Below are 113,732 nucleotides of genomic sequence, written 5' to 3'. Positions count from 1 at the left end.
GCAGGGCGAGCGGGGCGGTGATCTCGACCGCCAGTGCGCCGCGACCGTCGTCGGCGACCCGGGCACGGACCTCCCGGAAGGCCACGTGCAGTGCTTCGGCGGCGACCGCCTGGGCGGTGTGCACCAGCGCCGACGTGCCGATGCGGTCGGAGCCGCGGAGCCGGACGCCGCTGTCGCCGGTCGTGGCGACGGCGGCGTCGCTCACGACGAGCTCCGGCGTCCGCGCAGCACGTCGAGCAGGCGGCGGAAGTCGACGTCACCCGTGACGATGCGGGCGACCAGAGCGCCGAGCGCCATGCAGACGGCGACGACGACGAACGCCCAGAACCCGAGCGTCACGGCGACGATCGCGAGCAGGGCGCCGGTGCCCATCCCGACGACGGTGGCGTTCACCGGACTCGACCGTCCCGGGTGTCGAGCTCGTCCGCGACGCCGTTGAGCGCCGGGATGTTCACGTCGTTGATGGCGATGTTGACCTCGGTGACCTCGAGGCCGACGAGTTCGGTGACGGCGTTCGTGACGGCGGCGCGCACCGCGGAGGCGACCTCCATCATCGGCGTCGGGTAGTCGACGACGATGGTCAGGTCGACGGCGACCTGGGTCTCGCCGACCTCGACGCGGACACCCTGACCGAGCGCACTCGAGCCGATGGCGTCGCGGATGGCGCCGAACGCCCGCGAGGCGTTGCCGCCGAGCGCGAAGACACCGGGGACGTCGCGGGCGGCGATGCCCGCGACCTTCGCGACGACCGTGTCGTCGATGATGGTCCTGCCCTTGGCGGTGACCTGCGTCGTGGTGGTGCCGGCGGGCTGGGTGCTCCCGGCCCCGGTGCCGAGCGTGGCCCCGGTCGTGGTCCCGTCGACGCGATTCGTCGTCGATGCCATTGCTGCCTCCGTGCGATCGATTGCTGGTCTCCAGCGAACACCATCGTGCCGTACGCCGCACAGGCGGCGCACCTGCCGGACCCCGCACAGGCGGCGCACCTGCCGGACCCCGCACAGTCGGCGCACGTGCCGCCCGGTCGCGCCGCTGGTCTCGCCGACCTCGTCGTCAGTCGGCACCGGTAGGTTCTTGTTCCATGCGCGTCGCGACCTGGAACGTGAACTCCGTCCGCACCCGAGTGGGTCGGATCGTCGACTGGCTGGTGCGTGAGGACATCGACGTCCTCGGCATGCAGGAGATCAAGTGCAAGCCGGAGCAGTTCCCGGTCGAGCAGTTCGAGGCCGCGGGGTACCACGTCGAGGCGCACGGCCTGAACCAGTGGAACGGCGTCGCGTTCGCCAGCCGGCTGCCGATGGAGGACGTCACCCGCGACTTCCCCGGCCAGCCCGGGTTCCTGAAGGGCCACGAGGGGCCGGACCTGCCGGTCGAGGCCCGCGCGATCGGCGTCACGGTCGACGGCGTGCGGCTCTGGAGCCTCTACGTGCCGAACGGCCGCGAGCTCGGCGACCCGCACTACACGTACAAGCTCGACTGGCTCGCCCAGCTGGCCGACCGCACCTCTGAGTGGCTCGAGGCCTCGCCGGAGACCCCGCTCGCGCTGATGGGCGACTGGAACGTTGCACCGCTCGACCAGGACGTCTGGGACATGCGGGTCTTCGAGGGGTCGACCCACGTCAGCGAGCCCGAGCGGAAGGCGTTCCGCGAGTTCGAGGCGCGGGGCCTGCAGGACGTCGTCCGCCCGATCGTGCCCGACGGCTACACCTACTGGGACTACAAGCAGCTGCGGTTCCCGCGCAACGAGGGCATGCGCATCGACTTCGTGCTCGGCTCGCAGGCCTTCGCCGACGTCGTCACCGACGCCTCGATCCACCGGAACGAGCGGAAGGGCGACGCCCCGAGCGACCACGTGCCCGTGGTGGTCGACCTCGACCTGGACACGTCGCTCGACGACGACCGCCCGATGATCTTCTGATCGGAGTCGGGTCACCGGCCCGGAGCGACGACGCACGACCGGTTCTGTTACGCCCGGCGTCCGCCGTGATTGAGCCGTCCGTCACGCCGACGTAGGTTTCCTGCACCGCCCCCCTCCGAGAGCAGGTGAAGCCATGTCCCGCACGACGATCCTTCCCATCCAGCGCCTCATGGCGAGCGCGGCCCCCGGTGCGTGGCGCGACGGCATCGTCGTCGAGACCCGGGCAGCCGACGCCGTGGTGCTGTTCCTCGACGGGAGCATCACGCAGCTGCGGGTGGCGGACGCCGACGGCGTCCTGTCGGTCGGCGAGCCGGTCGCCCACCACCCGGTCGCGGAGATCCTCAGCGCCGGCGGTCGGCAGACCACCGCACGCGTCGCGTAGGCGGAGCGGTTCAGGCGGAGCGGCTCAGGCCGCCATCGAGTCGAGCATCGCCTGGCACTTCGACACCATCTCGTCGCAGGCCATGGCGCAGTACCGGCACGACTCGTCCATGTCCTGGTGCTGGCGGCACTCGGCGGCACACGCGGTGCCCATCGCGACGACGGCCATGAGCATCGCCTGCATCGCGGCGGTGTCCATCCCCATCGGACGCATCATCATCCGCATGCCGGTGTCGGCCAGCATCGCGGTGTTCGAGCACATCGCGGCGCAGGTGGCCATCTCGCCGCCCATCCGCATGTCGGCCGCGGAGCACATCGTCGCCGCCATCGATGCGGCGTTCATCGCCATCATCGTGTCCTGCATCACGTCCATGTCCATCTCCATGGGCATGTCCGTCATCGACATGTTCTTCATCATCGCCATCGTGTCCATCGCCGGTCTCCTCGTCGTGGTCATCGGTCACGGAGCGGTCCGCCCCGCGTGCCCGCCAGGGTACGCGCGTGCCGCCCGTGCTTCGTGAGCAGAACGGGTCGGGTCAACGGACGCGACCCGACCGCATCTGCTCACCATCCGCGGTGGTCGCCACCACAGCCGGACGGGAGGCCCGGTGCGGCCCCGCCACGGGCCTCCCGTCCGTCCGGGCGCACGTCCAGGGCGCGGAAGACGCCGGCGTCTCCGCTGGACGCCGGCAAGTGCGCGAGACGCCTCCGAATCCGGCGGCGTCTCGGCGACATCAAGGCGTCTCGACAACACGACGGCGTCGTCCGGAAGCCCACACGCCGGCGTCTCGACGACCGCTACGGGTGCAGCAGGGCGGCGATCGCGACGAGCACGGGCACCGAGCCGAGTGTCGAGATGAGCACGACGTCGCGCGCCACCGGGACCGCTGCCCCGTACCGCTGGGCGTAGTTGAAGACGTTCTGCGCCGCCGGCAGGGCGCCGAGGGTGGTGAGCACGAAGACCTCCTGGTCGCCGAGGCCGAACACGAAGCGTGCGAACACGAAGGCCACGGCCGGCATCAGCACGAGCTTGATCGACGACGCGACGATGACGTCGGTGCGGATCGCCGGGTCCCGCAGGGGGGTGGCACCGTGCAGGCTCATCCCGAAGGACAGCAGCACGACGGGGACCGCGGCCGCGCCGACGAGCGAGAACGGCTCGAGCACCGGGTCGGGCAGCGTGATCCCCGTCGCCGAGCACACGAGCCCGACGAGCGAGGCGATGATGATCGGGTTCCGGAACGGGCCCGCGATCCGCCGTCCCCATCCGCCGCCACCCGCGGTCGCCGCGTCGAGGATCGTCAGCGCGACCGGGGCCATCACGACGAGCTGCAGCAGGATCACGGGCACGACCGCGGTCGCCTGGCCGAGCACGTACACGGCCACCGGCAGCCCGATGTTGTTCGCGTTGACGTAGCTGGAAGCCAAGGCGCCGACGGTGGTCGTGGTGACGGGGCGGCGCAGCACGAGGCGGAACACGGCGGCGGCACCGAGTGCGACCACGGCGGCACTCAGCAGCGAGACCCAGAGCATCGACGACAGCAGCGACGCGATGTCGGCGGTCGCGATGGTGTGGAACAGCAGGCACGGCATCAGCACGAAGAACGCGAGCCGACTCATCACGAACTGCGCGTGCGGGCCCAGCAGGCCGATGCGTCCGACGACGTACCCACCGGCGATGATCGCGCCGATGATCGCGAAGCCGGTCAACACGCCACCCATCCCCTCCATCCTGGCACCTGCCGGCGGTGATGTGACGTCACTCAGGTCGGAAATGCGTACGCATCGAATACCGTTGAGCGCATCATGACCTCGACGAACGCCGACACCCTCACCCGGTCCACCGACTCCAGTCAGCCGCTCGTGCCGCTGCTCGAGGAGCGCTGGAGCCCCCGCTCCTACGACGAGACCGCGACGATCTCGGACGACCAGCTCGACGCCGTCCTCGAGGCCGCTCGCTGGGCACCGTCGGCCATGAACTTCCAGCCCCGCCGCTTCATCGCCGGCCGCCGCGGCACCGAGACGTTCCGGAAGATCAACGAGAACCTGCTCGGCTTCAACGCCGCCTGGGCGTTCCGTGCCAGCGCCCTCGTCGTCGGCGTGCTCGAGACGGTGACCGCCGACGGCGAGGAGCGTCCCTTCGCGCAGTACGACCTCGGCCAGTCGCTCGCCGCCCTGACCGTGCAGGCGCACGCCGCGGGGCTGCACGTGCACCAGATGGCGGGCATCGACGCCGCCGGGCTCCGTGCCGCGTTCGACCTGCCCGAGCGGTTCCTGCCGTACACGGTCACGGCCGTCGGCACCGTCGCGCACCCGTCGCAGCTCGACGACAAGGCCGCGGAGCGCGAGGTCGCCCCGCGCACCCGCATCCCCCTCGACGAGGTCGTCCTCGTCAAGGAGTGAGCACCGGCGGCCCCGCCGCCCGTGATCGCCACGACGGCCGCGTCCCTGCGGGGGCGCGGCCGTCGGCGTACCATGACGTGACATGGATCAGCACCAGGACGACGCCCCGCCGGAGATGAACTTCTACACCCGGAAGTGGGTGCGACCGGAGGACCTCAACGCCAACGGCACCCTGTTCGGCGGCAGCCTGCTCCGCTGGATCGACGAGGAAGCCGCGGTCTACGCGATCATCCAGCTCGGCAACGGCAAGGTCGTCACGAAGTACATGTCGGAGATCAACTTCCTGTCCTCGGCGAAGGAGGGCGACATCGTCGAGATCGGCCTCGTCGCCACCCGGTTCGGCCGGACGTCGCTGACCATGCGGGCCGAGGCGCGCAACCTCTTCACACACCGCAGCATCCTGACGATCGACGAGGTCGTCTTCGTGAACCTCGACGAGGACGGCAACCCCGCCCCGCACGGCTACACGGACATCACCTACGCCCGCGACCGGGTCCCCGCCACGCACCGCGCGTGACCCCGCAGACATCGCGCAGCACCCGGGCACCCGGGTGCGCGCACCCTGCGGGTGGTCGGCGGGCTCTGGCAGGATCGGGGACATGACCACGCCCCGCCTCGTCGCCTTCGACCTGGACGACACGCTCGCCCCGTCGAAGTCCTCCCTCGACCCCCGCATGCTCGAGACCTTCGCGTCCCTGCTCGAGGTCGTGCCGGTCGCGGTCATCTCCGGCGGCAACTTCACCCAGTTCGAGCAGCAGCTGGTCACCCCGCTCCGGCAGCGCGACGGCCTGACGCTCGACGCCCTGCACCTCCTGCCGACCTGCGGCACCCGGTACTACCGCTGGGAGGACCAGGACTGGGCGCTGCAGTACGCCGAGGACCTCACCGACGAGCAGAAGGACCGCGCCCTCGCCGCGGTCGAGGCCCGTGCGAAGGAAGCCGGGTACTGGGAGTCCGAGACGTGGGGCGCCATCCTCGAGGACCGCGGGTCGCAGATCACGTTCTCCGCCCTCGGCCAGTCCGCCCCGGTGGACGTCAAGAAGCAGTGGGACCCGACCGGCGAGAAGAAGGACCACCTGCGACGCCTGGTGCAGCAGGACCTACCCGACCTCGAGGTCCGCTCGGGCGGGTCCACGAGCATCGACATCACCCGCAAGGGCATCGACAAGGCCTACGGCATGCAGCGTCTCGCCGAGATCACCGGCATCGCGCTCGACGACATGCTCTTCGTCGGCGACCGGCTCGACGCCGAGGGCAACGACTACCCGGTGAAGGCGCTCGGGGTCCCCTGCCACGCGGTGCAGGGCTGGGAGGACACCGACGCGTTCCTGACGGAGCTCATCCCCACCCTGCGCTGACCGCCGACGGCCCCGGCGCCGTCCGCAGCCCCGCGCTCAGCCCAGGCTTCGGACGGCCTCGACGAACGCACGGATCTTCGCGGGGTCCTTGACGCCGCGCTCGGACTCGACGCCGCTCGACACGTCGACGCCGTCGGGATCGAGCGCCTCGACCGCGGCGACCACGTTGGCCGGGGTCAGCCCGCCCGCGAGGATCCAGGCCTCGTCCACGCCGTCGATCGTGGCCGGGTCGACGAGCCGACCGCTGCCGGGCACGGCGGCGTCGAGCAGCAGCAGGTCGTGGTCGAACGCGGCGCGCTGTTCGGGCGTCTCGCGCAGGTAGTCCTCGGCCGCGATGGCCCGGATGGTGAAGAAGCCGGCGTCGCGCGCGCGGGCGAAGTCGGAGGCCGACTCGCCACCGTGGAGCTGCAGCGTGGTGAGCCCGACCTCGGAGGCGATGCCGACGATCTCGTCGATCTTCTGGTCGCGGAAGACCCCGACGGCGTCGATGCCGTCCGGCACCCGCTCGACCAGCTCCTTCGCCAGGTCGGCGGTGACGGTCCGGGGGCTGCCCGCTGCGAAGACGAACCCGACGGCGTCGGCACCCGCGTCGATGGCGGCGTCCACGGTGTCGGGCGTCGACAGGCCACAGATCTTGATCCAGCGCTGGTCGGTCATGCTGTCCATCCTGCCAGGGTGGCGCTGCCCGGAGAACACCGGTGTTCGCAGGTCACGTCCCCGGATGCCGGTGTTCGACGCGGGAGCACCGGTGTTCCGCCGTGCCCGGCGTCCGGAACCCGCACGAGGATCAGTGCAGAGCGCCCGCGACGTAGGCGGCCACGCAGGCCGCGGTCATGCCGAAGGCCGCGAAGGATCCGACCAGGACGTTCCGCCGGCGCCAGCGACGCACCGCCGAGAACGTGCCGCGCTTGGCGTGCCGGTGGGCGGCGCGGTGCATGCGGTGATCGCGCTGGTGCTTCACGCGCTCCGGGCCGAGCGGCACCGGGCCGGTGATCTGGGTGGACCCGCCGCGCAGCGCGTTGGCGATGGCGACCGCCGTGGGCCGGCGCTCCGGGTCGCGGGCGGTCATCCGGCTGAGCAGCTCGCGCCACTCGTCGGCGACGTCGTCCGGGATCTCGGGGTCGCGGCGGAGCCGGGCGAGTGCGGCCTCGATCAGGGTGCCCGAGTACTCCTGCTTGCCGGTCAGCGCCTCGAGCAGGACGAGCCCGAGCGAGTACACGTCGGTGGCGAAGCTGATCGGTTCGCCGGCGACCTGCTCGGGGCTGAGGTAGGCGGCGGTGCCGATGACCGTGCCGTCGTTCGTCAGGCGGGAGCCGTCGACGAAGTGGGCGACACCGAAGTCGGTGAGCTTGACCGTGCGGGCGAACCCGGACGAGCCCTCGTCGCTGATCAGGATGTTGGCGGGCTTGACGTCGCGGTGCACGATGCCGCGCGAGTGCACGTAGGCCAGGGCGTCGGCGAGCTGCGCACCGAGGTCGGCCACCTCGTAGTTGTGCAGGGCGCCCTCGGACAGGCGGCGGAGCAGCGTCGTGTCGGCGATGAGCTCCATCACGATGAACCGGTGCGGGCCGTCCTCGAACTCGTGGGTGCCGGCGTCGTACAGCGGGATGAGCCCCGGGTGGGAGAGCATGCTGAGCAGCCGGATCTCGCGTTCCTGGCGCACACGGTCGGCGGTGGTCATCTTGTCCGGGGTCGCGAAGAGCTTCACGGCCACGGCCCGGTACGTGTGCTCGTCACGGGCTTCGTAGACGGATCCCATGCCGCCGGTGCCGATGAGCTTCACGAGCCGGTACCGCGCAGAGAGGACGGTGTCCGCCCGCGCGCTGTCCAGCAGGGTCATGGTGTCCGTCGTCCCGTCCGGAGCCCGTGGTTCCGCGGCCGCTGCCGGCGTGTGGGCTCATGGGAAACGGTACGCGTCCGACTCTCGATCCGCATGGCCGTTACGACATCGTGATCGCCCTACTCCCCCGGTTTTCCGGGGATCGACGGGGTACAGTCCGACCTCCACCAGGACGAGGAATCGCGCAAGGAGGACAGCATGGCATTGTCGAAGGGTGACGAGGTGCACTGGAACACCTCGCAGGGCAGGACGACCGGCACGCTCGTGCGGAAGCGGACGAGCGACTTCGAGTTCGACGGGCAGCACTTCAAGCCGACCGATGACGACCCGTACTGGATCGTCGAGTCGGAGAAGAGCGGCAAGCAGGCCGCCCACAAGGAGTCGGCGCTGACGAAGGCCTGAGGCTCAGTCGCGGGCGGGCTCGGCGCGACGGCGACCCCGGGCACCGCCCACGGCAGGGTTGCCGGCGTCGTCGTCGTGGTCATCACGTCCGCCCGCACGCCGCTCGGCGCGCACACGGCGGATCCGGCGCACGACGAAGCTCACCACGACCACGGCGATCGCGACGTAGAGCACGCGGTCGATCCACTCGGTGTAGGCCTCGACCTGGTCGTACTGCGACCCGAACGCGGCACCGAGCAGCACGAGCGCGCTGTTCCAGATGCCGCTCGCGATGATCGTGAACACCGAGAACGTGCCGAGGTGCATGCGGTCGGCGCCGGCCGGCAGCGAGATGAGGCTGCGGACGATCGGGACGAACCGGCCGAAGAAGACCGCGCTCTTGCCGTGCCGGTGGAACCAGCCGGCCGCCTTGCGGAAGTCGTCCTCGTCGACGAGGGGCAGCTTGCCGAACCACCGCGTGGTGCGTTCGAACCCGATCACCGCGCCGAGCCAGTACAGCACCAGTGCCCCGAGGTACGAGCCGATCGTCGCCAGCACCAGGACCAGCACGAGGTTCATCTGGCCGGCGCCCGCGAGGAACCCGGCCAGCGGCAGGATGACCTCGGACGGGATGGGCGGGAACACCGTCTCGACGAAGAGCATCAGCCCGACGCCCCACTCCCCCAGGGCGTCGATCAGCTGGAGCACCAGGCCGGAGAGCCCGCCGAGGTCGGACGGAGCGGTGGAGTCGCCACTGGCGACGGTCATGGCACGGGCGGTCACGGCAGTCGTCATGCCCCCAGCATCCCTGAACGCCCTGTCAGGACCCGGCGCGCTCCCTGGGTGTCAGCCGAGTCCCATGTGGGCTGAGCGGACGTGCGAGAGCGATCGGGCGAGTGCACCCCGCGCGACGGCGTCACGACCGACGGTCGACGGGCTGAACGCCACGGGGTGCCGGAGCTGCGGCGTGACGATCTCGTCGAGCGCGGCGCAGAACACCTCCGCAGCCGGCAGGACCTCGCCACCGACGACGACGACCTCGGGGTCGATCGTCGTCACCAGCTGCACGACGCCGGGCGCCACGTCAGCCGCGAACGCGCGGACGGTCTCGACGGCCGACACCGAGCCCTGGGCGGCCGCGGCGAAGACGGACTCGAGGTCCGTGTCGGACGGGATCCGGGCCTCCAGGCGGGCGGGTGCGGCGGGCCAGCCGGTCGACGCGATGCCGCCCATCTCACCGGCGGCACCGCGCGCACCGCGCGCCAACGAGCCGTCGACCACCAGGGCGGCACCGATCTGCCGGCCCATCACCAGGTACAGGCCGTCTCGGACGCCGTGGAACCGCCCCCACCGGGCCTCGGCCGTGGCGGCCAGCTTGGCGTCGTTGTCGAAGAAGGTGGCGACCCCGGGGAAGAGGTCCTGGATCCGGCCGGGCACCCGTCGCTCGACCCACTCCGGCACCGCGACCGTGTAGTCGATCGCGCCGTCGCGGTCGACGACCGCCGGGACGCCGAACGTGGCACCGAGCACCGGCGCACTGCCGACGGCGCCACCGACCGCGGCGCCACCGACCACGCCGACGGACGACGTCAGCCGACGGACCACGTCCTGCACGCTCGACCAGGCCTGTTCGGCGTCGGCGAGGTCGGCGTAGCGCTCCTCGACGCGGGCGAGCGTGACGCCGCGCAGGTCCGCACGCACCCCGACGATGCCGTGCAGGCCGAGGTCCACGCCGAGCACGGAGCCGGCCGACGCGTCCGCCGCGAAGCGCTTGGCCCGACGACCGGCCTTGTTCGGGGTCGCGATCGCCTCGGCCTCGGTCACCCAGCCCTGGTCGACCAGGTCGGCGAGCGCGGCCTCGACCGTGGGGCGGGAGAGTCCGACCGTGCGGCCGAGCTCGGTGACCGTGCGGGAGACGTCGTCGCGCAGGAGCTCGTCGAGGATCGCCCGCGAGTTCATCTGCCGCAGGACGCCGGGGGTCGTCCCCACGACGCCGGGGGTCGTCCCCACGATGCCGGGGGTCGTCCCCACGATGCCGGGGGTCGTCCCCACGACGCCGGGGGTCGAGCCCGCGACGCCCGGGGTCGTTGACACGGTCTGCTCCACGGTCATAGCCTCCACATTACGAAAGATCATTGAGGAATGGTGGCTCCGACATGCTCGTCCCACGACCGCGCCGCACCGCTCCCGGTGTCGGGGCCTTCGAGATCACCCCGTCGACCCGGATCGCCGCCGACCCGGCGAGCGAGTCCGTCCGACTGTACCTGCAGCAGACCCTGCGGGGATCGACCGGGCTGCCGGTGCGGGACGCCCTCGACGACACGGCACCGGGGGCCGGCACGATCGCGCTGCGCGTCGCCGACGACCCGTCCCTGCCCGCGGGCCCGACGACGCCGGAGGGCGACCGGGCGGAGTCGTTCCGCCTCACGGTGACGCCGGACGGCATCGACGTCGTCGGCGGCTCGCCCGCCGGGGTCTTCTACGGCGTGCAGGCCCTGCTGCAGCTGCTGCCCCCGGACGTGTACCGCCGCGGCCGGGTCGCGACCGGCCCGTGGTCCGTCGCCGCCGTGGTCGTCGAGGACGCCCCCGCCTTCGCCTGGCGCGGCGTGATGCTCGACGTCGCCCGGCACTTCCGCACGAAGCACGAGGTCATGCGGGTCGTCGACCAGCTCGCCGCGCACCGGATCAACCGCCTGCACTTCCACCTCACCGAGGACCAGGGGTGGCGCATCGAGATCCGGAAGTACCCGCGCCTGACCGAGGTCGGCTCCTGGCGTCGGGAGTCCCAGGTCGGCGCGCACGTCCCCGGTCCGGACGGCACACTCGTCGTCGCCGGGTTCGACGGCCGCCCGCACGGCGGGTACTACACGCAGGACGACATCCGCGAGATCGTGGCCTACGCGGCCGACCGGTTCGTCACCGTCGTCCCGGAGATCGAGACCCCCGGGCACGTCCGTGCGGCGCTGGCGGCCTACCCGTCGCTCGGCGTCACGGGCGACCCGGTCGAGGTCTGGACGGAGTGGGGCATCGCCGACGACGTCCTGAACGCCGAGGACGCCACGATCGACTTCTTCAAGGACGTCCTCGACGAGGTCATCGCGCTCTTCCCCTCCGGCTACATCGGCATCGGCGGCGACGAGTGCCCGAAGGTGCAGTGGGAGACCGACCCGCGCACCCAGGAGCGCATCCGCGAGCTCGGGCTGCAGGACGAGGAACAGCTGCAGGCCTGGATCATCGGGCAGCTCGCCGCACACGTCGAGTCGCACGGCCGGCGGGCGTTCGGGTGGGACGAGATCCTCGAGGGCGGCACGCTCGACCCCTCGGCGACCGTGGTCTCCTGGCGCGGCCTGACCGGCGCACGGACCGCCGCCCGCCGCGGGCACGACGTCATCTCGTCGCCCGACGACCAGGTGTACCTCGACTACCGCCAGAGCGACCTGCCGACCGAGCCGATCCCGGTCTCGATCGTGCTCACCGTCGACGACGTCTTCGCCTTCGACCCGGTGCCGTCCGGGCTGACCGACGCCGAGCGCGCCCACGTCATCGGCGGCCAGGGCAACATGTGGACGGAGCACGTCGACACCGCCCGTCGGCTCGACTACCAGCTCTTCCCCCGCGTCGCCGCCCTCGCCGAGGCACTGTGGTCGGCTGACGTCACCGGGCCGCGCGACCTCGCCGAGTTCCGCGGACGCCTGGCCGAGCACACCGCCCGACTCGAGGCCATGGGCATCGAGTACCGGCACGAGGCCGGGCCGTTCCCGTGGGAGCAGCGACCGGGCGTGCCGGGTCGACCGCACTCGCGCGAGGAGCGTGCGGCGTACATCGACGCGGTCACGGCGAACATCGCCGAGTAGCGCGCGTCGAGCGGTCGCGACACCCCGCTCAGTTCCGCCGAGCGGTCAGGTTCCGACGTGTGGGCGCCACGCCAGCGACGTGACGTGACCGCTGGACGCGCGGCCGGCGGTTCGTCGCGACCACGAAACGGACTGGAGGCCCGGTGCCAGCTGGCACCGGGCCTCCCGTCCGTCGTGTGCTGCGGTCGACTACGCGGCGACCGGTGCGCGCTGGCCCACCGTCTCGCCGGCCACGGCAGCCTCGCTGGCCGCAGCGGCCTCGTCGACGGGGCGACGACGGACCCACTTCTTCAGGGCGACGAGCACACCGGCCGAGATGAACGCACCGAGCACGACCGCCCCGAGCCAGGCCCAGAAGTTGCCGATGGCGAAGAACACGAACACGCCACCGTGCGGCGCCCGCGACGTCACGCCGACCGCCATCGAGATCGCACCGGTGACCGCAGCCCCGACCATCGACGCGGGGATGACGCGGAGCGGGTCGGCTGCGGCGAACGGGATCGCACCCTCCGAGATGAAGGAAAGGCCGAGCAGGTACGCAGCCTTGCCGTTCTCCCGCTCCGGCTTCGTGAAGCCCTTGCGGTAGAAGAGCGTCGACGCGAGCGCCATCGCGAGCGGCGGCACCATGCCGGCACCCATCACGGCGGCCATGATCTCGAACGGCACCGTGTTGCTCGCGGTCCCGGCACCGAGCCCGGCGACGGCGAACGCGTACGCCACCTTGTTGACCGGGCCACCGAGGTCGAACGCCATCATCAGGCCGAGGATGATCCCGAGCAGCACCGCGGAGGCGCCGGACAGCGAGTTGAGGAACCCGGTGAGCTGGACCATCAGCCAGGCGATCGGACCGCCGAGCACGAGCAGCATGAGGCCCGAGGCGATGATCGACGCGAACAGCGGGATGATCACGACCGGCATCAGGCCGCGCAGCCAGCGCCAGGTCGGGATGCGCCCGATCCAGTACGCGGCGGCACCGGCGATGAGGCCACCGACCAGACCACCGAGGAACCCGGCGTTCATGAACACGGCGATGGACCCGGCCACGAAGCCCGGTGCGATGCCCGGACGGTCGGCGATGGCGTAGGCGATGTACCCGGCGAGTGCTGCGACCAGGAACCCGAGCGACACGGAGCCGATCTGGAACGCGGCCGCGCCGAGGTAGTAGCCGAGGCCCTCCGGCGGCAGGTTCAGCAGGGTGTAGTTGGTGAGCGTGAAGACGGCGTTGTTCTGGCCCGAGTCACCGTGGGTCAGCGCGATGCCGTACCCGGACAGCAGGAAGCCGAGCGCGATGAGGAGCCCGCCGCCGGCGACGAACGGGATCATGTAGCTGACGCCCGTGAGCAGCCAGCGCTTGAGCGCCTGCCCGAAGTGCTCGTTCGACTTGTTCGTCCCGCCCTCGACGGCGGCACCGCCCTGCACGCGTGCGGCGTGCGGGTCCTCCGAGGCGCGGATGGCCTCGGCGATCATCTCGTCGGGCTCGTCGACACCGCGCTTGACGGGTCCGGACACCAGCGGCTTGCCGGCGAACCGACCGCGGTCGCGGACGTCGACGTCGACCGCGAACACGACGGCGTCGGCCCGGGCGATGAGCGCCGGGTCGAGGGGTTCGACCTGCGAGGACCCCTGCGTCTCGATGTGCATCTCGGCACCGGCACGCTGGGCCGCGGCGACGAGGGCGTCGGCCGCCATGTAGGTGTGCGCGATGCCGGTCGGGCAGGCGGTGACGCCGACGAAGACCTTGCGGTCGGCGGCGGGGGCGCCGGCGGTCGCGCCGGCTGCGGCGGTCGTCGCACCGGAGGCCCGTCCTGCGTTCCCGACGCCGGCTTCGGCCACTTCGCCACTCACCTCGTTGTCGACCAACTGGACGATCTCGTCGGCCGTGGTCGCGGCGCGCAGCGCGGCCGTGAAGTCGTCACGGATCAGCGCCCGGGCCAGGGTCGAGAGGACCGTCAGGTGGTCCTTGTCGGCCCCCTCGGGCACGGCGATCATGAACACGATGTCGGCGTCGCCGTCCGGAGCGCCGAACGGCACCTTCCGAGCCAGGCGCGAGAACGCCAGCGTCGGCTCGGACACCGACGCCGACCGGGCGTGCGGGATGGCGATGCCACCGGGGACGCCCGTTCCGACGCTCGCCTCGCGCTTGACGGCGTCGTCGGCGAGCGTGGCACCGTCGGCGGCGCGGCCGGTCGCGGCGACGCGGTCGGCGAGCACCCGGATGACGTCGGTCGAGGTGGCGCCGAGGTCCTCGTCGAGGCCGACGAGCTGTGCGCTGATGAGGCGCGGACTCGAGTCTGCGGACATGTGCTTGCTCCTTCGCAATGGCGCTGATCGCGCGGTGGTGCAGGTGTTCGTGGGGTGGTCGGGCGGGATGGGGAGGGGATCAGGCGGGTTCGGGTGCCGGGTGCGTGTCGAGCACCCGGACGGAGACCGCCGTCGGGTCGGTGTGGTCGAGTGCCGGCACGTCGCTGCCGGGCAGGGCCGCGGCCGCGGCACCGGTGGCGACGGCCTGTGCGAGACGCTGCTCGGGCGACGCGCCGGCGACCTCGGCGAGCAGGTAGCCGGCGAGCGAGGAGTCCCCCGCGCCGACCGTCGACCGGGCGACGATCTTCGGTGCGGCGGCGGCAAACGCGCCCTCGTCGGAGACGAGCACGGCGCCGGCGCTGCCCAGTGTGAGCAGGACCGTGCCGACGTTCCTCCGCCGCAGCCGCTGGGCCCCGGCCACCGCGGCGTCGAGGTCGCGCTCGTACTCCTCGGGGTCGCCGCCGACGACCTCGGCGAGTTCCTCGGCGTTCGGCTTCACCAGGTCGATCCGTTCGCCCGACTGCAGCAGCGCGGTGAACGGCACCCCGGACGAGTCGACGGCGATCCGGACGTCCGCACCGTGGCGGGCACGGACGGCCCGGACGAGCACGGCGAGCGCGTCGTCGGGCAGACCGGGCGGCAGCGACCCGGCGACCACGACCCAGCGGGCGGCGGGGCCGGTGGCGGTCGCAGCGGCGGTGTCGGCGACCAGGGCGGCGAGGTCGTCGAGGCGACCGGCGAGCGAGGGGCCGGGCTCGTTGAGCTTCGTCGTGGTGCCGGTCGGCTCCGTCACGGTGACGTTCGACCGGAGCGGCGCCCCGATCGGCAGCGCGGCCGTCGGGATCCCGCGTGTGGCCAGGCCGAGCAGGACCGGGTCGAGCTCGTCGCCGGGCAGGACGGCGACGGTGTCCCCTCCGCTCGCGACGACGACGCGGGAGACGTTGACGCCCTTGCCACCGGGTTCCGCCGTGGACCGGGTGGCACGCTGGACGGCGCCGCGCTGCAGTTCGCCGGCGAGCTCGATCGTGCGGTCGAGGGACGGGTTCGGGGTGACCGTGACGATGCGGACGTTCATGCGACGACCACCTCGACGTCGGCGTCGGCGAGCGCACCGGCGAGGTCGGCCGGGGGCTGTTCGTCGGTGACGAGCGTGTCGATCTCGTCCAGGCGCGCGAACCGCATCAGGGCCTCCACGCCGTGCTTGGCAGCGTCGGCGAGCACCGCGGCCCGTCGGGCGGCGAGCACGTAGGCGCCCTTCACGGCGGCCTCGTACTCGTCCGGGGTGCTCAGACCGAAGCCGGCGGACAGGCCGTTCGTGCCGATGAACGCCACGTCGGGCCGGAGGGCGCCGATCTGCTCGACGGTGGCCGTGCCGACCGCGGCGCTCGTGACGCCACGCACGCGGCCGCCGAGCAGGTGCAGTTCGAGGTGCTCGCTGTGCTGCAGGGTGGCGGCGATCGGCACCGAGTTCGTGATGACGGTGATGGTCGAGCCGGCGACCTCGGGCTCCCAGCGGGCGAGTTCGGAGGCCACGGCGGCGCAGGTGGTGCCGGCGTCGAGGGCGATCGAGCCGGTGAAGGTCGGCGGCACCAGTCGCATCGCGGCGCGGGCGATCGCGGACTTCGCGGTGCCGTGCTGCCCCTCGCGCTCGGCGACGCTGAGTTCGACGACGCTCGAGCGGCCGACGGGGACCGCTCCCCCGTGGACCCGGCGCAGGACCCCGGCGGACTCGAGGGCGTCGAGGTCACGGCGGACGGTCTCGGTGGTGACGTCGAAGTGCTCGGCAAGACCGGCGACCGACACGCGACCGGCGGACTGCAGCTCGGCGGCGATGGCGGTGTGCCGCTCGGTTGCGTACATGCCCGAACTCCTTCGTTCCGTTGGGTTTCGAGCACTGTACGTCTGAAACCCACAAGAACGCAACCGTTCCGTCACGCAACCAACACGTCCACAGGTGTCGGTCGTCCGCTCTCGCGGTCACAACACGTCGCAAGCCGGAGGTCGAGGGGGCACGAAGTGTCGGCTGCGACCGCGCCAGCCGACGCTCTGTGACCGCCCGCAGGCAACCATGCGGGCTGTTGCGACGGCTACCCCTTCACGGCGCCCGCCGTCATCCCGCTGACCAGTCGACGCTGCACGATGAGGAAGAACACCACGACGGGGATCGAGAACAGCACGCTCGCCGCCATCAGCCCTCCGAAGTCCGTACCCTTGTTCGTCGAGAACCCGGCGAGCCAGACCGGCAGCGTGTACATCCCCTGGTCCTTGAGCATCACGTACGCGATCAGGTAGTCGTTCCACGCCGCGATGAACGCGAACACGCTCGTGGCGATGACCCCGGGCATGACGAGCGGGAACAGCACGCTCCACAGGATCCGGAAGGTGCCGGCACCGTCCACCTTCGCCGCCTCCTCGATCTCGACGGGGACGGCCACGAAGAAGCCACGCATCACCCAGATCGAGAACGGCAGCACGCTCGCCACGTACGCCAGGATCAGCCCGACGTAGCTGTTCAGCAGCCCGAGGGTCTGGAACGACAGGAACAGCGGGATGAGCAGTGCGCCCGACGGGATCATCTGCACGAACAGGATCGCGACCAGGATCGCCCGCCGCCCCCGGAACCGGAACCGCGACAGTGCAGCCGACGCCAGGAACCCGACGACGATCGACAGCAGCACGGCCGCCACCACGACGATCGTGGAGTTCCGCAGGTAGACCAGGAAGCCCTCCTGCGTGAGCGCACGCGTGAAGTTGTCGAGCGTCGGGTGCAGCGGCGCCCAGATCGGGGTCATCGTGGTGACCTCGTCGGCGGGCTTGAAGGCGGTGTTCACCATCCAGTAGATCGGGAACACCCAGACCAGGCAGAACAGCACGGCGATGGTGTTCGCGACGACGCGCGGCTTGCGCTTGCGCACCCGCACGGGGCCCGGCGCGGACGCGCCGACCGCACGGGGCGCCGTTCTCGAGACGGTCACAGGTCCTCCTCACCGCTGCGGACGAGCCGGCGGATGTAGTAGCTGGTGAGCACCCCGAGGATCAGGGTCGAGATCACGGCGATCGCCGCGCCCTGCCCGTAGGCGTTGGACACGAACGACTGCACGAAGGTCCAGATGCCGAGGGTCAGCGTGGCCTCCTCCGGTCCGCCGCGGGTGAGCAGCCAGATCTGGTTGAAGACGTTGAAGTCCCAGATCACCGACAGGATCGACACGAGCAGCAGCGTCGGCGCGAGTGCCGGCAGCGTGATCGCGCGGTACATGGTCCACACCGAGGCCCCGTCGAGCGCACCGGCCTCGTAGTACTCCGGCGCGATCTGGGACTGCGCGGCGTACAGTGTCAGCGCCACGAACGGCACGGCCTGCCAGATGACGAGCGTCAGCACGATCGTGTACGCCTGCCCCGGGTGCGACGCCCAGTTGTCCTGCGTGTGGTCGCCGAACACCCGCAGCTGCGTGATGAGCCAGTTGAGCACGCCGTAGAACGGCTGGAAGAGCCACTGCCAGACCAGGCTCGAGGCCACGTTCGGCATCGCCCAGGCCAGCACGAGCACGACGCTGACGATGGTGCGCATCGCGACCCCGAGGCGGGTGAGCAGCTGCGCCACCCCCATGCCGATGACGATCGTGCCCAGGACCATCGCGCCCGTCACGAGCACGGTGCGCAGGATGACCGGCCAGAACGACGCGTCGGTCAGGACGTCCGTGTAGTTCGTCAGCCCGGTGAACCCGGCCTGCCCGGTGAAGATCGCCCGCAGCCCGTAGTCCTGGAACGAGATGACGACGAGCCGGACGAGCGGGTAGACCACGAGGGCCAGGAGCAGCAGCGCCGCCGGGGCCAGCAGGACGAGCGGCGCCCGCGACCCGACCGGCGACCGACGACCCGCGCCGCGCCCACCCCGACGGGACCCCCGCGACGGCCCCTGAACCGGTCCGCCGGTCACCGGCTCCGCAGTGGACGTCATCGCCTACGGCTGCGCGTTCAGCGCGGTCGTGAGGTGCTTCGAGAAGCCCTCGGCGGCCTGCTCCGGCGACTTCCGGCCGGTGGCGACGTCGGCGAACATCGACTGGAACGAGGCGTCGCCCTCGATGGTGGCCCAGCCCGGGGCGGCCGGGGTCGGTCGGCTCGTGCCGGCCGCCTCGAAGTACGGCTTGTGCAGCTCGTCGACGTCGCCGGCGACCGCGTCGAGCAGCTCGGTGGAGTTCGGCTCCCAGCCGTCGACCCCGAACACCTGGTCCTGCTGGAACTCCTTCGAGGTCAGGATCTTCAGGTAGTACAGCGCGAGCTCCTGGTTCTGCGCCTTCGCCGGGATCCCCAGGTCGGAGCCGCCGAGGAACACCGGCTGCGTCTTCCCCGCCGTGGACGACGGCATCGGGAACGTGCCGATGCGGTCCGCGAGCTCCGGCTTCGCCGTGGTGATCGAGCCGATCTCCCAGGCGGACCCGAGGAACGCCGAGGTGTTCCCCTGCGCGAAGACGTCGCTCTGCGAGGGCTTGTCGGTGTTGATGTCCTGGGTGGACTTCGCCGAGTACGCGTTCTGGAAGTCCTTCCAGGCGGTCAGCCCCTCGACCGCGTCCGCGGAGTCGAGCGTGCCGGTCCACTTGCCGCCCTTGTCCGTCGCGATCTCGCCGCCGGCGTCCCAGACCCACTGCAGCCCGCCGTACCAGTACTGCCCGGGCATGTAGAAGGCGGAGAAGTCGCTGGCCGGGTTGGCGGCCTTGACCTTGTCGAGGTCGGCGGTGAGCTCGTCGTAGGTGGTCGGCACGTCGGTCACGCCGGCGTCCTTCCAGACCTGCTTGTCGTAGACCACGGCCCGGTTGCCGGCGAACAGCGGCGCCCCGTAGAGCTTGCCGTCGACGGTGGCGGGGCCCTCGAGCCCGGTGAGCCAGGTCTGGCCGTCCTTGAGCTCGTCGCGGTACGGCGTCAGGTCGGTCAACCCGCCGGCGGCCGCGTAGACCGGCACCTGCGTGTTGCCGAGGTCGACGACGTCGGGGGCGTCGCTCTGCGCGAGCGCCGTGGTGAGCTTGGTGGTGATCCCGTCCCACTGCTGGGTCTGGATCTTCACCTTCGCCCCGGTGTCGGCGGTGAACTGCTTGCCGGCGGCGTCGAGCACCTTGTCGCTCAGGTCGCCGTTCATCATCCAGACGGTGATGGTCTTGCCCTTGCCATCGGGCGTGCCGATGGACTTCGTGCCGCCGTCGGAAGCGGCGTTGCTCCCGGCGGAGCACCCGGTGAGGGCGAGCGCGCCTGCGAGGGCGAGCGCACCGAGTGCGGCGAAACGCGTTCGTGTCACGATGACTCCCTTGGTCCGACCTTTATGAAAGGACGTTGCGTATTCGCAATAGAAGACCCTGCACGGCCCCTTGTCAACCGTTGGATCGGTCCCTGTGACCTCTTTCGATCCGCGTGTTTCCGGGGCATCACGGATGTCGAACAGATCGACGCAGATGCTTGACCGGGTGGTCATGACCAGGCATGATCTGCGTCTCGCGTCCGGCGTGTGGAAGCGACCGCCTGGAGGCCCGGTGCCGGTCCACCGGGCCGGCACCGGGCCTCCTGTGCGCGCGTCCACGGCACGCGTCAGACAGCCGCCAGGGCGGACGTCGGCGGGATCCGCGCTGCGCGTGCCGCCGGGTAGAGCCCGGAGACCCCGCCGATGACGACCGTGGCACCGAGCCCGGCGACGACGGCCCACACCGGCAGTGCGACCGGCCAGCCCTGCGTGACGGCGAAGACGACCGTCACCGCGACGCCGAGCACGACGCCGGCCAGTCCGCCGAGGAACGACAGCAGCAACGACTCGACCAGGAACTGGTCGCGGATGCTGCGACGACGGGCCCCCAGCGCACGACGGACGCCCACCTCGGCCCGCCGTTCCAGGACGGTGATCACCATCGTGTTCGCCACCCCGATGCCACCGACGAGCAGCGCCACCCCGCCGATGCCGACCAGCAGTCCGGTGAAGGAGTCGTCCGTGGCGTCCTTCGCGGCCAACGCGTCCGACGGCCGTGTCACGCCGACGTCCTGCGGTGCCCCGGGTCGGACCGCACCGGCGAGCAGGTCCCTCGACCGCTCGACGTGCGCCGGGTCGACGCGCGTGTAGACCGCGGTCGGGGCCCCGTCGAAGCCCAGCTGCCCGGCGAACCCGCGGGGCACGAACACCCGCGAGTCGAGGTCCTCGGCGAGCGCGACGGGTTCGAGCACCCCGACCACCTGCACCCACCGACCGCCGATCCACACCCGGCTGTCCGGATGCAGGTCGTCGAAGCCGAGGGCCGCGGCCGCCCGGGAGCCCAGCACCACCTGCGGCGGCGCCCCGGCTGCGTCGTCGATCCACCGCCCGGCTGCGAGCTGCCCGCCGAGGACCCGCGGCACGTCGCCCCACGCGGCGAGCAACTCGAGGCCCTTCGTCTCGGGCGCCGGGACGTGGTCGTTCCGGTACACACCGGTGTCCGGCACGGTGCCGACGGCCGCGGCCGACTCGATGTCGTCCTGCCGCAGCACCGACTCGAGTGCGGTGGACGGCAACGGGACCGGTTCGCCGAGGCCCTGCGCCTGGGTGAGGGTGAGCACGTTCGTGCCGAGCGTGTCGAGCACCTGGTCGACCTCCGCCTTGCTCGACGACGAGATCCCGACGACCGCGAGCATCGCCGCGATGCCGATCGCGATGCCCAGCGCCGACAGCACGACGCGACCCGGACGGGTCCGCAACCCGAAGACGCCGAGGCGGAGCAGGTCGACCGCGCCCACGGACCGACGCCGGCTCATCGGGCGACCTCGTCGACGACCGGCGTGACCTCGTGCTCGATCCGGCCGTCGCGCATCCGGACCTGCCGGGGCAGCGACGCCGCCAGGTCGAGGTCGTGCGTGATGACCACGACCGTCGTGCCCGCCGCGTTGAGCTCGCGCAGGAGCTCGACCACCGCGGCACCGGACGCAGTGTCGAGTGCACCCGTCGGTTCGTCGGCGAGCAGGATCGTCGGGTCGCCCACGACGGCCCGCGCGATGGCGACGCGCTGGCGCTCACCGCCGGAGAGCTGGTGCGGTCGGTGGTCCACCCGGTGCGCCAGGCCCACTCGGCCCAGGGCCTCGACCGCCAGTCGGTGCCGCTCGCGCCGGGGCACGCCCTGGTAGAGCAGGCCGTCGGCGACGTTCTCGGTGGCGGTCGCGCCGGCCTGCAGGTGGAAGTGCTGGAAGACGAACCCGATGTGGTCGGCACGGAGCCCGGACAGGGCGTCGTCGGACATCGTCGCCACGTCGTTGCCGGCGATCGTCACCGTGCCGGACGTGGGACGGTCGAGGGTCCCGACGACGTTGAGCATCGTCGACTTGCCCGACCCCGACGGGCCGACGACCGCGACGAGTTCGCCCGCGGTGACCTCGAGCGACACCCCGCGGAGGGCGCCGACGTCGCCGTACGTCTTCGTGACGTCCCGGAGCGACAGGACGGAGTCGGGTCGCAGCACGGAGTCGGGTGGCGGCACGGCGGCGGGTCGCAGCACGGAGTCGGGTGGCAGCACGGCGGCGCTCATCCGGGCACCACCACGCGGTCGCCGGCGGTCAGGGCCCCGGTGACCGCGATCCGTCCGTCCGCGCTGAAGCCGGGCTCGACCCGGACCCGCTCCGTCGTGCCGTCCCGCTGCACGACGTCGACGGCGTACCGGCCACCGGCGCGCGCGACGAGTGCGGCGACCGGCACCGACAGGACGTCGTGCTCGGTGGTGCCCTTCGCGTCGACCTGCGCGGACGCTGCCGCGGGCAGTGTGCGCTTCCCCGGGTCGAACGACACCGAGACGTCGACGGCCGTGCCGCCGTCCTCGCTCGTCGTCGGCTGCACGTCGACGACGGAACCGGGCATGGCCGCCCCGGTGCCGTTGACCCGGACCTGGACGTCGGTGCCGACCGCGAGCCGCTCGGCGTCGCGCTGGGGCACGGTCGCCGCGACCACGCGCCGGGTGCTCGTGACCTGCAGGACGTCACCCGCCGCACCAGCACCAGCACCAGCACCAGCCGTACCCGCCCCCGCACCCGCTCCGCCGGCGATCCGCTCCCCGAGCCGACCGTCGACCGAGGCGACCCGGACCGCGCCGTCGACGAAGGCGACGTCGTCCGCCGTCAGCACCGCGGTCACCTCGTGTCCGCGGTCCTGCTGCCACTGCCGGACGGCTCGCTCGGTCCGTGGACCGAACCGGTCGTCCACGGACACGTCGTACCCGAGCGCGGCCAGGTTCTCGTTGAGCTGCCGCACGTCGGCGCCCTGCAGCCCCCGCTCCAGGTCACGCCACAGCGGTACGGTGCCGTACATCGACCGGACGTCCCGCTCGTCGACGGCGTACAGGGCCCCGTCGCGTTCGATGACGTCGCCGGCGCAGGGCAGCCAGGTGATCGTGCCGGCGGCGGCCCCGGGGACCCCCGTCGCCGCGCCGTACCCGAGCGTCCCGGCGAACACCTTCGAGTCGGTCAGGTCGCCGCGCGTGACCGTGGCGGTGGCTCCGGTCGACGCGGTCCCGCCGCGCGACCCACTGCTGGCCGAGGCTCCCGGACCAGTCGGCACCGTGGCGAGGGCCCACGTCCCGACCCCCGCGGCCACCGCCGCGACGAGGCACACCGACACGATCGTCCGGCGTCGGGCCCGCCGGTGGCTCACGATCCGGCTCCGCCCCGGACGGCCTCGAAGGCCGCGTCGGTGCAGGTGCCGGCGGCCTCGTCGAACGCCTCTCGGTCGTCGGGCTGGAACCGGCTCTGCGCCTCCTGGTCGTCCGGGAAGTCCGGGAACCCCTGCTCCCGCAGGCACTCTGCCGTCTTCCTCGCGATCTCCTCGCTGCCCGGCATCGGCTGCGCGGCCTGCGCGTCGCCGGCCGCTGCGGAGTCGTCGAGGCAGCCCTTGAGGTCCTCCTGGTACTGCTCGGGATCGACGCCGTCGGGTGCACTGAGCTGCATCGCCCCGCCACCCGTGCCGGGGTCGGGCATGTCGTAGCCGCGGTCGCGCATGCACTCGGCCAGGGCGACGCCGGGCGCCGCACCCCCGGCCGCCGTCGTCGTGTCGTCGTCCGGTGCCGTGTCCGAGCAGCCGACCAGCAGCAGCGGCAGCAGGACGACGGCCGCGGCCGCGCTCATCAGGGACCGGGTGCGACGAGTGGTCGTCATCGTGGTGTGGTTCATGTCCCCAGCACACCGGAACGGCTGTTTCGCCCCGCGTGCACGTCGGGTTGCACCGGCGAAACACGGACCCGGACGAGCAGCCCGCCGGCCGGCCGTGCGGCGATCGACAGTCGCCACCCGTGGGCGCGCACGATCGCGGCCACGATCGACAGCCCGAGACCGCTGTGCTGCCCGCGTGCATCGTCCGTCCCGCCGCGGCGGAACGGTTCGACGAGCAGTCCCGCCTCGTCCGCCGGGACCACCGGCCCGCCGTTCTCGACGACGAACCCGTCCGGCTCCGTGGTCACCAGGACGGCACCGCCGGGTTCGTTGTACTCGACGGCGTTGCCGACCAGGTTGCCGAGCAGCTGCCGCAGCAGCGTCGGCTCCCCCGGGACGACCAAGCCAGGAGGCCCGGTGCGGCGCTCGTGGATCAGCGTCACCCCCGCCTCGGCCGCGCCTCGGTCCGCCCCCGCGACGACCTCGGCGGTCACGTCGTCGAGGTCGACCGCGCGCGTCGCACCCGCCAGGCCGCGATCGGCCTCGGCGAGCACGAGCAACGACTCGACCAACCGCTCGGTCCGGCGGTTCTGCTCGAGCAGCTCCGCCCGGACCGCTCGGACGTCGGCGGGGTCGGCGTCGTCGTGCAGCCCGATCTGCACCGCCGCGCGCTGCACCGCGAGGGGCGTCCGGAGTTCGTGGGACGCCTGGGCGACGAACCGACGCTGGCCCTCGAACGCGGTCTCGAGCCGCTCCAGCAGGTCGTCGACGGTGCGCGAGAGCCGCCGGAGCTCGTCGTCGGGACCGTCCAGCGCGATGCGCTCGTGCAGGTTCGACGCCGAGATGCGGTTCGTGGTCGCGGTGATCCGGTCGATGGGCCGGAGGACCCGGCGGCTGACGAGCCAGCCGATGCCCCCGGCCGCGACCCCGGCGCCCGCGATCCCGATCGCGGACCACTGCCACTGCTGCACGGCCACGAGCCGGATCACCGCCACCGCACCGTCGTCGTCGGCGCCGTCCACCTCGATCGGGGCCGGAGCGGTCGTGGCGCCATTCGATCCGGACGGGGCGCGCTGCACGGCCGCGGTGTCGAGGCCGGCACCGACACCGGCCAGCGACATCGTGTTCGTGAAGAGGACGACCCCGGTCGCCAGCGCCATGGCCGCGAGCGCGAACGTCAGGGCCGTCCGGGTCCGGATGCTCCACAGCCCGGGCCGTCGCCTCACAACGCGTAGCCCTGGCCGGGCACCGTCCGGATCGGGTCCGGGTCCCCGAGCTTCCGGCGGAGTTTCGACATCGTGACCCGTACCGCGGCGGTGAAGGGGTCGGTGTTCACGTCCCAGACCTTCTCGAGCAGGTGTTCAGCGGAGACGATCCGGCCGTGCGCGCGGAGCAGCGTCTCGAGCACCCCGAGTTCCTTCGAGGTCAGGTCGAGCGGGCGACCGTCACGTGTCGCCATCCGCCGGTTCGTGTCGACGACGAACCCTGCACGCTCGAGCACCGGGGCGACGGGTGCGACGCTCCGCCGACCGAGCGCGCGCACCCGGGCGACGAGTTCCGGGTACTCGAACGGCTTGGTCAGGTAGTCGTCGGCACCGAGCTCGAGCCCGTGCACACGGTCGCTCAACGTCGTCGCGGCGGTGAGCAGGAGGATCCGCGTGAGTGCACCGCGGGCGGCCAGACGCCGTGCGACCTCGTCGCCGTGCAGCCCGGGGACGTCACGGTCCAGCACGACGACGTCGTAGTCGTGCACCGCCAGCAGCTCGTCGGCGTCGTCGCCGCGGTAGGCGACGTCCACCGCCATGTCCTGCCGGGTCAGGCCCGTCGCGACCAGGTCGGCGAGGGCCCGTTCGTCGTCCACCACGAGTACGCGCATGGATACATCACACGTGATGTACCTCGGCCGGACCTGGGAAGTGGATCAGGCGTCGAACGGCACCTCGCCGTGATCGCTCACGCCGGCACGCTGTCGGTAGGACAGGTGTCCGCCGAGGTACCCGCCGACGCTGACGACGGCGAGACCCGCGAAGCCGAGCAGCTTGCCGGCGGCGTGGTTGCCGCGCTTCCGCTGCAGCCACGACAGGCCGTACAACGACAGACCGGTCCAGTTCACGGCCTGGTGCACCCATCCGGTGCGGAGCTGCTCGCGGTTCAGCTCGGACCAGTCGACGTAGCCGGCGACCGAGGCGCTGCTCGCCGAGACGACCCCGACGCCGACCAGGGTCTTGGCGGCCTTCGCGTTGCCCTTCCCGCCGACCAGGTCGAGTACCGCGGCGGAGATCCAGGCGCCCAGGGGCACCTGCACCATGAGCGGGTGGATCGGGTGGCCGAACGGCACGCCGTGCAGCAGCTGGCGCAGGGCCTTCGGCTTGGCGAGGGCGTTCACGACGGCACGGTCGATGTCGACGGCCTTGTCGAGCACGCTCGCGTGCTCGACGGCGTCGGTGAGGCGACGGATCGCGCGGATCTCAGGCATGCCGTGGACGGTAGACGAACGGCCCGTCACCGGTCCCAGGAACCGGTGACGGGCCTCCCGTCCGTCTTGGTGGGCTACTCCTCGACGATCTCGGCCAGCTCGAAGGGCTCGACCGTCAGACCGTCCCCGTCCGCCGCGACGTCCACCCGCACCGTGTCGCCGTCGCGGACGTCACCCGACAGGATGGCGCGTGCCAACCGGTCGTCGATCTGCCGCTGCATCAGGCGACGCAGGGGCCGCGCGCCGTACAGCGGGTCGTACCCACGCTCCGCCAGCCAGCCGCGTGCCTCGGGGGTGACGGCGAGCTCGAGCCGGCGGTCGGTCAGACGGCGGGCCAGCCGGTCGACGTAGAGCGACACGATCTGTCCGAGGTCGTCGGCCGTCAGGGCCTGGAACACCACGATGTCGTCGAGACGGTTGATGAACTCCGGCCGGAACGCCTGCTGCACGAGCTCACGGACGGCCTCTTCCCGCTGCGCGTCGCTCAGGGACAGGTCGGTCATGAACTGCGACCCCAGGTTCGACGTCAGCACGAGGATCGTGTTCCGGAAGTCGACCGTGCGCCCCTGGCCGTCGGTCAGTCGCCCGTCGTCGAGCACCTGCAGCAGCACGTCGAACACCTCGGGGTGCGCCTTCTCGATCTCGTCGAGCAGGATCACCGAGTACGGACGACGGCGGACCGCCTCGGTCAGCTGCCCGCCGGCCTCGTACCCGACGTACCCGGGCGGGGCACCGATCAGGCGGGCCACGGAGTGCTTCTCGCCGTACTCGCTCATGTCGATGCGGACGAGGGCCTTCTCGTCGTCGAACAGGAACTCGGCGAGCGCCTTGGCCAGCTCGGTCTTGCCGACGCCCGTCGGGCCGAGGAACAGGAACGAACCGGTCGGGCGGTCCGGGTCGGAGATGCCGGCGCGGGTGCGACGGACGGCCTCGGACACGGTGGTCACGGCGGTGCGCTGCCCGATGATCCGGCGGCCGAGCTCGCTCTCGAGGTGCAGGAGCTTCTCGGTCTCACCCTGCAGCAGCCGACCGAGCGGGATGCCCGTCCACTGCGCGATGACCGCCGCGATGTCCTCGTCGGTGACGCTGTCGTTCACCATCCGGTCGGCACTCTCGGCCTGTTCGGCGGCGGCGAGCTCGGCCTCGATGCGGGGCTTCTCGCCGTACTCCAGCCGGGAGACGAGTTCGTAGTCGGCCTCGCGCTGGGCTCGCTGCGACCGCATGTTCAGGTCGTCGAGCTGCTGCTTGAGCTCACCGATGCGGTTCAGGCTCGCGCGCTCGGCCTGCCAGCGCTGCTCGAGCTCGGCCAGCCGTTCCTCGCGCGTGTGCAGCTCGTTGCGCAGGGTTTCGAGGCGGGCCTTGGAGGCGTCGTCCTTCTCCTGCTTGAGCGCGAACTCCTCGACACGCAGACGGTCGACGTTCCGCTTCAGCTCGTCGATCTCGACCGGGCTGGAGTCGATCTCCATGCGGAGTCGGCTCGCGGCCTCGTCGATCAGGTCGATGGCCTTGTCGGGCAACTGGCGGCCGGAGATGTACCGGTTCGACAGGCTCGCGGCCGCGACCAGTGCGGAGTCGTTGATCGTCACCTTGTGGTGCGCCTCGTAGCGCTCCTTGAGCCCGCGGAGGATCGCCACGGCGTCCTCGACGCTGGGCTCACCCACGTAGACCTGCTGGAAGCGCCGCTCGAGCGCAGCGTCCTTCTCGATGTACTCGCGGTACTCGTCGAGGGTCGTCGCGCCGATGAGCCGGAGCTCACCGCGGGCGAGCATCGGCTTGAGCATGTTCGAGGCCGCCACCGACCCCTCGCCGCCACCGGCACCCATCAGGGTGTGCAGCTCGTCGATGAACGTGATGACCTGCCCGTCGGAGTCGTTGATCTCCTTGAGCACGGCCTTGAGTCGCTCCTCGAACTCGCCGCGGTACTTGGCGCCGGCGATCAGGGCGGAGATGTCGAGCGAGATGAGCCGCTTGTCCTTGAGGGAGTCGGCGACGTCGCCGGCGACGATGCGCTGCGCGAGCCCCTCGACGACGGCGGTCTTGCCGACGCCGGGCTCGCCGATGAGCACCGGGTTGTTCTTGGTGCGGCGCGTCAGCACCTGGGAGACGCGTCGGATCTCGGAGTCACGTCCGATCACGGGGTCGAGCTTGCCGCTGCGGGCGATCGCCGTGAGGTCGATGCCGTACTGCTCGAGGGCGGTCTTCTGTCGTTCTTGCGAGTCAGGAGCGCCCTGGAGGTTCGCCATGCGTTCCGTCCTTTCGTTGCGGTGGTCCTGGAGTTGAGTCTACTCCACTCAACTTACGCGCGCTCGGACGTATTCCGGATACCCACCGCGCAGACGACGGCACCGGCCAGCAGCAGGAGGGCCATCACCACCATGGCCCGGTGCAGCCCGTCGACGCTCACCTCGCCGCCGAGCACCACGCCGGCCAGTGCCACCGTGACGAGTCCGGCGATCCGCGCGACCGCGTTGTTCACGGCCGAACCGGACCCTGCCTCGGACTGCGGCACCGATCCGAGCACCGCGCTCGTCAGGGGTGTGACCATCAGGGCGATGCCCACGCCGATCAGCACCAGCCCGGGGAACACCGACCACCAGTAGCCGGTCGGGTCGTCGCCGGCGAGCAGCAGCAGGAGCGCCCCGACCGCCCCCACTGCCGGCCCGGCGGCCATGAACCACCGCGGGCCGAACCGACCCGCCGCGGACCCGACGGCGGTGGACAGCGCGAGCAGCATGATCGTCGGCGGCAGCGTCGCGAGGCCGGCGAGCCAGGCCGGGAACCGCCAGACCTCCTGCAGGAACAGCGTGACGACGAAGAACACCATGCCGAGCGCGCCGTAGATGGACAGTGTCGCGAGGTTGCCGACCGTGAAGTTCCGCGCCCGGAACAGCTCGAGCGGCACGAGCGGCGACCCCGTCGTCCGGGTCACCCGCAGTTCCCACGGCACGAAGGCCACGAGTGCGGCGGCACCGAGCACGAGGGCACCCACCACCACGGGTGCACCCCACCCCAACCGCTCCTGCTCGATGAGTCCGAGCACGACCCCGCCGACCCCGACCACGGCGAGCACGGCCCCGACGACGTCGATGCGTGGGCGCACCGCAGGGTGCACGTCGCCGGTGATGCGCAGGACCAGGGGGATCGTGACGGCGATCGGCACCGCGGTGAGCACGAAGACCCACCGCCACCCGATGCCGTCGACCACCAACCCGCCGACCACGGGGCCGAGGATCGTGGCCGCGCTCGACCATGCCGTCCACGTGCCGATCGCCTTCGCCTGCGCCGCCCCACGGAACGCCGCGACGATGAGGGCGAGTGCACTCGGCATGACGAGTGCCCCGCCGACGCCCTGCAGCGCCCGCGCGACGATGAGCACCTCGCCGGTCGGGGCGATGGCGCACGCCACGGACGCGATCCCGAAGACCACGAGTCCCCACGTGATGATCCGTACCCGGCCGAACAGGTCGGACAGGCTGCCGGCGACCAGGATGAGCGAGCCGAGGGTGACCAGGTAGGCGTCGACGACCCACTGCTGCACGACGAGTCCGCCGCCGAGCTCCTGCCGGATCGCGGGGAGCGCGACGTTCACGACGCTCGAGTCGAGCCCGACGACGAACGACGCCAGGATCGCCACCACCAGCACGATCCGCCGGTCGTCCCGGAGCGGCGCGACTCCGTGCGGCACGGGGGCCGGGACGGGAACGGGAGCGGTCATGTGCTCATCCTGCGGCACGGGGTACCCCGCGGTCGATCCCGCACGACGAAGCCCCCGCGACCGATGTGGTCGCGGGGGCTGCCGACAGGACGGGGCTGGGTGTCCTAACGCCGGGAGTCGGTGTTCGGCTGCGCGCTCGGCCCCGGGTTCAGGACCGGACCGGCGGTCGGCTCGGCGGGAGCGTTCTGGACGGTGCTGTTGTGCACCGTGCCGTCCGGCGCCGTGCCGTTGGCCTGAGCCTTCTTCTCGTCGTCGGACATCTCCTTCTTGAAGATGTTGATCGACTGGCCGAGGCCCTTGGCGAGCGCCGGGAGCTTGGTCGCGCCGAACAGCAGGATGACGATCCCGAGGATGATCAGCAGGTGAATGCCGCCGAGGTTTCCGAGCATCATGACTCCTTGTTGTGGAACTGGTCGCCGTCCGGTGATCGTCGTCGACCCACGCGGCGGAAGTCCGTGTGCGTCCATCGTAACTCCCCCACCCCTGGATGCCCAGGCCGGGCACCGGAACGGACACCGTTCGTACAGGGAAGCGCAGCGCTCTCAGTACGCGCCGCGGGACCGCAGCACCGACGGGACGGTGCGGGCGAGGATCACGAGGTCGTGCAGGAACGACCAGTTCTCGACGTAGTGCAGGTCGAGCCGGACCCCTTCGGCCCAGTCGAGGTCCGATCGGCCGCTGACCTGCCACAGGCCGGTGATCCCCGGGGTCACGAGGAGTCGGCGGTCCGCGAAGTCCTCGTACAGCGCGACCTCGCGTGGCAGGGCAGGCCGCGGGCCGACCAGGCTCATCGAACCGGTGAACACGTTCCACAGCTGCGGCAGTTCGTCGAGTGAGGTCCGTCGCAGGAACGCACCGACCCGGGTCACCCGCGGGTCGTCCTTCATCTTGAACAGCGGACCGGCGCCCTCGTTCTCGGACTGCAGGGCAGCCATGCGCGCCTCGGCGTCGACGCACATGGTCCGGAACTTCAGGATCGGGAACTCCGCGCCACCGCGACCGACGCGGACCTGCCGGAAGAAGACCGGCCCGCCGTCGTCGGCGCGGATCGCCAGCGCGACCACGGCGAGGACGGGGGAGAGCAGCGTCAGGCCGAGCGCGGCGCCGACGACGTCGAGTGCCCGCTTGCCCGCGCGTCGGCGGTAGTCGGGCGTCTCGACGTGCATGAGCGGCAACCCGTCCACGGGGCGCTCGTGCACCCGCCCGGCGGCGATGTCGGCCAGGGGAGAGGACACGACGAGCTCGACGCCGTGCTCCTCGAGCTGCCACCCGAGTCGCCGCAGGCGCGCGTGCCCACCGCGCACCGCACCCGCGACGACGACGGCCGACACACCCTCGGCCCGGGCGTGCGCGAGCACGTCCTCGATGCCGCCGACGACAGGAGCCGTGGCCACCCCCAGGTCGACCTCGGCCCCGACCGGAGCACAGTCCGTCACGACGGCACGCACTCGGTAGCCGGCGCTCGGTGCGGCGGCGATCCGCGCGCCCACGTACCGGACGTCCTCGGCGTCGCCGACGATCAGGACGTCCTGCAGGTGCTCACCCCTGGCACGGCTCCGAGCGAGCACCGTCCGGACCCCCTTGCGGCCGAGCGCCAGGAACACGAGCCCCAACGGGAACGCGATCGCGACGTACCCGCGAGCCAGGTCGAGCTGCGCTGCGTACGCCACGACCGCGACACCGGCGACCGCGACGAGGCTCGCGGTGACCAGGCGGCGGTACTCGTCGCCGCCGATGCCGGCGATCCGGGGGTCACGGGTGCGGAACACCGAGAGCAGGAGCATCCACACCACGACGATGGCGGGGGCCACGACGAACTCGAACCAGCCGGACCGCGGCCGGACGGACGCGAGCTCCCAGGGGAACCGCGCCACGTGGGCGATGACGATCGCGGCGAGCAGCAGCACGAGGTCGAGCAGCGCCACCGCGGGGACGAACCCTCGGCGCGCCCCCGCCGGAGCGATCGTCCGGCGCGACGCGGTGACCCCTGCGGCCCCGGCAGGGGAAGAAACAGGGACGCTCGGGTGCAGCGCGGTCGGGTGCAGCACGGTCGGCACCGCCCCGGTGGGTGGGCGCATGGCGAGCGACATGTGAGACCTCCTGTCGACCGGTCGACGAGGAGGTCGATCGGACGCCGGAGTCGCTCAGGTCACGACAACGAGCGGCGCGGGAATAAATATATCAGCGTGCCGTACTGCATATCAACGAGCGAGCGCGCGGTCCAGACTCCAGAGGACCGGCTCCGTTCGCAGCGCCGGCACGTCCGCTTCGGTCACACCGCCGAGCCGGAACACCACCCGTTCCCCGGGCAGCAGCGTCATGAACCCACGATCGACCGTGCCGCCGTCCGCGACCCGGTCCGGCTGCACCAGCAGGTCGCGCACGAGCGAGTCGGCCTCGACCGTCAGGTCCAGACCGCCGTCGACCACCGCGAACGAGGTCCGGTAGCGGGCGGGCTCCCAGCGGATCGCAGCGTCGGGGCCGGGGGTCCAGACCGCGCGGCGCCAGTCCATGTCCGCGACGATGAGCTCGTTCGCCGGGTCGTCGACGACACCGACCGACTCGGGCAGCGACACCACCGCGACGCCGGCACCGGACAACCGGACCGGCAGTGACACCTCGGCCAGGATCGTGCCGGCCGTGGTGATCCGGCGCACCCGCACCACGCTGTCGTGACCGGTGCGGGTCGACCGGACGGCCACCTCGACCGGTGAGGACCCGAACGCGCCGGGCGAGACACCCAGCGAGAGCGTGTCCGCGAGCTCGCCCAGGTCGGCCGTCTCACCGACCGCAGCCGACCCACCCGGGTGATCCGGGCCTCCAGTCCGCTCCGCACCCGACGCACCCGACGCATCTGCGGTACCGGCCGCACCCGGCGTCACCGACACCGACGACACCGGACGGATCGTCAGCAGCACGTCGTCGTACAGGCGGCGCAGCTCGTGCGCCAGCGGCTTCAGCCGCCCCGCCGAGTCGATCGCCGACCACGACGACACCGGCCACAGGTCATTCAGCTGCCACACCACGACGCCGGTGTTGCGCGGCCAGTGCGTGCGCCAGTGCTCGATGCCGGTCGCGATCGCCCGCGCCTGCTGCAGCTGCGTCAGGTAGTGCCACGCGTCGAACGCGGCCGGGTCGACCGCGCCGAAGCGCGGCTCCAGCCCGCGGGCCAGCTTGGCCATCCCGTCGGCCGCCTTCTGGTGGTGGACCACACCGGGCGAGTCCACCCGGAGCGGCGAGTCCGTGACCGCCTCGCGCAGCGTGCGCCAGGCGGGCGGCGCCTGCCAGCCGAACTCGGACACGAACCGCGGCACCGACTCGCGGTAGGCGGTGTCGGGCAGCCGGTTCCAGACGTCCCACGAATGGTGCGTCTCGTGGTCGACCTCGTTCGCGGGCAGCGACTCGGAGCCGGACCACGGCGACGCGACCGTGTAGAAGCGCGACGGGTCGACGGCGTCGACGATGGTCGGCAGCAGGTCGAGGTAGTAGTCGAGTCCCCAGCCCCGATCGCCCAGCTCCGCACCCCAGCCGTCGGCGTCGTGCAGCCAGATGTTCTCGTTGTTGCCGTTCCAGACCACCAGCGAGGGGTGACGGGCGAGCCGGGCGACGTTGTCCCGCGCCTCGGCGATGACCTCGCTGCGGATCGGCTCGACCTCGGGGTAGGCCGAGCACGCGAACGGGAAGTCCTGCCAGACCAGCAGACCGAGTTCGTCGCAGACCTCGTAGAAGTCGCGCGATTCGTACACTCCGCCGCCCCAGACGCGCACGAGGTTCGTCCCGAGCGAGGCCGCGGTACCCAACCGGGACTCGAGTCGGGCACGGTCGACGCGCGAGACGATGACGTCGTCGGGGATCCAGTTGACGCCCCGGACGTCGATGAGCGTGCCGTTGACGTGCACGGCGAAGGGGCGGCCGATGCCGTCGACCTGGGTCTCGATGCGGGTCGACCGGAACCCGGTGCGGAACGTGTCGCGGTCGAGCACCTCGCCGTCGACGGTCTGCAGCTCGACCACGACGTCGTACTGCGGCTGCGCACCGTAGCCGTGCGGCCACCAGCGCCGCGCCTCGGGGACGCGCACGGTGACGACCGTCTCGTCGTCCTTCGGGGTCAGCTGCGCGCGGGATCGCTGGCGTGTGGTGCCGCCGTCCTCGGTCTCGCCGCTGACGGTGACGACGAGCACGAGGTCGTCGTCCTCGCCGTCCTGGTCCAGGTCGTTCATGCCCGAGCGCTCGACGGTGATGTGCGCATCGAGCACGCCCTCGCCGGCCTCGACGTCGACGAGCGGGCGGACCTCGCGCAGGCGAGCGGTCGACCAACGCTCGATCGCGACCGGCCGCCAGGGGCCGCTCGTGACCGCCGTCAGGCCCCAGTCCCAGCCGAAGTTCGACGCCATCTTGCGGATGTACGGAAACGGCTCGTCGTACGGACCGGGCATGCTGCCCGCCTTCGCGGCGACCCGGCCGGCCTCGCGGTAGGGCGACTCGAACAGGATCTCGAGGTCCTTCGTGGTACCGCCGGACCCCGTCTGCACCCGGGCGTCGAACCGGTACCGACGGTGCATGTTGCGGGTCGTGCCCACGACGACGCCGTCCAGGCTGAGCTCCGCGACCGTGTCCAGGCCGTCGCAGACCAGGTCGACGCGCTCGTGGCCCCGCGGGTCGACGTCGACCGTGCGGCGGTAGGCCCAGTCGGCGCGTCCGACCCACTTGGCGGGCTGCTCGTTCAGGTGGAACGTCGGGTCCGGCAGCAGGCCCTCCCGCTCCAGGTCGGTGTGCACCTGGCCCGGCACCGTCGCCGGGATGGCACGGCCCGCGACACCGTCCGGCGCGCCGGTTCCCCCGGCCAGGGTCACTGTCCAGTCGTCGCGGAGTTCCTCGCGTTCGAGGGTCATGCGGGTCCTTCTCTTCGGCGGCAGGGTGTCCGTCAGCCTCGGTCGGGGACGCCGACCGGCGGTCCGACCCACGGCCGGTTCCCACGGCCTGGAGGCTCGGCACCGGTTGCCCGGGCGTCGTCACGTCGCGCGCACGAACGGGTTGCGCTCGCGCGAGGGGTGCTCGGCGATGCTAGTACGGGATGCTTTCGGCAACCTAGGTGGTGACAGGGGCGGGTCGCGCGGGCAAGGTGGGAACGTGATCACCGTCGAACTCGCCAGGTCCCTCCGTGACGCCGGCCTCCGCTGGCACCCCGAGACCGGGGACCGGTTCGTGATCGACAAGCCCGGCATCGACGACGACGTCTACACGGTGTCCGAGATGACCGTCGAGCGGCACGACTCCCCCACCGGCACGATCCTCGGCTTCAACGGCACCACCGAGTGGGCGCTCGACTCGGTCACCGCCACCGAGTCGCTCTGGCTGCCCCGCGAGGACCAGCTCCGCGAACTCCTCGGGCCCTCGTTCATCGGACTGACCCGGGTGCAGGTCGGCGGTCGCGTGGTCTTCACCGTGACGGCGACGATCGGCGGGGCCGACCGTAGCTTCGCGTCCGAGGTGCCGGCCATCGCCTACGGGCAGGCCCTGCAGGCGTACATCACGGCTGCGCTCGCGTGAACGGCGCGCCCGGTTTCGCCGTTCCTGGGCGTTGCCGGAATGGGCGCTGAGGGGCGTTTGGTTGCATGGCACCATGACCGTTCCGAACATCACCCTGAACGACGGCAAGACCATCCCGCAGCTCGGCTTCGGTGTCTTCCAGATCGACCCCTCCGAGACGAAGGCCGCCACACTGGCCGCGCTCGAGGTCGGCTACCGCCACATCGACACCGCCGAGATGTACGGCAACGAGAAGGAGGTCGGCGAGGCGATCGCTTCGTCCGGCATCCCGCGCGAGGAGATCTTCGTCACCTCGAAGCTCAACAACGGCTTCCACGACCCGGCCGCGGCGCTGGAGAACGGCAAGAAGTCGGCCGACCTGCTCGGCGGCTACACCGACCTGTTCCTCATCCACTGGCCCCTGCCCACCGTCTCGGACTTCGTCCCGACGTGGAAGGCCCTCGAGGAGCTGTACCACGCCGGCACCGCCCGCTCGATCGGTGTCTCGAACTTCCAGGCGCACCACCTGCACCGCCTGCGCGCCGAGACCGACGTCCCGCCGTCGGTCAACCAGATCGAGGTGCACCCGTACCTCGTGCAGGACGACCTCCGCGCCGTGAACCGCGAGCTCGGCATCGCGACCGAGGCGTGGTCCCCCATCGCGCAGGGCCTCGTCCTCGACGACGAGACCATCACCCGCGTCGCCGCGTCGGTCGGCAAGTCCCCGGCCCAGGTGGTCCTCCGCTGGCACATCCAGCGCGGCGACATCGTGTTCCCGAAGTCCGTCACGCGTGCCCGCGTCGAGGAGAACTTCGCGATCTTCGACTTCGAGCTCTCGGACGAGGACATGACGGACATCACCGCCCTCGACAAGGGTCACCGCACGGGCCCCGACCCCGACACGTTCGACTACGTGCCGGCCTGATCGGCCCCAGCACCGTCGCGAGAGCCGTCCGGGTCAACCCGGGCGGCTCTCGCCGTCAGCGGTTGGTCGCGACCGAGGCCGTCACCGTGAACTTCGGGGTCCGGACGACCTCACGGGTCGGCCCGACCAGGCGCGAGAGCACCGGCCGGTAGCGCAGGTGCGTGTTCCAGACGCACCACAGTTCACCGCCGGCCTGGAGGATCGTGGCCGCGTTCCGGAACATCGCCTCGGCCGTGTCCGTGGTCACCGTGGTGTCCGCGTGGAACGGCGGGTTGCAGAGCACGAGCTGCGCAGACCCCTCGGCGAGCTCGTCGCCCGCGTCGGTCCGCAGCACCGTCACCCGGTCGGCTACACCGTTGGCCTCCGCCGTCGCGCGCGTCGACTCGACCGCGATCCGGGACACGTCGGTGGCGATCACCCGGACCGCGGGACGTCGGCGAGCCACCGCAGCGGCGATCACGCCGTTGCCGCACCCCAGGTCGACGACGGTACGAGCGGCCGGGACCGCCTGGTCCATCGCGTCCAGCAGCACCCGCGTGCCCTGGTCGAGTGACGCCCCGGCGAACACGCCGCCGTGCGCGACCAGGGTCATGCCGAGGTCGTCGACGTGCACCGACCGGGGCCAGGGGTTCGTCGTGGCGGCGCGGTCGGCCTGCGCTCGCAGGGGGTCCTGCGCGATGAGCAACCGGGACTTGCCGCGCCCCCTGGAAGCCGTGACCTCGCCGAACGAGCGCCGGAGCACGTCGTTCTGCGTCACGTGCATGTACTTCACGTTGCCGCCGCAGAGCAGCACCACGTCGGGCGCCGCGAACCGGGCGACCGCGCGGGCGATCTCGTCGAGCCGATCGTGCGACTTCGACAGCCGCAGCACCACGAGCCGCACGTCGCGGAAGGCGTCCTCGAGCGAGTCGGGGTGGTGGAAGCCGCGCAGTCCGAACGTGCCAGCGTTGGCCTCGAGCGCCCGCTCCCCCACCAGGGAGTCCTGCACGACGCGGATGTCGCTCGCCCCGTACTGCGTGATGAGGCCGAGCGTCAGCACCCCGTACCGGTCGTCGACGACCGCGACCTCGCCGGGCTGCCGGAGTGCGTCGCCGTGCACGTGCGGTGCTTCGTCGAGCAGGAAGCGGTCGGTGCCGTCGATCGCGATCAGGTCAGGCGCGTCGTCGTCGCGTCGGCGGAAGAGGTCGGCGAAGTCTGGCACCGCGTCAGCGTACCCGGCGGCTGACGTGTCGCGGTGAGGATCGCACCCGACAACGCCACGACCGAAGCCCCCGTCCGCTTCACCATCAACTGAGCCCCGGCTCACAGAACGTCCCCGGTGACCAGATGGTCACCGGGGACGTTCGCCGCTCTCCGACACTCAGCGCGGCCCGCGGTAGAGCACGATCTGCGTGTTCCGCTGCGGCCGCGAACCCGCCTTGAGCGAGATCGCCGCACCACTCGCGGTGGCGGCGAAGACCCGTGCACCGGGCCGGTTGATGAGCTGGTCGGCCAGCGCCGACTCGAGCTCCCGCACCCGGTCACGCAGCGCCTTGTTCTCGTTCTCCAGGTCGAGCACCCGCCGGATGCCCTCCAGCGACACCCCCTCGGAGCCGAGGCGCGCGATCTCGCGAAGCTGCACCACGTCGCGCATCGAGTAGCGCCGCGACCCACCCCGGGTTCGACCCGGCACGACCAGGCCGAGCCGGTCGTACTGCCGGAGCGTCTGCGGGTGCATCTCGGCGAGCTCCGCAGCGACCGCGATCGCGAAGACGGGCGAGTTCTCGTCCATGTCGGTCATGGCGCGTTCCTTTCCGTCGTCCGCGTGGTGTGGAAACCAGCCTGGAGGAACGGCGAGCGTCCGTCAGGAAGCCGCGCCGTTCCTCCAGGCCGGGTCGACTGCTGTGGTCGCGCGCGCTAGTCGCGCGCCTTGGCGAGGAGGTCCTCGCGGGGGTTCTCGTCGGGCAGCGCAGCCGCGAGTGCCTCGACGGCCTCGCGCTGCTTGTCCGACAGGTGCGACGGCACCGCGACCTGGACGGTCGCGAGCAGGTCGCCCGTGCCCTTCTTCGTCGTGACGCCGCGGCCCTTGACGCGCAGGACGCGACCCGACGGTGTGCCGGGGGCGACCTTGAGCTTCACCGGCGAACCGCCGAGCGTCGGGACCTCGATCGTCGCGCCGAGTGCCGCCTCGGTGAACGTCACGGGGACGTCCACGCGCAGGTTGAGACCGTCGCGCTCGAACACCGGGTGCTTCCGCACCGACACCGCGACCACGAGGTCACCGGCCTCACCACCGTCGGGCGAGGGCTCGCCGCGGCCGCGCAGACGGATCTTCTGACCGTCGGCGACACCCGCGGGAATGCGGACGTTCACCGGTCGACCGTTGCCCTGCGACAGCTTGACGGTGTCACCGGCGATCGCCGTGGTGAAGTCGAGGGTCGTCGACGCCGTGACGTCGCGGCCCTTCGTCGGCCCACCGAAGCCGCGGTAGCCGCCGGAGGTCTGACCGAAGCCACCGCCCCCACCGAACATCCCGCCGAGGATGTCCTCGAAACCGCCGGCACCGCCCGGGCCGCCCTGGCCGAAGCGGACGCGCTGTCCGCCACCGCCCTGCTGCCCGAACATCCCGCCGAAGACGTCCTCGAACCCGCCCTGGCCTCCGCCGCCCGCCGTGAAGCGGGCGCCGGAGCCCATCGCGCGGACCTGGTCGTACTCCTGGCGCTGCTCCTTGTCGGAGAGCACCGAGTACGCCTCGCTGATCTCCTTGAAGCGGTTCTCGGCGGCGGCGTCACCCGGGTTGGAGTCCGGGTGGAACTGCCGCGCGAGCTTCCGGTACGTCTTCTTCAGCTCGGCGTCGGAGGCGTCCTTGGACACGCCGAGGACCTTGTAGAAGTCCTTGTCGAACCAATCCTGACTGGCCATGGATCACCTGCCTTCTTCTGTCGTCACCGTGGGGACCCGGCTCAGGCCGGGACCGCCACCGCGACCTTGGCCGCGCGGAGGACCCGCTCACCGAGCTTGTAGCCCGGCTCGACGACGTCCGCGACGGTCTGTCCGGTGGCACCCGGGGTGGGGAGCTGGACGATCGCCTCGTGGATGTTCGGGTCGAACGCCTCGCCCTTCTCGCCGATCTGCACCAGCTTGAACTTCTCGAAGCCCCCGCGGATCTTCTGGCCGATGACCTGCATCGGGCCCTCGGCGAGGTCACCGTGGGCCTCGGCCCGGGTGAGGTCGTCGAGCGCCGGCAGCAGTGCCCGCACCACTTCGGCGATGGCGACCTCGCGGTTGGCCTCACGGTCACGCTCGACGCGCTTCCGGAAGTTCACCAGCTCGGCCTGCGCACGGAGCATGTCCGCACGCATCTCGGCGACGAGGTCGCGGTCCTCGGTGCTCAGCTTGTCCTCGGCGATGCCGCGGGCTGCGTCGGCGAGCAGCGCTTCGTCCTCCGGGGAGAGATCGTTCGCTGCATCGGCCGCCGGGCCCCCGGCGGCGGGGCCGTCCGTCGGTACTTCGACGTCGGGCCCCTCCGCCTCGATGAGGTCCTCGGGCTCGGCAGCGTTCGTGGCGTCGCCCTCGACCTGGGGCTCGTCCTCGTGGGGCGCGTTGTCCTTGGGATCCGTCATCGTTACTTCTTGTCCTTGTCGTCCTCGTCGTCCACGACCTCGGCGTCGACGATGTCCTCGTCGTCGGCCGGCTGCTCGCCCGCGGGCTGCTCGCCACCGGCGGTGCCGGCTGCTGCGTCCTGCTGGCTGTAGATGGCCTGGCCGAGCTTGCCCTGCGACTCGTTGAGCTTGTCGAAGGCGGTCTTCACGGCGTCGTCGTCCTCGCCCGCGAGAGCGGACTTGAGCGCGTCGACGTCGGCCTGCACCTCGGACTTGACGTCCGCGGGGAGCTTCTCGTCGTTCTCCTTGATGAGCTTCTCGATCGAGTAGACGAGCTGCTCGGCCTGGTTGCGACGCTCGTTGGCCTCGCGACGAGCCTTGTCCTCGGCGGCGTGCTCCTCGGCCTCGCGGACCATGCGCTCGATGTCCTCCTTCGGCAGCGACGAGCCGCCGGAGATGACCATCGACTGCTCCTTGCCGGTGCCCTTGTCCTTGGCGGACACGTGCACGATGCCGTTGGCGTCGATGTCGAACGTGACCTCGACCTGCGGTACGCCACGGGGAGCCGGCGCGATGCCGGTGAGCTCGAAGGTGCCGAGCGGCTTGTTGTCGCGGGTGAACTCGCGCTCGCCCTGGAAGACCTGGATCGCGACCGACGGCTGGTTGTCGTCAGCGGTCGTGAAGGTCTCGCTCCGCTTGGTCGGGATCGCGGTGTTGCGGTCGATGAGCTTCGTCATCAGGCCGCCCTTGGTCTCGATGCCGAGCGACAGCGGCGTGACGTCGATGAGCAGGACGTCCTTGCGCTCGCCCTTCAGCACGCCGGCCTGCAGTGCGGCGCCGACGGCGACGACCTCGTCCGGGTTGACGCCCTGGTTCGGGGACTTGCCACCGGTCAGCGACTTGACGACCTCGGCCACGGCCGGCATGCGGGTCGAGCCACCGACGAGCACCACGTGGGCGATGTCGTTGACCGAGACACCGGCTTCCTTGATGACGTCGTTGAACGGCTTCTTGGTGCGGTCGAGCAGGTCGGAGGTCATCTGCTCGAACTGTGCGCGCGAGATGGTCTCGTCCAGGTTCAGCGGGCCCTCGGCGGTGAGCGTCAGGTACGGGAGCTGAATGTTCGCCGACATCTGCGACGACAGTTCCTTCTTGGCCTGCTCAGCCGCTTCCTTCAGGCGCTGCTTGGCGATCTTGTCCGTGGACAGGTCGACGCCGTGCTCGTCCTTGAACTTCTTGACCAGGTAGTCGACGATGCGCTGGTCCCAGTCGTCGCCACCGAGGCGGTTGTCACCGGAGGTCGCGCGGACCTGGATCGTCGAGAAGTCGTCGTCCTTGCCCACCTCGAGCAGGGAGACGTCGAACGTGCCGCCACCGAGGTCGAAGACCAGGATGAGCTCGTCTTCCTTGCCCTTGTCGAGGCCGTAGGCCAGAGCGGCCGCAGTCGGCTCGTTGATGATGCGGAGGACGTTGAGGCCGGCGATCTCACCGGCGTCCTTCGTGGCCTGGCGCTCGGCGTCGTTGAAGTACGCCGGCACGGTGATGACCGCGTCGGTGACGTCCTCACCGAGGTACTGCTCGGCGTCGCGCTTGAGCTTGCCGAGGGTGCGAGCCGAGATCTCCTGCGGCGTGTACTTCTTGCCGTCGATCTCGGTGGTCCAGTCGGTGCCGACGTGACGCTTGACCGACGCGATGGTGCGGTCGACGTTCGTCACGGCCTGGCGCTTGGCGGTCTCGCCGACCAGCACCTCGCCGTCCTTCGTGAACGCCACGATCGACGGCGTGGTGCGCATGCCCTCGGCGTTGGCGATGACGGTGGGCTCACCGCCCTCGAGCACGCTGACGACCGAGTTGGTGGTTCCGAGGTCGATGCCTACTGCACGTCCCATGTGTGGGTACTCCTTCTGTCAGTGCTGGTGGTGCGAAGTCTGTTGCGAACTTGCGTCCGCATGGCTCAACTCTACACCGGTCAGGAGGCGCGTCAACGTCGGGCAGACAAAGTTGCGGTGATCACACTCAACTCACAGCGCAAGCGAGGGGTCAACGACTGGCATATCAGGTGATATTCTGTATCTACATGCTGCATTCGCTTCGGCGAACTGTGGCGTGTCCCTTCCCGCACGGCCGCATCCTGCGGCCCGTCTCGAAAGATGCACATGTCTCACAAGAAGAGGGCTTCGACAGCTCTCAAGTCCATGGGCGCGGCCGGGCTGGCCGCAGCCACCATCGTCTCTGGTTTGTCGTTCGGCGCCCCTGCCGCTTCCGCCACTGCCGCTCCCGAACCGTCCAGTGCAGAAACACAGGCGAGTGATCGACTCATCGGCAAGTTCGTTCAGCTGAATCGGACGGGGTCGACAGACCCCAGGGCATTCGTGGGCGTCGCGGCTCCGACCTTGAACGCTGCTCCTGGCAGGGTGTGGAGCCAATCGAAGGCAACCGCACAGTCATCCGCGGGTACATATACCTTCCCTGCAGCTGGAAATCGTGGCCCGATCCGAGGTACTGGATCTGCCGCGGACTTGTGCTTGCAGCCGTCAAGTTTGTCGGTCGGCAGCGTCGTTCTCGGACGTGCCTGCACTGGAGCTGCGAACCAGGACTGGGAGTGGACCAACGTCTACAATCAGTTCGTTTCTGGCCCGGGACTCCGTCCGGTCGGGTCCACTTACACGATCGGGGCCTCCGACCCGGGTGATAGCGGCTTTATGTCGATCACCCACCTCACAGCAGAGCACTACGCCGACGCCGTCCTGCGTGGCGACCTCGCGGATGCAACCGCAGCGCTGTCTGCAACAGTCACGTCCGTGGACTACTCCGCCAAGTCGGCGGTCCTCTCCGGCACGGCGACACCGGGTGCGACGGTGACGATCGGCAGCCAGAGCGTCACGGTCGCGAGCGACGGGACCTGGTCGATGACCGTCTCGGGGCTCGCGAACGGGACGAACACGCTGACCGCGATCCAGAAGATCAACAACGTCGAGCACGACCGCAAGGACGTCACGGTCAACCTGGTCGAGGGCGGCACGCTCGTCGGCGTCGACCAGGGCCCGATCGAGCTCGCCCGCGGTACGACCACGGACGTGCCGATGGTGGTGCAGAACAACGAGGCACGTGAAAACGTCGACGGCACGGTCACGCTCACCGCGCCGGAGGGCGCTACGTTCGATGCGCAGTCCACGGTCCAGGGCGCGTACCGCGCCGTCGGGGCCGAGGAATGGTCCGCTTCGACGACGATCCCGCTGACCGATGGTCGTCTCTCGGACGCCGGGAAGACGATCACGTTCGATGCCGACTGGGCAGGAACCCGTCCCGCGGGTCAGCAGTACCGCTTCATGATGAAGGTCAACGTCCCCGAAGCCACGCGTGGTGGAACCGACAAGATGGGCTTCGTCTTCAACGGCACCAGCTCGGTCGGCACGTTCCGCGCGGCCGCAGCGACCTCGACCCACATCGAGGTCACGGAGCAGCCGTTGACGGCGAAGGTGGACTCGGTGAACCAGGCCGGCAAGTCCGCGGTCATCTCCGGCACCGCAACGCCCGGCGCGTTCGTCTACATCCCCGGCACCGGCGTCCCGGTCCGGGTCGCCGCCGACGGGTCCTGGACCATGACCGTCACGGGCCTGAAGGACGGCGACAACTCCCTCCGCGTCGTGCAGATGATCGACAACAAGGACATCGACGACAAGATCCTCGAGGTCACGATCAACGCGTCCGCGATCGTCGGGCAGGACGGCCCCGCCGTCACGCTCGAGCGCGACGCCACCACGAAGGTCCAGGCGCAGTTCCAGACCCAGGGCGATGTGTCCCGACCGGATGCGAAGGTCACCTTCACCGCTCCCGAGGGCACCGTCTTCGCCGAGGGCCAGGACACCATCCAGGGCAGCTACCAGAAGCCCGGCGAGGGCTGGACGAACCGTTCCCTGACCCTCACCAACGGTGACCTGTCCATGGACGGCAAGACCTACACCTACACGTTCAAGCCGACCACGTCCACGTGGACGCTGCCGGACGCGTCCCTGCTGCGCTGGGGCATCGACATCGAGACCCCGGCTGACGCGCCCGAGGCGACCTCGGCGATGACGACCAAGCTCGTCGGGACCGCTGTCGAAGGCTCCTTCGACACCACCTCCACCACGAAGACCACGATCGGTGAGGCCGCGAACCCGGTCGCTCCGATTGTCGTGGAGACTCCGGCGAACGGGTCGAACGTGACCGACAAGCGTCCGGTGTTCTCCGGCACGGGTGACGAAGGCGCCACGATCGAGATCAAGGGCGCGACCGGCAGGGTCGTCGCGACCACCACCGTCAAGGACGGCAAGTGGAGCGTCCCGGCCGGTTTCGACCTCGTCGACGGCAGCTACATGCTCACCGCGGTCCAGACACCGCTCAAGGGTGAGAGCACGAGCGCACCGATCAACTTCGTCGTCAAGGCGATGGTCCCGGTCACGTTGACCGCTCCCGCGATCGACTCGGACGTCTCAACGCCGAACCCGGTGTTCGAAGGCCGCGGCACCGTCGGAGCAACCGTCGTCGTGCGGGGCACCTACGGCACCGTCCTCGCCTCGACCACGGTCAAGGCGGACGGCACCTGGTCGGTCCCCTCGGCGGTTGCGCTCGCGATCGGCAGCTACGCCGGAACGGCATCCCAGACCGTCACCGGCACGACCACCACGGCACCGTTCAAGTTCACCGTCGGCCAGAACATCGCCCCGGTGACGCTGGAAACCCCGGCGGTCGGCGCTGAGGTCACGGACACCAACCCCGTGTTCACCGGTACGGGCCAGGCCGGCGCGACCATCGAGGTCAAGGGCACCTACGGCACGACCCTCGCCACCACGACGGTCAAGGCCGACGGCACCTGGTCGGTCCCCTCGGCGGTTGCGCTCGCCAACGGCGAGTACGCCGGCAAGGCATGGCAGACCGTCAACGGCAAGACCACCTCGGCGGACTTCCGGTTCACCGTCGTGCAGAACATCGCCCCGGTGACGCTGGAAACCCCGGCGATCGGCTCGGAGATCACGGACACCAACCCCGTGTTCACCGGTACGGGCCAGGCCGGCGCGGCCATCGAGGTCAAGGGCACCTACGGCACGACCCTCGCCACCACGACGGTCAAGGCCGACGGCACCTGGTCGGTCCCCTCGGCGGTTGCGCTCGCCAACGGCGAGTACGCCGGCAAGGCATGGCAGACCGTGAACGGCAAGACCACCTCGGCGGACTTCCGGTTCACCGTCGTGCAGAACATCGCCCCGGTGACGCTGGAAACCCCGGCGATCGGCTCGGAGATCACGGACACCAACCCCGTGTTCACCGGTACGGGCCAGGCCGGCGCGACCATCGAGGTCAAGGGCACCTACGGCACGACCCTCGCCACCACGACGGTCAAGGCCGACGGCACCTGGGAAGCTCCCTCCACCGTCACCCTCGCTCGGGGCAGCTACGCCGGCAAGGCATGGCAGACCGTGAACGGCAAGACCACCTCGGCGGAATTCCGGTTCACGATCGTCGCACCGATGATCCCCGTCTCGCTGACCGCTCCCGGCCAGGACGCGGTGGTCACCACCCCGAACCCGGTCTTCAGCGGCACCGGGACCCCGAACGCCGACATCACCGTCACCGGTGCTTCCGGGACGCAGCTCGCATCGGGCAAGGTGCGCAGCGATGGCCGCTTCGACGTCACCTCGACGATCGCTCTCGGAGCCGGTTCCTACTCCGGGACCGTTCGACAGGTCGCTGACGGCAAGGTGACCACCGCCCCGTTCCAGTTCCGCATCGAGTTCACTGCGGTGACGCTGGAGAGCCCGGCGATCGGCGCGAGTCTGACCAACGGCACGCCGGTGTTCTCCGGCAAGGGCACGCCCAAGGCTCCCCTGGTCATCAAGGGCTCCGGCGGCACCACCCTGGCCGAGGGATCGGTCAAGGACGACGGCACCTGGACGCTGACGTCGACCGTGACGCTGGCACCCGGCAGCTACTCGGGCACCGTGGTGCAGTCCCTGCCTGGGGCGGACACGACCGCGCGGTTCTCCTTCACGGTGAGCTGAGCACTCCGAATCCGGAGCGCTCGTCGAGGCCCAGGCTCGCTCACCGCGACCTGGGCCTCGACCCTTCCATCCACACAACGCCTTCGACGTCAGGATCCCCTCATGCAGTTCATCAAGCCGATCACCATCGCCACCGCAGCACTCGCCCTCGCCACCCTCGCGGGCTGCTCGGCGGCAGAGACGAACACCGCGAAGCCCAGCTCCACCCCGTCAGCCACGTCGCCCGCCGGGCCCGCGGTCAAGAAGGACGTCGCATGCAAGGACGGGACTGCGAAGGTCACCGACGACAGCGCCGAGCTCACCGTGAAGGGCGACTGCACGAACCTCGAGATCTCCGCTTCCAATTCACTCGTCACCGTGACGGGAGCCGTTGAGCACGTGTCGATCGCGGGTGCCATCAACTCGGTCCACGCGAAGTCGGTCGGGTCGGTGACCATCGGCGCCGGCTCGAACGGCAACGTGGTCAAGGCCGGGAACACGCCCACGGTCGACGACAAGGGCGCGCAGAACGAGATCGCTGCGGAGTAGCGCGCACGCGAGCGTGCAACGCCCCCGCACAACGACGATGCCCCGGCTGCTCATCCCGAGCAGCCGGGGCATCGTCGTTCGCTCAGGATCGCCGTCGAACTGATCCGTCGCACGGAGTGGCATCGGCGTCGCCTCCCCCCCTGCCGACCTCCCAGGGGCAGCAGGAAGCCCCGGCCACTCCACACGGAGCAGCCGGGGCTTCCTGCGCAGAAACCTCAGCTGGCCAGGAGTGCCTCGGCTGCGGTTCCGAGTTGGCCGTCGATCCAGTCCTGCAGGCGCACGACGCCGGCGTCCAGGTTCCACTGCGGCTCCCAGTCGATCGCGGCCACCGTCGGAGCGACATCACACGCCGCGAACCGGACGTCGCCGTCACGGAACGCCCCGGTGACGTGCGGAGCGGGCGCTCCGTGGTGCTGAGCGATCGTCCGAGCGAGGTCGTTGATCGTCGATGGGACGCCGGACCCGATGTCGAACGTCGTGGTCCCGACCGAGCGAGTCATCCCGAGCGCCGCCACGAAGGCGTCGGCGATGTCGTCGATGAACACGAAGTCACGGGTGATCTCGCCGTCCTCGTAGATCGGGATGCTCTGCCCGGCACGGGCGAGCTGGGAGAACAGCGAGACGATGCCGGTGTAGCTGTTCGTCAGGGACTGCCCGGGCCCGAAGACGTTCTGCAGGCGCAGGACGGTCAACGCCGTGTCCCGCGCGCCGACCCAGGCCGCGAGGATCTGCTCCTGCGACAGCTTGGTCGAGCCGTAGACGCTGGTCGGATGCGGGACGTTGTCATCGGCGCGGGCGGGGAGCGGTGACAGTCCGTCGAAGTTCCACGCCCCACGCTCGAGCTGCGCGTGGCTGCGCTGGCCCGGGTACTGGACGTCACCGGCCTCGGACATCCAGCGCCCCTCCCCGTACACCGCGCGACTGCTGCTGAGGAGGATCCGCTCGGGGACGACGCCGTGACGGCCGAACCCGTCGAGCATGCGGGTGGTTCCGACGACGTTCACCTCAGCGTGTCGCGACGCCTCGTCGAGCGACTGCGCTGTTCCGGTCTCTGCCGCGAGGTGGATCACGATCTCGGGGCGGACGTCCGAGAGCACATCGTCCCAGACCTCGCTCCTCGTGATGTCACCCACCACGAGTTCTGCGGAAGCATGGAGTCCGACCGGTCGCACCCGCTCGGGATGGACCTGCGGATGCAGCGAGTCGACGACGACCCAGCGGGCGAATCTGCTCGCAAGCCGCTCAGAGAGTGCGCAGCCGATGAAGCCGGCGCCCCCGGTGACGAGGACAGTGTTGGTGGTGTTCATCTGTTTCCGCTTTCTTCTTCGGTGGAACGGTGGAGACGCCGACGTTCACGGACGGCATCGCGTGCTGACACGGCGACGTACCGGAGCACCTCGACGGCGCGACGTGGTGGGGCGCTGGCAGCACGGAGGTAGGGCGCGATGGGAGTCGCACCGGCTCGAGAACGGCCGGCCGCGAGGACACGGGCGGTGATCGCACGACGGTGCCGCTCGTTCTCCCACCAGTAGCGCCACGACCGGACGGCGCCAGGGGACGCGTAGAGCACGACGGACGTGGGGTCGGGGACGACGGCTCCGGGGCGCCATCCGCGTGCGAACAGGTCGTAGTCCTCGCACCAGCGGATCTCTGGGTCGTACCCGCCGGTGTCGAGGTACCACTCGCGACGGAACGCACTCGCCGGGTGCGCGACCGGCATCTGACCGCGTTCGAACATCGCGTCGACGGCGACGGAGTCGTGCGGGAACCGATCGGCGAGGATCGTCCGCGTGCCGCGCTGCTCGACGAGCCTGCCGAAGGTCGCGACCGCGGCAGGGTTCTCCCGAAGCTGACGGACGTGCGCCGCGAGCCTTCCGGGGAGCGCGACGTCGTCTGCGTCTGCGATCGCGATCACCGCTGCGGTCGTCGCTCGGATGGCGCGCTCGCGTCCGATCGATCGACCGACGTTGTGCGGGGATCGGAGCACGCGGAGCCTCGGATCGACGAGTGATCTCAGCGCGAGATCGGTCCCGTCCGTCGATCCGTCGTCGAACACGACGACCTCCAAGGCGACCTCGGTCTGGTCGAGGAGCGAGCGCACGGCGGGGACGATCGTGTCGACGGCGTTGTACGCGCTCATCACGGCTGCGATGTCTGGTCGACCACTCATCGCAGCACCCCGGTGAGTTCGTCCGCTCTGTCCCGACGCGCTCGTGTGCGTTTTCCTGTCGTCTTCGATCCTGCCGAGAGATCGACGGGGAGGCCGAGTGACAGCCCGATGAGCACCGCGGCGGGAAGCAGGACGAACGGGTAGACGAGGACGTTGTCCGTGGCGGCGGCAGCGAGTGTCGCCGTTAGAGCGAACAGCGCGGCCCAGTGGATCGGCTGGTCCGTCCGTGCGATCCGCTTGACGACACGGATGAGCACGAGCAGACAGCCCAGGACGAACGGGACCAGTCCGACGAGCCCCTCGTCGTGCAGGACGCGGAGGTACTCGTTGTGCGGCTGTGTGATCCCACCGAACCGTTCCGTCACGAAGACGACCGCCGACCCCGGGCCATGGCCGAGGAAGGGCGCGTGCATCGCGTTCTGGCTGACTGCTTCCCAGAGCGCCGAACGGCCGGAGGTGTTGATCGCGAGGCCACCGACCTCGACCGCGTTGTCACCGACGAGGAAGCGATCGCGCAACGGTGCGAACGTCGACAGGAGCGCCCAGGTGGCGAGCGCGACGCCGGTCACCGCGCCGCAGGCGAGCAGGATCCGGTGTCCTCGGCGGAGCCGGACGACGAGTCCCACCAACATGAGGATGCTGATCGCGGACGCCGTCCGGGACAGGCTGAGCACGATGGCCCCGACGATCACGAACGGAGCGGCAAGGGCGAGGAGGTCTGCCGGTGGCAGCACCACCGCAGCGGACAGCAGCACGAGAGCAGTGAGGGCGAATGCACGGGTCATGTAGACGTCCGCACCCGACACACTGCCGACGGCGAACAGGACGGCGACCAGGACACCGACACCGGCGAACACCCGGAGCGTCGCGCCGGCGATCTCCACCGTCGCCGACCGCGCAGAGAACGCGATGCCGAAGGTGAACATGGTGAGGATCGCTGCGTTCTGGAGCCCGTCGGGGTTGGGAGCGAAGACGAGACGGACGACGACGAAGCCGTAAAACAGGAGCAACGGCAAGGGGACGGTTGCGAGTCCCGCTCCCACGACGAGCGGGGCCAGCGCGATGAGCACCGCCATGACACCGAGCGAGATGAACGCGGAGAGGCTCACCGGCCCCAGACCGACACGGCCACTCGTGTCGATCACGATCGCCATCGTCACCGCCACCCAGGTGAGCCAGGGCAGGGCCGGGGCTCGCCAGCGGTGTCCTCGGAACGATCGACGGCTCGGAAGGAACGTCGTGGCGGGATGGACGCTCATCGGGCGCTCTCGTCGAGGACGTGTCGCCAGGCGTCCGTGTAGGCGAGCTCGGACAGACGCGCCGAGAAGGTCCGCGAGGCGCCAGCGGACAGTCGTCCGCGGAGTGCAGGGTCTCTGATCAGGGACTCGAGGGCATCGGCGAACGCATCCTCGTCGCCGACGTCGACGAGGAAGCCGTTGACACCGTGCTCGATGAGGTCTGGAACACCGCCGGTGCGGTACGCGACCACAGGCGTGCCGCTCGCGAACGCCTCGACGATCGTCAACGGCTGCGCCTCTTCGAGCGACGACGTGAAGGCAAGACACGTCGACACCGCCAACGCTTGCCACTTCTCGGGCGCGCCGAGCGCGCCCACGACCGCGACACGTGCCGCCACGTCGGCATCGACCAGTTCGCGTTCGACCGCTGCGACGACGTCTGCATCGGCGGGCGAACCCGCCAGTGTGAAACGCCAGCGCTCGGTCCCGGTGCGACGAAGGAGGAGTCCGGCGATCCGCACGAAGTCCTCGGCACCCTTGCCAGGGATGAGGTTCGACAGGAAGAGGACGCTGCACGGATCGGCGTCGGTGGTCACAGACGGCACCGGGCCCGGCGTGTTGGCGAGACAAAGTGCAGCGCGGCCAGGCAGGTCTGCGAGCAGGGACGGACCGAGTGTGACGATCCGGTCGCTCGAGCCGAGGAGACGATCGACACACCACGCCCACAACCGGCCTCGACGACGGAGGTCCTCGAAGCCGACCGAATGCACGTAGAGCACCAGAGAACTCCGGAAGAGCCGCAGGAGCTCGGACACGGCCCAGTCGACGAGGAACGATCCGCCCCGGGTGGTGACGAACACCACGACCGCCTCGGGCCGGAAACGGACGCTGGTCCAGACGACACGGGTGAGCAGTCCGACCACCGCGACCACCTTGCGCAGCGAAGGCACACCGACCTCGGCGACCGTCGCACTGAACCGACGATCGACGAGTCGTGACGGTCGCCCCAGCCGCTCGAGCACGTCGAGGAAACGGAGGGTCATCACGGTCTGGCCGTGCACGGGCGGAGGAACCTGGCTGACGACCGCCACGCGTCTGCCGGTCATCGGCGTCGCCGCAGGGCCGCGCGGAGGAACACGAAGTTCCCGATGAGGTAACGCTTCCAGAGACGGCGCGGTTCGCTCGCGAGCCGGAAGACCCACTCCAGCCCGACACGGGTCATCCACTCCGGAGCCACTGGCTTCGTCCCCGCGATGAAGTCGAACGCCACCCCGACCCCGATCGCGACTTTCCCGAGGTGTTCGGCGATCCGTCGCGTCTCGACGTCCTGCAGCGGTGTTCCGAGGCCGACCCAGATGATGTCCGGATCAGCGGCGACGATTTCGGCGTCCTGAGCGGCGAGCTCGTCGTCGGTCAGTGGCCGGAAGTACGAGCGGTGCATCCCGACGATCGAGACGCCCGGGTACCGCCGCTCGAGTTCGGCGCGGAGGGACGCCAGCACCTCGTCCGTGTTGCCGAGCAAGAAGTGCCGGAGTCCCCGGCTCCGCCCCCGGTCCATCATGTCCGGGAACAGCGACGGGCCCCTGACCTGCGACAGCGCGCGGCCCGGGAGCACTCTCGACACCCACGTGAGGGGCTTGCCGTCTGGGTAGACGGCAGCCCCGGAGGCGATGAGCCGATGGTAGTCCTCGTCCTGCGCGGTGAGGGAGATCACGTACGAGTTCGCCAGGTGGACGTCACCGGCACCACCGCTCTGCGCGACCGCCGCGATCTGTTCGATCGCTTCATCACGGGTCGCGACGATGATCGGCACGCCCGCGATCTCCGTTCGCTCGAACTCGGCAAATGTCAGCATCTCGGTCCTTCACTCATCAGGTCGGTCACTCACGGGTCGGTGATATACTAACACGTGACATCCATAATGAGAGGGGCGCGAACATGCAGCGACTCGGCCGACTCGCGCTCCCCTTCGCCGCTCAGGCGATGCTGAGCCTGGGCCAGATGGGCATCACGATCGTCGGCACCGTCCGCCTGACTCCCGACGGATGGGGCCGTTTCGCCGTTCTGCTCTCCGTGTTCTTCGTGGCGGCCGGCTTCGTGCGCGGGTTCGGAGCACTACCCGTCGTCATCTACCTGTCAGGCGACCCGGAACGGTCTCGAGCGGCACGCCGTGCTGCGGTGCTGCTCACCCTCGCCGCAGCTGTTCCCGCGTCGATCACGATCGCGGTCGTCGGCCTCGGTCTCGCGACCGCCGCATCCGGACTCGCGCTCGCAGTGGCACTCGTCACGTACGCCCTGTACGACACGACACGATCGGTCGAGATGTCGGCAGTCCGCTACGGTCGCGTCGTCTCCACCGACGCCGTGGTCATGGTGGTCCTGGCCGGATTCTGTGCGATCGGGCTGTTGCCCGGCGTCGACGCGTCGGTGGCGCTGCCGGTGGCGATGACGATCGCGTACGGAGCGGGTGCCGCAGGACTCGCACTGCGAGGACGCCCGACCCGGTCGTGGAGCGTTCGGGTGTTCCTCGATGAGTACCGGCGGGACATCCCGTTCCTCGCGCTCGACGGTGTCCTGATCGGCACCACGATGAGCGCGGTGGTGATCGCGCTCGGCGCATCGACGTCACTCGCCGTGGCCGGCGCGTTCCGGAGCTGCACCACCCTCATCGCGGGGCCGTTCCAGATGCTGCAGACAGGACTCTCCCCGACCGTCATCCGCTCGATGCGAGGCCGCGCGGTCGAGGAACGATCGGCCGATCACCGGAATCCCACTCAGGCTGCGCCGTCGTCCTTCCGCGCACGGATGCGGTCGCTCGCCTTCCCCGCAACGATCGCTGCGAGCGCGATCGTGGCCGCTGTGCTCTGGGGCACGACGGCGGCTGCGGTCGTGCCGTTCGTCCTGAGCGCCGTCCACGTGACCGCGCTCTCCGACGCAGTCCCGTTCAGCGTCGTCGCTTGTCTCCTGGTGTCAGCACTGTGGACCAGCACCGTGTTCTCGACGTTTCAGCGCTACCGCCGGTCGAACGCCGAGCTCACGACTGTGCGGGTCATCACGCTCGCGTGTTCGCTCGGCATCCTCATCGCCGTGCCGTCGGACATCGCGGTACCCGTGCGGCTGATCGCCGCGACCACGCCGTGGGTCGTCGTCCCTGCTCTCCATGCCGCGCTCCGCTGGGCGCCCGTGTCGCGGCGACTCTGAAGGGCCCCGAGCCGAGAACGCGACGGTCGCACCCATCGTGCGTCAGGAGTGGACTGCTCCGAGGGCGGAACGGACGATCGCGTCGAGACCGTGACGAGCCCGCCACCCGAGTTGATCGGCCGCGACGGACGGGTCCGCGACGACCGCGGCGGGATCGCCAGCACGAGCTTCGGCGACCCGCAGGGTGCTCGGTCGCCCGAGGGCGCTGCTCACCTCGGCCACGACCTCTCGGACGGACGCCCCCTTGCCCGTGCCGATGTTGACCGGCCCGGCGAAGTCGCTGGCGTCGCGGAGCGTGTCGACCGCGGCGAGGTGCGCCCGTGCGAGGTCTGCGACGTGGATGTAGTCGCGGACGCAGGTGCCGTCGGGGGTGTCGTGGTCGTCGCCGTAGACGACCGGTGGCTCACCGCGACGGATCCGATCCACCACGATCGGGATGAGGTTCTTGGCAGCGGTGTCCGCGAGGTCGTCCCATCCGGCGCCGGCGACGTTGAAGTAGCGCAGCGAGATCGCCCGCAGACCCCAGGCGTCGTGCGCTGCGTCGAGCATCCACTCACCGATCAGCTTCGTCTGCCCGTACGGATTGATCGGCGAACACGGGGTCCGCTCGGTGACGACGACGTCATGCACAGCGCCGTACACCGCAGCCGAGGACGAGAAGACGATCCGAGCGACCCCGACCCCACGCATCGCTTCGAGCAGGTGCCCGAGCCCTCCGACGTTGACGCTGTAGTAGCGCTCCGGTTCGGCGACCGATTCCGCGACGTCCTTGAGGGCCGCGAGGTGGATGACCGAGGACACGTCGTGCTCGTGCATGACGTCGATGAGCACTGACGTGGCATCAGCGGCCGCGAGGTCGAGTTGGATGACGACGGCTTCGACCCGCGACCTGAGGCCGCTCGAGAAGTCGTCGACCACGACGACCGACTCGCCTCGCTCCTCGAGGAGGCGCACCACGTGCGAGCCGATGTACCCGGCGCCGCCGGTGACGAGGATTGACAAGTTCAACTCCCAGAGGGTTCGGGGTGGGTGAGGGCGGCGCCGACCGGGCGCGCGACGGTCGAGCCGACACCGCGGGTCATGTGGTCAGACCGCGCCGGCCGCGCCGCTCCTCGGGCACTGGCTCGATGACCGGGGTGTCGCCGTCGTAGTAGGCGTACTTGCCGTAGGACCCACCACCGGCACCGCGCATCGGCAGCATCTGGCCGACCACTCCGAACGTGACCGCCTTGACGGCGTCGAGCGCCCGGAGTGCCGCGACGACATCCGCCTTGCGGACCTTGCCGGCGGCGGCCACGAAGAGGATGCCGGCGACGGCGCTGAGCACGGCGGCATCGGCGACCAGCAGGACCGGAGGCGCATCGATCACGACGTAGTCGAAGTTGCGCTCCAGGTGTTCCACGGTTGCACGCATCGCAGCGGAGCCGAGCATCTCGCTCGGGTTCGGGGGGATGCGTCCGGACGGGAGCACCGAGAGCGCTTGCTCACCCCACGGCTGCAGGACGTCGGCGATCTCCGCACGTCCGATGAGCAGGTCCGTCAGCCCGGCGTTCCCCTCGATGCCGAGGTAGTCCGCCACACGGGGGCGCCGGAGGTCCGCATCGACGAGCGCGACACTCGCTCCGGTCTCAGCAAGGGCGATGGCCAGGTTCGCCGCGACGTAGCTCTTGCCCTCGCCCGGCCCGGAACTGGTCACCACGAACGAGCGGCCAGCGTCGCCGAGGCCGACGAACTGCAGACTCGTCCGGAGTCGACGGAAGGCTTCCGACCGTGGACTCCGTGGATCGGCGTGGACGATGAGGGGACGTTTCTGGGCGTCCGGATCGACGAAGATCCCGCCCAGGTAAGGGCGGCGAGCGACTGCCTCGATCTGCTCCGCGGTCCTGACCCTCGTGTCGAGGTTCGTCCGGAGCACCGCGATCCCGACCCCGGTCACGAGACCCACCGCGAGGCCGATCGCGAGCATCAGCGGGACCCGTGGAGCACTCGGCGCGCTCGGCACGGATGCCGGCGCGATCGTCTTCACGGCGATGAGGGACGGTCCGACGCTCGGTTTCTCGAGGTCCTCGGACACGACGCGTGCGAACGACTCCCCGACGGCGTTCGCGATGTCTGCCGCACGCTTCGCGCTGGTGTCCGTCACGGAGACCTCGAGGAGCACGGTGTTGGCGGGGGACGAAGCGCTGACGAGCGGCGCGAGCTCGGCTGCCGTCATCTGCGGCTCCAGCTCGCGTCCGGCGCGATCGAGGACGATCGGACTGTTCACGACGTCGACGTACGTGGAGATCGCTTGTCGCGCGAAGCTCGTCCCCTGGTTCAGATCCGTACTGGCGGCGCCCTCCTGCGCACGGACGGAGACGTAGAGACGAGTCGACGCGGTGTAGGCGGGTTTCGACGCAGCTGCGAGCGCACCACCGCTGAGGATGCCGAGCAGCGCCGTCGCCGTGATGAGGAGCCAGCTCTTGCGCAGGATCCGGACGTACTCCTGAGCCTCCATCAGGCAACACCTCCGTGGGCACCAGCGGGTTCGACCGTCTCGAACGGGAGCGGCTCGCGGAGCTGGTCGGTCGTGGTGACGCCCTCGCGCCAGTCGGCGATCCGTCGCACCCCGACCACGAGGCGCTGGCGGAGCACGTTCACCTGCGCCTGGGTCGCCGAGCGCTCCAGGGGGTCGAGTGCCCGGGTCGCAGCATCGAGGATCTGCTGCTCCGTCGAGCCCGGAACGACCGCGGGCCGTTCACCCGTGACGCTGAGCCAGAAGTCGTCACACTTCGAGGCGTAGGCGAGCGGCACCGTGGGGACGCCCAGGCCGACCGCGGCGACAGCGCCGTGCAGTCGCTCCGTGAGCATGAGACTGCACCGGCTGATCTCCGAGGTGGTTGCGCGGACGTCGCCGTCGAACCGGTGGATCCGCGACGGGCGGTGCAGTTCGGACTGCAGGGTCCGACAAGCGGCGAGGTCGTTCGGGGACAGTGCGAACAACACGATCTCGGTGTCCGCCCCGGACATCCCGCGAACCGCCGCCGCGACCGACCGCGGATCGAACCGCGACGCCGGATCAGCACCGACGCTCACACCGACCGGGCCGTCGGCGTCATGGACGCGTTCGATGCCCGCCACGACCGGGTACAGCAGAGCAGGGTCACCGACGACAGCAGGACGACCCAAGGCCCGCTCGCACTCCACTGCCGTGAGCGGACCGCGGACACCGAGCAGGATCGATCGGAGCCCCGACCAGCGCCGCCAGTCGTGCCCCTGCAGGCCCAGGGCGAACGTGTCGGTCGACTCAGCAGCCCCTGCGCCGAGTGCGACCACTGCGTCTGCGCGGTACACCCGAGCAGCATCTGCCACGTGCCGCGCCCAGTTCTGGAAGCCGAGCACCGTCCCGCCACCGACGAGGAGCATCCGCTCGGTACGACGTCCGGTGCGGTACGAGTGGATCGCGCTCTGGACGTCGGCGAGCCGCTCCCGTCGGGTCACCGGCGAAACGGCGTCGATCCCGAGGGCGAGACGCCAGGTCTCGAGGAGGAGTTCGTCGCCGTAGTTGCCGTGCCCCGTCCAGCCGAGGTAGACGACCTCGCGCGCTGCGGTTCGAGTGGTCATGTCGTTAGTATATCACGTGCTATATCCATAGCACGTGCCTGATATCATCGCGTATGTTCGTATTTCGTATGTAGAATGGTTACATGCGATCCCGACAGCAGCCCTTCCGTCTCATCCAGGCGCTGCGGTACGTCGCAGCCACCCTCGTGGTGATCGTCCACGCGTGCTACTACTCGGCGGAGCGCTTCGACGAGCACACCCCGCAGCTCGACCGGATCGGCGGACTGGGCGTTTGGCTGTTCTTCACGATCAGCGGTTTCGTGATGGTGATCGTCGGCGACGACCTCGGTCGGACGCCAGCGTCCTGGCACCGGTTCGCCCGGGCGCGGCTCGCGCGGGTCGTCCCGCTCTACTGGCTGATGACCACCATCAAGATCGCCGCGGTGGTGCTGGCCGGCTCGTTGGTGGTCAACTCGGCCCTCAGCCCGGGGACGGTCCTCGCGTCGTACCTGTTCATCCCCACTCACGATGAAGCGGGTGCCATCCACCCGCTCTGGGGCGTCGGGTGGACGCTGGTCTTCGAGATGGCGTTCTACGCGCTCATGACGCTCGCCCTGGCCATCCGGGTCGACCCGCTGGCCCTCTGCGCACCGATCCTCACGATCGCAGCCGCCGCGTCACTCCTGCGCCCGGCCACCGGGTCAGCATGGTGGTTCTACGCCGATGACGTGACGCTCTACTTCCTCGCCGGGATGGTCATCGCCCGCGGGTGGCGAGCACGACGACCGGGCCTGACCGTCTCGTCGCTCGGCGGCATCGCGGTCTGCATGGGCGCCCTGGCCTCGTTGCGTGCCGAACGGCTGGAGGTCTCGGCGGCCGTCGTCCCGCTCGTGATCGCCGCTGTCGTGTTCTCGGCGGTCTGGCTGGAGGATCGGATCGGCCGGTTCGTGCCCCGCTGGGTGATGGCCGGCGGCGCTGCGTCGTACGCGCTGTACCTCGTTCACCCACTCCTGGCGCCGGTGGTGCCCGCAGTACTCGCCGCTGCGGGCGCGTACTGGGTGCCGTGGTTCGTGGTCGTCACGATCACCGTCGGTGCCATGCTCGCCGTGGCGCCGCTCGCCCACCGCTTCGTCGACCGTCCGCTCACTCGCGGGGCCAGCCGCCTGTTGCTCCCCGGGGCTCGAACCAGCCGTCGCCGCAGGTCCTCGAGCCCATCAGTCGCGCGATCAGGACCTCTGGACGCAGTCCGTACCGCAAGTCGGGGGACGGTCCGCGGCGGCATGTCTTCAACATCTCACATTCCGGGCGGCGCCGCTCCGGAAGGGTGACACCTGTGGAGAACTGCGAAGCTGGACGAGAACACGCGACGAGGACCTCACCCGTCCCGCCGCAGGAGGACTGACCTCTGCCGGGTAGTGTCGTCCCGTGCGATGGAGTCGAGTGAACTGGCCCTCCGTTGGCTACGTCTCCCTCGAGGACTTCGACGGCCAGCGCGAACACGTGACCCGGCTGCTCGAGGACGCCCCGCCCACGATCGCCGCGCTCCTGACGGTCAAGTGGACCGATTCGCGGATCGAACGCTGGGTCGTGGAGTCCGCCGACGCCGTCGTCGACCCGGATGCCGACGAGGACGACGTGACGACCCCTGTCGACCTGCCGGGCCACGGTGTGCCCGACCCGGTCGTCGTGCACGCCGACATCGTGGTCCGCAACGACGAGGTGCTCGACACCCCGAGCGGCCTGTGGCGCCGCTGGAACCACGCCAGGGTGTCGCTCCGGTTGCGCGACGCCGTCATCGACCCGCCGGGCGTCGACCCCGCAGCGCTGCTCGCCGGCGATGCGCACGTCGCCCGGGGCGAGCTCGAGTACCTGAACGAGCACGACGCCTGGGAACTCCGCCTGCTGATCTCCCCCGTCGGTGAGGTCGCGATCCGGTTCCGGGGTGTCCGGGTGGCGATCCGGAGCGTCGCCGAGACCGTGTACTCCGGCCTCGAGTCGCGCCCGGCACGCGGCTGGCACGGCCCGGTACCGGACGGTTGGGTGGAGTGGGCGACCGAGGTGGTGCGGGCCGCCGCGTACGGCGACCTCGGCGGGCTGCACCTGGCCGACGACGCGAGCGACGTCGACGACGTCGACCCCCGCTGGGGATTCGCGCCGCTGCACGCCGCCGCGTGGTTCGACCACCCCGAGATGCTCGAGGAACTCCTGCGCCGCGGGGCGACCCTGCAGCTGGAGGACACCGAGGGGCGGACGCCGCTGACGCTGGCGATCGACCGCGATGCGCGACGGGCGGTCGACGTGCTGGTCGCAGCGGGCGCCGACCTGGAGGCCCGTGACGGCGACGGCAACACACCGATCGTCCGCGCTGCGTGGGGCGGCCACGCCTCGATCGTGCGTGCCCTCGCCACCGCGGGTGAGGACACCAGGGCGCGCGGGTCACGGGGCGCGACGCTGCTGATCGCGGCTGTCGACTCCGGCGACCTCGACACGGTCCGGGTCGTGCTGTCGCTCGACGTCGACCGGGACGCCGCCGACGACGAGGGCTCGACCGCTGCGGACCGCGCGGAGCTGCTCCGCGAGACGGCCGTCGCCGACCTGCTCGCCGCCTGAGCACTGTCCGCACCGCGGCCCGTGGGCCGAACCGGGCCGGACGTGACGAAGCGCGGCGGACGGGAGCAGGGCCTCCCGTCCGCCGCGCGCCTGCGGGGTCGACCGTCCTAGACGGTGACCGGCTCGAGGGCGTTCGCCTGCGCGACCCGCCCGTACCAGCGGGCGGAGTCCTTCGGCGTGCGCTCGAAGGTCTCGCGGTCCCACGCGACCAACCCGAAGGTCGGGCGGAAGCCGGAGGCCCACTCGTAGTTGTCCAGGAGCGACCAGTGCTGGTAACCGAGGACCTCGATGCCGTCCTCGATGCAGCGGTGGATGCCCTCGAGCGCGCCCTGCGTGTACGCCTGCCGGCGGGAGTCGTCGGCGGTGGCGATGCCGTTCTCCGTGATCATCAGCGGGACACCACCGGAGAGCTCCCACGCGCTGCGGAGCCCGTCGGCCGAGGCCTCGGGGTAGAACTCCCAACCCGTCAGGGTCGTCTCGACGTCGTCAGCGACGGGCAGGGGCCCGTCCGGACCGATGAACGTGCGGGTGTAGGCCTGCACCCCCAGGAAGTCGTCGCCAGCGGCGTTCTCGAGGTACCAGTCGTCGCGCGGGTACCCGTACTCGCGGAGCATCGCGTCCGCGCCCGGCTCACCGTTGGACTTGAACGCCTGCGTCGCGACGGTCCACCCGGACCGGAGGCCCGACACCTGTGACAGGACCTCGCGCGACCGCCGGTGGCTGGCCAGCAGGGCGTCGGCGACACCCAGGTCCGGGTTCGGCAGACCGTAGGCCACCAGATTCGCGGCGTCCTCGCCGCCGGCGAGCATCGCCGCGATGTTCGGCTCGTTGATCGTGCAGACGTAGCGGACGCCGTCCTGCACGATCGGCAGCGCCGCCTCGGTGTAGCGGGCGAACAGGTCGGTGGCGTCGGGTGCGCGCCAGAAGCCGTCGCGCTCGAACCAGCGCGGAACAGTGAAGTGCATGAGGGTGACGATCGGCTCGATGCCGAACTCGTGGCAGGCGTCGACCATGCGGCGGTAGTGGTCGACCTCGGCACGGCTGACGAAACCGCGCTCCGGTTCGATGCGGGCCCACTCGACGCTGAACCGGTACGAGTTCAGGCCGAGGTCGGCGGCGATGCGGATGTCCTCGCGGTACCGGTGGTAGCTGTCCGCCGCGTCGCCCGAGGGTTCGACGATGGTGGTGTCGGGTTCGTGCTCGTGCACCCACCAGTTGCTGTTGACGTTGTTGCCCTCGATCTGGTGGGCGGCGGTGGCGGCACCCCAGAGGAAGCCGTCGGGGAACTGCAGCGTGGAGATGATGGTGCCTTTCAGTGTTGTGACAAGAAGGTGTCGAACACGGCGACCGTGCCGAGGGGGTTCTCGACCTGGGGGCCGTGGTAGCTGGCCGGGATCACCTCGTACGCTGCCCCGGTGTCCTCGGCCATCTGCCGCTGCCACGGGATCGGCCAGGCGTTGTCCCACTCGCCGTGGGCGACGAGGACCGGCAGGCCGGTGGCGCGCAGGGCGTCGGAGGCGTCAGTGTGGTCCTCGAGGATGTGCCCGCCGGCGACGACGCTGAGCGGGCTGGTCGCGTCGAAGCGGTCGCGCACCATCCGGACGTCGTCGGGCAGCTCGTCGTCGGGCCGGTACGCCCAGAGCGGGTTCGTCGAGTCGAACAGCTGCCGGAGGTTCCCGCCGGTGTCGTGCAGGATCGTCAGCTCGGCGACCTTGCGGTACGGCCAACCGTGCGGCCCGGAGCAGAACTGCACGACGTCGCGGAACGCCGTCGGGTCCTGGATCGCGGCGGCCCGGACGATCACACCGCCGAGCGAGTGCCCGACCAGGTGCACGGGGGCGCCGTCGTCGAGCAGGCGCGCGACCCGGACGACGTCGGCGGCTTCTTCGTCGAGGGAGTAGTCGCGGGGTCCGGTCGGTGCGGCCGAGTCGGCCTGACCGCGTCGGCTGATCGCGACCGCGGTCCACCCGGCGTCGCGGAGGACGGGCAGGAAGGTCCGCCAGTCCTCCTTCGAGCCGGTGTAGCCGGGGACGATGAGCACGACGCCCTTCGACACCCCCTCGGGCACGATCCGGTAGGCCGTGAGCCGCCCGACCGGGACGTCGATCCCGACCACGTCGACGCCGTCCGGGGTGGGCAGGTGCCCGAAGGCCGGGACGGTGGGGAACTCGTGCAGCTTCGTCATGCGCGCAGTGTCCTCCGCGGGTTCGGCACCGCGTCCAGCAGGGCGACCGTGTAGTCGTCCTGCGGGTGCTGCAGCACCTCGGCCGTGTGACCCCGCTCGACCACGGCGCCCTCGTGGAGCACCATGATGTCGTCCGTGATGAGCCGCGCGCTCAGCAGGTCGTGCGTGATGTAGAGGAGCGAGACGCCCCACTGCTCGCGGAGGTCCTCGAGCAGTGCGAGCACGCCGGCACGCAGCGTCACGTCGAGCATCGACACCGGCTCGTCGGCGATGATCACCTGCGGGTCGCTCGCGAGCGCCCGGGCGATCACCACGCGCTGCCGCTGCCCGCCGGAGAGCTGGTGCGGGAGCTTCTGCGCGAACTGCTCGACGGGGGTGAGCCCCACCGTCTCGAGCAGCTCGAGCACCCGGCGCCGGGCATCGCGGCCGGTCAGCCCGGTGTAGTTCGCGATCGGCCGGGACAGCGTGTACTCGACCGTGTGCAGCGGGTTGAGCGCCGAGTACGGGTCCTGGAACACCATCTGGACCTCGGAGCGCAGGTCCCGCAGGCCGCGCTTGCCGAGGCGGGCGACGTCGAGGTCCCCGAACCGGACCGTGCCGGTGGTCGGCTTCTCGACGCCGGTGAGCAGCTTCGCGATGGTCGACTTGCCCGAACCGGACTGGCCGACCAGGGCGAGCGACTGCCCGGGCTCCAGGGTGAACGACACGTCGCGCACGGCCTGCACCGGCTGCTCACCGCGGCGGGGAGCCGGGTAGGTCTTCACGATGTGGTCGACGACGATCGGGTTGCGGGCGGCACCGCGCTCACGGGAGCCGACGGTGCTGAACGACGAGGTCGTCTCCTGCCGCTTCTCGCCGGCCTCGGCACGGAGCGAGCGGTCCGGGAAGCCGGGCAGCGACACCACCTCGGCGCGGGGGTCGGCGTAGTGCGACAGGAGCATCTGCGTGTACTCGTCCTGCGGGTCTCGGAGGATCTCGCGTGCGCCGCCGTCCTCGACGATCCGGCCCTCGTGCATGACGAGGACGCGCTCGGTGGCCTCGAGGACGATGCCGAGGTCGTGGCTGATCAGGATCGCCGTGAAGCCCTCGGTGCGCTGCAGCTCGATGATGGTGTCCATCACGGCGTGCTGCACGAGGACGTCGAGCGCCGTCGTCGGCTCGTCGAACACCATGAGCTGCGGCTCGAGCGAGAGCGCCAGGGCGATGGAGACGCGCTGCCGCATGCCGCCGGAGAGCTCCCCGGGGAACCGGGCGAGCATCGAGGTCGGCAGCTTCACCTTCTCGATGAGCTCCTTCATCCGGGCGTCCCAGCGGTCGCGCGGCACGTGGCCGTGCGCCTTGAAGACGTCGATGAAGTGGTTCCGGATGGTGCGCACCGGGTTGAGCGCGTTCATGCCGGACTGCAGCACCATGGCGAAGCCGCCCTGCCGCTGCTGGCGCAGGGCTTCGTCGTCGAGGTCGCGGATGTCCTTCCCCGCGAAGACGATGCTGCCGCCGTTCGTCCGTGCCGGCGGCTTCTGCAGCCGGGTCAGCGCGTACCCGAGCGTCGACTTGCCGGAACCGGACTCGCCGACCAGGCCGACGAACTCGCCCTTCTGCAGCTGGAACGACACGTGGTCAACGGCCTGGACGGCGCTCTGGCCGGCCGACTCGTAGACGACCGACAGGTCGCGGACGTCGAGCAGGACGTCCTGGACGGCACCGCTGTCGGACTGGAGGCCCGTGGCGGCGCCGGTGGGCGCCTCCAGGCCGTCTGCCGGGTGCGTTGCTGGCAAGCCGCTCATGCGCGCTTCTCCTTACGGGGCCGTGCGCCGTCGCGCAGCCGCGGGTTGGACACGGCGTCGACGCCGAAGTTGATCAGGGTGAGGCTCATCGCGAGCAGCGCGATGCACAGACCCGGCGCAAAGAGCAGGATCCACTGCCCGGTGAGCAGGGCGTTCGAGTTCTGCGCCCAGTACAGGATCGTGCCCCAGCTGACGATCGACGAGTCGCCGAGTCCGAGGAACTCGAGACCCGCCTCGGCGAGGATGGCACTGGTGGCTGCCCCGAAGAAGCTGCCGACGATGAGGCTCGTCATGTTCGGCAGGATCTCGCGGAACACGATGCGGGTCGCGCCCTCACCGGAGAACTGGGCGGCGGTGACGAAGTCCCGGCCGCGCAGCGACTGCGTCTGCGAGCGGAGCACGCGAGCGCCCCACGCCCAACCGGTCACGACGATGACCGCGATGATCACCGCGATGCCGCCGTTCTGCAGGTAGGCGGCGATGACGATCATCAGGGGCAGACCCGGGATGACGAGGAACAGGTTCACGATGAACCCGATGACCTCGGCGATCCAGCCGCGGACGTAGCCCCAGCTGAGGCCGATCGCGACGGCGACGAGCGTGGACAGGATGCCCGCGACCGCGCCGACCATGACCGAGATTCGGGCGCCGTAGATGATCTGGGACAGGACGTCCTCGCCGGCGGCGGTGGTGCCCATCCAGTGGTCGGGCGTTGCATCGGCGGACCGGGCGAAGCCGTTCTGGCTGGCGCCGTACGGGGCCAGGAGCGGGGCGAAGACCGCCACGAACACGAAGACGCCGAGGATGATGATGCCGATCCGGGCCTTCTTGTTCGACCAGACGACGCCGAACTGGCGGGCCGCGGCGCGCCACTTGGACGGAGCCGCTTGTTCTTCCGTGTCCTGCGTTCGCACGGCGATGGTTGCGTTGTTGGTCATCGACGTGCCCCCGGGTGCTTGATGAGGGCGCAGCACGCCGCCTTCGTGATGTTGTTGGTCATCGACGTGCCCCCGTGTGCTTGATGTGGGCGCAGCACGCCGCCTTCGTGATGTTGTTGGTCATCGACGCGTCCTCGGGTCCAGGACGCCGTACATGACGTCCACGATGAAGTTGGCGATGAGCACCGACACGGTGATCATCAGGAAGAGGGCCTGCATGAGCGGGTAGTCCTGCCCGATCACGGCGTTGAACAGCAGGTAGCCGATGCCCGGGTAGCCGAAGACCTGCTCGACCAGGACGGAACCGCCGACCACGCCACCGAGCGCCAGACCGAAGCCGGTCAGGTTCGGCAGGATCGCGTTGCGGGCCGCGTAGCGGATGGCCACGGTACGTCCGCGCAGGCCGTTGGCCTCGGCGAAGGTCACGTAGTCGTCACCGAGCGTGTTGATCATCGCGTTGCGCATGCCGATGATCCAGCCGCCGAGGCTCGTCACCAGGATCGTGACCGCCGGCAGCACCGCGTGCTGCAGTGCGTCGCCGAAGAAGGCGCCGTTGAGCCCGGGCGTCGTCGTCGCCGAGTAGGCGCCCGTGGTCGGGAACCAGTGCAGCACGTAGCCGAGGAAGAACAGCAGCAGCAGGGCGGTCCAGAAGTACGGGAACGTCGACATGAAGCTCCCCGACAGGGTGGGCAGCGAGTCGAGCCAGGTGCCGCGCTTCCACGCCGCCGCGACACCGATCAGGGTGCCGAGGACGAACGCCAGGATCGTGACGACCCCGACCAGGATCAGCGTGTACGGCAGGGCCTTCGACACGAGGTCGCCGACGGGCTGGGGGTAGAACGTGTAGCTCGTGCCGAAGTCGAGGGTGATGACCTGGTGCAGGTAGCTGACGTACTGGTCCCAGAGGTTGCCGGTCGGCACCCCGAGCTGGGCCTCGATGGCCTTCTTGGTGGCGTCGGTGACCGGACCGTTCTGGCTGAGCTTCGCGAGTGCGGCGTCGGCCGGGCTGCCGGGCATCAGGCGCGGGAGCACGAAGTTCAGCGTGACCGCGGCCCAGAGGGTCAGGACGAAGAGGACGAGTTTCTGGAGGACGTACTTCACTTCTGGTCCTCCTGCTGCTCGGCGTTCTGCTCCTGCAGGATCTGCTTGCCGGCGGCGCTGTCGCGGAGCCGGAGCTTGGTGAAGATGAGCAGCGGTGCCGAGTCGTAGTTCTGCGGTGCCATGTAGGGGTCCTTCGCGCTCGGCCAGCCGACGAACTTGCCGGTGTTGAACAGGCCCCAGAGCCCGCCGTAGTACATGCCGATGACGGGGAGCTCGTCGTACACGGTCTGCTGCAGCTGGTCGAGGATCTCCTGCTGCTTCGCGGTGTCCGTCGTCGCCTTGTACTCGTCGAGGAGCTTCTGGGTGTCGGCGTTCTTGTACCGCTCGTAGTTGTTGACGGTCGACTTGCCGACCGGCTGGTAGAACTCGCTGCTGAGCAGGGAGTTGAACGCCTGGTAAACGTCACCGTTGCCCATGCCGCCCATCGCCATGTCGAACGTGCCGTTGTTGATGTTCTGCTGGTACCCGGCGGGCTGCGGTGCCTGGATCGTCACCTTGATGCCGATGGCCGTCAGTTCGCGGCGGACCTCCTGCGCGGCGCGGAGCCAGTCGGAGTAGCCGTTCGCGGTCATGATCGTGATCGCGAGCTGCTTGCCGTCCTTGACGACCTTGCCGCCCTGCACGGTGTAACCGGACTTCTCGAGGCTGGCGAGTGCCGCCTTCGTGTCCTGGGTGATCATGCCCTGGTCGGGGATGTCCGGGTTGAGGTACCGCTCCTGGTTCGGCAGGATCAGGCCGGTCTGGCCCGCCGCCGACAGGTTGCCCTCGGACGCGGTCTCGGCGATGGCGTCGCGGTCCAGCGCGAGCGAGATCCCCCGGCGGACGTTGACGTCGTCGTACGGCGCCTTCGTCAGGTTCGGGATGAGGCCGATCACACCGCCGGCCGGGAACCACCACTCGTTCGTCTTCGACGCGGCGCCCCAGGTGCCCTTCACGTCGGAGATGAACGAGTACGCCCAGTCGTAGCCGCGGGTGACGGTGTCGAGCTGCGTGTTCGTCGCCGGCAGGATGAGGTGCTTGATGGCGATCTTGTCGGCCTGCCAGTACTCCGGGTTCTTGTCCATCGAGTACTGCTGGTCGGTGTAGTTGCCGAGGACGAACGGCCCGGTGCCGACCGGGTTCGGGTCGCGCCAGGTCGTCGGGTCCTTCACGCCGCCCCAGTGGTCCTGGCCGAGGATGTAGGTCTGCCCGATGATCGTCAGGCTCGGGACGTCCTCGCTCTTGAGGTGGAAGACGACGTGGTCGCCGTCCTGCTCGATGCGCTCGATGTGCTGCCAGGCGCCCTTGACGTCCATGGCCGGGAACTTCTTGAGCAGGTCGAAGGTGAAGACGACGTCCTTCGCGCTGAACGGCGACCCGTCGGACCACTCGACACCCGAGCGGATCGTCATGTCGATGGTCTTCGCGTCGGGCTGGCTCCACGCGCTGGCGAGCCACGGGTTGCGCTTGCCGTCGAGGGGGTTCACCTCGATGAGGGGCTCGTACATCCACTTGGAGGCCGTGCGGGCGTTCGCGATGTACGGGTTGAAGTTGCGGTCGAACAGCGGGTTGCCGCGGTCCGCGTTGATGAGCATCGTGTCCTTGCCGATGGTGGGATCGGGTTCGGAACGGACCTGGATGCTGCAGCCGGTGGCCACGAGGGCCACTGCGGCGAGGCCGGCGATGGCCGCGACGAGGCGGCCTCGGCGGCGGGGGCCTGGGTCACGCGTGCCGCGCGTGCGCTGTGGGGGAAGCGTCATTGCTCGGTCGACCTCCATGTCGAGTCGGTACGTGCTCAATGTATGCGCTTACATCGTGGCGTGCAAGCGCGGGTGTTGTTTCGCGGGGTGGCACCGTGCGAGGTGTCGTCGGCGCGGGGCGACGCACGCCTACAGCGCGGGCGGGCAGCTCTCGCGCAGCAGCACCTCGACGGGCAGGCGCACGGCGCGCGGCGGCCCCTCGCGGCGCTCCAGCCGGTCCACGATCGCCAGGACGGCAGCACGGCCGAGCGCCCCCATCGGCTGGTGCACGGTCGTCAGGCGCGGCGACGAGAACCGACCGGCGTCGATGCCGTCGAACCCGGTCACGACGAGGTCCTCGGGCACGCGGAGCCCCCGGGCAGCAGCGGCGTCGAGCACCCCGAGCGCGGACTGGTCGTTCGAGCAGACGACGGCGCGCGGGACCTCGTCGGCCAGCAGCGACACCGCGAGCTCCCGCGCCCGAGCCCGCCCGAAGTCGCCGTGCACGGTCCGCACGGTCGAGGCCGACACCCCGTGGTCGGCCAGCGCTGCGCGGAACCCCGCCGAGCGCTCCATGTCGTCGGGCGAGTCGATGGGCCCCGCGACGTACGCGAGGGAGCGGATCCCCAGGCGCCCGATCACGTGCGACGCCAGGGTCCGCATGCCCGCGGCGTTGTCCACGCTCACCGAGTCGAACCCGTGCGAGCGCCGGTCGTCGGCGAGCACCACCACCGGGATGCGTCGGGCGACGTGCTCGAGCAGGTCGTCGGGCACGGTCTGCGCCAGCACGGCGAGCCCGTCGACACGGCCGGCGACGTCGTTCACGATGACGTCGCGCGACGACCCCCGCCCGGCGGCGACCATGAGTGCGAGCCCCCGCTGCCAGGCCTCGGTCTCGGCACCGCGCAGGACCTCGTCGAAGTACAGGTTGGACGAGAACGGCTGCGTCACGTGCCGCCGGTCGTCGACCACGCGGACGCCGCCGTCGGTGACCAGGTCCGGCCGCTCGTCGGGCACCACGTCGAACCCGGGCAGCAACAGCCCGACGACGCCGGTGCGCTTGCCGGCGAGGGCCCGGGCGTTGCCGGACGGGACGTACCCCAGGCTCCGGATCGCCGCCTGCACGCGGTCCCGGGTGCCCTCGCGGACGGCGTCGGGCGTGCGGAGCACGCGCGAGACGGTGGCGATGGAGACGCCGGCTGCAGACGCGACGTCGTAGACCGTGGGAGGTGCGGTGCGCTGGTCGGCCAACCCGTGCCTCCCCTTCGACGTCCGCTGGTGCCGCGCCTCGCGCTGTGCGGCCGGACCATCCTAGGCATGCCGTGTCCCGGGAGTTCTCCACACGGTGCCGGAAACGCTTGCGGGACAGCGGGGGTCGCGCGACACTGTTCCGACCTCAGTACGTCCCGTGAGGAAGCGCACCAGCGGGCCGCGTGCCCGCACCGATCAGGTTGCCCACACGCAGGGGAAGGACACGACATGTCACAGTCGACACGTTCCGGGAGCAAGCTCACGCTCCGTGCGAGCCACGACGAGGCCGAGGTGCGCGACGCGCTGCTCGAGCGCACGGATTCGATCCGCAGGTTCGACGATCTCGACGCGCCGCAGGAGACGACGGACCTGCGCTAGCGGCTCGCGCCCGGCCTCCCCCGGGAACGGTCAGGAGGCCCGGGCAGCGCCCGCAGACCGCTCACTTCAGCGCTCGTCACCTCAGCGCTCGGTCGCGCCCACGTCAGCGCTCGGTCGCGCCCACGATCGTCATGCCCGCCCCGCGCAGGCGTCGGCGCTCCTGCGCGATCCAGCTGAGCAGCCGGTCGTTCGTGCCGGCCACGTGGGCGGCCACGAGTTCCGCTGCGCGGTCCGCGTCACCGTCGCGTACCGCGTCGATGATGGCGCTGTGCTCGTCCCACGCGGCGTCGCGCGCCTCGGGCGTGCGGACCTCGATCCAGCGCGTGCGCTCGAGTCGCGTCAGGGCGTCGGCGATGGCATCGGTGACGAACCGGTTGCCACCGAGTGCGGCGAGGTCGAGGTGGAACGTCGACCCCATCCGGATGCCTGCCTGCTGGTCGGGGGTGGGCTGGAGCGCGTCGAGGTGCCCGCGGACCTCCGCCAACTGCTCCGGAGTGGCGCGCTGGACGGCCAGCCGAACGGCAGCGGGTTCGAGGATGCCCCGGAGTTCGGCGAGCGAGGCGATCTCGTCGAGGTCGATCGGGGTGACCGTCCACGAACGACCCTCGTGCAGGATGAGCCCCTCGCGCTCGAGCCGCGACAGTGCGGCGCGGACCGGCGTGCGCGAAGCGTGGAACCGCGCCTCGAGCCCCCGCTCCGAGATGCGCTCGCCCGGTGCGATGTCGAGGGTCAGGATGGCTGCGCGCAGGTTGTCGTAGAGCTGGGCCGTCTGCGACACGGGCGCGGCGTCGGTCGTGTCGGTCACGGCGGACAAGCCTAGCGGCGTGACGACTGGAATGGTATACCGTTCTGGTATACCAAACCGTTCCGCGATGGAACGACGACGAACGGCCGAGACGACCCATGCCCACGACCGACGCTCCGCAGCGATCCACCACGACGTCGCCGGTCTCGGCCCGCGCCTGGACGATGCTCGCCCTCGGGGTCGCGGCCCAGGCGGCGGGGACGCTCGTCGTGTCCGCCCCGGCGCTCCTCATCCCCCACCTGCTCAGCCGCGGCACGTCCCTGCCGGTCGCCGGGGTCCTCGCCGCCGCTCCGACCTTCGGCATGGTCCTGACACTCATCGCCTGGGGCGCGATCACCGACCGGTTCGGCGAGCGCGTCGTCATCGCCGGCGGCCTCGTGCTCACCACGCTCGCCGTGGTCGCCGCCTGGCTGGCTGCCGGTGACCCGGTGCTGCTCGGGTTGGCGTTCCTGGCCGGCGGCATGACGAGTGCCTCGACGAACGCCGCGAGCGGTCGGGTCGTGGTGGGGTGGTTCCCGAAGGAGCGCCGGGGACTCGCGATGGGCATCCGACAGATGTCGCAGCCGCTCGGGGTGACGCTCGCGGCGGTCACGGTGCCGCAGCTCGCCGAGGGCTCCGGGATCCGCGCGGCCCTGGTCCTGCCGATCGTGCTCTGCGCGGTGCTCGCCGTCTGCTGCGCGATCGGGATCACCGACCCGCCACGCCCTGCCCGGGCCACGGTGGCGACGACGGCGACCGCGAACCCCTACCGGTCGAGCGGCTTCCTGTGGCGGGTGCACGCGGTGTCGGTCCTGCTCGTGGTGCCGCAGTTCACCCTGTCGACGTACGGGCTCGTCTGGCTCGTGGGCCTCGGCTGGTCGACACCGGCGGCCGGGATGCTGGTCGGCGCCGCGCAGTTCGTCGGGGCGATCGGCCGGATCGTGGTCGGTGGCTGGAGCGACCGGGCCGGGTCGCGCGTCGGCCCCCTCCGGATCGTCGCGGTGAGCGCGGCGGTGGTGATGGCGGTGCTCGCGGTCGTCGACGCGACGCACCTGGCCGGGGCTGCGGTGTTCCTGGTGCTCGCGACGAGCGTGACGGTCGCCGACAACGGGCTGGCCTACACGTCGGTCGCCGAGGCGGCGGGTCCGTTCTGGTCGGGCCGGGCGCTCGGGGCGCAGAACACCGGGCAGTTCATCGCGGCGAGTGCCGTCGGTCCGGGCATCGGCGCCCTGGTCGGTGCGCTCGGGTTCGCGGCGTCGTTCGGCATCGTGGCGGTGCTCCCGCTGCTCGCGGTCCCGCTGGTGCCCCGCCGCGACCGTTCGCACGACTGACCGCTCGCGCGACTGACCGCGAGCGACCCCGTCAGTCGCACCGCCCGTCGCGCTCGTCAGCCCTGTTCGTGGTCGGCGCGCTCGGGGTCGTCCTGGGAGTCCCGGCGGCGGTCCTGCATGAGCTCCTTCGTCCGGAGCAAGCGCAGCGCCGTCACGAGCACCAGCCCGCCGAGGACGTTGAACAGCAGCGTGTACCCGAACCAGCCGAGCCACTGCCCGTAGGTGATGTCCGCGCCCGACTGGATCGCCCCGAAGACGAGCAGCGAGTCGAGGATCGAGTGGAAGAGCTGCAGCCCGGCGAGGAGGAAGCCTCCGGCGACGGCGGCGACGAGCTTCGCGGGGTCCGAGTCGGTGCCCTGCTGCATCCGCGTCATCAGGGTGATCGTGCTGCCGCCCAGGACCGCCAGCACGATGCTCTGCAGTCCGAACGGCGCATCGACGTAGTGGTGTGCCGACTCCGAGAGCGTCACGTGCCACTGCGGGAACGCCTGGACGACGAGCCACATGAACACCCATCCCCCGGCCAGGTTCGCCACGAGGGTGCCGCCCCACAGTCGAACGAGCTGCAGCACGGTCCCCTCGCGGGCAACCACGGCCGCGACCGGCATCAGGAAGTTCTCGGTGAAGAGTTCGCTGTGCGCCAGGTGCAGCGCGATGAAGCCGATGCCGAAGGCCAGCCCGGCGAGCAGGTGGCTGTCGGTCTCGGTGAGCACCGCCAGGTACGCCATCACCCCGAGACCGACCTCGAGGCCGCCGAAGAACCCCGTGACGAGGACGGCCCGGGTCGTCCGTTGCAGCCGCTCCGCACCCTCCTCGATGGTCGCGTCGAAGGACTCCGCGAGTTCGTCCTCCACGGGGGCGTCGCTGGTGCCGAGCTCACGTCGGCGGTCGTCGGTCATGGCCGGGACGCTATACGCGGCCGTCGTGGCGGCCCGCAGGATCGCGCCGAGACGGACGCCAGGCCCGGTACCAGCTGGCACCGGGCCTGGCGTCCGTCGTCCGGTCACCGCTCAGGCGGCCGGCACCGCCGGTCCCACCGGCCACCGCAGCAACGCCGCGGCGGGCGCACCGTTCGGCAGCGATGCGGCGTTCACGAGCAGCAGCTCCGCGTCGGTGAGGGCGACCGCCCGGACGATCGCGCACACGGCCGGGACCGGTCCGATGACCGGTGCACCCGCCGCCTGCTCGGGTGCCGTGGCGATCCACGGCACCGCTCCGAGCGCGAGCAGGGTGCGGTCGCCGATCGCGGCGGCGTCGATCGCGACGACCGAGGCCTGCGCCTGCTGCAGCGCCTCGACGACGGACCCGAGGCCGGCGACCGTCTGGTTGTCCCCGCGGCCGACGTGCGTGCGGAGCAGGTCCTCGAAGTCGTGCCGGCGGGTCGCGATGACCCGGGCGAGCGCGATGTCGACGTGCTCGACGAGCGCGGTCTCCGACGCATCCGACGCCCGGGTGTCGACCGGGACCTCGGAGACGACGGCGCGCGCCTCGGTGGACAACTGGTCGAGCAGGAGCCCCCGTGCGCGGATGTCCCCCGCGACCACGATGAGCTTCGGCTGCAGCCGCCGGAACGCCTCGTCGACGGCCGTGGCGACCTCGTTCTGGTTGTCGCGCCAGATCTCCTCGGTGTGGTGCTGCCACCGCAGGTGCGACCAGCCGCCGCCCTGGAACTTGTGGAGCGTGTCGGTGCGGCCCTGCACGCGCTGCTCGTCGCGACGGTCCGGCACGTCGGCGTGACCCAGACGGTAGGCGCGGTAGCCACCGCCCTCGCGACCGACCTCGACGATCAGGAACGGTAGGTCGAGCGGCCGGTGCGCCAGGAGCGGCAGCAGGTCGGGCACGGGGTCGTGGCCGATCGACGTCGGGGCGTGCATCGCCCCGGGCAGGACCTCGCTGAGCACGAGTTCGCCGTCGTGCACGAGCACGTACCGGCTCACGGGTGCCGGCACCCCCGGCGTCTCCTCGAGCTCGGCCATCACCGTGTCGATGACCTCGGCGTCCGCCCCGGCCGACCGCAGCACGTCCTCGGCCTTCCGACGCTGCAGGGCGGCCAGGTGCTGCGGGTCCTCACGGTCACCGGACGCGTCGACGTAGGCCCACGTCCACGTGCCCCCGCGCTTCAGGCGTTCGGCGATCCCGGACTGCAGGTGCGGGGCGTCATTCTGCGTCAGAGCCATCGGTGCTGCCCTCCCCGGTCTCGGTGCGGTACACGGTCGCGTCGGCTCCGTCGCCCTCGCCGGTGGGCAACGGGTCGGCACGGTCGGCGTCGTCCTCGGGCAGGACGTCGGTGGTGTCGTCCTGCAGTTCGCCCTCGAGCTCGCCGTCGTAGCCCGACGCGGCGAGGGTCTCCGGGTCGTCGGTGTCGTCGGGGACCGGCTCGGACTGCCGGAACTCCTCGACGTGGGCGTTGCTGCCGTGCCCCTGGACGATGCTCTGCGCCTCGTGCGCGAGCTGCTCGTCGAGTTCGGGGCGATGGGTGGTGTTCCCGCGTTCGGTCATCGCTTCTCCTCCCGGTCGTGCCACCGGCGGCCTTCGCCGTCCGGGGCGTCGGTGTCTGCTCTGTGACCCCACCGTCCGCGCCTGGGCCTGGGGCCGTTCCAAGGTGCGCCGGGAATGCGCAGTGTCGGTACGGTCACGAAACCACAACGGCATTCGGTTCTGTGGTTGGGTGTGGACAACCCCGATCAACGACGAACGGAGTGCGGCAATGGCGCCACGACCACGACCCATCACGAGACGACACCTGTTGGGCTTCGGCCTCGGCACCGCGGCGGCGGGACTCCTCGCCGGCTGCGCGGTCCCGGGCTCGACCAACGTCAACAAGGCGGCCCTCGTGCCCGCCGCGGCCTCGGGTGAGACCGTCCAGCTCACCTACTGGGCCTGGCTCAAGGACCTGCAGAAGGTCTGCGACGTCTGGAACGAGACGCACCCGGACATCCAGGTGACCGCGAACTGGATCCCCGGCGGCAACAGTGGCGGGTACCAGAAGATGTACTCCGCGCTCGCGGCCGGCGGCGGCCCCGACATCGGGCAGGTCGAGCTCCGGCAGATCCCCGAGTTCATGCTCGCGAACGGCCTGGTCGACCTGGCCCGGTACGGGGCGAAGGACTTCGAGTCGGAGTACGACGAGGCCGCATGGGCGCAGGTGTCGTTCGTCGACGGCATCTACGGCATCCCGCAGGACACCGGCCCCATGGGCTTCTACTACCAGACCGCGATCCTCGAGCAGGCCGGCGGCGAACCCCCGACGACGTGGGACGAGTGGCGTGACCTGGCCGACCGGGTCCGGAGCACCGGCAAGCAGAACTACCTCGAGGTGTTCCCGGTCGCCGACGCGTCGCCGTTCGCCGCGTACGCACAGCAGGCCGGCGCGCGCTGGTTCAAGGTCGACGGCGACGAGTGGGTCGTCGACATGACCGACGACAAGACCCTGATGGTCGCGGACTTCTTCGACGGGGTCATCGACGACGAGCTGGTCGACACGAGTGCCGGCGCGTACTCCCCCGGGTGGTACGCCGCGGCCGCGAGCGGCAGGATCGCCGCGGTCACGAGCGCGAGCTGGGGTGACGCCCTGATCGAGTCGGTGCAGGGCGGCGAGGGCAAGTGGAAGGTCGCCCCGATGCAGAAGTGGGGCGCCGACGGCTTCGGCTCGAGCGCCATCGGCGGTTCGACGGCCGCCGTGCTGGCGAACGCGAAGCACCCGAAGGAGGCGCTCGAGTTCATCACCTGGATGACCACCTCGAAGGCGGGGATCGACGCGATGATCAAGTACTGCGGCATCGGCTGGTCGCCCGCCGTCGACTACATCGGGGCGCAGCGCCAGCAGCCGTCGAAGTGGTTCTCCGGCCAGAACTACAACGAAGAGGTCTTCGTGCCGGCATCCCAGGAGCAGAACGTCGAGTGGTCGTGGTCCCCGGTGACCCAGTCGGCCTTCACGTCGCTGCAGAACCAGTTCCGCCGCAAGATCACCTCGGGCCTCAAGCTCAGTGACGCCGTGGAGCTCGCACAGCGGGAGATCGTCCAGTCCTTCAAGGACAAGGGCCTCAGCGTCAGGACGGCACGATGACCCAGCAGACCACCACCCCACGGTCCACCGGTCGACCGGCCGGCGGCACCCCCGCGTTCCGCACCAGCACGAAGGCCACGAGCGCGCAGAAGCGTGCCCCGTGGATCCTGCTCGCTCCGTTCCTGGCCCTGTTCCTGCTGACGTTCGTCATCCCGATCATCAGCGCCCTGTTCCAGTCGTTCACCACCGTCGACCGCGAGGGCCTGTTCGGTGAGGACGGCGTCGTCGGCCGGTTCGCCGGGTTCGACAACTACGCGATCGCCCTGCAGGACAGCGGGTTCGTCGCCTCGATCGGCCGCATGCTGCTCTTCGGCATCGTCCAGGTCCCGGTGATGATCATCGCCTGCACGATCCTCGCGCTGTTGCTGGAGTCGGCGAGCGCCCGCTGGCCGGGCTTCTTCCGCGCGATCTACTTCATGCCGTACGGCGTCCCCGGCGTCATCGCGACGATCCTGTGGTCGTTCCTGTACGTGCCCGGGCTGTCACCGATCGTCGCCGGGCTGCAGTCGATGGGGCTGCAGCCGGACTTCCTCGGCGCCAACAGCGTGCTGTGGTCGATCGCGAACATCGTCACCTGGACCTACACCGGCTACAACATGCTCATCATCGTGGCGCAGCTGAAGTCCATCCCCGGCGAGGTCTACGAGGCCGCGAAGGTGGACGGCGCGAACGCGTTCCAGGTCGCGTGGCGGATCCAGATTCCGCTCATCGCACCGGCCCTGATGCTCACGACGGTGTTCTCGATCATCGGCACGCTGCAGCTCTTCGCGGAGCCGCAGATCCTGTCGACCGTGGCCCCGGCGATCGACACCGAGTACACGCCGAACTACGCCGCATACACGAACGCGTTCGCGTTCAACGAGTACGGCGTCGCGAGTGCGCAGGCGGTCATCATCGCCCTGGCCGCGTTCATCCTGTCGTTCGCGTTCCTCGCGCTGACGAACCGGCCACCCAAGGACGAACGCGACCGGCGCAAGCGTGCACGGCGCGACGGCCGGGAGGCCCGCACCGCGCTCCGGACACGCGCTGCGGCGGGCAGCACGGTCACCACCCAAGCCGACCCGGGCCTCCACGCCGGTCGCGTCGCGACCACCGAAGGGACTGACCGATGACCAGCGAAGCCATCGAAGCGCCGGCCACGGCGAAGTCGGCCGTCCCCGTGGACACCACGTCGATCTCGGCGCACCAGCGCCGCAAGCTCGACCGGTCCCCCAGGTCGCAGATCGTCGTGACGGGGATCCTCGTCATCGCCGCGCTGTACTTCCTCGTCCCGCTCTACTGGGTGATCATCGCCGCGACGAAGACCACGGGGGCGCTGTTCTCCACCCCCGGGTTCTGGTTCGGTGGCGAGTTCGCGCTCTGGAGCAACCTGCAGCAGGTGTTCACCTACGACGGCGGCATCTTCGTGCGGTGGATCGCGAACAGCGTGCTGTACTCCGGCGTCGGTGCGGTCCTGGCGACCTACTTCGCCGCGGCCGGCGGGTACGCGTTGGCGAAGTACGACTTCCGAGGGCGTCAGTTCGTGTTCGGCACGATCCTGGGCGGCGTCCTCGTGCCGGGGACCGCGACAGCGCTGCCGCTGTTCCTGCTGTTCTCGTCGATGGGCCTGACGGACACGTACTGGAGCGTGCTCATCCCGAGCCTGGTGTCGCCGTTCGGCCTGTTCCTGTGCCGGGTGTACGCCGCCGCGTCGGTGGACACCACCCTGCTCGAACAGGCACGCATCGACGGTGCCGGTGAGCTGCGGATCTTCCACACCGTGGTGCTCCGGCAGATGACCCCGGCGCTCGTCACCGTGTTCCTGTTCCAGGTGGTCGGGATCTGGAACAACTTCTTCCTGCCGCTCATCATGCTGGCAGACCAGAAGCTGTACCCGATAACACTGGGGCTGAACAACTGGCGCTCGCAGGTCGACCGCCTGCCGGAGTTCTACCAGCTCACCACCGGCGGGGTGCTCGTCTCGGTCATCCCGCTCGTCATCGCCATCATCGTCCTCCAGCGCTTCTGGCGTGGAGGCCTCACGGAAGGATCGGTCAAGGGTTGACCCACTCCGCACTCTCGTCCACCGCACCCGGCTCCGACTCGCGGCTGGCACCCCGTGCCTGGCTGCACACCGACGCCCCGTCCCTGTCGCTGAACGGTGGCTGGCGGTTCCGGTGGTCGCCCGTCGCCTCGGTCTCCGAGGACTTCGCGACCGAGGGTGGGGAGGACGACGACCCGGCCTGGGGCGAGCTGCCGGTGCCGTCGCACTGGGTGCTGCACGGGCACGGGGCCCCGAGCTACACGAACCTGCAGTACCCGTTCCCGATCGACCCCCCGCACCCGCCGGAGGAGAACCCGACCGGCGACCACCGCCGCACCTTCGAGCTGCCGTCGTCGTTCGACGGTGCCGACCGGGTGCTGCTGCGGTTCGACGGAGTCGAGTCGCACTTCCGGGTGTGGCTGAACGGGACGCTCGTGGGGTGGTCGACGGGCTCCCGCCTGGCGACCGAGTTCGACGTCACCGAACTGGTGCGCCCGGGAGCGAACGAGCTCGCGGTCCGGGTGCACCAGTGGTCGGCGGCGTCCTACCTGGAGGACCAGGACCAGTGGTGGCTGCCCGGCATCTTCCGTGACGTCACCCTGCTCGCACGACCCACGGCGCCGATCGACGACGTGTTCGTCCAGGCCGGCTGGCGGGCGACGCTCGGCACGGCGGCCTCGGCGGGGACCGCTGCCTCCGGCCGCCCGGCGACGGGGACCGGCACGATCACGTTCCCGACGCTCGACGCCGCGTTCCCGGTCCGGTTCACGGTCCCCGACCTGGGCGTCGACGTGACCTGGGCCACGGCGGACGACGTCGCACCGATCGAGGTCGAGGGCGTCGAACCGTGGAGCGCGGAGCTGCCGAAGCTGTACGAGGCAACGGTGTCGACCGGCTCGGCGGCCGCCGGCGCGGCCGCCGCATCGGGCGCCTCGGGCGGCGAGACGGTCTCGCTCCGGCTCGGGTTCCGCACCGTGTCGATCGTCGGCGACCGGTTCCTGGTGAACGGCGAGCGCGTGGTGTTCCACGGCGTGAACCGGCACGAGACCCACCCCGTGCGCGGCCGGGTCTTCGACGAGGACCACGCCCGCGCCGACATGGCACTGATGAAGCGGAACAACGTCAACGCCATCCGGACCTCGCACTACCCGCCGCACCCCCGCGTGCTCGACCTGGCCGACGAGCTCGGGTTCTGGGTGATCCTGGAGTGCGACCTGGAGACCCACGGGTTCATCTTCACCGACTGGGTCGGCAATCCCTCCGACGACCCGGCGTGGGCCGCCGCGTACCTCGACCGCATCGCACGCACCGTCGAGCGCGACAAGAACCACGCCTCGATCGTGATGTGGTCGCTCGGCAACGAGTCCGGCACCGGCCGGAACCTCGCCGCGATGTCGCAGTGGGTGCACGCCCGCGACCCGGAGCGCCCCGTGCACTACGAGGGCGACTACACGGGCGAGTACACCGACGTCTACTCGCGGATGTACCCGACGCTGCAGGAGACCGAGTCGATCGGCGGCGGTACCCCGACGCCCCTGCTCGGCTGCGGCCCGGCCGAGGCCGCACGGCAGCGGTCGAAGCCCTTCATCCACTGCGAGTACGTGCACGCGATGGGCAACGGCCCCGGGCAGATCGCCGAGTACGAGGCCCTGGTCGACCGGTACCCACGGCTGCACGGCGGGTTCGTGTGGGAGTGGCGGGACCACGGCCTGCTCGCGAAGACGCCCACGGGCGAGGACTACTACGCCTACGGCGGGGACTTCGGCGAGGTCGTGCACGACGGCAACTTCGTGATGGACGGCCTGGTGCTGCCCGACGACACCCCGACGCCGGGGCTCGCCGAGTTCGCCGCCGTCGTGGCCCCGGTCCGCCTGGCGGTCTCGGACACCACGGTGCTGGTCGAGAACCGGTACCACTCGGCCTCGACCGCCGGGCTCCGGCTGTGCTGGACCCTGTCGCGGAACGGCGTCGTCGAGGCCTCGGGGCGCCTGTCCACGGGCATCGTCTCCGCACGTGAGTCGGCGACGGTGCCGGTGCCCTCGGAGGTGCTCGACGCGGCCACGTCCGAACTCGCACCCGGCGACGAGCTCTGGTTCGACCTGACCGTGGAACTGGCGGGGCCGACCGCGTGGGCGGACACCGGCCACGTCGTGGCACGCACCCAGCGGCTCGTCGCGGCGCGCGCGGCGGACGCACCACGGGCCTCCCGGCAGGGGTGGGACGGCGACCGACTCGGTGACGGCACCTTCAGTGCCCGCGGCGACCTGGTGTCCTGGAAGGGCCACGAGGTCGCGGGGCCCCGCCTGGAGCTCTGGCGTGCGCCGACCGACAACGACAGCCTGGCGTCACAGGGCGGCTACGAGACCGCGGACCCGGTGCTCACGCACGGGGTCGGCGACCCGACCGCTCCCCCGTCGGCGTCGCGCTGGCGCGACCGAGGGCTGGACCGGCTGACGCACCGGCTGGTGTCGGTGTCGCGGACCACCTCCGGGCTGGAGCAGCGGGTCCGCGTCGCGGCGGCGAACAGCGGGTGGGGCCTCGAGGTCACGCACCGCTGGACCCTGACGTCCGAGGGGCTCGTGCTGCAGACCGACGCCGTGCCGTTCGGCGCCTGGGACGTCACGTGGCCGCGGATCGGGGTGCGGTTCGACCTGCCCGCGTCGCTGGCCGATGCGGAGGCCACCTGGTTCGGGACCGGACCGCTGGAGTCGTACGCCGATTCGAGTGCTGCGGCCCGGGTCGGCCGGTTCTCCGCGCCGGTGCGGTCGCTCGGGGTGGAGTACTCGCGGCCGCAGGAGACCGGGCACCGGCCGTCGCTGCGATCGCTGGCTGTCGGGCCGTTCACCGTGACGACGGTGGGGTCACACCGTGCGGGGTTCACCCTGTCGCCGTGGACCGCGCAGCAGATCGACCGCGCCGAGCACCCGTACGAGCTGCCGACGTCGGACCACCTGTACCTGTACCTCGACGCCGCGCAGCACGGGCTCGGCAGCCGGGCGTGCGGACTGGACGTGCTGCCGGAGCACCAGCTCTGGCCGCAGGCGTTCAGTTGGAGCGTGCTGCTGGGCTAGTCGGTCACGCGCAAAACACCGGTGTTCGCACGTTGCACACCCGCATCCCGCGGCGTGCAGTGCGAACACCGGTGTTTTGCGTGCGGGAGCTACGCGCCGGCGGACAGCGCCCGCAGCGCCTCGGGGTCGCTCGCGTTCAGGAAGTCGGTCAGGCGCTCCGCCTCGCCGGGCTCCTCGATCGCCTCGGCCGCACGGCGCAGGGCGAACAGCGCCCGCAGGACGCCACGGTTCGGCTCGTGCGACCACGGCACCGGCCCGACACCGCGCCAGCCGGCCTTGCGCAGGGCATCGAGCCCACGGTGGTACCCGACACGGGCGTACGCGTAGGACTCGAGGGTGGCGCCGCGTGCCCACGCCTCGTCGGCGAGCAGCGCCCACGCCAGGCTCGACGACGGGTAGGACACCACCACGCTGGCGACGGGGGCCTCCGCCTCGAGCGCGGCGGTCACCTCCGGCTCGGCGGGCAGCAGGGTCTCGGGGTTCGACGACGGGGTCGGCAACAGGTTCTCCGGCATGCCCCCAGCCTGTCATCCCTTGCGGCTGCCCGTGTCACGGGATTACCGTGGAGGTCACCTCGTCGTCATCGCGGGGCCGCCGGGGCGGGAGACCGACCGGCGGAACGGATGGCGGACACGGGGGTCCCCCGACGGAAGCAGACGGATTGCTGTCGATCACCGGTACCGCTCAGCCCACGCGCTGACACCGTGATCGCGCGCCCCGTCGGGCGCTCCACCGCACCGCGGTGGCCTCGGTGTCGTGCGCCCAGCATCGACACCGGGAGACACCCCCATGCCCACCAGTCCGTCCGTCGTCCTGCACGACGTCACCTTCGCCTGGCCCGACGGCACCGTCGCGCTCGACCACCTCACCGCCGCCTTCGGGCGTGGCCGGACCGGCCTGGTCGGGAGGAACGGGGCCGGCAAGTCCACGCTGGTCCGGCTCGCGACCGGCCGGCTCCACCCCACGTCGGGCAGCATCGCGACGTCGGGTCCCGTCGACCACCTGCCGCAACGCCTCTCCCCACCGGCACGGCCTGATCGCCGCTCGCGCGTCGATCAGGAACCGGCGGCGTGGGCCCACGCCAGCGCGGACGACACCGTCGCCGACCTGCTCGGCGTCCGTCCCACACTCACCGCGCTCCGGGCCGTCCTGGCCGGCGACGCCACAGAGGCACAGCTGGAGGCAGTCGGCGACGACTGGGACCTGGAGGAACGGGCCGCCGCGGTGCTCGACCGGGTCGGGCTCGACGGCGCCGACCTCGACCGGCCGGTGTCGACGCTGTCCGGCGGGCAGTCGGTGCTCGCCGCCGTCGCCGGGGTGCGGTTGCGCGCCCGACCGATCGTGTTCCTGGACGAGCCGACGAACAACCTGGACCGCCGGGCCCGCGGGCTGCTCCTCGACCTGGTCGACGACTGGCGCGGCACCCTCGTGCTCGTCAGCCACGACCGGGAACTCCTCGAGCACGTCGACGAGACCGTGGAGCTCCGCGCCGGGGCGATGACGGTGTTCGGCGGGACCTTCAGCGCGTTCGAGGAGCACCTCGCCGTGCAGCAGGCGGCCGTCGAGCGCGAGGTCCGGGTCGCCGAACAGCGGCACCGCACCGAGAAGCGGCAGCGCATCGAAGCGGAGACGAAGATCGCCCGACGCGCGAAGGCCGGTGCCGAAGCCGGCCGGTCGATGCCGAAGATCCTGGCCAACGAACAGCGGAAGAAGGCCCAGGAGACCGCGGGACGCCTCCGGGTCGCGCACGGATCGGCCGAACAGCAGGCGCTGGCGACGGTCCGCGCGGCCGAGCTCCGCCTGCGCGACGACGAGTCGATCCACGTCGCCCTGCCCGACCCGGAGGTGCCGGCATCGCGTCGGATCGCCACCGTGACCGTCCGTGGACGGGACGTCGTCGTGCAGGGGCCGGAACGGATCGCCGTCACCGGGGACAACGGTGTCGGCAAGTCCACCCTGCTCGAGCAGCTCGTCGGCGACCCCGCTGCCCGGGAGCACCCGCTGCCCGAGACCGCGGCCGTCGCCCACGTCGAGCGGATCGCGTACCTGCCGCAGCGGAAGGACAGCCTGGACGACACCGCCACCGTGCTCGACAACGTCCGCCGGGACGCCCCGCACGTGCCCGTCGCCGAGGTCCGCAACCGGCTGGCGAAGTTCCTGGTGCGCGGGGACACCGTCGACCGCCCGGCCGGGGACCTGTCCGGCGGGGAGCGGTTCCGGGTGGCGCTGGCGGCCCTGGTGCTCGCCGACCCGCCCCCGCAGCTGCTCGTGCTCGACGAGCCGACGAACGACCTCGACCTGACGAGCGTCGACCAGCTCGTCGACGCGCTGCGGGCCTACCGGGGAGCACTCGTCGTGGTGAGCCACGACGAGACGTTCCTGGAACGGCTCGAGCTCGACGAACGGATCGAGCTGCGGTAGATCCCCGTCAGCGCCGTCGGGTCGGCCGGATCGCGAGCGACTCGACGGTGCCGCGCTCGGGCAGGTCGACGACGGTGCGGACCGCGGCGGCCACGTCCTCGGGGGCCAGGTAGTAGTCGGTGTCGTAGGACTCACCGAGCTTCGCCACGAGCTGCCGCTGCATGTCCGAGTCGGTCCGGCCCGGGTGCACGCTCGACACCCGCACGCCGTTCGCCCGCTCCTCTTCGCGCAGGGCGTCGGCGAAGGCCCGCAGCGCGAACTTCGACGCCGCGTACACGCCACCGCCGGGGCCCGAGTGGAACCCGGAGCCGCTGTTGATCGGCACGACGATGCCCCGGGCCGCCCGCAGCGCCGGGAGCGCCAGCCGGGTGAGCTCGGCGACCGCGAACAGGTTCGTCGCGAAGACCTGCTCCCACACCGCACGCGGGGTGTCGGCGACGGTGGCGCCCTGCTCGACACCGGCCGAGTGCACGAGGACGTCGAGCCGATCGGGCAGCGCCGGGACCTCGCCCGCGCCCAGGTCACCGACGAACGGCGCCGCGCTCGGCAGCTCCGCGACGAGGGCGTCCACGGCGTCGGCGGACCGGCCGCCCACGAGCACGTGGTGGGTGCGGCCGAGTTCGGCGGCGATCGCGCGGCCGATGCCGCGGGTGGCTCCGGTCACCAGGGCGACCGGACGGTTCTGGAGCTGGTCTGTCGTCACGTGGGCCAGCCTACGGAAGCCGGGCCGGGCCTCCTGTGCGGTGGCGACGACGCAGGACCGTCAGCGTGACGCCGGCGACGACCACCAGACCCAGGAGCGCCGCGATGCCCCACCGCGAGCCGGCGAGCGCCGCGACGACCGCCCAGAACACGGCGAGCCCGACCGTCGCGTACAGGAACGCCCACGCGACGCACCCCGGCACCATCGCGATCGTGTACCGCCACCAGGCGACCCGCGCCAGCCCCGCTGCGGCGTTCATCACCGTCTGCAGACCGACCACGACGAAGCTCACCGTCACGACGGGCAGCCCCCAGCGCTCGAGCAACGCCGAACCGCGACGGACGGCCGGCGACCGCAGCCAACCGCCCCACCGCGATCGGGACGCACCCGTCACCGCGAGCCGCGCGACCCAGTACGTGGCCTGCGCACGGCAGAACACGATCACGAAGAGCGCGAGGACGAGCCACCGGAACGGGAGCCCCTCGAGGAAGGACGGCACGCTCGCACCGTAGCGTCCCGACCCGGAGAGCGCCCGTCAGCGCCGATCAGACGAGCGAGGCTCAGTCGTTGTCGACGCCCTGACGGATGCGGATGCCCTCGAGCACGTCCTGCGCCCGCTTCTCGTCCTGCTTCTCGATCTGGCGGGTGTCGCGCTCGGGGAGCTGGATGTCCTCCTCCGCCCGGATGCCGGCCTGCAGTTCGCGGCCCCGCTCGATCTCGGCGTCGAACTCGGCGCCGAAGAGCAGCGCGTTGTTCGTGATCCAGATCCACAGCAGGAACACGATGACCCCACCCAGGGAGCCGTACGTGGCGTTGTAGTTCGAGAAGTTCCCGACGTAGAACCCGAAGCCCACGCTCGCGATGATCCAGATGAGGAGCGCCAGGATCGAGCCGCCACTGACCCAGGTGAACTTCGGCTGCTTGACGTTCGGCGACCAGTAGTAGAGCACCGCGACGACGATGATCGCGATGACGAGCAGGATCGGCCACTGCACGATCGACAGGACGGTGACGGCCACGTCGCCGAGGCCGATGACGTCGCCGAAACTCCGGGCGAGCGGAGCGCTCACCAGGACCAGCAGACCGATCACGAGCAGGACGACCGTGGTGACGGTCACGCCGAGCATGGTCGGGCGGAGCTTCCAGATCGGGCGGCCCTCGCGCACGTTGTAGATCCGGTTCATGGCACGGCCGAACGCGCCGACGTAGCCGGATGCCGACCAGAGGGCACCGACGATACCGACGATGAACGTGATGGGGGCGGCGGGCGAGCGGACGAGCCCCTCGACCGGGTCGCGGATCAGCTCGACCACCTGCTGCGAACCGATGTTGCCGATGATGTCGAGGAGCGTGTCGATCGTCTTCTTCGGATCCGACACCAGGCCGAGGATCGACACGACCGCCAGCAGCCCGGGGAACAGCGCGAGCACCGAGTAGTACGTCAGGCTCGCCGCGAGGTCGGTGCACTGGTCGCTCGTGAACTCGCGCAGCGTCTTCTTCAGCGTGTATACGAGCGTCGGCTTCTTGAGGTCGGTGGGGTTGTCGGGCTTCCGGGCGTCGTCCGGATCGGGCTTGTGCTCTTCGTGCGCCATGTGACTACCCTCTCGCCTTCGCGGCCTGCTTCGACCGCTTGACCGCCTGCTTGCGGTTCTTGTTCGCCCGTCGCTGCACCGCCGCGATGCCGACCTGCTGCTTCACGCGGGCGCGGTGCGCCGGGTCCTGCTCGAGGGCTTCCTCGGCCGCCTTGGCCCGCGCCTTCCGACCCTTGCGGCCTGCCTGCGCCTGCTCCTTCGCCGAGGGGGCGTCGCCACGCGCACCGAACGGCAGCAGCGCGGTGAACGCCGAGTTCGCCGGCGGCGCGGCCAGGTGCCCGGCGGGGCGGTTCCGCAGCGCGATGCCGAGGACGATCGCCGCGACACCCGTCAGCCCGGTGATGCCCATCGCCACCAGGGGCGTGGGGTCCCGGTGCCAACGCTGCTTCGTCTTGGCGACCGCGAGCCGCGTCCGGGCGGGCAGGTCCGCGCGTCGCTTCAGCTCCGTCACGGTGTCCGTGATGCCCTCGCGGGTGCGCACGTTGGCGAGCTCGAGCTCGGGCAGACTGTCCTTGGCCATTCCCCATTTCGTACACGTCCCACCCGGGATCGTGCCCAGCAGGCCGCGTCTACCGTGCCGCACATGCTCTTCCGGGACGCCGCCGAGGGGATCCACCGCCTCGAGATCGCACACACCAACACGTACCTCGTCGAGACCGGCGATCGGTTGCTCGTCGTCGACGCCGGGTTGCCCGCCGCGTGGCCGCACCTGCAGCTCGCCGTGCACGACCTGGGCTACACGCCCGACCAGGTCGAGGGGCTCCTGCTCACGCACGGGCACTTCGACCACGTCGGCACCGCCGCACGGATGCACCGCGACTGGGGCACGCCCGTGTTCGTCCACCCGGGCGATCGGCACCTCGCCGCGCACCCGTACTCGTACCGACCGCAGACGAACCGCTTCGGGTTCGTCGCGCTCCACCCGGGTGGTCTGCGCCCCCTGGGTCGGATGCTGCTGGCCGGTGCGGTCACGGTCGACGGCATCGCGGACACCGAACCGCTGGAGAGCCGCGCCGACGTGCCGGGCAACCCGTGGATCATCGAGACCCCGGGGCACACCGACGGCCACGTGGCGCTGCACTTCGCCGACCGCGACGCCGTGATCGCCGGGGACGCGCTCGTCACCTTCGACCCGTACACGGGCGGGATCGGACCGCGGATCGTGGCACCCGCGGCGACCTCGGACGTCGAGACGGCGGTCGCGTCGCTCGACCGGCTCGCGGACACCGAGGCGAAGCACGTGCTGCCCGGCCACGGGCCGGGCTGGTCGCTCGGCGTGCGGCGGGCCGTCGCGCAGGCGCGGCGGGTGGCCGGCGCCGCCTGAAGCGGCGTCCAGCTCGCGAGTCCACGCGCTCAGCGACACCCCACGGGCGCTCCGGCGCGTGGACTGTCGGTGAGCGCGAAAGGTCTCGAGGGGGGTGCGCAAGACGCCACCGACGCGTTGGGCGCGACCAGAGCCGGCCTGGAGGCGCGGTGCGGGCCCGCCCCGCGCCTCCAGGCCGTGGGTGGTTGCGGTCAGGACGGGACGACGACGTCCTCGGGCAGACCGGACGCCGCGGAGCGGCCGGCGGCCTCCATCAGCGCCAGGCTCCGCAGGTTGTCGCGCCCGCTCGTCTCGGGGGTGGGGCCGCCCTGCACCGAGCGGGCGAACGCCTGCAGCCCGCCCTGGCGGTCGGTGTGCGCGAGCACGGGGAGCTCGACCGGCTCGGCGACGTCGTCCTGCGTGCGGCGGACGGTGACCCGGTCACCGTCGACCGCGTTCGGCTCACCGTCGCGGCTCGTGAACCAGAGCTCACCGTCCTCGCCCTCGATGCTCCACTCGCCGGCCCAGGCGGTGCGCGGGCCACGGCTCAGCCAGCTGCCGCGGTAGTTGACCACCGTGCCGTCGTCGAGCTCGATGATCATCGAGGCGACCGCTTCGTCCTGGTACTTGCTGTAGGCGGGGTAGCTGGCCTTGGCGAAGACCCGGACTGCCTCTTGCCCGGTGATCATCCGGAGCAGGTCGAAGTGGTGGATCGCCATGTCGTTGATCATCGCGTGCGGGAACCGGTAGTGCGGGTACGTCTCGGCGGGCTGGTCGTTGTCCCACTGCCGGAAGTCGACGTTGATCGCGGAGACCTCGCCGACGACGTCCGCCTCGAGCATCTCCTGCACCACCCGCGGTGCCGGGTACCAGCGGTAGTTCTGGCTGACCTGCAGCACCAGGCCGAGCTCCTCGGCGCGACGGACCGCGGTGACGGCCTCGTCGGTGGTGTTGGCGAACGGCTTCTCGACCAGGACGTGCTTGCCGGCATCGAGGGCCTCGAGCGCGAGCGGCACGTGCGTCACGGCCGGGGCGGTGATGACGACGGCGTCGGCCTCGACCGCGGCGAGCGCCTCGGTCAGGGACCCGAACGCCGCGGAGGCCGAGAGCCCGAGGTCGGTCCGCACGGCCTCGAGCGTCGGCGCCGACGGGTCGACGATCCCGACCACCTGCACTTCCGACACCTCTGGGATGGCGGTGCGGGCCCAGTTGCCGCCCCACCCTCCGAGACCGACGTGGATGATCCGGACGCTCATGCGTGCACTCCTTCGTGACTGCCGTCGTGGCTGGTGACGCACCACGGTCGCCGCGGTGCGTGCGTCCAGTCTGTCAGTGCGTGAAGGCGTACGCGATGAGCGCCATCGTCACGATGAACCCCGCCAGGTAGTTGATCCAGAGGAACCGCTTCCACCCGGCGTTCGCGGCCTCGGCGCCCTGGTCCGTGATGTTCCACCACGGCAGCACGTTGAGCGCGTACGGCACGACGACGATCGCGGCGATCGGGCCCGGGAACGCCGAGAACAGCAGCGCGACCCCGGCGACCAGGTACGCGACGAAGGCCAGGCGGACGGTGGCCCGGGCGCCGATCACGGTCGCGACGGAGCCGATGCCCCCGGCGCGGTCGGCCAGGACGTCCTGCACGGCACCGAACGCGTGCGAGGCCACGCCCCACAGGAAGAACGCGATGCACACGGCGACGAGCTCCCCGGTCCAGTGCGGGCCGGCGAGGGCGAGGCCGTAGACCGCCGGCGACACGAAGTGGGTGCTCGACGTGAGCGAGTCGAGGAACGGCTTCTCCTTGAACCGCAGGCCCGGCGCCGAGTACGCGATGACCGCGAACACGCTGATCGCCAGGACGAGCCACGACCACGGCCCGTTGCGGCTGACCGCGCCGAGCACCACGAGCGCGACGAGGAAGGGGACGTTCGTGACGACGACGGCCCACAGCGTGGTGCGGTGGACGCTCTTGTCGAGCAGGGCGCCCTCGACACCGCCCTTCCGGGGGTTGCGCAGGTCGGACTCGTAGTCGAAGACGTCGTTGATGCCGTACATCGCCAGGTTGTAGGGCACCAGGAAGTACACGACGCCGACCAGGAACGCGACGAGCGAGAATCCTCCGCCGCCTTCGACGCCGACCCCGCTGCCGAGCAGGTACGCGGCGCCGAACGGGTAGGCGGTGTTCACCCAGCTGATCGGGCGCGACGACACGAACAGAGCGCGCATGGTCGACGGCCTGGAGGCGGTGCTGGCGTTCACTTCGTGTCCTCCGCTGGTGCTGGGGTCGGGTCGGGCGCGGGGCGCGCGCCGGTCCGGTTGCGTGCGCCCGTCCGGTCGCGTGCGCCCGTCCGGTCGCGCGCGCCGGTCCGGTCGGGTGCGCCCGTCCGGTCGAACAGGACCCACAGGCTGGGCAGCAGCACGATGGCGGACATCGCGTAGGCGAGGTCCTCGACCGGGATCGCACCGATCTTCGCACCGCTGATGAGCGAGGGGTCGTAGGCGACGATCCGCAGCGTGACGATGACGTTGTCGAACACCATCGTCATCACCAGCAGCGCGACGCCGGCGATCACGGACGTGAGCACCGCGACCCGGCGCCCGACCGCGGGCCGTCGACCCGCCGCACGGGCCCGGCGGGCGGCGACGATGCCGGCGACCACGGCCACGACGGCCGTGACGCCGAAGAACGGCAGGGCCAGGAGCGCGTACGCCCCGGTGCCGTTCACGCGCGCCGCCGATCGGTCGCCCGCTGCACCAGGGGCCGGACGAAGCCGACCAGGTCCATCGTCGAGTAGCAGAGCAGCAGCAGGAAGAAGAGCTCCTCGAGCGGGACCTCGGGCGCCAGGAGCACCCCGGTGAGCAGGTTCTGCGGCCCGATGAAGAAGATGCCGGCAGCGACACCGGCGACGTCCCACACCATGAAGAACGCGACACCGACGACCATCACGGCCGCCGCCCGCCACGGTGCCCGCCAGAAGAACAGCCGGAAGCGGGCGTCCAGCACGGTCATGCCGACCAGGGACACCACCAGGCCGGCGAGGTAGACCCCGGGCATCAGGCGGTCTCGGTCCGGTCCCGCGGAGCCCCGAGGGGTGTCGGCAGCGGCTCGGTGCTCCGGTCGCCGTGGATGCGCTTGAGCAGGACCTCGGCGCTGATCAGGCACATCGGCAGACCGATGCCCGGGATCGTCGAGGCGCCGACGTAGTACAGCCCCTCGACCTTCTTCGACACGTTCTTCTCGCGGAAGAACGCGCTCTGCTTCAGCGTGTGCGCCGGGCCGAGCATCGAGCCGTTCCAGGCGTTCAGGTCGTCCGCGAAGTCGCGCGGTCCGATCGTGCGTCGGACCCGGATGCGGTCGCGCAGGTCGGGCACCCCGGCCCGCTCGGCCAGCACGTCGATGGCACGGTCCGCGATCTGCTCGACCTGGTAGTCACCGGCACCGTCGATGCCGCCCTTGCCGATCGACAGGTCGGCGGGCAGGGGCACCAGGATGAACAGGTTGCTGGTGCCGGGCGGGGAGACGCTCGGGTCGGTCTCGGAGGGGGCGCAGACGTAGATCGAGGCGGGGTCCGGCACGTGCCGGTCGTCCCCGAAGATCGCGCCGAAGTTCGCCTTCCAGTCCGCGGTGAACATCAGGGTGTGGTGCAGCAGGCCCGGCGTCGGACCGTCGATGCCGAGGTACACGAGCACCGCGCTCGGGCCCGGGTCACGCTTCTTCCAGTGGTCGGCGCCGTGGGTGCGGTGCTCGCGGTCGAGCAGCTGCATCTCGGTGTGCTGCATGTCGGCAGCGCTGACCACGAGGTCGGCGGGGGCCGTGTGCTGCACGCCGTCGCGGTCGCGGTGGACGACCCCGGTGGCGACGCCGTCCTCGACGACGATCCGCTCGACCTTCGCACCGGCGATGATCTTCGCGCCCTCGGCCCGGGCGACCCGCTCGACGGCGGAGATCACCTCGGTGATGCCGCCCTTCGGGTAGAGCACGCCGTCAGCCAGGTCGAGGTGGCTCATCAGGTGGTACATGCTCGGCGCCGCGTACGGGCTCGTGCCGAGGAACACCGCCGGGTAGCCGAGGATCTGCCACAGGCGACGGTCGCGCACCGCGGTCTCGGCGAACGTGGAGAGCGGCTCGAGCAACAGGCGCGCCAGCTTGGGCAGGCGACGCAGGACGTCGGGTGCCGCGAGCTTCGTGAGGTCCTGGAAGCTCGTGTAGAGGAACCGACGCACCGCCATCGTGTAGGTGTCCTCCGCCGACGCGAGGTACTTCCGCATCCGCTCGCCGGCACCGGGCTCGATGGACTCGAACAGCGCGATGTTGGCCTCGGCGTCGGCCCGCAGGTCGATCGGCTCGTCGTGGCCCTCGCTGTAGACGCGGTAGCCGGGGTCGAGCTTCACCAGGTCGAGTTCGGCCTCGGCCGACGTCCCGAGCAGCTGGAAGAAGTGGTCGAAGACCTCGGGCATGAGGTACCACGACGGCCCGGTGTCGAACCGGAACCCGTCCTGCTCCCACGAACCGGCACGGCCGCCGAGCTGCGTGCGCTGCTCCAGCACCGTCACCGAGAAACCGTCGCGTGCGAGCAGCGCCGCGGCCGCCAGGCCGCTGATGCCGCCGCCGATGACGACGGCGCGGCGTGCGGGCACCTTGCGCCGGGTGGTGGTGGCGACCGTCATCGGTCGGGAGGCGCGGGGCGGGGTCATGAGGAGCCTCCCGGCCGGTGGGTGGTGACGCGTGACCGGAGCGGTGCGCGTCCGGCGAGGACCTGCGCGGCGAGGCGCACCTTCACCGGGTTGGGGACGCGCACGCGCGTCGTGACGAGGCGGCTCGCCGGCGTGCGCGCAAGTCGGTCGTTGAGTTCCTGGAACAGCGCGTGTGCGAGTCCGACCGCGTTGCGGGCGTCGGCCGGCAGCAGCCGGATCGTCCGTGCGGCGTGGTCGAGGTCGGCCTGCACGTCGGCGACCAGGCGGTCCTTCGTGGCCTCGTCGAAGGACCGGATGTCGACACCCGGGAAGTACGAGCGACCGAGCACCTCGAAGTCGGCGTGCAGGTCACGCAGGAAGTTCACCTTCTGGAACGCGGCGCCGAGCGCACGCGCCCCGGCGACGAGTTCGGCCTGGTCGAACGTCGGACGACCGGCCCGGTACACGAACGCGCGCAGGCACATCAGACCGACGACCTCGGCGGAGCCGTACACGTACGCGTCGAACGAGGCGTCGTCGTGCTCGGTGCGGTCGAGGTCCATGCGCATCGAGGCGAAGAACGGGGCGGTGAGCTCGGCGCCGAAGCCGGTGGCGCGGGCGGTGCGGGCGAAGGCGTGGACGACCGGGTTCACCGAGAAACCGAGCGCGATGGCCCGTTCGGTGTCGGCCTCGAGCTCGTCGAGCACCGTGCGGGCGAGCTCGCGGTCGAGCCCGGCCTCGGTCGCGGGGCCGTCGACGACCTCGTCGGCGACGCGGACCAGCGCGTAGACGTTCCGGATGTGCTCGCGTGTGTCGCGGGCGAGCATGCGGCTCGCCAGTCCGAACGACGTGGAGTACCGGTCGATGACGACACCCGACGCGGCCTCGGCCGTGGCGTCGTAGAGCTGGAGGCGAGCCGGACGGGATCCGGTCGCCGTGGTGGTGCTGTGGGTCACCGGGCGCGCTCCACGAGTTCGGTCACGAGGGCCTCCAGGCGGTCGGCGAGGTCGTACGGCAGCCGGGCGAGCTCGGCCCGGGCGAGTGCGGTGTGGTCGGCGACGCGTTCTTCCGCGGCGCCGCGCGCACCGCAGGAGACCAGGGTCGCACGGACCTCGTCCGCACGGGCCTCGGTCAGGTCCGGGTCGCCCAGGTACGGCTCGAGGTCCGGCCAGCAGTCCGTGGTCGCCGCGTAGGCGATGAGCATCGTGCGCTTGCCCTCGCGCAGGTCGCCCAGCACGGTCTTGCCGGTCATGGTCTCGTCACCGAAGACCCCGAGCAGGTCGTCGACGATCTGGTACGCGATGCCGATCTCGCGACCGAAGGCACCGAGGGCGGTGACGATCTCCTCGTCGGCGCCGGCCAGCACGGCCCCGGACTGCAGCGGCGCCTCGAACGAGTACACGCTCGTCTTCGCCCGCTCCATCGCCAGGACCTCGTCCACCGTCGGCATCACGCCGAGTGCCAGGTCGACGTCGGTCATCTCGCCGGCAGCGCTCGCGAACACGGCCTCGTCGAACAGTTCGAGCAGTCGCTCGCGCCGAGTGCCGTCGACGCCAGCGGCCTCAATGAAACGGGGCGCACCGGCGAGGGCCAGGTCACCGGCGATGACGGCGGCGCTCATCCCCCGGTGCTCGGCGGTCGGCAGCGGCAGGCCGCCCGTCGTGCCGGTGTCGCGGAAGGACCCGGCGACGTTCGGCTGCCCGCGGCGCGACCAGTCACGGTCGATGACGTCGTCGTGCACCACGAGTGCGGTGTGCAGGAGTTCGTACGCCGCCGCGACGTTGGCGGCAGCGTGCACGTCGGTGCCGCCCATGCCGGCGTACGCGGTCATGACCATGCGGGGCCGGAAGCGCTTGCCGCCCATGCTCGCCTTGCGGAGCACGCGCCACAGTTCCTCCGACGGTCGGCCGTAGCGCTCGGCGCGCATCGACGACACGGCGAAGAAGCGCTCGAGGCAGTCGTCGACGAGCGCGAGGTCGATGTGCGGCACGGTGGTCGCTTCCTCGCTCATTGGCCTAACCTATCGAGACAGATGAACGCTTTCCCTGAATCCGTGGTGCTCCTGGCCGACGACCGTACCCCGATCGGCACGGCGGACAAGTTCACGGTGCACACAGCCCACACGCCCCTGCACCTGGCGTTCTCGTGCCACGTCCGGAACACCGACGGTGACGTCCTGGTGACCCGACGAGCACTGTCGAAGAAGACCTGGCCGGGGGTGTGGACGAACACCTTCTGCGGCCACCCCGGTCCGGACGAGTCCTTCGAGGACGCCATCGCCCGTCGGGCCTCCCGCGAGCTCGGCATCACCGTGCGCGACGTCGAGGTCGTGCTGCCGGAGTTCCGGTACCGCGCAATCGACGCCTCCGGCATCGTGGAGAACGAGGTCTGCCCCGTCTTCCGCGCCGTGACCGACGACACCCCTGCGCCCGCGGACGACGAGGTCGCCGAGTGGGCGTGGGTGTCCGAAGACTCTCTCAGGCAGGCCGTCGCCGGCGCGCCGTTCGCCTGGAGCCCGTGGCTCGGGTGGCAGCTCGCCGAGCTCGAGACCGCTGGGCTGCACGTCACGCGCTGACGCTCCCCCGCCTGCCGCGACGGGTTGTCCGACCCGAGCCGCAGGCGTACGCTCGACCGTCGGCAGCGCTCTGGGCGCCGCCACGACGAGACGAGAAGGGCAGGTGAGGCGCGATGTCGGGTGACCATCCTCGATCGGGCCGGCCGCCCGTGTCGGTCGTCGCGCCCGCTCGCTGAACCTGCCCCGCCCCGGATCACCTCTGGGGCGCCATCGCGCCCGCCTGCTCCCCACCGAAGGAGCACGCACATGGCACTGATCGACAACGCGATCTACGTCCGGGGACGCCGCGTGGAGTCTCCGTCGACCCTGTCGCGCCCGGCTCGTGGTGACCTGACGTGGATCGGGCTGCTCCGGCCCGACCCGCACGAGCTCGAGGCCGTCGCCACCGAGTTCGACCTGCACGAGAACGCCGTCGAGGATGCCCGCAAGGGACACCAGCGCGCCAAGCTCGAGCGCTACGGCGACACCCTGTTCCTGGTGCTCCGGCCGGCCTGGTTCGACCAGGCCTCGGGCACCGTGGAGTTCGGCGAGGTGCACCTGTTCGTCGGCGACCACTTCGTGGTGAGCGTCCGGCACGCCGCCCGACCCGACCTGGCGGTGCTGCGGGCGCAAGTCGAGGCGGACCCGGAGTTCCTGGCGAAGGGGTCGGAGGCGGTGACCGCCGCTGTGCTCGACGAGGTCGTGGACGGCTACGGCCCCGTCGTCCAGGTGCTGCAGGAGCAGATCGACGCCATCGAGGACCAGCTGTTCGCCGGGCAGGTCGACCCCGGGGTCTCGAAGCGCATCTACCAGCTGCTGAGCGAGGTCCTGGCGTTCCAGCGGGCCACCACCCCGGTGCCGGCGATGGTGACGGGGCTGCTCCGCGGAGCCGACAAGTACGGCGTGGACGACGACGTGCAGCACCGGCTCCGCAACGTGCACGACCACGCGCTTCGCGTCACCGAGCGCGTCGACTCGTTCCGCGCCCTGCTCGAGAACGCCCTGACCCTGCACGCCACCCTGGTGTCGCAGGAGCAGAACGAGGCGATGCGCCGGATGACGAGCGCGAGCCTTGCCCAGGGTGAGGAGAGCCGGCAACTCGCCCGGGCAGCACACCGCCAGGGCGAGCAGGTCAAGAAGATCTCGTCGTGGGCGGCGATCCTGTTCGCACCCGGCCTGATCGCCGGCGTCTACGGGATGAACTTCGACCACATGCCCGAGCTGCACTGGCACTACGGGTACCCGGTCGCGATCCTCGGCATGCTCCTGCTGATGGGCGTGCTCTGGGCGATCTTCCGCAAGCGCAACTGGCTCTGAGCGGACGGCGGATCGACGCACAGGTGGCGTCGATCCGCCGGACGTGCATAATGATCTGGCCCGGAATGTGAACGTGCACATCGATGTGCCACGACACCCGGGCGGAAACGAGCAGCAATGGCGTCATCGCGGACACAGCAACCGCGTTCGCCCAGCATCCGTGACGTCGCACGGATCGCGGGCGTCTCGCACCAGACCGTCTCGCGGGTGCTGAACAACTCGGATGCGATCCGGGCCGAGACACGCGACAAGGTCCTGGCGGCCATGGAGCAGCTGCAGTACCGGCCGAACCGGGCCGCACGCGCCCTGGTCACGAGCCGGACCCACACGATCGGCGTCCTGACGGCCCGCCGCGCCCACTACGGTCCCGCCGTGGCACTGCAGGCGATCGAGGACGCCGCGATGCTCCGCGGCTACTCGGTCACGACGGCGAACATCGCCGAGGCGACCGACGCCGCCGTGCGGGAAGGACTCGGTCACCTGCTCGACCTCGACGTCGAGGGCATCGTCGTCATCGCGCCCCAGCAGCGGGTCTTCGACCTGATCGCGGAACTCGGCATCCGCACCCCCTACGTCACCATGCGCGCCAGCGTCGGCGAGGACCCGACGGCCCTGTGGGTGGACCAGATGGAGGGGGCACGACTGGCGACCGCGCACCTGCTCGACCTCGGGCACGAGTACGTCCGGCACATCGCCGGACCACAGGACTGGATCGAGGCCGACGCCCGCATGCAGGGGTTCCTGCGCGAGATGTCCGACCGCGACATGGCCGTCGCCCCGCCGATCCTGGGCGACTGGACCGCCGACTTCGGCTACCACGCCGGCCGCGAGCTGCTGCGGTGGCGGGACTGCACCGCGATCTTCTGCTCGAACGACCAGATGGCGCTCGGCGTGATGCACGCGGCACGCTCGTACGGGCTCGACGTCCCGGGCGACCTGTCCGTGGTCGGCTACGACGACATCCCGGAGGCGAAGCACTTCTGGCCGCCGCTCACCACGGTGCAGGTCGACTTCGCGGAGCTCGGGCGTCGCTGCGTGGACCTGCTGCTGCCGAGTGAGGGTGAACTGCTCCGCCCGATCGACATCGTCCCGCAGCTGGTCGTGCGCGCCTCCACGAGCGCGCCCCGCACGCGCTGACGCACCTCGGGCCGCGCCACGACCCGAGTACCGGCCACGAACTTTCGCCCAGGTACGCCCGAAACGACCCGGTACGCCCGAACCCACCAGGTACGCCCGAACCCACCCGGTACCCCCGGCAGTACCTGCCAGGAACGGGCATACCTGCCGCAAAGTTCCGACCAGGTACGCCCGAAGACACCAGGTACGCCCGGAACAACCCGGTACGCCCGGGACCTCTCGGTATGCCCGGAACCACCAGGCCGCCGCGGAGTACCTGCCATGAACGGGCATACCTGCCGCAAAGTTTCGACCAGGTACGCCCGGAACGACCAGGTACGCCCGAAATCACCGGGTACGCCCGGAACCGCATGGCGGCGGCGCACCGGCGAGCGCGGCTCCGGACGCGACCACGAAGCGGACGGGAGGCCCGTGGCGGGCCCGCCACGGGCCTCCCGACCGCGCATGCGGTTCCGCGCAACGAAACCCCCGTTCCCGGGGCCCCTGGCCCCAACCCGGGGGACGTTCCCTCCGGATCACGCACGCCGTTACGAAAACGCGACCAATCCGAATTGACAGCCGCACCGAGGCTGTGCGTAAATTGCCTCCGTCCAGCCGATGTGACCGTTCACATGAGCGTCACACCGAGCCGGATCCGGACGCGACAACGAAGTCCACACAGGCCCCCTGTGCTTTCGCTGCCGCAGCAGAACCACCCGAACACACTGCCGCACCGAAGCGGCAGAAGGAGATGCACTGTGGCGTCAACCCCGATCGACACCGGCCTCGAGACCCGGTCGATCACCGCACCCGAGACGATCCTCGAGATGCGCTCGATCACCAAGGAGTTCCCTGGTGTGAAGGCGCTGGCCGACGTCTCCCTCAGCGTCCGCGCCGGCGAGATCCACGCGATCTGCGGCGAGAACGGCGCCGGCAAGTCGACCCTGATGAAGGTCCTGTCCGGCGTCTACCCGTACGGCACCTACAGCGGCGAGATCGTCTACGAGGGCGAAGAAGTCCGCTTCTCGAACATCAAGCAGTCCGAGCAGGCCGGCATCGTCATCATCCACCAGGAGCTGGCGCTCATCCCGGAGCTTTCGATCACCGAGAACCTGTTCCTCGGCAACGAGCCGAGCCGCTTCGGGCGCATCGACTGGACCGCCGCGCAGCTGCGTGCGCAGGACCTGCTCGCCCGCGTCGGCCTGGCCGACGACCCGGACACGCAGATCAAGAACCTCGGTGTCGGCAAGCAGCAGCTCGTCGAGATCGCGAAGGCCCTGCACAAGGACGTCAAGCTCCTGATCCTCGACGAGCCGACCGCCGCGCTCAACGAGAACGACTCGCAGCACCTGCTCGACCTGATCGTCGGGCTGAAGGCCAAGGGCATCGCGAGCATCATCATCAGCCACAAGCTCAACGAGATCGAGCAGATCGCCGACGAGATCACGATCATCCGCGACGGCAAGGCCATCGAGACGCTCAACGTCAAGGCGGACGGCGTCAACGAGGACCGCATCATCCGCGGCATGGTCGGCCGCTCGCTCGAGTCGCGCTTCCCCGACCGCACCCCGAAGATCGGCGAGACCTTCTTCGAGGTCCGCAACTGGACCGTGCAGCACCCGATCGACGCGTCGCGCCTGGTCTGCAAGGCGTCGAACTTCCACGTCCGCAAGGGCGAGATCGTCGGCTTCGCCGGTCTGATGGGCGCCGGGCGCACCGAGCTGGCGATGAGCCTGTTCGGTCGCTCCTACGGCACCTGGATCGACGGCCAGATCATCAAGGACGGCCGCGAGATCAAGGTCACGAACGTCCAGCAGGCGATCGAGAACGGCATGGGCTACGTCTCCGAGGACCGCAAGGCACTCGGCCTGAACCTCCTCGACACCGTGAAGCGCTCGACGGTCGCCGCCGACCTGCAGAAGATCTCGAAGGCCGGCGTCGTCGACTCGCTCGAGGAGTACTCGGTCGCCGAGAAGTACCGCAAGATGCTCCGCACGAAGGTGCCGAGCGTCGAGGACAACGTCGGCAAGCTGTCCGGAGGCAACCAGCAGAAGGTCGTCCTGTCCAAGTGGATGTTCACCGACCCGGACATCCTGATCCTCGACGAGCCCACCCGCGGCATCGACGTGGGCGCCAAGTTCGAGATCTACGGGATCATCCAGCAGCTCGCCGCCGAGGGGAAGGGCATCATCCTCATCTCGTCCGAGCTCCCCGAACTCCTCGGTCTCTCCGACCGGATCTACACCATCTTCGAGGGCCAGATCACCGCTGACCTCCCGGCCGACCAGGCCGATCCCGAATCGCTCATGCGCAGCATGACCTCCGCGCGGAAGGGCGCCACCGCCTCATGAACAACCTGAAACTGCTCTTCGGCAAGGGCAACAGCATCGGCCAGTACGGCATGATCATCGCGCTCATCGTGCTGCTGATCTTCTTCTCGGTCACGACGAACGGGCTCATCCTCGAGCCGACCAACGTCATCAACCTGTTCCTGCAGTACTCCTACATCCTGATCCTGGCGCTCGGCATGGTCATGGTCATCATCGCGGGGCACATCGACCTGTCGGTGGGTTCGGTCGCAGCGGTCGTCGGCATCGTCGTGGCGCAGTCCATGGCCGTGTGGGACTTCCCGGTGTGGGCCGCCATCATCCTGGGTCTCGCGTGCGGTGCCCTGATCGGTGCGTGGCAGGGCTTCTGGGTCGCGTTCGTGAAGGTCCCGGCCTTCATCGTGACGCTGGCCGGTCAGCTCATCTTCCGTGGTGTGAACCAGATCATCGGCAACTCGACGTCGGTCCCCGTCCCGGACGCCTTCACCCCGATCGGCGCAGGCTTCCTCGGTGACTTCGGCCCCGACTTCGGCTTCAGCAACGGCACGCTGCTCATCGGCCTCGTCACGATCCTCGCGCTCATCATCATCGAGGCCCGTGGCCGTGCCCGCCGTCGGAAGATGCAGGCCGAGGTCCCGCCGCTGTGGGTCTCGATCGTCCGCACCGGCATCCTGGTCGCCGTCACGCTCGTCGCCACGTACCTGTTCGGCGCCGGCCCGGTCGGCACCTCGGTCCCGATCGTCGCGATCATCCTCGGCATCCTGACCATCGTCTACGGCTTCGTCACGAAGAACACGATCTTCGGTCGCCAGGTCTACGCCGTCGGTGGCAACGCCAACGCAGCCGTCCTGTCCGGCGTCTCGGCGCGGCGGGTCAACTTCTTCGTCATGATGAACATGTCGGTCCTCGCCGCGATCGCCGGCATGGTGTTCGTCGCCTACTCCGGCGCCTCGGGGCCCGCGGACGGCACCGGCTGGGAGCTCGACGCGATCGCCGCCGTGTTCGTCGGTGGCGCGGCGGTCGCCGGTGGTGTCGGCACGATCTCCGGCTCGATCATCGGTGGTCTCGTGATGGCGCTGCTGTCGAACGGTCTGCAGCTCATGGGCCTCGAGTCCAACCAGGTGCAGATCATCCGCGGCCTGGTCCTGCTCGTCGCCGTCGCCTTCGACGTCTACTCGAAGTCGCAGGGACGCCCGTCGCTGATCGGCGGCATGATGCGGCAGTTCCAGCGGAAGGACACCGAGCAGAACACGGTGGCCGCCCAGCAGCCGCGGTCCATCGAGGACCAGCCGGACAAGATCACCCTCCCCTAGTCCACCCCTCCCCACAGCGGGGCTCCGGCCCCACACCTCCTCAACGAAGAGAAAGCAATCACATGCGCAAGAAGATCGTCGCCGGCCTCAGCCTGGCGCTCATCGCGGGCCTCGCCCTCAGCGGCTGCTCGGCACGCGGCTCGTCCGACGACGCCGGCAGCACCAGCAGCATCAAGAAGGGCGACCTCATCGGCGTCGCCCTGCCGGCCAAGACCTCGCAGAACTGGGTCCTCGCGGGCGCCGCGTTCAAGAAGTCGATCGAGGACGCCGGCTTCAAGGCCGACATCCAGTACGCCAACGCCGGCAACCCGGTCCCCGACCAGCAGTCGCAGATCTCGGGCATGATCACCAAGGGCGCCAAGGCCGTCATCATCGGTGCCGCCGACGGTTCGCAGCTGACCGCGCAGGTCAAGTCCGCAAAGGACCGTGGCGCCGTCGTCATCGCCTGGGACCGCAACATCCTGAACACGAAGAACGTCGACTACTACGTGGCGTTCAACAACTTCAAGGTCGGCCAGCTCCAGGCCGAGGCGCTGCTCAAGGGCCTCGAGGAGAAGAAGGGCGACAAGCCGTACAACGTCGAGCTCTTCGCCGGTTCGCCGGACGACGCCAACGCGACCGTGTTCTTCAACGGTGCGATGGACGTCCTGCAGCCGAAGATCGACGACGGCACGATCAAGGTCGTCTCCGGTCAGACCACGTTCCAGAAGGTCGTCACGCAGGGCTGGCTCGCGCAGAAGGCCCAGTCGCGCATGACCGACCTGCTCTCGCAGTACTACACGGGTGACACCGAGCTCGACGGCGTCCTGTCGCCGAACGACACCCTCGCCCGTGCGATCCTCACCGCGACCAAGGCCGCCGGCAAGGACAACCCCGTCGTGACGGGCCAGGACTCGGAGACCGCGTCCATCCCGCTCATCATGCAGGGCACGCAGTACTCGACGATCTTCAAGGACACGTCGAAGGAGGCCCAGGCGGCCGTCGACCTCGTCTCCACGCTGTCGAAGGGCGACAAGCCCGACACGAAGATGGACAAGACGAACAACTACAACGGCAAGAAGACGGTCCCCGCGATCGAGCTCACGCCGGTCCTGGTCACCAAGGACAACGCTGTCGAGGCCTACAAGGGCAACGACACCCTCGAGGAGCTCGCCAAGAAGGGCTGATCTCCCCAGCACCACGGACGGCCCCGTCTCGCCTCGGCGAGACGGGGCCGTCCTGCGTCGTCCGGAGGCCGGCCACACGGCGGACGGGAGGCTCGGTGCACGTCGTGATCCGTGCCTCCAGTCCGCCTGGTGGTCCGCCCAGGGCACGTGGCCGCGCCCGGTCCGAGCCCGCGCCGGTCAGGGGTGGGCAGCGCGCAACCGGCGCGCGGCGTCGGCGAGGTGTGGGACGTCGGTGCGGGCGGTGCCGAACACCAGCGCCCGCGTCGTGTCGAAGTACCGCCGGGTCAGTCGCTCCCCCAGGTCGGCCACGCGCGACCACGGGATGCCGGGCTCGCTCGCGGTGACCCCGGCCGGGAGCACCCGGACGGCCTCACCGATCTCGACCAGGCGCATCCGGACCGCGTCGTGCACCAGGTCCTCGGGCACCCGCTCGTCGTCGACGTAGCGCCGGATCGCCTCGCACGCCCGGATCACGTCGTCGAGCCGGTCGCCGACGGCACGGCGGACGCCCGGCTCGGCACTCACAGCGGCACCGCGGTCCGGACGACGCCGGGGCGCATGCCCGCGGCGTCGACCACGTCGACCCGGACGCCGAGCAACCGCTCGGCGGCGTCCTGGATCCGCATGAGCGCGAAGATCCCGAGCCCCGCGTCGACGTCGACCATCAGGTCGACGTCGCTGTCCGGGCCGTCGTCACCCCGGGCGACGCTGCCGAAGATCCGGGGGTTCCGCCCGCCGAACCGCTGCACGATGTCGACGAGCTCCTGCCGGGCGGCGACCACCCGTTCGAGGAGCGGCTGGGGTTCCTCGACCGGCTGGAGGTCGATCGTCGTCGTGAAGCCCGCCGCCCGGAGCATCCGCTGCAGGGCGGCGAGCGACGGTTCACGCCGACCGTTCTCGTACGTGCTGATGACGCTCTGCGTGACGCCGGCGCGCCGGGCGAGCTGGACCTGGGTCAGTTCGGCGCGTTCTCGGGCGTCGCGGATGAGCACCGCGGCCGACAGTGGCGGGGCGGACCGTGGGGGAACAGCGGACATGCTGCAACGATACACAGCATCCAACATTTCGTCCGTCGCCGGACCGGCGCGGTTCAGCGGGGGTCGGAGACGTCCGCCCGGTGGAAGTTCTGCGCCGAGCGGGACGCCGTCGGGCCGCGCTGACCCTGGTAGCGGGACTGGTACTCGGCGGAACCGTAGGGCTTCTCGGCCGGGCTCGACAGCTGGAAGAAGCACAGCTGTCCGATCTTCATCCCCGGCCACAGTTTGATCGGCAGCGTCGCCACGTTCGACAGCTCGAGCGTCACGTGCCCCGAGAACCCGGGGTCGATAAAGCCCGCGGTCGAGTGGGTCAGGAGGCCGAGGCGACCGAGTGAACTCTTGCCCTCGAGTCGCGCTGCGATGTCGTCGGGCAGCGTCACGACCTCGAACGTGGAACCGAGCACGAACTCGCCCGGGTGCAGCACGAACGCCTCGTCCGGGTCGGTCTCGACCAGGCGGGTCAGGTCCGGCTGGTCCACCGCGGGATCGATGTGCGGGTACTTGTGGTTGTCGAACAGCCGGAAGAACTTGTCGAGCCGGACGTCGATGCTCGACGGCTGCACGAGCGAGGCGTCGTACGGGTCGAGGCCGATCCGGCCTTCGGCGAGCTGGGCGGTGATGTCGCGGTCGGAGAGCAGCACGGACGAAGCCTAGCGGCAGCGGGCGTCGCGCCGGTATGCTGCCAGGCTGCCCACCACCCGGGCGGGTGGCGTTCGGAGCAGTGATGACCACGTACACCGTCGACGAGATCACGGTGCCCGCCACCATGGACGACGACCCGGCGACCGTCGCGACCTTCGCCGAGTGGCTCGCGGTGTCCGACGGGGCCGAAGCCGCCGTGCACGGGCTGCACGAGTTGGCGTGGACACCGGAGGAGTACCTGCCGCTGTGCCGCGAGCCGGGCGCCCCGAGCCGGCTCTTCGTCGCCCGTGACGATCGCGGCACCGTGGTCGGTGCGGGCTCCTACGACACGAAGCAGGAGCCCGGCACCACCAACTGCTGGCTGACCGTCGGCGTCACCCCCGGGCACCAGCGCCGCGGTGTCGGAACGCTGCTCGCCGACCACCTGGAGTCGATGGCCCGCGCCGACGGGCGCACGCAGTGGAAGACGTACGCCGTCTCGCGGCAGGTCGGTCCCGCGTCCGGGCCGGGGTTCGTGCACGCCCCGACGGGGTTCGGCGCCGTCCCGGAGGACGAGGCCGGGGTGCGGTTCCTGACCGCCCGCGGCTGGCACTTCGGGCAGGTGAACCGGATCAGCCGGCTCCCGCTGCCCGCCGACGCATCCGTGGTGCGCGGACTGCACGAGCGGGCGTCTGCTGCCGCCGGTCCGGAGTACCGCGTGCACGCCTGGACCGGTCGCACGCCGGAGCAGTGGCTCGACGGCATCGCCCTGCTCGAGACCCGGATGAGCACCGACGCGCCCGCCGGGGGCATGGAGGAGCCCGAGGACGTCTGGACCGCCGAACGCCTCCGGGAGCACGAGGACGAGCTCGCCCGGGCACCGCGCACCCTGCTCACCGTGGCCGTCGAGCACCTGCCGACGACCACCCTGGCCGGTTTCACGCAGTTGTCCGTGCCGAACGATCCCGCACGCCCGGCACAGCAGTGGGACACCCTGGTGCTCCGCGAGCACCGCGGCCACCGGCTCGGCTGGCTGCTCAAGGTCGTCGGGATCCAGGAGCTCGAGCGGCGGTTCCCGGGGCGTCCCTCGATCATCACGTTCAACGCGGAGGAGAACCGCCACATGCTCGACGTGAACGAGGCCGTCGGGTTCGTCGGCGTCGGCTGCGAGGGCATCTGGGAACGGCGGGTCTGAGCGCGCATCCGAGGGGCCGCCTTCCAGCCGGCACGCCTACCATTGGACGGTCATGACCGTCACGTCACCCGAAACACAGCCCACCGGGTCAGCGCCGGACGCCGCCCCCGTCACCGGGCGCTCGTCCACCGTCGCGACGGTCCTCGTCATCGCGATCCCGTTGGCCGTCGCGTGCTCGATCCTCGGGCTGACGATCACCGGCGCGTTCAGCGCGGGTCAGCAGCTCGTGTCCGCCGGCGACGTCGTCGAGTACGGCCTGCCGATCGCCCGCGTCGTGCACGACACGATGGCTGCGCTGACCGTCGGGTTCCTCATCGTCGCGGCGTTCGCGCTGCCCGCGCAGAAGAAGGACCACGGCGCTCTGTCCAGCGTGCAGCACCGGGCCACCCGGTGGGCCGCGGCGACCGGCGCCGTCTGGTTCCTGGCAGCCGCGGTGAGCATCGTCCTGACCGGCGCGAACACCCTCGGTGTCCCGCTCACCAGCCCGGTGTTCGCCCGCAACTTCATGCTCTTCGCGTTCCAGGTCGAGATCGGCCAGGCGCTCGTGGTGTCGGCTGCCGCGATCCTGGTCGCCACGGTGGTCGCTGCGTTCGCCACCCGGGTGACGACCCTGGCGTTCGCCACCGTGATCGGCCTGTTCGCCCTGCTCCCCCTGGCCCTGTCCGGTCACGCCGCCGGGTCACTCGAGCACGCGAACGCGGTGAACTCGCTCGCGATCCACCTGGTCGGGGTGTGCGTGTGGGCCGGCGGCCTGGTCGCCGTGGTCCTGCTCCGCACCCGCACCAAGGGCGCGACCGGACGCGTCATCGCCCGGTACTCGACGCTCGCCGGCTGGTCGTTCGGGGCCGTGGCGTTCTCCGGCATCGTCAACGCGTCGCTGCGTCTGACCGGCCCGCTCGACCTGGTCACGACGACGTACGGCTGGCTCATCACCGTCAAGGCGCTCATCCTCTTGCTGCTCGGCGTCGCGGGCATCGTGCAGCGCCGGAAACTCGTGCCCGGGCTCCTCCGCGCACCGCTCGACCGCCGCGTGTTCACCCGGTTCGCGCTGGCCGAGATCGTGTTCATGGCCGTGGCCATCGGCGTCTCGGTCGCCGTGTCCCGCTCGCAGCCGCCGATCCCGCAGACCCCCGCGACGGGCGAGGACACCCGCTCCGGCCTGATCGGGTTCCCGTTCCCGCCGGCACAGACCACGCAGACCTACCTGACCCAGTGGCACATCGACTGGGTGTGGCTCGGCCTGGCCGTCGTCGGGGCGGTCTGGTACCTGCTGGCGGTGCGCAAGCTCCGGAAGCGGGGCGACGCCTGGCCCGTCGGTCGCACCATCGCCTGGCTGATCGGCTGCGCCCTGTTCATCTGGACCACGTCGGCCGGCCCTGCCGTGTACGGCATGATCCACTTCTCGTCGCACATGCTCCAGCACATGCTGCTGATGATGTTCGTCCCGCTGCCGCTCGTGCTCGGCGGCCCGGTGCTGCTCGCGCTCCGCACCCTGCCCGTCCGGAACGACGGCTCACGCGGCGCCCGCGAGTGGCTCATGCTCTTCGTGCACTCCCGCTGGATGCAGTTCCTCGGCAAGCCCGCCGTCGCGGGCATCATCTTCGCCGGGTCCCTCGTGGTGTTCTACTTCACGCCGGCGTACCAGGCCGCGATGCAGTCGCACGAGTGGCACGTCGCGATGATCATCCACTTCGTCCTGAGCGGCTACCTGTTCTTCTGGGTCTTCGTCGGTGTCGACCCGGGCCCGCAGCGCCCGCCGTACCCGATGCTCATCATCACCCTGCTCGCCACCCTGGCGTTCCACGCGTTCTTCGGCGTCGCGGTCATGACGTCGCAGTCGGTGTTCGCGCTCGACTGGTTCCACGCGCTGGGCCAGACGAACGACGCCGCGCTGCTCGACGACCAGCACACCGGCGGCGGCATCGCCTGGGGTGCGTCGGAGCTGCCGATGGTGTTCGTGGCCCTGCTCGTCGTCCGGAACTGGATGCGCTCGGACAAGCGCGACGCCAAGCGCCTCGACCGCAAGGCCGACCGCGACGGTGACGCCGACCTCAAGGCCTACAACGACCGCCTGGCGGCCATGAGCAAGCGGGACTGAACCGCCGGGCCGACCAGCGCAGGCAGTGCGGCAGGCCGACCGCGATCAGTCCCCGTGGACGATGCAGACCGCGTCGAGGTCCATCGCGGCCTCGAGCGCGGCCGAGATCCCCGATTCCCCGTCGGGGCCCGCGGGCGTGACGGTGTCGACCCACCACAACGGCGTCGCGAGGGTCGGGGCGTCGGGCAGGATCCGCTCGACCTCGTCGAAGGAGTCCACCCGGCGCACACCCAGCACGGTGATCACCGGGTGGGTGGCGTCACGGCACACCTGCATCATCGGGCCGTCGTCGAGCGCCCGGACACCCCACGTCTCGTCGTGCAGCAGGAGCGCCTCCGCCACCTCGCGCGTCTCCACCGGCTGCCGGCAGAGGATGGTGACGTCACGCGGCACCCTGACCGCCCACCATCCGGTCATCGCGGACGTGGCCGTCGAGCGTGCCCTCGTCGTGCGCTGGGTCGAGCGGTGCACCGCCGACCAACTGCAGGAAGCGGTCCTCGTCGATGCGGTCGAGGAACGACTCGAGCGCTTCCCAGCCGTCCTCGAAACGGACGATCATCCCGCCGTCGGCGTCGACGTCAGCATCCGCTCGGGTCGACGAGCCGGAACCGGCTGCGAACGTCGCGGTCGTGGTGCGCGGCGGCGGCCAGACTCCGTCACGATCCAGGAAGCCGGCGGCCTCTGGGCCCACGACGACGGCGAGCGGCGACGGTTCGCCGTGCGAGACGGCCCGCACCAGGTGGTCGGCGTCGCCGCGGCGCTGCATGACCACGCCGAACACGGGGACGACCTGGTCGGCGACCCGCTGCACGGCGTCGAACATCCGGTTCGCCAGCCCTGGGTCGGTGTTCTCCTCGGGCACGGTGAGCACGGCGGACATCGTCTCGACGACGACCCCACCGACCAGGTGCGCTGTCATCGTCGCGGAGAACCCCTCGCCGACGGCGTACGAGGTCGAGATGCCGGGTGCCTCGTGCTTCGCGTACTGCGTCACGACCCAGCGGTCCCACGGCACGGTGAGCGGTTCGGCGGTGCCCCACCGGGTCGGGCAGGTGCCGACTGTGTGGCACAGCGCCTCGATCGCGGAGCCCATGTCGACCGCACGGCCCGGGTGGTGGCGGAGGGTCAGGTCGATGCTGATCTGTCGCACCGAGTCGGCCGAGACCGGGTGCTCGGGCGACGGGGTGCCCACGAGTTCGGGGCCGCGGTGCACGAAGTCCTCGATGTCCGATGCGGCCACGCCGGTCCGGCCGTCACGCAGTGTGCCGTCGAAGTCGGACACCGCCCACGCGGCACCGTACGCGCCGAGCGCGTGCCGGAGTGCCGGGGTGATCGCCGCGGCCCGGCCGGTGCGGAGCACGACCGTCCGTCCGGCGTCCGCCGACCGGCGGAGCAGCGAGGCGAGCGCATCGGTCAGCCACACGACGGGCGAGGCGGACTCGACCACGATCGCCGAGCCGACCACGTCGTCGATGAGGGGATGCCTGACCATCCGGGTCCTCCTCGGTTCGGGGCTGGAACTCCCTGGACGGTACACACGCGTCCGACACCTGTCCGTCAGGCACGCAGCCTCACAGCGGAGACTCGGGAGGCGCGACACGCGCCCGCGAGACGGCGTACGGTGCGCGGTCGGCTGGCTTCCAGGCGAGAATCCGCTAGGCTTGCGGAGTCCCGTTCTGCGGGGCGCGCGAGTGTAGTTCAATGGTAGAACTCCAGCTTCCCAAGCTGGTAGCGCGGGTTCGATTCCCGTCACTCGCTCCGTCGGACGTACGCTCGCCGCATGTCCTCCTCTCCCGGTTCCCCCGAACACATCGCACCCGTGGTCGTCATCGGTGCCGGGGTCGTCGGCGCTGCGACCGCGTACGCGCTCACCGCCCGCGGCGAGCGCGTCCTGCTCGTGGAACAGCACGCCCGCGGGCACCACCTCGGTTCGTCACACGGTGCGACCCGGATCTTCCGGCAGGGCTACGCCGACCCGGAGTACGTCGCGCTGACCACGCGGGCGCTCGAACTGTGGGGAGCGCTCGAGGCCGCTGCTGACGAGGAGCTCATCGTCCGCACGGGGGCCGTCGACCACGGTCGGCCCGAGGTCGTCGACGCGATCGCCGCCGCCCTCGCCGACGCGGACATCCCGCACGAGTTCCTGACCCCGGACCAGGCGGCGGCGCGCTGGCCCGGCATCGTGTTCGAGGGGCGCGTGCTGACCCACCCCTCGGCCGGGCGCATCCGGTCCGACCGGACGATCGAGGCGTTCCTCACGCTGGCCGGACGGACCGGTCTCGCCGACCTGCGGTTCGACACGCGGGTCACCGGGCTCGAGGACCACGGTGACGACGTCACCGTGGCGCTGTCCGACGGCAGCGCGGTCCGTACCGCGTCCGTGGTGGCCGCGGTGGGCTCGTGGGCCCCCACTCTGGTCGGCGGGCTGCTCGCCGGACGCGGGTCGGGCCTCCCGGCCATCCGCGTCACCCAGGAGCAGCCGGCCCACTTCCCCAGCCACCTGCCGGACGCGGCCTGGCCGAGCTTCGTGCACTGGGCCGACGGCGACGACGTGTACGGGCTGCTCACCCCGGGCGAGGGCGTCAAGGTCGGGTTCCACGGCACCGGCCCCGTCGTCGACCCGGACCACCGGGACTCCACGCCGGTGCCGGCCGAGGCCGAACGGCTGCAGGCGTACGTCGCGCGGTACGTGCCGGGGGTGGACGCGACGAAGCCGACGTTCATCAGCTGCCTGTACGACAACTCCCCCGACGAGGACTTCGTCATCGACCGGGTCGGGCCGCTCACCGTGGCGACGGGGTTCTCCGGGCACGGCTTCAAGTTCGCGCCGCTGCTCGGTGAGATGCTCGCGGACCTCGTGACGGGCGGAGTGGCGCACCCGCGCTTCGCCCTGCCGGAGCCGGTGCCCGCGCCCTGACGCACCGACGGGTCCGCCGCACGCCGTCGTGTTCGTTCGACGCCGTCATGTCGTCGAGACGCCGCCGAATCCGGAGGCGTCTCGCGGACAACGCGGCGTCCTGCGCACACGCCGGCGTCTCACATGCGCCCGCACGCCGTCGTCTGGCGACCGGCCACTACGGTGGGAGCCGTGCGCATCATCGTGGCTCCGGACTCGTTCAAGGGCACCGCGACGGCGGCGGCCGTCGCCGGGGCCGTCCGTGCCGGCTGGCTGACCGAGCGGCCCGATGACGACCTGGTGCTCGTCCCGATGGCCGACGGCGGCGAGGGCACGCTCGACGCCTTCGAGACCGCCGTCCCCGGAGCCGTCCGAGTCCCCGTCACCGTGACCGGCCCGGGCGGCACCCGGGTCGACGCACACTGGCTGCGGCTGCCCGACGGCCGCGCGGTGGTGGAGCTCGCGGCGACGAGCGGCCTCCCCCTGCTCGACGCACCGATGCCGGACACGGCGACGAGCCGCGGGTTCGGCGAGGCGATCGCCGCCGCGCTCGACGCCGGTGCCACGGGGCTCGTGCTCGGCATCGGGGGCAGCGCGTCCACCGACGGCGGGCGTCCGGTGCTCGAGGCGCTCGGACTCGACAGCGAAGGCACCGACGGCCTCCGGGCACTCCCCCCGCTCGGCGTCACCGTGCTCACCGACGTGACCTCTCCGCTGCTCGGTCCGACCGGTGCCGCAGCCGTCTTCGGCCCGCAGAAGGGCATCACGCCCGACCGTGTGGCGTCCTTCGACGACCGACTCGCAACCTGGGCCGCACGCTTCCCCGACGTCGACCCGGACACCCCGGGCGCCGGAGCCGCCGGCGGTGTCGGGTTCGGCCTGCTGGTGTGGGGCGCCACGCTCGCCGATGGGGCCGCGGCCGTCGCCGAGGTCCTCGGGCTGCCGGCGCTGCTCGACGGTGCCGATGTGGTGATCAGCGGCGAAGGGTGCTTCGACGGGCAGAGCGCCGTCGGCAAGGTGCCCTCGGCGGTCCGCGACCTGACCGCGGCGCACGCTCCCGGTGCCCGCTCGATGCTCGTCGCGGGCGCGATCGAGGCCCCGCTCGACGACTACGCGGCCGCCGCGTCGCTCACCGTGCTCGCGACGCAGACCACCGGCGAGCCCGACGACGCCCTCGCCGACCCGCTGCGCTTCGCCACGATCGCGGGGCAGCGGCTGGCCCGGCTCGCCTGAGCGAGCAGAACGCCGCGCCACGCGGCCGGTACGACGCGCCCGTCCGCGGGCACAGGGGTGTCCTGGTTGTACCTCCCACCCGGCCGCGGCTGCGCGCACACTGGTTCCGGGCCGGAACCGGCCCGCAACGCACCACCCCCACGAGGAGATCATTGCGCACCGTCAACGCGTACGCGGCACCGTCAGCGACCGAGCCGCTCGTCAAGACCACCATCACCCGTCGGGACGTCGGCCCGGACGACGTCGAGATCGACATCGCCTACGCCGGCATCTGCCACTCGGACATCCACACCGTCCGCGGTGAGTGGGGCCCCATCCAGTACCCGCAGGTCGTCGGCCACGAGATCGTCGGCCACGTCTCCGCCGTCGGCGAGAACGTCACGAAGCACCAGGTCGGCGACCGCGTCGGCGTCGGCTGCATGGTCAACTCGTGCGGCGAGTGCGAGAACTGCGTCGCCGGCAACGAGCAGTACTGCCTCAAGGGCAACATCGGCACCTACGCGAGTGTCGACGCCGACGGCTCGATCACCCAGGGCGGCTACTCGCAGGCCGTCGTGGTGAACGAGGACTTCGTCCTCCGCGTCCCCGAGTCGCTCGACATCGAGAAGGTCGCGCCGCTGCTCTGCGCCGGCATCACCACGTACTCGCCCCTGCACCACTGGAACGCCGGCCCCGGCACCAAGGTCGCCGTCGTCGGCATGGGCGGGCTCGGCCACATGGCCGTCAAGATCGCCGTCGCGCTCGGCGCCGAGGTCACCGTCCTGTCGCAGACCACCTCGAAGCAGGAGGACTCGCTGCGCTACGGCGCGAAGGCCCACTACGCGACGAAGGACCCGGAGACGTTCGAGAAGCTCGCGAACTCCTTCGAGCTCATCATCAACACCGTCTCGGCGAAGATCCCGATGGGCGACTACCTCGGCCTGCTCAAGGTCGACGGCACGCTCGTCAACGTGGGCGCTCCGGCCGAGCCGCTCGAGGTGCCGGCCTTCGCGCTCATCCCGCGTCGGCTCAGCTGGGCGGGTTCCGCCATCGGTGGCATCCGCGAGACCCAGGAGATGCTCGACTTCTGCGCCGAGCACGGCATCCTGCCGGAGACCGAGCTCATCAGCGCCGACCAGGTCAACGAGGCCTACGAGCGCGTGCTGTCCTCGGACGTCCGCTACCGCTTCGTGATCGACGCGGCCACGCTGGCGTAGTCGTCACCACCTGATCGACGGAAGGCCCGGTACCAGCTGGTACCGGGCCTCCAGTCTGTCGTCTCCGGGCCGTCAGCCGACCTCGTCACCGGACGGCAGCGCGCCGCACCAGTCGACGGAGCCCGCGTCGATGCTCGCCTCGAGCGCGCCGGAGGCCGCGTCGACGATGCTCACGAGCTCGCCGGTCGCCGACTTCGTCGCGACCGCGACGAACTGGCTGTTCGGGGACGGGCAGACCGCGGTGACGCTCGCGTCGTCCGGGATCGTCACGGGCAGCCGGGAGGCACGTCCCCCGTCCACACGCACGATCCGTGCCGCGATGGTGCCGTCCGACCGCACGTCCCCCAGCACCCGCAGGTACGTGTCGTCGGACAGCTGGGCGATGCGTCCGAGGACGGCCGCATCGGTGCTCCCGGCGGGCGCCTGCAGCGCCGACTTCGACCCGTCGGTCAGGTCCAGCCGCTCGATGCCGGTGCCCGTCTCGACGACGGCCGTGGTGCCGGTGCCGACGAAGCCGTGCAGGTAGGTGGCGCTGCCGAGCCGGACCGGGTCGTCGGCACGACCGCTCATGTCGACGAGCACCAGGTCGTCGCTGCCCGTCCGGACCAGCGCGCTCTCGGTCCGGGGCACGAAGGCCCACTGGGCGACCGTCATCGGCACGGCGCCCGTCTTCGGCTTGCCGTTCGCCGCGATCGCCGTGGGCATGTGGGTGCCCGTCATGTCGACCACGTACAGACCGGTGTTCCGGGACTGCCCGGTCGAGGTGTCGGCGTACTCGAACCCGAACGAGGCACCGTCGTCGGCGACGTGGAGCGCCGTGACGCGGCCCTCGGAGGTCGGCAGGGTGAGGTGTTCGACGGGGGCGTCGGCGTCCTGCACCCCACCGCTCAGCGCCACGATGTCGACGGACGAGCTCGCGTCCGTGCCGCTCACGACCACCAGGGAACGGCCGAGCCGGGCGTACTCCGAGATCGCGGTGCCCTCGTAGACGGTGGTGGCACCTCCGGCATCGAGGGATCGCCGGACGATGCGGTCCTTCGCCCCGGCCTGCCCCGGCACGAGTGCGAGCACGTCGGTGCTGCCGGTGCGGATCGCCGCCGTCAGGTCGGACGTGGCGCGCTGCCCGGGTGCCCGGACCCCCGCGACCGTCACGGTGTACTCGCGGTCGTACGCCAGGGGCCCGGCGAACTCGACCGCGATCGTGTTGCCGCTCGAGGTCACGGTGTGCGCCGCAGCCGGGCTGACCCGGACGTCGTCGGCGGCGACCCGCTGCAGCGCCTGGTTCGCCGTCAGGATCACCCGCTGGGCCGGACGGGTGACGAGACCGGTCGCGTCGTAGGACACGTCGCGGAGCCGCGGGCCCTGCTGCGAGCCGACGACCGCGGCGAGCGCGGCGACCACGGCGAGGACCACCACGACGGCGACGTACCGGCGGTGGAAGCGGTGCGCGACGGGGCGGCGCTCGCGGCGCTGGTCTCCGCGGCGCTGGTCTCCGCGGCGTTCAGAACTCATACGGGTCCTCGGGCTGCGCGATGTCGGTGATCTTCGCGGCCTTGACGACGATGCGGGCGTCGGCGGACTGGTCCGGGTTGGCGGCCAGGGCTCCGCGGACGGTGACCCACTGCCCCTCGTCGGGGACGGTCCCGTCGCCGGTCACGACGCCGAGGCCGACCGGTTGCGCGTCCACGGCGCAGCAGCTGATCACGAAGCGGGTGAGGGTGAAGGACCCGTCGTTGCCCGGCACCACGAAGCCGGACAGTTCGACCTGCTTGCCGACGAGGGCCGTGGTGTCGGTGGTCTGCCGGATCAGCGCGGCCCAGTCCTTGACGCCGTACTGCGAGGTGTCGACGCCCTCGCTGCCGAGCAGCTGCACCGCGGACTCCGAGCCGGTCGCGTTGGACAGGGTCGCGGAGTCGACGCTCCGCTGCTGGGCGGTCCGGGCGGACAGGGTCGTCGGGGGCAGGACGAGCATCGCGACGGTCACGCCGATCGTGACGACGGCGGCGGCCCCGCCGAGGGCGAGGCGGACGGCGCGACCGCGGCCGGGGCGCGGCTCGTGGGCGTCGGCGTCGGCGTCGGCGTCGTGCTCGTCGGCGTGGTGCTCGTCCGCTTCGTCGCCGTGCGTGTGGCCGTACCCGCGTGCGGTGGCCACCAGTCCGGCGATCGACGCGGGTACCCCGACGGCGGCGAGCACGACCGTGAACACCGAGTACCGCGGGTTGATGTACAGGTCGAGGTGTCCGACGAGCGCGAGCCACAGCGTGCAGAGCGCCGCGGCCAGCACCGACCCGAGACCCAGGTACGCGGCCGCGTTGCTGCGTGCATCAGACGAGGACATTCATCACCAACCCGACGGCTCCGGCGAACAGGACGCACACGACGGACAGCAGCACCAGGAAGCGGACCCGGAACGTCGTGCGCAGCAGGGCGATCATCTTGACGTCGATGATCGGCCCGATGATCAGGAAGGCCGTGATCGACCCCGGCAGGAACGTCGACGCGAACGACAGCGCGAAGAAGGCGTCGACGTTCGAGCAGAGCGACACCGTCATCGCCAGCAGCATCATCGCCGCGACGGACAGCACCGGGTTCGAGCCGACGGCCACCAGGGTCGAGCGGGGCACGGCGACCTGGATCGCCGCGGCGAGGCCGGCACCGACGAACAGCGCCGGCATCATCGTCGCCGTCTCGCCGCCGAACTGCGTGGCGCTCTGCCGCCAGCGGTGCAGGCCGCGGGGCGCTCCGACGGCCGCACGGCACCGTGCCTCGAAGGCGGGGAGCAGCAGGTCGGCCGGACGACGGTGCGCGGCGACGATCCAGCCGACGAGGTTCGCGATGACGAACCCGCCGACGATGCGCACCGGCAGGATCCACCCCGACCAGCCGAACGCCTGCGCGGTGCTGATGATGACGAGCGGGTTGAGGATCGGGGCCGCGACGAGGAACGTGACGGCCTCGGCGGGGGTGAACCCGCGCATCATCAGGCCGCGGGCGAGGGGCACGTTGCCGCACTCGCACACCGGGAACAGCATGCCGATCAGGGAGATCACGGCGCGACGGCCGAAGGCGTTCTGCGGCAGGACCTTCTCGAGCGCGCCGACCGGCACCCAGACCTCGACGACGATCGACAGCACGATGCCGAGGACCACGAACGGCAGGGACTCGACGACGACGCTGATCGCCAGCGTGAGGAAGTCCTGCACGACGTCCGGCAGCCC

106 protein-coding genes and 1 tRNA gene (2 of these 107 cut by a window edge) are annotated in these 113,732 nt (G+C 70.8%); 36 read left to right on the top strand and 71 right to left on the bottom strand.

The window, feature by feature from the left end:
- The 3 genes in view from DEJ35_RS03530 to DEJ35_RS03520 are tightly spaced (each overlapping or abutting the next) and all read right to left on the bottom strand, a layout consistent with a single transcriptional unit that may run on beyond the window.
- Positions 1–205 carry the 5' portion of a hypothetical protein gene (locus DEJ35_RS03530; protein ID WP_111124342.1) on the bottom strand. The gene continues 167 nt to the left of window position 1, outside the view, so only the first 205 of its 372 coding nucleotides appear in the window; its start codon is at positions 203–205; its stop codon lies off the left edge, out of view.
- A complete protein-coding gene (locus DEJ35_RS03525; protein WP_110858767.1) occupies positions 202–393 on the bottom strand; it encodes a DUF2273 domain-containing protein in 192 nt (63 codons plus the stop codon). The genes DEJ35_RS03530 and DEJ35_RS03525 overlap by 4 nt, the downstream gene beginning before the upstream one ends.
- Complete coding sequence (locus DEJ35_RS03520; RefSeq protein ID WP_110858766.1) at positions 390–884, bottom strand: Asp23/Gls24 family envelope stress response protein; 495 nt, start codon at positions 882–884, stop codon at positions 390–392. Before DEJ35_RS03520 ends, DEJ35_RS03525 begins: the two co-directional genes overlap by 4 nt.
- Positions 885–929: 45 nt before the next feature.
- On the opposite strand from DEJ35_RS03520, the gene DEJ35_RS17175 reads away from it, so the two are divergent.
- The 3 genes from DEJ35_RS17175 (at position 930) to DEJ35_RS03510 (ending at position 2,297) form a co-directional block, all read left to right on the top strand.
- Entirely contained in the window at positions 930–1,067 is a 138-nt protein-coding gene (locus DEJ35_RS17175; protein WP_181430057.1) for a hypothetical protein, read from the top strand.
- A gap of 11 nt (positions 1,068–1,078) precedes the next feature.
- The gene (locus tag DEJ35_RS03515) at positions 1,079–1,915 is read left to right on the top strand and encodes an exodeoxyribonuclease III (protein WP_111124341.1); all 837 of its coding nucleotides are present in this window, start codon (positions 1,079–1,081) and stop codon (positions 1,913–1,915) included.
- A 133-nt stretch (positions 1,916–2,048) separates the two neighbouring features.
- Positions 2,049–2,297: a nuclease gene (locus DEJ35_RS03510; RefSeq protein WP_111124340.1), complete on the top strand. Its 249-nt coding sequence runs from the start codon at positions 2,049–2,051 to the stop codon at positions 2,295–2,297.
- Between the two features lie 24 nt (positions 2,298–2,321).
- Here the strand turns inward: DEJ35_RS03510 and DEJ35_RS03505 are convergent, their stop codons facing one another.
- Positions 2,322–2,669, bottom strand: coding sequence for an aldehyde dehydrogenase (locus DEJ35_RS03505; RefSeq protein ID WP_258370281.1), 348 nt, complete (start codon positions 2,667–2,669; stop codon positions 2,322–2,324).
- Here DEJ35_RS03505 and DEJ35_RS17170 point away from each other — a divergent pair.
- Positions 2,668–2,817 (top strand): hypothetical protein, encoded by a 150-nt coding sequence (locus tag DEJ35_RS17170; RefSeq protein ID WP_181435501.1) that lies wholly within the window; start codon positions 2,668–2,670, stop codon positions 2,815–2,817. The genes DEJ35_RS03505 and DEJ35_RS17170 overlap by 2 nt on opposite strands.
- A 277-nt stretch (positions 2,818–3,094) precedes the next feature.
- On the opposite strand, the gene DEJ35_RS03500 is transcribed toward DEJ35_RS17170, so the two are convergent.
- Positions 3,095–4,018 carry an AEC family transporter gene (locus DEJ35_RS03500; protein ID WP_111124338.1) on the bottom strand — a complete coding sequence of 308 codons (924 nt, stop codon included), beginning with the start codon at positions 4,016–4,018 and terminating at the stop codon, positions 3,095–3,097.
- 84 nt (positions 4,019–4,102) lie between these two features.
- On the opposite strand from DEJ35_RS03500, the gene DEJ35_RS03495 reads away from it, so the two are divergent.
- The 3 genes from DEJ35_RS03495 (at position 4,103) to DEJ35_RS03485 (ending at position 6,057) form a co-directional block, all read left to right on the top strand.
- Positions 4,103–4,699, top strand: a complete 597-nt coding sequence (locus DEJ35_RS03495; protein WP_110858762.1) for a nitroreductase family protein — start codon at positions 4,103–4,105, stop codon at positions 4,697–4,699.
- 82 nt (positions 4,700–4,781) lie between these two features.
- Complete coding sequence (locus DEJ35_RS03490) at positions 4,782–5,216, top strand: acyl-CoA thioesterase (RefSeq protein WP_017886352.1); 435 nt, start codon at positions 4,782–4,784, stop codon at positions 5,214–5,216.
- An 82-nt stretch (positions 5,217–5,298) separates the two neighbouring features.
- Positions 5,299–6,057 carry an HAD-IIB family hydrolase gene (locus tag DEJ35_RS03485; protein ID WP_111124337.1) on the top strand — a complete coding sequence of 253 codons (759 nt, stop codon included), beginning with the start codon at positions 5,299–5,301 and terminating at the stop codon, positions 6,055–6,057.
- A 36-nt stretch (positions 6,058–6,093) separates the two neighbouring features.
- Here the strand turns inward: DEJ35_RS03485 and DEJ35_RS03480 are convergent, their stop codons facing one another.
- A complete protein-coding gene (locus tag DEJ35_RS03480; RefSeq protein WP_027464868.1) occupies positions 6,094–6,714 on the bottom strand; it encodes a phosphoribosylanthranilate isomerase in 621 nt (206 codons plus the stop codon).
- Positions 6,715–6,844: 130 nt separating this feature from the next.
- Positions 6,845–7,897, bottom strand: a complete 1,053-nt coding sequence (locus DEJ35_RS03475) for a serine/threonine-protein kinase (RefSeq protein WP_110858761.1) — start codon at positions 7,895–7,897, stop codon at positions 6,845–6,847.
- A gap of 198 nt (positions 7,898–8,095) precedes the next feature.
- Between DEJ35_RS03475 and DEJ35_RS03470 the strand changes: the two genes are divergently transcribed.
- Positions 8,096–8,299: a DUF2945 domain-containing protein gene (locus tag DEJ35_RS03470; protein WP_110858760.1), complete on the top strand. Its 204-nt coding sequence runs from the start codon at positions 8,096–8,098 to the stop codon at positions 8,297–8,299.
- A gap of 3 nt (positions 8,300–8,302) precedes the next feature.
- On the opposite strand, the gene DEJ35_RS03465 is transcribed toward DEJ35_RS03470, so the two are convergent.
- Both DEJ35_RS03465 and DEJ35_RS03460 read right to left on the bottom strand, forming a co-directional pair.
- Positions 8,303–9,073, bottom strand: a complete 771-nt coding sequence (locus DEJ35_RS03465) for a DedA family protein (protein WP_258378427.1) — start codon at positions 9,071–9,073, stop codon at positions 8,303–8,305.
- A gap of 51 nt (positions 9,074–9,124) precedes the next feature.
- On the bottom strand, positions 9,125–10,372 hold the full coding sequence (locus DEJ35_RS03460; protein ID WP_146244737.1) for an ROK family transcriptional regulator: 1,248 nt from the start codon (positions 10,370–10,372) through the stop codon (positions 9,125–9,127).
- Between the two features lie 62 nt (positions 10,373–10,434).
- On the opposite strand from DEJ35_RS03460, the gene DEJ35_RS03455 reads away from it, so the two are divergent.
- Positions 10,435–12,132: a beta-N-acetylhexosaminidase gene (locus DEJ35_RS03455; protein WP_111090175.1), complete on the top strand. Its 1,698-nt coding sequence runs from the start codon at positions 10,435–10,437 to the stop codon at positions 12,130–12,132.
- Between the two features lie 189 nt (positions 12,133–12,321).
- On the opposite strand, the gene DEJ35_RS03450 is transcribed toward DEJ35_RS03455, so the two are convergent.
- The 18 genes from DEJ35_RS03450 to DEJ35_RS03365 all read right to left on the bottom strand — a co-directional run bounded on the left by DEJ35_RS03450 (position 12,322) and on the right by DEJ35_RS03365 (position 34,651).
- Positions 12,322–14,433: a fructose-specific PTS transporter subunit EIIC gene (locus DEJ35_RS03450; RefSeq protein ID WP_111192069.1), complete on the bottom strand. Its 2,112-nt coding sequence runs from the start codon at positions 14,431–14,433 to the stop codon at positions 12,322–12,324.
- Between the two features lie 79 nt (positions 14,434–14,512).
- Positions 14,513–15,508 carry a 1-phosphofructokinase family hexose kinase gene (locus DEJ35_RS03445; RefSeq protein WP_111192068.1) on the bottom strand — a complete coding sequence of 332 codons (996 nt, stop codon included), beginning with the start codon at positions 15,506–15,508 and terminating at the stop codon, positions 14,513–14,515.
- Entirely contained in the window at positions 15,505–16,293 is a 789-nt protein-coding gene (locus DEJ35_RS03440) for a DeoR/GlpR family DNA-binding transcription regulator (protein ID WP_111192067.1), read from the bottom strand. The genes DEJ35_RS03445 and DEJ35_RS03440 overlap by 4 nt, the downstream gene beginning before the upstream one ends.
- Before the next feature lie 227 nt (positions 16,294–16,520).
- Complete coding sequence (locus DEJ35_RS03435) at positions 16,521–17,408, bottom strand: carbohydrate ABC transporter permease (RefSeq protein WP_258378425.1); 888 nt, start codon at positions 17,406–17,408, stop codon at positions 16,521–16,523.
- Positions 17,405–18,391 (bottom strand): carbohydrate ABC transporter permease, encoded by a 987-nt coding sequence (locus tag DEJ35_RS03430; protein WP_111192066.1) that lies wholly within the window; start codon positions 18,389–18,391, stop codon positions 17,405–17,407. The genes DEJ35_RS03435 and DEJ35_RS03430 overlap by 4 nt, the downstream gene beginning before the upstream one ends.
- A 3-nt stretch (positions 18,392–18,394) precedes the next feature.
- The gene (locus tag DEJ35_RS03425; RefSeq protein ID WP_220036867.1) at positions 18,395–19,720 is read right to left on the bottom strand and encodes a sugar ABC transporter substrate-binding protein; all 1,326 of its coding nucleotides are present in this window, start codon (positions 19,718–19,720) and stop codon (positions 18,395–18,397) included.
- Positions 19,721–20,007: 287 nt separating this feature from the next.
- The gene (locus DEJ35_RS03420; protein ID WP_181435492.1) at positions 20,008–21,195 is read right to left on the bottom strand and encodes an ABC transporter permease; all 1,188 of its coding nucleotides are present in this window, start codon (positions 21,193–21,195) and stop codon (positions 20,008–20,010) included.
- On the bottom strand, positions 21,192–21,959 hold the full coding sequence (locus tag DEJ35_RS03415; protein WP_258378424.1) for an ABC transporter ATP-binding protein: 768 nt from the start codon (positions 21,957–21,959) through the stop codon (positions 21,192–21,194). The genes DEJ35_RS03420 and DEJ35_RS03415 overlap by 4 nt, the downstream gene beginning before the upstream one ends.
- Positions 21,956–23,074 (bottom strand): peptidoglycan-binding protein, encoded by a 1,119-nt coding sequence (locus DEJ35_RS03410; RefSeq protein WP_111192064.1) that lies wholly within the window; start codon positions 23,072–23,074, stop codon positions 21,956–21,958. The genes DEJ35_RS03415 and DEJ35_RS03410 overlap by 4 nt, the downstream gene beginning before the upstream one ends.
- The gene (locus tag DEJ35_RS03405; RefSeq protein WP_111192063.1) at positions 23,071–23,589 is read right to left on the bottom strand and encodes a hypothetical protein; all 519 of its coding nucleotides are present in this window, start codon (positions 23,587–23,589) and stop codon (positions 23,071–23,073) included. The genes DEJ35_RS03410 and DEJ35_RS03405 overlap by 4 nt, the downstream gene beginning before the upstream one ends.
- Positions 23,586–24,794: a HAMP domain-containing sensor histidine kinase gene (locus DEJ35_RS03400; RefSeq protein WP_220036866.1), complete on the bottom strand. Its 1,209-nt coding sequence runs from the start codon at positions 24,792–24,794 to the stop codon at positions 23,586–23,588. The genes DEJ35_RS03405 and DEJ35_RS03400 overlap by 4 nt, the downstream gene beginning before the upstream one ends.
- Entirely contained in the window at positions 24,791–25,444 is a 654-nt protein-coding gene (locus tag DEJ35_RS03395; protein ID WP_110858751.1) for a response regulator transcription factor, read from the bottom strand. Before DEJ35_RS03395 ends, DEJ35_RS03400 begins: the two co-directional genes overlap by 4 nt.
- Positions 25,445–25,489: 45 nt before the next feature.
- Positions 25,490–26,044, bottom strand: coding sequence for a DUF2231 domain-containing protein (locus tag DEJ35_RS03390; protein ID WP_111192062.1), 555 nt, complete (start codon positions 26,042–26,044; stop codon positions 25,490–25,492).
- Positions 26,045–26,118: 74 nt separating this feature from the next.
- Positions 26,119–28,287, bottom strand: coding sequence for an ATP-dependent Clp protease ATP-binding subunit (locus DEJ35_RS03385; RefSeq protein ID WP_111039430.1), 2,169 nt, complete (start codon positions 28,285–28,287; stop codon positions 26,119–26,121).
- Positions 28,288–28,340: 53 nt separating this feature from the next.
- Positions 28,341–29,759: an MFS transporter gene (locus DEJ35_RS03380; RefSeq protein ID WP_111192061.1), complete on the bottom strand. Its 1,419-nt coding sequence runs from the start codon at positions 29,757–29,759 to the stop codon at positions 28,341–28,343.
- A gap of 104 nt (positions 29,760–29,863) precedes the next feature.
- Entirely contained in the window at positions 29,864–30,148 is a 285-nt protein-coding gene (tatA, locus tag DEJ35_RS03375) for a twin-arginine translocase TatA/TatE family subunit (protein ID WP_110858933.1), read from the bottom strand.
- Positions 30,149–30,301: 153 nt separating this feature from the next.
- Positions 30,302–31,849, bottom strand: coding sequence for a sugar transferase (locus DEJ35_RS03370; protein ID WP_111192060.1), 1,548 nt, complete (start codon positions 31,847–31,849; stop codon positions 30,302–30,304).
- A 111-nt stretch (positions 31,850–31,960) separates the two neighbouring features.
- Complete coding sequence (locus DEJ35_RS03365) at positions 31,961–34,651, bottom strand: glycoside hydrolase family 2 protein (protein WP_111192059.1); 2,691 nt, start codon at positions 34,649–34,651, stop codon at positions 31,961–31,963.
- A gap of 238 nt (positions 34,652–34,889) precedes the next feature.
- On the opposite strand from DEJ35_RS03365, the gene DEJ35_RS03360 reads away from it, so the two are divergent.
- Both DEJ35_RS03360 and DEJ35_RS03355 read left to right on the top strand, forming a co-directional pair.
- Positions 34,890–35,309, top strand: a complete 420-nt coding sequence (locus tag DEJ35_RS03360) for a hypothetical protein (RefSeq protein WP_027464885.1) — start codon at positions 34,890–34,892, stop codon at positions 35,307–35,309.
- A gap of 73 nt (positions 35,310–35,382) precedes the next feature.
- Complete coding sequence (locus DEJ35_RS03355; protein ID WP_027464886.1) at positions 35,383–36,213, top strand: aldo/keto reductase; 831 nt, start codon at positions 35,383–35,385, stop codon at positions 36,211–36,213.
- A 55-nt stretch (positions 36,214–36,268) separates the two neighbouring features.
- On the opposite strand, the gene DEJ35_RS03350 is transcribed toward DEJ35_RS03355, so the two are convergent.
- The 5 genes from DEJ35_RS03350 to dnaK all read right to left on the bottom strand — a co-directional run bounded on the left by DEJ35_RS03350 (position 36,269) and on the right by dnaK (position 41,683).
- Positions 36,269–37,414 (bottom strand): class I SAM-dependent methyltransferase, encoded by a 1,146-nt coding sequence (locus tag DEJ35_RS03350; protein WP_111192058.1) that lies wholly within the window; start codon positions 37,412–37,414, stop codon positions 36,269–36,271.
- Between the two features lie 159 nt (positions 37,415–37,573).
- Positions 37,574–37,984 carry a heat shock protein transcriptional repressor HspR gene (locus DEJ35_RS03345; RefSeq protein WP_027464889.1) on the bottom strand — a complete coding sequence of 137 codons (411 nt, stop codon included), beginning with the start codon at positions 37,982–37,984 and terminating at the stop codon, positions 37,574–37,576.
- 125 nt (positions 37,985–38,109) lie between these two features.
- Positions 38,110–39,114, bottom strand: coding sequence for a DnaJ C-terminal domain-containing protein (locus tag DEJ35_RS03340; protein ID WP_111192057.1), 1,005 nt, complete (start codon positions 39,112–39,114; stop codon positions 38,110–38,112).
- A gap of 41 nt (positions 39,115–39,155) precedes the next feature.
- The gene (locus tag DEJ35_RS03335; protein ID WP_082046895.1) at positions 39,156–39,815 is read right to left on the bottom strand and encodes a nucleotide exchange factor GrpE; all 660 of its coding nucleotides are present in this window, start codon (positions 39,813–39,815) and stop codon (positions 39,156–39,158) included.
- Between the two features lie 2 nt (positions 39,816–39,817).
- Complete coding sequence (dnaK, locus tag DEJ35_RS03330; protein WP_110858742.1) at positions 39,818–41,683, bottom strand: molecular chaperone DnaK; 1,866 nt, start codon at positions 41,681–41,683, stop codon at positions 39,818–39,820.
- Positions 41,684–42,595: 912 nt separating this feature from the next.
- Here dnaK and DEJ35_RS03325 point away from each other — a divergent pair.
- Together DEJ35_RS03325 and DEJ35_RS03320 are read left to right on the top strand one after the other, a co-directional pair.
- Positions 42,596–45,835 carry an Ig-like domain-containing protein gene (locus DEJ35_RS03325; RefSeq protein ID WP_181435491.1) on the top strand — a complete coding sequence of 1,080 codons (3,240 nt, stop codon included), beginning with the start codon at positions 42,596–42,598 and terminating at the stop codon, positions 45,833–45,835.
- A gap of 102 nt (positions 45,836–45,937) precedes the next feature.
- Positions 45,938–46,363 (top strand): DUF3060 domain-containing protein, encoded by a 426-nt coding sequence (locus tag DEJ35_RS03320; RefSeq protein WP_111192055.1) that lies wholly within the window; start codon positions 45,938–45,940, stop codon positions 46,361–46,363.
- 215 nt (positions 46,364–46,578) lie between these two features.
- On the opposite strand, the gene DEJ35_RS03315 is transcribed toward DEJ35_RS03320, so the two are convergent.
- The 5 genes from DEJ35_RS03315 to DEJ35_RS03295 are packed head-to-tail and all read right to left on the bottom strand — an operon-like array spanning position 46,579 to position 51,626.
- Positions 46,579–47,670: an NAD(P)-dependent oxidoreductase gene (locus DEJ35_RS03315; RefSeq protein ID WP_110858739.1), complete on the bottom strand. Its 1,092-nt coding sequence runs from the start codon at positions 47,668–47,670 to the stop codon at positions 46,579–46,581.
- Entirely contained in the window at positions 47,667–48,533 is an 867-nt protein-coding gene (locus DEJ35_RS03310) for a glycosyltransferase family 2 protein (protein WP_111090161.1), read from the bottom strand. Before DEJ35_RS03310 ends, DEJ35_RS03315 begins: the two co-directional genes overlap by 4 nt.
- Positions 48,530–49,792, bottom strand: coding sequence for an O-antigen ligase family protein (locus DEJ35_RS03305; RefSeq protein ID WP_111192054.1), 1,263 nt, complete (start codon positions 49,790–49,792; stop codon positions 48,530–48,532). Before DEJ35_RS03305 ends, DEJ35_RS03310 begins: the two co-directional genes overlap by 4 nt.
- Positions 49,789–50,832, bottom strand: coding sequence for a glycosyltransferase family 4 protein (locus tag DEJ35_RS03300; RefSeq protein WP_181419947.1), 1,044 nt, complete (start codon positions 50,830–50,832; stop codon positions 49,789–49,791). Before DEJ35_RS03300 ends, DEJ35_RS03305 begins: the two co-directional genes overlap by 4 nt.
- A 41-nt stretch (positions 50,833–50,873) precedes the next feature.
- Positions 50,874–51,626 carry a WecB/TagA/CpsF family glycosyltransferase gene (locus DEJ35_RS03295; RefSeq protein WP_111090159.1) on the bottom strand — a complete coding sequence of 251 codons (753 nt, stop codon included), beginning with the start codon at positions 51,624–51,626 and terminating at the stop codon, positions 50,874–50,876.
- Positions 51,627–51,709: 83 nt separating this feature from the next.
- Between DEJ35_RS03295 and DEJ35_RS03290 the strand changes: the two genes are divergently transcribed.
- Positions 51,710–52,972, top strand: a complete 1,263-nt coding sequence (locus tag DEJ35_RS03290; protein ID WP_111090158.1) for a hypothetical protein — start codon at positions 51,710–51,712, stop codon at positions 52,970–52,972.
- A gap of 42 nt (positions 52,973–53,014) precedes the next feature.
- On the opposite strand, the gene galE is transcribed toward DEJ35_RS03290, so the two are convergent.
- The 3 genes from galE to DEJ35_RS03275 form a co-directional block, all read right to left on the bottom strand.
- A complete protein-coding gene (galE, locus tag DEJ35_RS03285) occupies positions 53,015–53,974 on the bottom strand; it encodes a UDP-glucose 4-epimerase GalE (RefSeq protein ID WP_111123509.1) in 960 nt (319 codons plus the stop codon).
- A 76-nt stretch (positions 53,975–54,050) separates the two neighbouring features.
- Entirely contained in the window at positions 54,051–55,469 is a 1,419-nt protein-coding gene (locus DEJ35_RS03280) for a polysaccharide biosynthesis tyrosine autokinase (protein ID WP_111192053.1), read from the bottom strand.
- Positions 55,469–56,575, bottom strand: a complete 1,107-nt coding sequence (locus tag DEJ35_RS03275) for a polysaccharide pyruvyl transferase family protein (RefSeq protein WP_111192052.1) — start codon at positions 56,573–56,575, stop codon at positions 55,469–55,471. Before DEJ35_RS03275 ends, DEJ35_RS03280 begins: the two co-directional genes overlap by 1 nt.
- Positions 56,576–56,658: 83 nt before the next feature.
- Here DEJ35_RS03275 and DEJ35_RS03270 point away from each other — a divergent pair, with 83 nt between their 5' ends.
- A complete protein-coding gene (locus tag DEJ35_RS03270) occupies positions 56,659–57,843 on the top strand; it encodes an acyltransferase (protein WP_111192051.1) in 1,185 nt (394 codons plus the stop codon).
- Positions 57,844–57,940: 97 nt separating this feature from the next.
- A complete protein-coding gene (locus DEJ35_RS03265) occupies positions 57,941–59,125 on the top strand; it encodes an ankyrin repeat domain-containing protein (protein ID WP_146244736.1) in 1,185 nt (394 codons plus the stop codon).
- 107 nt (positions 59,126–59,232) lie between these two features.
- Here DEJ35_RS03265 and DEJ35_RS03260 read toward each other — a convergent pair whose 3' ends face one another.
- From DEJ35_RS03260 to DEJ35_RS03230, 7 genes are all read right to left on the bottom strand, one after another.
- The gene (locus tag DEJ35_RS03260) at positions 59,233–60,429 is read right to left on the bottom strand and encodes a glycoside hydrolase family 1 protein (RefSeq protein ID WP_111192086.1); all 1,197 of its coding nucleotides are present in this window, start codon (positions 60,427–60,429) and stop codon (positions 59,233–59,235) included.
- 8 nt (positions 60,430–60,437) lie between these two features.
- Positions 60,438–61,310 (bottom strand): alpha/beta fold hydrolase, encoded by an 873-nt coding sequence (locus DEJ35_RS03255; protein ID WP_111192049.1) that lies wholly within the window; start codon positions 61,308–61,310, stop codon positions 60,438–60,440.
- On the bottom strand, positions 61,307–63,094 hold the full coding sequence (locus tag DEJ35_RS03250; RefSeq protein WP_111192048.1) for an ABC transporter ATP-binding protein: 1,788 nt from the start codon (positions 63,092–63,094) through the stop codon (positions 61,307–61,309). The genes DEJ35_RS03255 and DEJ35_RS03250 overlap by 4 nt, the downstream gene beginning before the upstream one ends.
- The gene (locus DEJ35_RS03245) at positions 63,091–64,032 is read right to left on the bottom strand and encodes an ABC transporter permease (RefSeq protein WP_110858726.1); all 942 of its coding nucleotides are present in this window, start codon (positions 64,030–64,032) and stop codon (positions 63,091–63,093) included. Before DEJ35_RS03245 ends, DEJ35_RS03250 begins: the two co-directional genes overlap by 4 nt.
- A 120-nt stretch (positions 64,033–64,152) precedes the next feature.
- Positions 64,153–65,133: an ABC transporter permease gene (locus DEJ35_RS03240; protein WP_111192047.1), complete on the bottom strand. Its 981-nt coding sequence runs from the start codon at positions 65,131–65,133 to the stop codon at positions 64,153–64,155.
- Entirely contained in the window at positions 65,130–66,911 is a 1,782-nt protein-coding gene (locus DEJ35_RS03235; RefSeq protein WP_258369767.1) for an ABC transporter substrate-binding protein, read from the bottom strand. The genes DEJ35_RS03240 and DEJ35_RS03235 overlap by 4 nt, the downstream gene beginning before the upstream one ends.
- A gap of 90 nt (positions 66,912–67,001) precedes the next feature.
- Entirely contained in the window at positions 67,002–68,102 is a 1,101-nt protein-coding gene (locus DEJ35_RS03230) for a LacI family DNA-binding transcriptional regulator (protein ID WP_111192046.1), read from the bottom strand.
- Between the two features lie 228 nt (positions 68,103–68,330).
- Here DEJ35_RS03230 and DEJ35_RS17165 point away from each other — a divergent pair, with 228 nt between their 5' ends.
- On the top strand, positions 68,331–68,480 hold the full coding sequence (locus DEJ35_RS17165; protein WP_181435490.1) for a hypothetical protein: 150 nt from the start codon (positions 68,331–68,333) through the stop codon (positions 68,478–68,480).
- Positions 68,481–68,583: 103 nt separating this feature from the next.
- On the opposite strand, the gene DEJ35_RS03225 is transcribed toward DEJ35_RS17165, so the two are convergent.
- Entirely contained in the window at positions 68,584–69,285 is a 702-nt protein-coding gene (locus DEJ35_RS03225) for a GntR family transcriptional regulator (RefSeq protein WP_231564062.1), read from the bottom strand.
- A 98-nt stretch (positions 69,286–69,383) separates the two neighbouring features.
- Between DEJ35_RS03225 and DEJ35_RS03220 the strand changes: the two genes are divergently transcribed.
- A complete protein-coding gene (locus DEJ35_RS03220) occupies positions 69,384–70,595 on the top strand; it encodes an MFS transporter (protein WP_111192045.1) in 1,212 nt (403 codons plus the stop codon).
- A gap of 56 nt (positions 70,596–70,651) precedes the next feature.
- Here DEJ35_RS03220 and DEJ35_RS03215 read toward each other — a convergent pair whose 3' ends face one another.
- The 3 genes from DEJ35_RS03215 to DEJ35_RS03205 all read right to left on the bottom strand — a co-directional run bounded on the left by DEJ35_RS03215 (position 70,652) and on the right by DEJ35_RS03205 (position 73,094).
- Positions 70,652–71,494: a formate/nitrite transporter family protein gene (locus DEJ35_RS03215; RefSeq protein WP_110858721.1), complete on the bottom strand. Its 843-nt coding sequence runs from the start codon at positions 71,492–71,494 to the stop codon at positions 70,652–70,654.
- 111 nt (positions 71,495–71,605) lie between these two features.
- Positions 71,606–72,772 carry a Vms1/Ankzf1 family peptidyl-tRNA hydrolase gene (locus DEJ35_RS03210; RefSeq protein ID WP_110858720.1) on the bottom strand — a complete coding sequence of 389 codons (1,167 nt, stop codon included), beginning with the start codon at positions 72,770–72,772 and terminating at the stop codon, positions 71,606–71,608.
- Positions 72,753–73,094 carry a hypothetical protein gene (locus DEJ35_RS03205; RefSeq protein ID WP_110858719.1) on the bottom strand — a complete coding sequence of 114 codons (342 nt, stop codon included), beginning with the start codon at positions 73,092–73,094 and terminating at the stop codon, positions 72,753–72,755. Before DEJ35_RS03205 ends, DEJ35_RS03210 begins: the two co-directional genes overlap by 20 nt.
- Positions 73,095–73,302: 208 nt before the next feature.
- Here DEJ35_RS03205 and DEJ35_RS03200 point away from each other — a divergent pair, with 208 nt between their 5' ends.
- From DEJ35_RS03200 to DEJ35_RS03185, 4 genes are read left to right on the top strand one after another with little or no spacing between them, the layout of a single operon-like run.
- Entirely contained in the window at positions 73,303–74,661 is a 1,359-nt protein-coding gene (locus DEJ35_RS03200; protein WP_111192044.1) for an extracellular solute-binding protein, read from the top strand.
- A complete protein-coding gene (locus DEJ35_RS03195) occupies positions 74,658–75,773 on the top strand; it encodes a carbohydrate ABC transporter permease (RefSeq protein WP_111192043.1) in 1,116 nt (371 codons plus the stop codon). Before DEJ35_RS03200 ends, DEJ35_RS03195 begins: the two co-directional genes overlap by 4 nt.
- Complete coding sequence (locus DEJ35_RS03190) at positions 75,770–76,705, top strand: carbohydrate ABC transporter permease (protein WP_110858716.1); 936 nt, start codon at positions 75,770–75,772, stop codon at positions 76,703–76,705. Before DEJ35_RS03195 ends, DEJ35_RS03190 begins: the two co-directional genes overlap by 4 nt.
- Positions 76,702–79,755, top strand: coding sequence for a glycoside hydrolase family 2 TIM barrel-domain containing protein (locus tag DEJ35_RS03185; RefSeq protein ID WP_111192042.1), 3,054 nt, complete (start codon positions 76,702–76,704; stop codon positions 79,753–79,755). The genes DEJ35_RS03190 and DEJ35_RS03185 overlap by 4 nt, the downstream gene beginning before the upstream one ends.
- 89 nt (positions 79,756–79,844) lie before the next feature.
- Here DEJ35_RS03185 and DEJ35_RS03180 read toward each other — a convergent pair whose 3' ends face one another.
- Entirely contained in the window at positions 79,845–80,270 is a 426-nt protein-coding gene (locus DEJ35_RS03180) for a DUF3151 domain-containing protein (RefSeq protein ID WP_110858714.1), read from the bottom strand.
- Positions 80,271–80,544: 274 nt separating this feature from the next.
- Here DEJ35_RS03180 and DEJ35_RS03175 point away from each other — a divergent pair, with 274 nt between their 5' ends.
- On the top strand, positions 80,545–82,176 hold the full coding sequence (locus DEJ35_RS03175) for an ABC-F family ATP-binding cassette domain-containing protein (RefSeq protein ID WP_111192041.1): 1,632 nt from the start codon (positions 80,545–80,547) through the stop codon (positions 82,174–82,176).
- Positions 82,177–82,183: 7 nt separating this feature from the next.
- Here the strand turns inward: DEJ35_RS03175 and DEJ35_RS03170 are convergent, their stop codons facing one another.
- The 4 genes from DEJ35_RS03170 to DEJ35_RS03155 form a co-directional block, all read right to left on the bottom strand.
- Positions 82,184–82,879, bottom strand: a complete 696-nt coding sequence (locus DEJ35_RS03170) for an SDR family oxidoreductase (protein ID WP_111192040.1) — start codon at positions 82,877–82,879, stop codon at positions 82,184–82,186.
- Positions 82,880–82,889: 10 nt separating this feature from the next.
- Positions 82,890–83,378, bottom strand: coding sequence for a DedA family protein (locus DEJ35_RS03165; protein ID WP_111192039.1), 489 nt, complete (start codon positions 83,376–83,378; stop codon positions 82,890–82,892).
- Positions 83,379–83,439: 61 nt separating this feature from the next.
- Complete coding sequence (locus DEJ35_RS03160; protein WP_111192038.1) at positions 83,440–84,471, bottom strand: YihY/virulence factor BrkB family protein; 1,032 nt, start codon at positions 84,469–84,471, stop codon at positions 83,440–83,442.
- A 4-nt stretch (positions 84,472–84,475) separates the two neighbouring features.
- A complete protein-coding gene (locus tag DEJ35_RS03155) occupies positions 84,476–84,991 on the bottom strand; it encodes a hypothetical protein (RefSeq protein WP_110858709.1) in 516 nt (171 codons plus the stop codon).
- A gap of 63 nt (positions 84,992–85,054) precedes the next feature.
- Between DEJ35_RS03155 and DEJ35_RS03150 the strand changes: the two genes are divergently transcribed.
- Positions 85,055–85,795, top strand: coding sequence for an MBL fold metallo-hydrolase (locus DEJ35_RS03150; RefSeq protein WP_110858708.1), 741 nt, complete (start codon positions 85,055–85,057; stop codon positions 85,793–85,795).
- A 191-nt stretch (positions 85,796–85,986) separates the two neighbouring features.
- Here the strand turns inward: DEJ35_RS03150 and DEJ35_RS03145 are convergent, their stop codons facing one another.
- The 7 genes from DEJ35_RS03145 to DEJ35_RS03115 all read right to left on the bottom strand — a co-directional run bounded on the left by DEJ35_RS03145 (position 85,987) and on the right by DEJ35_RS03115 (position 92,456).
- Complete coding sequence (locus DEJ35_RS03145; RefSeq protein ID WP_111192037.1) at positions 85,987–87,030, bottom strand: Gfo/Idh/MocA family protein; 1,044 nt, start codon at positions 87,028–87,030, stop codon at positions 85,987–85,989.
- A gap of 73 nt (positions 87,031–87,103) precedes the next feature.
- Complete coding sequence (locus tag DEJ35_RS03140) at positions 87,104–87,997, bottom strand: prenyltransferase (protein WP_111192085.1); 894 nt, start codon at positions 87,995–87,997, stop codon at positions 87,104–87,106.
- A gap of 29 nt (positions 87,998–88,026) precedes the next feature.
- The gene (locus DEJ35_RS03135) at positions 88,027–88,497 is read right to left on the bottom strand and encodes a lycopene cyclase domain-containing protein (protein WP_181435489.1); all 471 of its coding nucleotides are present in this window, start codon (positions 88,495–88,497) and stop codon (positions 88,027–88,029) included.
- Positions 88,494–88,826 carry a lycopene cyclase domain-containing protein gene (locus DEJ35_RS03130; protein ID WP_027464925.1) on the bottom strand — a complete coding sequence of 111 codons (333 nt, stop codon included), beginning with the start codon at positions 88,824–88,826 and terminating at the stop codon, positions 88,494–88,496. The genes DEJ35_RS03135 and DEJ35_RS03130 overlap by 4 nt, the downstream gene beginning before the upstream one ends.
- The gene (crtI, locus tag DEJ35_RS03125; RefSeq protein ID WP_111192035.1) at positions 88,826–90,466 is read right to left on the bottom strand and encodes a phytoene desaturase family protein; all 1,641 of its coding nucleotides are present in this window, start codon (positions 90,464–90,466) and stop codon (positions 88,826–88,828) included. The genes DEJ35_RS03130 and crtI overlap by 1 nt, the downstream gene beginning before the upstream one ends.
- The gene (locus tag DEJ35_RS03120; protein WP_110858704.1) at positions 90,463–91,401 is read right to left on the bottom strand and encodes a squalene/phytoene synthase family protein; all 939 of its coding nucleotides are present in this window, start codon (positions 91,399–91,401) and stop codon (positions 90,463–90,465) included. The genes crtI and DEJ35_RS03120 overlap by 4 nt, the downstream gene beginning before the upstream one ends.
- On the bottom strand, positions 91,398–92,456 hold the full coding sequence (locus DEJ35_RS03115) for a polyprenyl synthetase family protein (RefSeq protein WP_258378420.1): 1,059 nt from the start codon (positions 92,454–92,456) through the stop codon (positions 91,398–91,400). The genes DEJ35_RS03120 and DEJ35_RS03115 overlap by 4 nt, the downstream gene beginning before the upstream one ends.
- Before the next feature lie 21 nt (positions 92,457–92,477).
- Here DEJ35_RS03115 and idi point away from each other — a divergent pair, with 21 nt between their 5' ends.
- The 6 genes from idi to DEJ35_RS03085 all read left to right on the top strand — a co-directional run bounded on the left by idi (position 92,478) and on the right by DEJ35_RS03085 (position 100,238).
- Entirely contained in the window at positions 92,478–93,020 is a 543-nt protein-coding gene (gene idi / locus DEJ35_RS03110) for an isopentenyl-diphosphate Delta-isomerase (protein WP_111192034.1), read from the top strand.
- 246 nt (positions 93,021–93,266) lie between these two features.
- Positions 93,267–94,316 carry a magnesium and cobalt transport protein CorA gene (locus tag DEJ35_RS03105; RefSeq protein ID WP_111192033.1) on the top strand — a complete coding sequence of 350 codons (1,050 nt, stop codon included), beginning with the start codon at positions 93,267–93,269 and terminating at the stop codon, positions 94,314–94,316.
- Positions 94,317–94,433: 117 nt separating this feature from the next.
- Entirely contained in the window at positions 94,434–95,453 is a 1,020-nt protein-coding gene (locus DEJ35_RS03100; protein ID WP_017886425.1) for a LacI family DNA-binding transcriptional regulator, read from the top strand.
- A gap of 806 nt (positions 95,454–96,259) precedes the next feature.
- A complete protein-coding gene (gene mmsA / locus DEJ35_RS03095; RefSeq protein ID WP_181419966.1) occupies positions 96,260–97,783 on the top strand; it encodes a multiple monosaccharide ABC transporter ATP-binding protein in 1,524 nt (507 codons plus the stop codon).
- Complete coding sequence (gene mmsB / locus DEJ35_RS03090; protein ID WP_110858703.1) at positions 97,780–99,072, top strand: multiple monosaccharide ABC transporter permease; 1,293 nt, start codon at positions 97,780–97,782, stop codon at positions 99,070–99,072. The genes mmsA and mmsB overlap by 4 nt, the downstream gene beginning before the upstream one ends.
- 62 nt (positions 99,073–99,134) lie before the next feature.
- Positions 99,135–100,238, top strand: coding sequence for a sugar-binding protein (locus DEJ35_RS03085; RefSeq protein WP_027464932.1), 1,104 nt, complete (start codon positions 99,135–99,137; stop codon positions 100,236–100,238).
- A gap of 177 nt (positions 100,239–100,415) precedes the next feature.
- Here the strand turns inward: DEJ35_RS03085 and DEJ35_RS03080 are convergent, their stop codons facing one another.
- The 3 genes from DEJ35_RS03080 to dcd are packed head-to-tail and all read right to left on the bottom strand — an operon-like array spanning position 100,416 to position 101,916.
- Positions 100,416–100,763 carry a DUF86 domain-containing protein gene (locus DEJ35_RS03080; RefSeq protein ID WP_111192032.1) on the bottom strand — a complete coding sequence of 116 codons (348 nt, stop codon included), beginning with the start codon at positions 100,761–100,763 and terminating at the stop codon, positions 100,416–100,418.
- A complete protein-coding gene (locus tag DEJ35_RS03075; protein WP_181419944.1) occupies positions 100,760–101,275 on the bottom strand; it encodes a helix-turn-helix domain-containing protein in 516 nt (171 codons plus the stop codon). Before DEJ35_RS03075 ends, DEJ35_RS03080 begins: the two co-directional genes overlap by 4 nt.
- 53 nt (positions 101,276–101,328) lie before the next feature.
- Positions 101,329–101,916, bottom strand: coding sequence for a dCTP deaminase (gene dcd / locus DEJ35_RS03070; RefSeq protein ID WP_027464935.1), 588 nt, complete (start codon positions 101,914–101,916; stop codon positions 101,329–101,331).
- A gap of 83 nt (positions 101,917–101,999) precedes the next feature.
- Here dcd and DEJ35_RS03065 point away from each other — a divergent pair, with 83 nt between their 5' ends.
- Both DEJ35_RS03065 and DEJ35_RS03060 read left to right on the top strand, forming a co-directional pair.
- Positions 102,000–103,091: a GNAT family N-acetyltransferase gene (locus tag DEJ35_RS03065; RefSeq protein WP_181435488.1), complete on the top strand. Its 1,092-nt coding sequence runs from the start codon at positions 102,000–102,002 to the stop codon at positions 103,089–103,091.
- A gap of 52 nt (positions 103,092–103,143) precedes the next feature.
- Entirely contained in the window at positions 103,144–105,189 is a 2,046-nt protein-coding gene (locus tag DEJ35_RS03060; RefSeq protein WP_111192030.1) for a cytochrome c oxidase assembly protein, read from the top strand.
- A 45-nt stretch (positions 105,190–105,234) separates the two neighbouring features.
- On the opposite strand, the gene DEJ35_RS03055 is transcribed toward DEJ35_RS03060, so the two are convergent.
- The gene (locus tag DEJ35_RS03055) at positions 105,235–105,582 is read right to left on the bottom strand and encodes a hypothetical protein (RefSeq protein ID WP_027464937.1); all 348 of its coding nucleotides are present in this window, start codon (positions 105,580–105,582) and stop codon (positions 105,235–105,237) included.
- Positions 105,572–106,681 carry a DUF6177 family protein gene (locus tag DEJ35_RS03050; RefSeq protein WP_111090152.1) on the bottom strand — a complete coding sequence of 370 codons (1,110 nt, stop codon included), beginning with the start codon at positions 106,679–106,681 and terminating at the stop codon, positions 105,572–105,574. Before DEJ35_RS03050 ends, DEJ35_RS03055 begins: the two co-directional genes overlap by 11 nt.
- Positions 106,682–106,876: 195 nt before the next feature.
- On the opposite strand from DEJ35_RS03050, the gene DEJ35_RS03045 reads away from it, so the two are divergent.
- From DEJ35_RS03045 to DEJ35_RS03030, 4 genes are all read left to right on the top strand, one after another.
- Positions 106,877–106,947: transfer RNA gene (locus DEJ35_RS03045), tRNA-Gly, on the top strand.
- A 22-nt stretch (positions 106,948–106,969) separates the two neighbouring features.
- A complete protein-coding gene (locus tag DEJ35_RS03040; protein WP_111123536.1) occupies positions 106,970–108,106 on the top strand; it encodes an FAD-dependent oxidoreductase in 1,137 nt (378 codons plus the stop codon).
- Between the two features lie 123 nt (positions 108,107–108,229).
- Complete coding sequence (locus DEJ35_RS03035) at positions 108,230–109,318, top strand: glycerate kinase (protein WP_111192029.1); 1,089 nt, start codon at positions 108,230–108,232, stop codon at positions 109,316–109,318.
- A 152-nt stretch (positions 109,319–109,470) separates the two neighbouring features.
- Positions 109,471–110,514 (top strand): NAD(P)-dependent alcohol dehydrogenase, encoded by a 1,044-nt coding sequence (locus DEJ35_RS03030; RefSeq protein WP_111192028.1) that lies wholly within the window; start codon positions 109,471–109,473, stop codon positions 110,512–110,514.
- A 72-nt stretch (positions 110,515–110,586) separates the two neighbouring features.
- Here the strand turns inward: DEJ35_RS03030 and DEJ35_RS03025 are convergent, their stop codons facing one another.
- The 3 genes in view from DEJ35_RS03025 to DEJ35_RS03015 are tightly spaced (each overlapping or abutting the next) and all read right to left on the bottom strand, a layout consistent with a single transcriptional unit that may run on beyond the window.
- Positions 110,587–112,026 (bottom strand): hypothetical protein, encoded by a 1,440-nt coding sequence (locus tag DEJ35_RS03025; protein ID WP_111192027.1) that lies wholly within the window; start codon positions 112,024–112,026, stop codon positions 110,587–110,589.
- Positions 112,016–112,852 carry a TIGR03943 family putative permease subunit gene (locus DEJ35_RS03020; protein WP_111192026.1) on the bottom strand — a complete coding sequence of 279 codons (837 nt, stop codon included), beginning with the start codon at positions 112,850–112,852 and terminating at the stop codon, positions 112,016–112,018. The genes DEJ35_RS03025 and DEJ35_RS03020 overlap by 11 nt, the downstream gene beginning before the upstream one ends.
- A protein-coding gene (locus DEJ35_RS03015; protein ID WP_111192025.1) for a permease crosses the window boundary here: on the bottom strand, positions 112,839–113,732 show its 3' portion. Its footprint extends 120 nt past the window's final position; 894 of the gene's 1,014 nt are visible here — the last part of the coding sequence; its start codon lies beyond the right edge, outside the window — the gene reads right to left on this strand; the stop codon is at positions 112,839–112,841. Before DEJ35_RS03015 ends, DEJ35_RS03020 begins: the two co-directional genes overlap by 14 nt.

Source organism: Curtobacterium sp. MCPF17_051 (assembly GCF_003234595.1).
GTDB lineage: Bacteria > Actinomycetota > Actinomycetes > Actinomycetales > Microbacteriaceae > Curtobacterium > Curtobacterium flaccumfaciens.
This window is presented reverse-complemented; position numbering and strand designations above follow the sequence as displayed.

Bases quoted from the DNA above. Each gene is read 5' to 3' on its own strand.
- DEJ35_RS03520 (WP_110858766.1), bottom strand. From the start codon at position 884: ATGGCATCGACGACGAATCGCGTCGACGGGACCACGACCGGGGCCACG.
- DEJ35_RS03515 (WP_111124341.1), top strand. From the start codon at position 1,079: ATGCGCGTCGCGACCTGGAACGTGAACTCCGTCCGCACCCGAGTGGGT.
- DEJ35_RS03510 (WP_111124340.1), top strand. From the start codon at position 2,049: ATGTCCCGCACGACGATCCTTCCCATCCAGCGCCTCATGGCGAGCGCG.
- DEJ35_RS17170 (WP_181435501.1), top strand. From the start codon at position 2,668: ATGTCCATCTCCATGGGCATGTCCGTCATCGACATGTTCTTCATCATC.
- DEJ35_RS03505 (WP_258370281.1), bottom strand. From the start codon at position 2,669: ATGGACGTGATGCAGGACACGATGATGGCGATGAACGCCGCATCGATG.
- DEJ35_RS03500 (WP_111124338.1), bottom strand. From the start codon at position 4,018: ATGGGTGGCGTGTTGACCGGCTTCGCGATCATCGGCGCGATCATCGCC.
- DEJ35_RS03495 (WP_110858762.1), top strand. From the start codon at position 4,103: ATGACCTCGACGAACGCCGACACCCTCACCCGGTCCACCGACTCCAGT.
- DEJ35_RS03490 (WP_017886352.1), top strand. From the start codon at position 4,782: ATGGATCAGCACCAGGACGACGCCCCGCCGGAGATGAACTTCTACACC.
- DEJ35_RS03485 (WP_111124337.1), top strand. From the start codon at position 5,299: ATGACCACGCCCCGCCTCGTCGCCTTCGACCTGGACGACACGCTCGCC.
- DEJ35_RS03480 (WP_027464868.1), bottom strand. From the start codon at position 6,714: ATGACCGACCAGCGCTGGATCAAGATCTGTGGCCTGTCGACGCCCGAC.
- DEJ35_RS03475 (WP_110858761.1), bottom strand. From the start codon at position 7,897: ATGACCCTGCTGGACAGCGCGCGGGCGGACACCGTCCTCTCTGCGCGG.
- DEJ35_RS03470 (WP_110858760.1), top strand. From the start codon at position 8,096: ATGGCATTGTCGAAGGGTGACGAGGTGCACTGGAACACCTCGCAGGGC.
- DEJ35_RS03465 (WP_258378427.1), bottom strand. From the start codon at position 9,073: ATGACGACTGCCGTGACCGCCCGTGCCATGACCGTCGCCAGTGGCGAC.
- DEJ35_RS03455 (WP_111090175.1), top strand. From the start codon at position 10,435: ATGCTCGTCCCACGACCGCGCCGCACCGCTCCCGGTGTCGGGGCCTTC.
- DEJ35_RS03450 (WP_111192069.1), bottom strand. From the start codon at position 14,433: ATGTCCGCAGACTCGAGTCCGCGCCTCATCAGCGCACAGCTCGTCGGC.
- DEJ35_RS03445 (WP_111192068.1), bottom strand. From the start codon at position 15,508: ATGAACGTCCGCATCGTCACGGTCACCCCGAACCCGTCCCTCGACCGC.
- DEJ35_RS03440 (WP_111192067.1), bottom strand. From the start codon at position 16,293: ATGTACGCAACCGAGCGGCACACCGCCATCGCCGCCGAGCTGCAGTCC.
- DEJ35_RS03430 (WP_111192066.1), bottom strand. From the start codon at position 18,391: ATGACGTCCACTGCGGAGCCGGTGACCGGCGGACCGGTTCAGGGGCCG.
- DEJ35_RS03420 (WP_181435492.1), bottom strand. From the start codon at position 21,195: ATGAGCCGGCGTCGGTCCGTGGGCGCGGTCGACCTGCTCCGCCTCGGC.
- DEJ35_RS03415 (WP_258378424.1), bottom strand. From the start codon at position 21,959: ATGAGCGCCGCCGTGCTGCCACCCGACTCCGTGCTGCGACCCGCCGCC.
- DEJ35_RS03405 (WP_111192063.1), bottom strand. From the start codon at position 23,589: ATGAACCACACCACGATGACGACCACTCGTCGCACCCGGTCCCTGATG.
- DEJ35_RS03395 (WP_110858751.1), bottom strand. From the start codon at position 25,444: ATGCGCGTACTCGTGGTGGACGACGAACGGGCCCTCGCCGACCTGGTC.
- DEJ35_RS03390 (WP_111192062.1), bottom strand. From the start codon at position 26,044: ATGCCTGAGATCCGCGCGATCCGTCGCCTCACCGACGCCGTCGAGCAC.
- DEJ35_RS03385 (WP_111039430.1), bottom strand. From the start codon at position 28,287: ATGGCGAACCTCCAGGGCGCTCCTGACTCGCAAGAACGACAGAAGACC.
- DEJ35_RS03380 (WP_111192061.1), bottom strand. From the start codon at position 29,759: ATGACCGCTCCCGTTCCCGTCCCGGCCCCCGTGCCGCACGGAGTCGCG.
- tatA (WP_110858933.1), bottom strand. From the start codon at position 30,148: ATGCTCGGAAACCTCGGCGGCATTCACCTGCTGATCATCCTCGGGATC.
- DEJ35_RS03370 (WP_111192060.1), bottom strand. From the start codon at position 31,849: ATGTCGCTCGCCATGCGCCCACCCACCGGGGCGGTGCCGACCGTGCTG.
- DEJ35_RS03365 (WP_111192059.1), bottom strand. From the start codon at position 34,651: ATGACCCTCGAACGCGAGGAACTCCGCGACGACTGGACAGTGACCCTG.
- DEJ35_RS03355 (WP_027464886.1), top strand. From the start codon at position 35,383: ATGACCGTTCCGAACATCACCCTGAACGACGGCAAGACCATCCCGCAG.
- DEJ35_RS03345 (WP_027464889.1), bottom strand. From the start codon at position 37,984: ATGGACGAGAACTCGCCCGTCTTCGCGATCGCGGTCGCTGCGGAGCTC.
- DEJ35_RS03340 (WP_111192057.1), bottom strand. From the start codon at position 39,114: ATGGCCAGTCAGGATTGGTTCGACAAGGACTTCTACAAGGTCCTCGGC.
- DEJ35_RS03335 (WP_082046895.1), bottom strand. From the start codon at position 39,815: ATGACGGATCCCAAGGACAACGCGCCCCACGAGGACGAGCCCCAGGTC.
- dnaK (WP_110858742.1), bottom strand. From the start codon at position 41,683: ATGGGACGTGCAGTAGGCATCGACCTCGGAACCACCAACTCGGTCGTC.
- DEJ35_RS03320 (WP_111192055.1), top strand. From the start codon at position 45,938: ATGCAGTTCATCAAGCCGATCACCATCGCCACCGCAGCACTCGCCCTC.
- DEJ35_RS03315 (WP_110858739.1), bottom strand. From the start codon at position 47,670: ATGAACACCACCAACACTGTCCTCGTCACCGGGGGCGCCGGCTTCATC.
- DEJ35_RS03310 (WP_111090161.1), bottom strand. From the start codon at position 48,533: ATGAGTGGTCGACCAGACATCGCAGCCGTGATGAGCGCGTACAACGCC.
- DEJ35_RS03305 (WP_111192054.1), bottom strand. From the start codon at position 49,792: ATGAGCGTCCATCCCGCCACGACGTTCCTTCCGAGCCGTCGATCGTTC.
- DEJ35_RS03295 (WP_111090159.1), bottom strand. From the start codon at position 51,626: ATGCTGACATTTGCCGAGTTCGAGCGAACGGAGATCGCGGGCGTGCCG.
- DEJ35_RS03290 (WP_111090158.1), top strand. From the start codon at position 51,710: ATGCAGCGACTCGGCCGACTCGCGCTCCCCTTCGCCGCTCAGGCGATG.
- DEJ35_RS03280 (WP_111192053.1), bottom strand. From the start codon at position 55,469: ATGGAGGCTCAGGAGTACGTCCGGATCCTGCGCAAGAGCTGGCTCCTC.
- DEJ35_RS03275 (WP_111192052.1), bottom strand. From the start codon at position 56,575: ATGACCACTCGAACCGCAGCGCGCGAGGTCGTCTACCTCGGCTGGACG.
- DEJ35_RS03270 (WP_111192051.1), top strand. From the start codon at position 56,659: ATGCGATCCCGACAGCAGCCCTTCCGTCTCATCCAGGCGCTGCGGTAC.
- DEJ35_RS03255 (WP_111192049.1), bottom strand. From the start codon at position 61,310: ATGACGAAGCTGCACGAGTTCCCCACCGTCCCGGCCTTCGGGCACCTG.
- DEJ35_RS03250 (WP_111192048.1), bottom strand. From the start codon at position 63,094: ATGAGCGGCTTGCCAGCAACGCACCCGGCAGACGGCCTGGAGGCGCCC.
- DEJ35_RS03245 (WP_110858726.1), bottom strand. From the start codon at position 64,032: ATGACCAACAACGCAACCATCGCCGTGCGAACGCAGGACACGGAAGAA.
- DEJ35_RS17165 (WP_181435490.1), top strand. From the start codon at position 68,331: ATGTCACAGTCGACACGTTCCGGGAGCAAGCTCACGCTCCGTGCGAGC.
- DEJ35_RS03220 (WP_111192045.1), top strand. From the start codon at position 69,384: ATGCCCACGACCGACGCTCCGCAGCGATCCACCACGACGTCGCCGGTC.
- DEJ35_RS03215 (WP_110858721.1), bottom strand. From the start codon at position 71,494: ATGACCGACGACCGCCGACGTGAGCTCGGCACCAGCGACGCCCCCGTG.
- DEJ35_RS03210 (WP_110858720.1), bottom strand. From the start codon at position 72,772: ATGGCTCTGACGCAGAATGACGCCCCGCACCTGCAGTCCGGGATCGCC.
- DEJ35_RS03205 (WP_110858719.1), bottom strand. From the start codon at position 73,094: ATGACCGAACGCGGGAACACCACCCATCGCCCCGAACTCGACGAGCAG.
- DEJ35_RS03200 (WP_111192044.1), top strand. From the start codon at position 73,303: ATGGCGCCACGACCACGACCCATCACGAGACGACACCTGTTGGGCTTC.
- DEJ35_RS03195 (WP_111192043.1), top strand. From the start codon at position 74,658: ATGACCCAGCAGACCACCACCCCACGGTCCACCGGTCGACCGGCCGGC.
- DEJ35_RS03190 (WP_110858716.1), top strand. From the start codon at position 75,770: ATGACCAGCGAAGCCATCGAAGCGCCGGCCACGGCGAAGTCGGCCGTC.
- DEJ35_RS03180 (WP_110858714.1), bottom strand. From the start codon at position 80,270: ATGCCGGAGAACCTGTTGCCGACCCCGTCGTCGAACCCCGAGACCCTG.
- DEJ35_RS03175 (WP_111192041.1), top strand. From the start codon at position 80,545: ATGCCCACCAGTCCGTCCGTCGTCCTGCACGACGTCACCTTCGCCTGG.
- DEJ35_RS03160 (WP_111192038.1), bottom strand. From the start codon at position 84,471: ATGGCGCACGAAGAGCACAAGCCCGATCCGGACGACGCCCGGAAGCCC.
- DEJ35_RS03155 (WP_110858709.1), bottom strand. From the start codon at position 84,991: ATGGCCAAGGACAGTCTGCCCGAGCTCGAGCTCGCCAACGTGCGCACC.
- DEJ35_RS03150 (WP_110858708.1), top strand. From the start codon at position 85,055: ATGCTCTTCCGGGACGCCGCCGAGGGGATCCACCGCCTCGAGATCGCA.
- DEJ35_RS03145 (WP_111192037.1), bottom strand. From the start codon at position 87,030: ATGAGCGTCCGGATCATCCACGTCGGTCTCGGAGGGTGGGGCGGCAAC.
- DEJ35_RS03140 (WP_111192085.1), bottom strand. From the start codon at position 87,997: ATGCGCGCTCTGTTCGTGTCGTCGCGCCCGATCAGCTGGGTGAACACC.
- DEJ35_RS03130 (WP_027464925.1), bottom strand. From the start codon at position 88,826: ATGCCCGGGGTCTACCTCGCCGGCCTGGTGGTGTCCCTGGTCGGCATG.
- crtI (WP_111192035.1), bottom strand. From the start codon at position 90,466: ATGACCCCGCCCCGCGCCTCCCGACCGATGACGGTCGCCACCACCACC.
- DEJ35_RS03115 (WP_258378420.1), bottom strand. From the start codon at position 92,456: ATGAGCGAGGAAGCGACCACCGTGCCGCACATCGACCTCGCGCTCGTC.
- idi (WP_111192034.1), top strand. From the start codon at position 92,478: ATGAACGCTTTCCCTGAATCCGTGGTGCTCCTGGCCGACGACCGTACC.
- DEJ35_RS03105 (WP_111192033.1), top strand. From the start codon at position 93,267: ATGGCACTGATCGACAACGCGATCTACGTCCGGGGACGCCGCGTGGAG.
- DEJ35_RS03100 (WP_017886425.1), top strand. From the start codon at position 94,434: ATGGCGTCATCGCGGACACAGCAACCGCGTTCGCCCAGCATCCGTGAC.
- mmsA (WP_181419966.1), top strand. From the start codon at position 96,260: ATGCGCTCGATCACCAAGGAGTTCCCTGGTGTGAAGGCGCTGGCCGAC.
- mmsB (WP_110858703.1), top strand. From the start codon at position 97,780: ATGAACAACCTGAAACTGCTCTTCGGCAAGGGCAACAGCATCGGCCAG.
- DEJ35_RS03085 (WP_027464932.1), top strand. From the start codon at position 99,135: ATGCGCAAGAAGATCGTCGCCGGCCTCAGCCTGGCGCTCATCGCGGGC.
- DEJ35_RS03075 (WP_181419944.1), bottom strand. From the start codon at position 101,275: ATGTCCGCTGTTCCCCCACGGTCCGCCCCGCCACTGTCGGCCGCGGTG.
- DEJ35_RS03065 (WP_181435488.1), top strand. From the start codon at position 102,000: ATGACCACGTACACCGTCGACGAGATCACGGTGCCCGCCACCATGGAC.
- DEJ35_RS03060 (WP_111192030.1), top strand. From the start codon at position 103,144: ATGACCGTCACGTCACCCGAAACACAGCCCACCGGGTCAGCGCCGGAC.
- DEJ35_RS03050 (WP_111090152.1), bottom strand. From the start codon at position 106,681: ATGGTCAGGCATCCCCTCATCGACGACGTGGTCGGCTCGGCGATCGTG.
- DEJ35_RS03040 (WP_111123536.1), top strand. From the start codon at position 106,970: ATGTCCTCCTCTCCCGGTTCCCCCGAACACATCGCACCCGTGGTCGTC.
- DEJ35_RS03035 (WP_111192029.1), top strand. From the start codon at position 108,230: ATGCGCCCGCACGCCGTCGTCTGGCGACCGGCCACTACGGTGGGAGCC.
- DEJ35_RS03025 (WP_111192027.1), bottom strand. From the start codon at position 112,026: ATGAGTTCTGAACGCCGCGGAGACCAGCGCCGCGGAGACCAGCGCCGC.
- DEJ35_RS03020 (WP_111192026.1), bottom strand. From the start codon at position 112,852: ATGTCCTCGTCTGATGCACGCAGCAACGCGGCCGCGTACCTGGGTCTC.